This is a genomic window from Caulobacter sp. 1776, assembly GCF_040545685.1.
In the GTDB taxonomy this organism is placed as follows: domain Bacteria; phylum Pseudomonadota; class Alphaproteobacteria; order Caulobacterales; family Caulobacteraceae; genus Caulobacter.
The window spans coordinates 333,142-444,118 of record NZ_JBEPMI010000002.1 but is presented as its reverse complement, the minus strand read 5'-3'; the positions used below and the strand labels follow the sequence as shown (position 1 = coordinate 444,118).

The 110,977-nt window shown below is 68.2% G+C and carries 109 protein-coding genes, 2 tRNA genes and 2 pseudogenes (1 of these 113 cut by a window edge); 64 read left to right on the top strand and 49 right to left on the bottom strand.

From position 1 onward, the window contains the following. Positions 1-499 carry the final stretch of a long-chain-acyl-CoA synthetase gene (locus ABIC66_RS07515; RefSeq protein WP_354069046.1) on the top strand. Its footprint begins 1,292 nt before the window's first position, so only the last 499 of its 1,791 coding nucleotides appear in the window; the start codon falls outside the window, past its left edge; its stop codon occupies positions 497-499. A 188-nt stretch (positions 500-687) separates the two neighbouring features. On the opposite strand, the gene ABIC66_RS07510 is transcribed toward ABIC66_RS07515, so the two are convergent. Both ABIC66_RS07510 and ABIC66_RS07505 read right to left on the bottom strand, forming a co-directional pair. Further along, positions 688-1,179, bottom strand: coding sequence for an SRPBCC family protein (locus tag ABIC66_RS07510; RefSeq protein WP_354069044.1), 492 nt, complete (start codon positions 1,177-1,179; stop codon positions 688-690). Continuing rightward, a complete protein-coding gene (locus ABIC66_RS07505; protein ID WP_354069391.1) occupies positions 1,160-1,522 on the bottom strand; it encodes an ArsR/SmtB family transcription factor in 363 nt (120 codons plus the stop codon). The genes ABIC66_RS07510 and ABIC66_RS07505 overlap by 20 nt, the downstream gene beginning before the upstream one ends. 158 nt (positions 1,523-1,680) lie before the next feature. On the opposite strand from ABIC66_RS07505, the gene ABIC66_RS07500 reads away from it, so the two are divergent. Genes ABIC66_RS07500 through ABIC66_RS07490 form a run of 3 tightly spaced genes read left to right on the top strand, consistent with a single transcriptional unit; the run spans position 1,681 to position 3,514 of the window. Beyond that, on the top strand, positions 1,681-2,301 hold the full coding sequence (locus tag ABIC66_RS07500; protein ID WP_354069042.1) for a hypothetical protein: 621 nt from the start codon (positions 1,681-1,683) through the stop codon (positions 2,299-2,301). Positions 2,302-2,313: 12 nt separating this feature from the next. Next, the gene (locus tag ABIC66_RS07495) at positions 2,314-2,616 is read left to right on the top strand and encodes a winged helix-turn-helix domain-containing protein (protein WP_354069040.1); all 303 of its coding nucleotides are present in this window, start codon (positions 2,314-2,316) and stop codon (positions 2,614-2,616) included. A gap of 43 nt (positions 2,617-2,659) precedes the next feature. Beyond that, complete coding sequence (locus tag ABIC66_RS07490; protein WP_502910323.1) at positions 2,660-3,514, top strand: alpha/beta hydrolase; 855 nt, start codon at positions 2,660-2,662, stop codon at positions 3,512-3,514. Here ABIC66_RS07490 and ABIC66_RS07485 read toward each other — a convergent pair. Next, positions 3,511-4,425, bottom strand: a complete 915-nt coding sequence (locus tag ABIC66_RS07485; RefSeq protein WP_354069037.1) for a M23 family metallopeptidase — start codon at positions 4,423-4,425, stop codon at positions 3,511-3,513. The genes ABIC66_RS07490 and ABIC66_RS07485 overlap by 4 nt on opposite strands. 2 nt (positions 4,426-4,427) lie before the next feature. Then, positions 4,428-5,120 (bottom strand): hypothetical protein, encoded by a 693-nt coding sequence (locus tag ABIC66_RS07480; RefSeq protein WP_354069035.1) that lies wholly within the window; start codon positions 5,118-5,120, stop codon positions 4,428-4,430. A 178-nt stretch (positions 5,121-5,298) separates the two neighbouring features. Here ABIC66_RS07480 and panD point away from each other — a divergent pair, with 178 nt between their 5' ends. Both panD and ABIC66_RS07470 read left to right on the top strand, forming a co-directional pair. After that, positions 5,299-5,655: an aspartate 1-decarboxylase gene (gene panD, locus ABIC66_RS07475; protein ID WP_354069033.1), complete on the top strand. Its 357-nt coding sequence runs from the start codon at positions 5,299-5,301 to the stop codon at positions 5,653-5,655. Continuing rightward, positions 5,655-6,125, top strand: coding sequence for a hypothetical protein (locus ABIC66_RS07470; RefSeq protein ID WP_354069031.1), 471 nt, complete (start codon positions 5,655-5,657; stop codon positions 6,123-6,125). Before panD ends, ABIC66_RS07470 begins: the two co-directional genes overlap by 1 nt. 51 nt (positions 6,126-6,176) lie before the next feature. Here ABIC66_RS07470 and ABIC66_RS07465 read toward each other — a convergent pair whose 3' ends face one another. Beyond that, positions 6,177-6,929 (bottom strand): SIMPL domain-containing protein, encoded by a 753-nt coding sequence (locus ABIC66_RS07465; RefSeq protein WP_354069029.1) that lies wholly within the window; start codon positions 6,927-6,929, stop codon positions 6,177-6,179. A 148-nt stretch (positions 6,930-7,077) separates the two neighbouring features. Between ABIC66_RS07465 and ABIC66_RS07460 the strand changes: the two genes are divergently transcribed. Continuing rightward, positions 7,078-7,153: transfer RNA gene (locus ABIC66_RS07460), tRNA-Ile, on the top strand. Between the two features lie 21 nt (positions 7,154-7,174). Here the strand turns inward: ABIC66_RS07460 and ABIC66_RS07455 are convergent. Continuing rightward, complete coding sequence (locus ABIC66_RS07455) at positions 7,175-8,314, bottom strand: phosphatidylserine decarboxylase (protein WP_354069027.1); 1,140 nt, start codon at positions 8,312-8,314, stop codon at positions 7,175-7,177. Positions 8,315-8,635: 321 nt separating this feature from the next. On the opposite strand from ABIC66_RS07455, the gene ABIC66_RS07450 reads away from it, so the two are divergent. Beyond that, the gene (locus tag ABIC66_RS07450) at positions 8,636-8,818 is read left to right on the top strand and encodes a hypothetical protein (protein ID WP_354069025.1); all 183 of its coding nucleotides are present in this window, start codon (positions 8,636-8,638) and stop codon (positions 8,816-8,818) included. A 7-nt stretch (positions 8,819-8,825) separates the two neighbouring features. Here the strand turns inward: ABIC66_RS07450 and ABIC66_RS07445 are convergent, their stop codons facing one another. Further along, a complete protein-coding gene (locus tag ABIC66_RS07445) occupies positions 8,826-9,170 on the bottom strand; it encodes a helix-turn-helix domain-containing protein (RefSeq protein WP_354069023.1) in 345 nt (114 codons plus the stop codon). A 176-nt stretch (positions 9,171-9,346) separates the two neighbouring features. Here ABIC66_RS07445 and ABIC66_RS07440 point away from each other — a divergent pair, with 176 nt between their 5' ends. The 15 genes from ABIC66_RS07440 to ABIC66_RS07370 all read left to right on the top strand — a co-directional run bounded on the left by ABIC66_RS07440 (position 9,347) and on the right by ABIC66_RS07370 (position 23,446). Further along, entirely contained in the window at positions 9,347-9,751 is a 405-nt protein-coding gene (locus ABIC66_RS07440; RefSeq protein WP_354069021.1) for a hypothetical protein, read from the top strand. A gap of 2 nt (positions 9,752-9,753) precedes the next feature. Then, positions 9,754-9,969: a hypothetical protein gene (locus ABIC66_RS07435; RefSeq protein ID WP_354069019.1), complete on the top strand. Its 216-nt coding sequence runs from the start codon at positions 9,754-9,756 to the stop codon at positions 9,967-9,969. 145 nt (positions 9,970-10,114) lie between these two features. Continuing rightward, positions 10,115-10,666: a hypothetical protein gene (locus tag ABIC66_RS07430; protein ID WP_354069017.1), complete on the top strand. Its 552-nt coding sequence runs from the start codon at positions 10,115-10,117 to the stop codon at positions 10,664-10,666. Between the two features lie 292 nt (positions 10,667-10,958). Further along, a complete protein-coding gene (locus ABIC66_RS07425; RefSeq protein ID WP_354069015.1) occupies positions 10,959-11,363 on the top strand; it encodes a phage tail terminator-like protein in 405 nt (134 codons plus the stop codon). Between the two features lie 78 nt (positions 11,364-11,441). Then, complete coding sequence (locus ABIC66_RS07420; RefSeq protein WP_354069013.1) at positions 11,442-12,656, top strand: phage tail tube protein; 1,215 nt, start codon at positions 11,442-11,444, stop codon at positions 12,654-12,656. 85 nt (positions 12,657-12,741) lie between these two features. Beyond that, positions 12,742-13,188 (top strand): hypothetical protein, encoded by a 447-nt coding sequence (locus tag ABIC66_RS07415; protein ID WP_354069011.1) that lies wholly within the window; start codon positions 12,742-12,744, stop codon positions 13,186-13,188. Positions 13,189-13,331: 143 nt separating this feature from the next. After that, on the top strand, positions 13,332-13,535 hold the full coding sequence (locus tag ABIC66_RS07410; RefSeq protein WP_223390806.1) for a phage tail assembly chaperone: 204 nt from the start codon (positions 13,332-13,334) through the stop codon (positions 13,533-13,535). A gap of 62 nt (positions 13,536-13,597) precedes the next feature. Next, a complete protein-coding gene (locus tag ABIC66_RS07405) occupies positions 13,598-18,730 on the top strand; it encodes a phage tail length tape measure family protein (protein ID WP_354069009.1) in 5,133 nt (1,710 codons plus the stop codon). Then, on the top strand, positions 18,730-19,881 hold the full coding sequence (locus ABIC66_RS07400) for a hypothetical protein (RefSeq protein ID WP_354069007.1): 1,152 nt from the start codon (positions 18,730-18,732) through the stop codon (positions 19,879-19,881). Before ABIC66_RS07405 ends, ABIC66_RS07400 begins: the two co-directional genes overlap by 1 nt. A gap of 4 nt (positions 19,882-19,885) precedes the next feature. Beyond that, complete coding sequence (locus ABIC66_RS07395; protein ID WP_354069005.1) at positions 19,886-20,635, top strand: hypothetical protein; 750 nt, start codon at positions 19,886-19,888, stop codon at positions 20,633-20,635. A 2-nt stretch (positions 20,636-20,637) separates the two neighbouring features. Continuing rightward, positions 20,638-21,033, top strand: a complete 396-nt coding sequence (locus ABIC66_RS07390; RefSeq protein WP_354069003.1) for a hypothetical protein — start codon at positions 20,638-20,640, stop codon at positions 21,031-21,033. 2 nt (positions 21,034-21,035) lie between these two features. After that, entirely contained in the window at positions 21,036-22,166 is a 1,131-nt protein-coding gene (locus tag ABIC66_RS07385; protein ID WP_354069001.1) for a hypothetical protein, read from the top strand. A gap of 28 nt (positions 22,167-22,194) precedes the next feature. Next, positions 22,195-22,629 carry a hypothetical protein gene (locus ABIC66_RS07380; RefSeq protein ID WP_354068999.1) on the top strand — a complete coding sequence of 145 codons (435 nt, stop codon included), beginning with the start codon at positions 22,195-22,197 and terminating at the stop codon, positions 22,627-22,629. Positions 22,630-22,661: 32 nt separating this feature from the next. After that, positions 22,662-23,216 carry a lysozyme gene (locus ABIC66_RS07375; protein ID WP_354068997.1) on the top strand — a complete coding sequence of 185 codons (555 nt, stop codon included), beginning with the start codon at positions 22,662-22,664 and terminating at the stop codon, positions 23,214-23,216. Beyond that, complete coding sequence (locus ABIC66_RS07370; protein WP_354068995.1) at positions 23,213-23,446, top strand: hypothetical protein; 234 nt, start codon at positions 23,213-23,215, stop codon at positions 23,444-23,446. The genes ABIC66_RS07375 and ABIC66_RS07370 overlap by 4 nt, the downstream gene beginning before the upstream one ends. Here the strand turns inward: ABIC66_RS07370 and ABIC66_RS07365 are convergent. From ABIC66_RS07365 to ABIC66_RS07340, 6 genes are all read right to left on the bottom strand, one after another. Continuing rightward, complete coding sequence (locus ABIC66_RS07365) at positions 23,443-24,915, bottom strand: CehA/McbA family metallohydrolase (protein ID WP_354068993.1); 1,473 nt, start codon at positions 24,913-24,915, stop codon at positions 23,443-23,445. The two genes, ABIC66_RS07370 and ABIC66_RS07365, sit on opposite strands and share 4 nt — an antisense overlap. Before the next feature lie 77 nt (positions 24,916-24,992). Beyond that, positions 24,993-27,803, bottom strand: coding sequence for a TonB-dependent receptor (locus ABIC66_RS07360; protein ID WP_354068991.1), 2,811 nt, complete (start codon positions 27,801-27,803; stop codon positions 24,993-24,995). Positions 27,804-27,876: 73 nt separating this feature from the next. Next, the gene (locus ABIC66_RS07355) at positions 27,877-28,824 is read right to left on the bottom strand and encodes a FecR family protein (RefSeq protein WP_354068989.1); all 948 of its coding nucleotides are present in this window, start codon (positions 28,822-28,824) and stop codon (positions 27,877-27,879) included. Further along, positions 28,788-29,369 (bottom strand): RNA polymerase sigma factor, encoded by a 582-nt coding sequence (locus ABIC66_RS07350; RefSeq protein ID WP_354068987.1) that lies wholly within the window; start codon positions 29,367-29,369, stop codon positions 28,788-28,790. The genes ABIC66_RS07355 and ABIC66_RS07350 overlap by 37 nt, the downstream gene beginning before the upstream one ends. Positions 29,370-29,457: 88 nt before the next feature. Continuing rightward, positions 29,458-30,564: a hypothetical protein gene (locus tag ABIC66_RS07345; protein WP_354068985.1), complete on the bottom strand. Its 1,107-nt coding sequence runs from the start codon at positions 30,562-30,564 to the stop codon at positions 29,458-29,460. A gap of 139 nt (positions 30,565-30,703) precedes the next feature. Then, entirely contained in the window at positions 30,704-33,430 is a 2,727-nt protein-coding gene (locus ABIC66_RS07340) for a TonB-dependent receptor (protein WP_354068983.1), read from the bottom strand. 309 nt (positions 33,431-33,739) lie between these two features. Here ABIC66_RS07340 and ABIC66_RS07335 point away from each other — a divergent pair, with 309 nt between their 5' ends. Together ABIC66_RS07335 and ABIC66_RS07330 are read left to right on the top strand one after the other, a co-directional pair. Further along, positions 33,740-35,551 (top strand): alpha-amylase family glycosyl hydrolase, encoded by a 1,812-nt coding sequence (locus ABIC66_RS07335; protein ID WP_354068981.1) that lies wholly within the window; start codon positions 33,740-33,742, stop codon positions 35,549-35,551. Next, positions 35,530-37,173: an alpha-glucosidase gene (locus ABIC66_RS07330; RefSeq protein ID WP_354068979.1), complete on the top strand. Its 1,644-nt coding sequence runs from the start codon at positions 35,530-35,532 to the stop codon at positions 37,171-37,173. Before ABIC66_RS07335 ends, ABIC66_RS07330 begins: the two co-directional genes overlap by 22 nt. On the opposite strand, the gene ABIC66_RS07325 is transcribed toward ABIC66_RS07330, so the two are convergent. Then, positions 37,170-37,946 carry a COG4705 family protein gene (locus ABIC66_RS07325; RefSeq protein WP_354068977.1) on the bottom strand — a complete coding sequence of 259 codons (777 nt, stop codon included), beginning with the start codon at positions 37,944-37,946 and terminating at the stop codon, positions 37,170-37,172. The genes ABIC66_RS07330 and ABIC66_RS07325 overlap by 4 nt on opposite strands. Before the next feature lie 62 nt (positions 37,947-38,008). Then, a pseudogene (locus ABIC66_RS07320) lies at positions 38,009-39,108 on the bottom strand (LacI family DNA-binding transcriptional regulator). Positions 39,109-39,346: 238 nt separating this feature from the next. Here ABIC66_RS07320 and ABIC66_RS07315 point away from each other — a divergent pair. From ABIC66_RS07315 to ABIC66_RS07265, 11 genes are all read left to right on the top strand, one after another. Further along, entirely contained in the window at positions 39,347-40,843 is a 1,497-nt protein-coding gene (locus ABIC66_RS07315) for an MFS transporter (RefSeq protein WP_354068975.1), read from the top strand. After that, positions 40,843-41,781: an alpha/beta hydrolase gene (locus tag ABIC66_RS07310; RefSeq protein WP_354068973.1), complete on the top strand. Its 939-nt coding sequence runs from the start codon at positions 40,843-40,845 to the stop codon at positions 41,779-41,781. Before ABIC66_RS07315 ends, ABIC66_RS07310 begins: the two co-directional genes overlap by 1 nt. 13 nt (positions 41,782-41,794) lie before the next feature. After that, complete coding sequence (locus tag ABIC66_RS07305) at positions 41,795-44,122, top strand: glucan 1,4-alpha-glucosidase (protein WP_354068971.1); 2,328 nt, start codon at positions 41,795-41,797, stop codon at positions 44,120-44,122. A gap of 123 nt (positions 44,123-44,245) precedes the next feature. Continuing rightward, positions 44,246-46,588 (top strand): methyl-accepting chemotaxis protein, encoded by a 2,343-nt coding sequence (locus ABIC66_RS07300; protein WP_354068969.1) that lies wholly within the window; start codon positions 44,246-44,248, stop codon positions 46,586-46,588. A gap of 83 nt (positions 46,589-46,671) precedes the next feature. Then, on the top strand, positions 46,672-47,166 hold the full coding sequence (msrC, locus tag ABIC66_RS07295) for a free L-methionine (R)-S-oxide reductase MsrC (RefSeq protein ID WP_354068967.1): 495 nt from the start codon (positions 46,672-46,674) through the stop codon (positions 47,164-47,166). 97 nt (positions 47,167-47,263) lie between these two features. Beyond that, positions 47,264-48,415: a GNAT family N-acetyltransferase gene (locus tag ABIC66_RS07290; protein WP_354069389.1), complete on the top strand. Its 1,152-nt coding sequence runs from the start codon at positions 47,264-47,266 to the stop codon at positions 48,413-48,415. Further along, complete coding sequence (locus ABIC66_RS07285; RefSeq protein ID WP_354068965.1) at positions 48,415-49,335, top strand: glycosyltransferase; 921 nt, start codon at positions 48,415-48,417, stop codon at positions 49,333-49,335. The genes ABIC66_RS07290 and ABIC66_RS07285 overlap by 1 nt, the downstream gene beginning before the upstream one ends. Further along, the gene (locus ABIC66_RS07280; protein ID WP_354068963.1) at positions 49,221-50,255 is read left to right on the top strand and encodes a hypothetical protein; all 1,035 of its coding nucleotides are present in this window, start codon (positions 49,221-49,223) and stop codon (positions 50,253-50,255) included. Before ABIC66_RS07285 ends, ABIC66_RS07280 begins: the two co-directional genes overlap by 115 nt. 38 nt (positions 50,256-50,293) lie before the next feature. Next, positions 50,294-50,818 (top strand): flavin reductase family protein, encoded by a 525-nt coding sequence (locus tag ABIC66_RS07275; RefSeq protein ID WP_354068961.1) that lies wholly within the window; start codon positions 50,294-50,296, stop codon positions 50,816-50,818. Between the two features lie 170 nt (positions 50,819-50,988). Then, complete coding sequence (locus ABIC66_RS07270; protein ID WP_354068959.1) at positions 50,989-52,485, top strand: CoA-acylating methylmalonate-semialdehyde dehydrogenase; 1,497 nt, start codon at positions 50,989-50,991, stop codon at positions 52,483-52,485. Positions 52,486-52,499: 14 nt separating this feature from the next. Continuing rightward, positions 52,500-53,471, top strand: coding sequence for a M15 family metallopeptidase (locus tag ABIC66_RS07265; RefSeq protein WP_354068958.1), 972 nt, complete (start codon positions 52,500-52,502; stop codon positions 53,469-53,471). Here ABIC66_RS07265 and ABIC66_RS07260 read toward each other — a convergent pair. The 6 genes from ABIC66_RS07260 to ABIC66_RS07235 all read right to left on the bottom strand — a co-directional run bounded on the left by ABIC66_RS07260 (position 53,446) and on the right by ABIC66_RS07235 (position 57,701). Continuing rightward, positions 53,446-53,862, bottom strand: coding sequence for a hypothetical protein (locus ABIC66_RS07260; RefSeq protein ID WP_354068956.1), 417 nt, complete (start codon positions 53,860-53,862; stop codon positions 53,446-53,448). The genes ABIC66_RS07265 and ABIC66_RS07260 overlap by 26 nt on opposite strands. 47 nt (positions 53,863-53,909) lie before the next feature. After that, positions 53,910-54,632, bottom strand: coding sequence for a DUF72 domain-containing protein (locus ABIC66_RS07255; protein ID WP_354068954.1), 723 nt, complete (start codon positions 54,630-54,632; stop codon positions 53,910-53,912). Positions 54,633-54,663: 31 nt separating this feature from the next. Continuing rightward, on the bottom strand, positions 54,664-55,389 hold the full coding sequence (locus ABIC66_RS07250) for an endonuclease III domain-containing protein (RefSeq protein WP_354068952.1): 726 nt from the start codon (positions 55,387-55,389) through the stop codon (positions 54,664-54,666). 103 nt (positions 55,390-55,492) lie between these two features. Further along, positions 55,493-56,062, bottom strand: coding sequence for an NUDIX hydrolase (locus tag ABIC66_RS07245; RefSeq protein ID WP_502910330.1), 570 nt, complete (start codon positions 56,060-56,062; stop codon positions 55,493-55,495). Next, positions 56,050-57,051 carry an inorganic phosphate transporter gene (locus ABIC66_RS07240; protein WP_354068948.1) on the bottom strand — a complete coding sequence of 334 codons (1,002 nt, stop codon included), beginning with the start codon at positions 57,049-57,051 and terminating at the stop codon, positions 56,050-56,052. The genes ABIC66_RS07245 and ABIC66_RS07240 overlap by 13 nt, the downstream gene beginning before the upstream one ends. 5 nt (positions 57,052-57,056) lie before the next feature. Further along, positions 57,057-57,701 carry a DUF47 domain-containing protein gene (locus ABIC66_RS07235; protein ID WP_354068946.1) on the bottom strand — a complete coding sequence of 215 codons (645 nt, stop codon included), beginning with the start codon at positions 57,699-57,701 and terminating at the stop codon, positions 57,057-57,059. A gap of 254 nt (positions 57,702-57,955) precedes the next feature. On the opposite strand from ABIC66_RS07235, the gene ABIC66_RS07230 reads away from it, so the two are divergent. From ABIC66_RS07230 to upp, 3 genes are read left to right on the top strand one after another with little or no spacing between them, the layout of a single operon-like run. Then, complete coding sequence (locus ABIC66_RS07230) at positions 57,956-58,420, top strand: (2Fe-2S)-binding protein (protein ID WP_354068944.1); 465 nt, start codon at positions 57,956-57,958, stop codon at positions 58,418-58,420. Positions 58,421-58,422: 2 nt separating this feature from the next. Next, positions 58,423-60,621, top strand: a complete 2,199-nt coding sequence (locus tag ABIC66_RS07225) for a xanthine dehydrogenase family protein molybdopterin-binding subunit (protein WP_354068942.1) — start codon at positions 58,423-58,425, stop codon at positions 60,619-60,621. A 53-nt stretch (positions 60,622-60,674) separates the two neighbouring features. Then, complete coding sequence (upp, locus tag ABIC66_RS07220) at positions 60,675-61,304, top strand: uracil phosphoribosyltransferase (protein WP_354068940.1); 630 nt, start codon at positions 60,675-60,677, stop codon at positions 61,302-61,304. A 17-nt stretch (positions 61,305-61,321) separates the two neighbouring features. Here the strand turns inward: upp and ABIC66_RS07215 are convergent, their stop codons facing one another. Further along, positions 61,322-62,224: a 5'-methylthioadenosine/S-adenosylhomocysteine nucleosidase gene (locus tag ABIC66_RS07215; RefSeq protein WP_354068938.1), complete on the bottom strand. Its 903-nt coding sequence runs from the start codon at positions 62,222-62,224 to the stop codon at positions 61,322-61,324. Between the two features lie 168 nt (positions 62,225-62,392). Here ABIC66_RS07215 and ABIC66_RS07210 point away from each other — a divergent pair, with 168 nt between their 5' ends. Both ABIC66_RS07210 and ABIC66_RS07205 read left to right on the top strand, forming a co-directional pair. Next, positions 62,393-64,420: a hybrid sensor histidine kinase/response regulator gene (locus ABIC66_RS07210; protein WP_354068936.1), complete on the top strand. Its 2,028-nt coding sequence runs from the start codon at positions 62,393-62,395 to the stop codon at positions 64,418-64,420. A 94-nt stretch (positions 64,421-64,514) separates the two neighbouring features. Next, positions 64,515-64,892, top strand: a complete 378-nt coding sequence (locus ABIC66_RS07205; RefSeq protein WP_354068935.1) for a response regulator — start codon at positions 64,515-64,517, stop codon at positions 64,890-64,892. On the opposite strand, the gene ABIC66_RS07200 is transcribed toward ABIC66_RS07205, so the two are convergent. The 7 genes from ABIC66_RS07200 to ABIC66_RS07170 all read right to left on the bottom strand — a co-directional run bounded on the left by ABIC66_RS07200 (position 64,889) and on the right by ABIC66_RS07170 (position 71,122). Then, a complete protein-coding gene (locus ABIC66_RS07200) occupies positions 64,889-65,518 on the bottom strand; it encodes a hypothetical protein (RefSeq protein WP_354068933.1) in 630 nt (209 codons plus the stop codon). The genes ABIC66_RS07205 and ABIC66_RS07200 overlap by 4 nt on opposite strands. Further along, the gene (locus tag ABIC66_RS07195; RefSeq protein WP_354068931.1) at positions 65,518-66,795 is read right to left on the bottom strand and encodes a metal-dependent hydrolase family protein; all 1,278 of its coding nucleotides are present in this window, start codon (positions 66,793-66,795) and stop codon (positions 65,518-65,520) included. The genes ABIC66_RS07200 and ABIC66_RS07195 overlap by 1 nt, the downstream gene beginning before the upstream one ends. Positions 66,796-66,840: 45 nt before the next feature. After that, positions 66,841-67,278, bottom strand: coding sequence for an acetyltransferase (locus ABIC66_RS07190; RefSeq protein ID WP_354068929.1), 438 nt, complete (start codon positions 67,276-67,278; stop codon positions 66,841-66,843). A 9-nt stretch (positions 67,279-67,287) separates the two neighbouring features. After that, positions 67,288-68,145 carry a helix-turn-helix domain-containing protein gene (locus ABIC66_RS07185; RefSeq protein WP_354068927.1) on the bottom strand — a complete coding sequence of 286 codons (858 nt, stop codon included), beginning with the start codon at positions 68,143-68,145 and terminating at the stop codon, positions 67,288-67,290. A 156-nt stretch (positions 68,146-68,301) separates the two neighbouring features. Beyond that, on the bottom strand, positions 68,302-69,798 hold the full coding sequence (locus tag ABIC66_RS07180; RefSeq protein ID WP_354068925.1) for a phosphomannomutase/phosphoglucomutase: 1,497 nt from the start codon (positions 69,796-69,798) through the stop codon (positions 68,302-68,304). Positions 69,799-69,953: 155 nt separating this feature from the next. After that, positions 69,954-70,910: a KpsF/GutQ family sugar-phosphate isomerase gene (locus ABIC66_RS07175; RefSeq protein WP_354068924.1), complete on the bottom strand. Its 957-nt coding sequence runs from the start codon at positions 70,908-70,910 to the stop codon at positions 69,954-69,956. Then, positions 70,907-71,122 carry a hypothetical protein gene (locus tag ABIC66_RS07170; protein WP_354069387.1) on the bottom strand — a complete coding sequence of 72 codons (216 nt, stop codon included), beginning with the start codon at positions 71,120-71,122 and terminating at the stop codon, positions 70,907-70,909. The genes ABIC66_RS07175 and ABIC66_RS07170 overlap by 4 nt, the downstream gene beginning before the upstream one ends. 147 nt (positions 71,123-71,269) lie before the next feature. On the opposite strand from ABIC66_RS07170, the gene gpmA reads away from it, so the two are divergent. The 3 genes from gpmA (at position 71,270) to ABIC66_RS07155 (ending at position 74,697) form a co-directional block, all read left to right on the top strand. Next, positions 71,270-71,983 carry a 2,3-diphosphoglycerate-dependent phosphoglycerate mutase gene (gene gpmA / locus ABIC66_RS07165; RefSeq protein WP_354068923.1) on the top strand — a complete coding sequence of 238 codons (714 nt, stop codon included), beginning with the start codon at positions 71,270-71,272 and terminating at the stop codon, positions 71,981-71,983. Between the two features lie 94 nt (positions 71,984-72,077). Continuing rightward, positions 72,078-73,337: a pentapeptide repeat-containing protein gene (locus ABIC66_RS07160; protein WP_354069385.1), complete on the top strand. Its 1,260-nt coding sequence runs from the start codon at positions 72,078-72,080 to the stop codon at positions 73,335-73,337. Positions 73,338-73,434: 97 nt separating this feature from the next. After that, positions 73,435-74,697 carry a pentapeptide repeat-containing protein gene (locus ABIC66_RS07155; protein ID WP_354068921.1) on the top strand — a complete coding sequence of 421 codons (1,263 nt, stop codon included), beginning with the start codon at positions 73,435-73,437 and terminating at the stop codon, positions 74,695-74,697. A 203-nt stretch (positions 74,698-74,900) separates the two neighbouring features. Here ABIC66_RS07155 and ABIC66_RS07150 read toward each other — a convergent pair whose 3' ends face one another. Continuing rightward, positions 74,901-75,359, bottom strand: coding sequence for an Hsp20 family protein (locus tag ABIC66_RS07150; protein WP_354068919.1), 459 nt, complete (start codon positions 75,357-75,359; stop codon positions 74,901-74,903). Between the two features lie 232 nt (positions 75,360-75,591). Between ABIC66_RS07150 and ABIC66_RS07145 the strand changes: the two genes are divergently transcribed. The 5 genes from ABIC66_RS07145 to ABIC66_RS07125 all read left to right on the top strand — a co-directional run bounded on the left by ABIC66_RS07145 (position 75,592) and on the right by ABIC66_RS07125 (position 79,425). Beyond that, entirely contained in the window at positions 75,592-76,434 is an 843-nt protein-coding gene (locus ABIC66_RS07145; RefSeq protein ID WP_354068917.1) for a class I SAM-dependent methyltransferase, read from the top strand. A 62-nt stretch (positions 76,435-76,496) separates the two neighbouring features. Then, on the top strand, positions 76,497-77,393 hold the full coding sequence (locus ABIC66_RS07140) for a class I SAM-dependent methyltransferase (RefSeq protein ID WP_354068915.1): 897 nt from the start codon (positions 76,497-76,499) through the stop codon (positions 77,391-77,393). Further along, on the top strand, positions 77,390-78,037 hold the full coding sequence (locus tag ABIC66_RS07135) for a hypothetical protein (RefSeq protein ID WP_354068914.1): 648 nt from the start codon (positions 77,390-77,392) through the stop codon (positions 78,035-78,037). Before ABIC66_RS07140 ends, ABIC66_RS07135 begins: the two co-directional genes overlap by 4 nt. Before the next feature lie 89 nt (positions 78,038-78,126). Beyond that, positions 78,127-78,435, top strand: a complete 309-nt coding sequence (locus tag ABIC66_RS07130; RefSeq protein ID WP_354068912.1) for an SCP2 sterol-binding domain-containing protein — start codon at positions 78,127-78,129, stop codon at positions 78,433-78,435. A 6-nt stretch (positions 78,436-78,441) separates the two neighbouring features. Continuing rightward, positions 78,442-79,425: an alpha/beta fold hydrolase gene (locus ABIC66_RS07125; protein ID WP_354068910.1), complete on the top strand. Its 984-nt coding sequence runs from the start codon at positions 78,442-78,444 to the stop codon at positions 79,423-79,425. On the opposite strand, the gene hisN is transcribed toward ABIC66_RS07125, so the two are convergent. Both hisN and ABIC66_RS07115 read right to left on the bottom strand, forming a co-directional pair. Beyond that, positions 79,400-80,236, bottom strand: coding sequence for a histidinol-phosphatase (hisN, locus tag ABIC66_RS07120; RefSeq protein ID WP_354068909.1), 837 nt, complete (start codon positions 80,234-80,236; stop codon positions 79,400-79,402). The two genes, ABIC66_RS07125 and hisN, sit on opposite strands and share 26 nt — an antisense overlap. Positions 80,237-80,286: 50 nt before the next feature. Next, positions 80,287-80,685, bottom strand: a complete 399-nt coding sequence (locus tag ABIC66_RS07115) for a helix-turn-helix domain-containing protein (RefSeq protein ID WP_354068907.1) — start codon at positions 80,683-80,685, stop codon at positions 80,287-80,289. Between the two features lie 119 nt (positions 80,686-80,804). Between ABIC66_RS07115 and ABIC66_RS07110 the strand changes: the two genes are divergently transcribed. Continuing rightward, a complete protein-coding gene (locus tag ABIC66_RS07110; protein ID WP_354068905.1) occupies positions 80,805-81,740 on the top strand; it encodes a lysophospholipid acyltransferase family protein in 936 nt (311 codons plus the stop codon). On the opposite strand, the gene ABIC66_RS07105 is transcribed toward ABIC66_RS07110, so the two are convergent. From ABIC66_RS07105 to xseA, 4 genes are all read right to left on the bottom strand, one after another. Continuing rightward, positions 81,737-82,255: a response regulator gene (locus tag ABIC66_RS07105; RefSeq protein WP_354068903.1), complete on the bottom strand. Its 519-nt coding sequence runs from the start codon at positions 82,253-82,255 to the stop codon at positions 81,737-81,739. The genes ABIC66_RS07110 and ABIC66_RS07105 overlap by 4 nt on opposite strands. Positions 82,256-82,390: 135 nt before the next feature. Further along, the gene (locus tag ABIC66_RS07100; RefSeq protein ID WP_354068901.1) at positions 82,391-83,242 is read right to left on the bottom strand and encodes a M23 family metallopeptidase; all 852 of its coding nucleotides are present in this window, start codon (positions 83,240-83,242) and stop codon (positions 82,391-82,393) included. Continuing rightward, on the bottom strand, positions 83,227-83,442 hold the full coding sequence (locus tag ABIC66_RS07095; RefSeq protein ID WP_354068900.1) for a DUF2093 domain-containing protein: 216 nt from the start codon (positions 83,440-83,442) through the stop codon (positions 83,227-83,229). The genes ABIC66_RS07100 and ABIC66_RS07095 overlap by 16 nt, the downstream gene beginning before the upstream one ends. Before the next feature lie 28 nt (positions 83,443-83,470). Then, entirely contained in the window at positions 83,471-84,994 is a 1,524-nt protein-coding gene (gene xseA, locus ABIC66_RS07090) for an exodeoxyribonuclease VII large subunit (protein WP_354068898.1), read from the bottom strand. Positions 84,995-85,031: 37 nt separating this feature from the next. Between xseA and ABIC66_RS07085 the strand changes: the two are divergent. Further along, positions 85,032-85,164: pseudogene (locus tag ABIC66_RS07085) on the top strand (hypothetical protein); the annotation flags it as partial. 92 nt (positions 85,165-85,256) lie between these two features. Here ABIC66_RS07085 and gcrA read toward each other — a convergent pair. Then, complete coding sequence (gcrA, locus tag ABIC66_RS07080; RefSeq protein WP_354068896.1) at positions 85,257-85,778, bottom strand: cell cycle sigma 70 cofactor GcrA; 522 nt, start codon at positions 85,776-85,778, stop codon at positions 85,257-85,259. 238 nt (positions 85,779-86,016) lie between these two features. Here gcrA and ABIC66_RS07075 point away from each other — a divergent pair, with 238 nt between their 5' ends. The 4 genes from ABIC66_RS07075 (at position 86,017) to ABIC66_RS07060 (ending at position 90,336) form a co-directional block, all read left to right on the top strand. Further along, positions 86,017-86,838 carry an ABC transporter permease gene (locus ABIC66_RS07075; protein ID WP_354068895.1) on the top strand — a complete coding sequence of 274 codons (822 nt, stop codon included), beginning with the start codon at positions 86,017-86,019 and terminating at the stop codon, positions 86,836-86,838. A 157-nt stretch (positions 86,839-86,995) separates the two neighbouring features. Beyond that, entirely contained in the window at positions 86,996-88,213 is a 1,218-nt protein-coding gene (locus ABIC66_RS07070) for an aspartate aminotransferase family protein (protein ID WP_354068894.1), read from the top strand. 117 nt (positions 88,214-88,330) lie between these two features. Continuing rightward, a complete protein-coding gene (gene argF / locus ABIC66_RS07065; RefSeq protein WP_354068893.1) occupies positions 88,331-89,266 on the top strand; it encodes an ornithine carbamoyltransferase in 936 nt (311 codons plus the stop codon). Positions 89,267-89,424: 158 nt separating this feature from the next. Next, complete coding sequence (locus ABIC66_RS07060; protein WP_354068892.1) at positions 89,425-90,336, top strand: Hsp33 family molecular chaperone; 912 nt, start codon at positions 89,425-89,427, stop codon at positions 90,334-90,336. A gap of 44 nt (positions 90,337-90,380) precedes the next feature. Here ABIC66_RS07060 and ABIC66_RS07055 read toward each other — a convergent pair whose 3' ends face one another. The 6 genes from ABIC66_RS07055 to metZ all read right to left on the bottom strand — a co-directional run bounded on the left by ABIC66_RS07055 (position 90,381) and on the right by metZ (position 95,030). Beyond that, entirely contained in the window at positions 90,381-91,352 is a 972-nt protein-coding gene (locus tag ABIC66_RS07055) for a DUF4347 domain-containing protein (protein ID WP_354068890.1), read from the bottom strand. Between the two features lie 130 nt (positions 91,353-91,482). Beyond that, complete coding sequence (locus ABIC66_RS07050) at positions 91,483-92,136, bottom strand: RhiA family protein (RefSeq protein ID WP_354068889.1); 654 nt, start codon at positions 92,134-92,136, stop codon at positions 91,483-91,485. Between the two features lie 177 nt (positions 92,137-92,313). Further along, complete coding sequence (locus ABIC66_RS07045) at positions 92,314-92,646, bottom strand: helix-turn-helix domain-containing protein (RefSeq protein WP_354068887.1); 333 nt, start codon at positions 92,644-92,646, stop codon at positions 92,314-92,316. Between the two features lie 231 nt (positions 92,647-92,877). Further along, on the bottom strand, positions 92,878-93,315 hold the full coding sequence (locus ABIC66_RS07040) for a hypothetical protein (RefSeq protein ID WP_354068885.1): 438 nt from the start codon (positions 93,313-93,315) through the stop codon (positions 92,878-92,880). An 85-nt stretch (positions 93,316-93,400) separates the two neighbouring features. Further along, positions 93,401-93,865: a Co2+/Mg2+ efflux facilitator ApaG/CorD gene (gene apaG, locus ABIC66_RS07035; protein WP_354068883.1), complete on the bottom strand. Its 465-nt coding sequence runs from the start codon at positions 93,863-93,865 to the stop codon at positions 93,401-93,403. Beyond that, positions 93,846-95,030 carry an O-succinylhomoserine sulfhydrylase gene (metZ, locus tag ABIC66_RS07030; RefSeq protein WP_354068881.1) on the bottom strand — a complete coding sequence of 395 codons (1,185 nt, stop codon included), beginning with the start codon at positions 95,028-95,030 and terminating at the stop codon, positions 93,846-93,848. Before metZ ends, apaG begins: the two co-directional genes overlap by 20 nt. Positions 95,031-95,207: 177 nt before the next feature. Between metZ and ABIC66_RS07025 the strand changes: the two genes are divergently transcribed. The 7 genes from ABIC66_RS07025 (at position 95,208) to ABIC66_RS06995 (ending at position 100,557) form a co-directional block, all read left to right on the top strand. After that, positions 95,208-96,227, top strand: a complete 1,020-nt coding sequence (locus tag ABIC66_RS07025) for a 2'-deoxycytidine 5'-triphosphate deaminase (RefSeq protein ID WP_354068879.1) — start codon at positions 95,208-95,210, stop codon at positions 96,225-96,227. A 115-nt stretch (positions 96,228-96,342) separates the two neighbouring features. After that, on the top strand, positions 96,343-97,218 hold the full coding sequence (locus ABIC66_RS07020; RefSeq protein WP_354068877.1) for a TraB/GumN family protein: 876 nt from the start codon (positions 96,343-96,345) through the stop codon (positions 97,216-97,218). Positions 97,219-97,365: 147 nt separating this feature from the next. Beyond that, positions 97,366-97,668, top strand: a complete 303-nt coding sequence (locus ABIC66_RS07015; RefSeq protein WP_354068876.1) for a hypothetical protein — start codon at positions 97,366-97,368, stop codon at positions 97,666-97,668. Positions 97,669-97,785: 117 nt separating this feature from the next. Further along, a complete protein-coding gene (locus tag ABIC66_RS07010) occupies positions 97,786-98,373 on the top strand; it encodes a hypothetical protein (RefSeq protein WP_354068874.1) in 588 nt (195 codons plus the stop codon). After that, complete coding sequence (locus ABIC66_RS07005; protein WP_354068873.1) at positions 98,370-98,564, top strand: helix-turn-helix transcriptional regulator; 195 nt, start codon at positions 98,370-98,372, stop codon at positions 98,562-98,564. Before ABIC66_RS07010 ends, ABIC66_RS07005 begins: the two co-directional genes overlap by 4 nt. Positions 98,565-98,674: 110 nt before the next feature. Then, complete coding sequence (locus ABIC66_RS07000) at positions 98,675-99,589, top strand: alpha/beta fold hydrolase (RefSeq protein ID WP_354068871.1); 915 nt, start codon at positions 98,675-98,677, stop codon at positions 99,587-99,589. Positions 99,590-99,666: 77 nt separating this feature from the next. Next, positions 99,667-100,557, top strand: a complete 891-nt coding sequence (locus ABIC66_RS06995) for a TraB/GumN family protein (protein ID WP_354068869.1) — start codon at positions 99,667-99,669, stop codon at positions 100,555-100,557. 40 nt (positions 100,558-100,597) lie between these two features. Here ABIC66_RS06995 and ABIC66_RS06990 read toward each other — a convergent pair whose 3' ends face one another. Next, complete coding sequence (locus ABIC66_RS06990) at positions 100,598-101,188, bottom strand: HD domain-containing protein (protein ID WP_354068867.1); 591 nt, start codon at positions 101,186-101,188, stop codon at positions 100,598-100,600. A 92-nt stretch (positions 101,189-101,280) separates the two neighbouring features. Beyond that, positions 101,281-101,355 (bottom strand) — tRNA-Gly (locus ABIC66_RS06985). Between the two features lie 126 nt (positions 101,356-101,481). Here ABIC66_RS06985 and ABIC66_RS06980 point away from each other — a divergent pair. Next, positions 101,482-103,467 carry an alpha/beta hydrolase family protein gene (locus ABIC66_RS06980; protein WP_354068865.1) on the top strand — a complete coding sequence of 662 codons (1,986 nt, stop codon included), beginning with the start codon at positions 101,482-101,484 and terminating at the stop codon, positions 103,465-103,467. Here ABIC66_RS06980 and ABIC66_RS06975 read toward each other — a convergent pair. Further along, positions 103,464-104,543 (bottom strand): S41 family peptidase, encoded by a 1,080-nt coding sequence (locus ABIC66_RS06975; RefSeq protein ID WP_354068863.1) that lies wholly within the window; start codon positions 104,541-104,543, stop codon positions 103,464-103,466. The two genes, ABIC66_RS06980 and ABIC66_RS06975, sit on opposite strands and share 4 nt — an antisense overlap. A gap of 105 nt (positions 104,544-104,648) precedes the next feature. Between ABIC66_RS06975 and ABIC66_RS06970 the strand changes: the two genes are divergently transcribed. Then, entirely contained in the window at positions 104,649-105,254 is a 606-nt protein-coding gene (locus tag ABIC66_RS06970) for a winged helix-turn-helix domain-containing protein (RefSeq protein ID WP_354068862.1), read from the top strand. 4 nt (positions 105,255-105,258) lie between these two features. Here ABIC66_RS06970 and ABIC66_RS06965 read toward each other — a convergent pair whose 3' ends face one another. From ABIC66_RS06965 to ABIC66_RS06955, 3 genes are all read right to left on the bottom strand, one after another. Next, complete coding sequence (locus ABIC66_RS06965; RefSeq protein WP_354068861.1) at positions 105,259-107,130, bottom strand: glycoside hydrolase family 9 protein; 1,872 nt, start codon at positions 107,128-107,130, stop codon at positions 105,259-105,261. Positions 107,131-107,280: 150 nt separating this feature from the next. After that, on the bottom strand, positions 107,281-107,622 hold the full coding sequence (locus ABIC66_RS06960) for an EF-hand domain-containing protein (protein WP_354068860.1): 342 nt from the start codon (positions 107,620-107,622) through the stop codon (positions 107,281-107,283). A 125-nt stretch (positions 107,623-107,747) separates the two neighbouring features. After that, entirely contained in the window at positions 107,748-110,630 is a 2,883-nt protein-coding gene (locus tag ABIC66_RS06955) for a TonB-dependent receptor (RefSeq protein WP_354068858.1), read from the bottom strand. Positions 110,631-110,977 lie beyond the last annotated feature (347 nt).

Genomic DNA, 110,977 nt, shown 5'->3' with positions numbered 1-110,977 from the left:
CGTCTTCGCCAAAGGCGACGCCTGGTTCCGCACCGGCGACCTGATGAAGGTGGACGGCGACGGCTACATCTATTTCGTCGACCGCATCGGCGACACCTTCCGCTGGAAGGGCGAGAACGTCGCCACCAGCGAGGTGGCCGAACGTCTGGCCGGCTTCGACGGGATCCAGGAGATCAACGTCTACGGCGTCAAGGTCGGCGATCTCGATGGCAAGGCCGGCATGGCCGCCCTCGTCACCGGCGAGGACTTCGACATGGCCGCCTTCGGCAAGCACGTCGACGAACACCTGCCCACCTACGCCCGGCCGCTGTTCGTGCGCCTGCAGAAGGCGATCGAGACCACCGGCACCTTCAAGTACCGCAAGATCGACCTGGTCAACGACGGTTTCGACCCGACCAAGACCAAGGACCCGCTGTACTTCCGCGATCCGGCCAAGGGCTACGTGAAGATCACCAAGGCCGTGCACGCCAAGATCGAGGCCGGCGCCTTCAAGCTGTAGGCGCCGATCGACATTCAGTCCCAAATCCGCTCATCCCCGCGAAAGCGGGGACCCAAGCCGAGTCGGCGGATGGATTCTGGGCCGAGCAACACACTGAGAGTCCGCTTGGGTCCCCGCTTTCGCGGGGATGAGCGGATTTGAAAGGCGACAAAAGTTGAATGTCGATCCGTCCTAGGCGCCGGCGCCGCTCATGCGCTCGCGCCCAGGGTGACGAGAAGCTCGTCCAGCTGTTCGAACTGCTCGGGCATCGCATCTTCCATGCCGACGAAGGACGCGTCGAGGGCTTCCTTGGATGGGTAGAGCTCCTTCAGGACCAGGCGCGTCTTGTCGCCTTCGTCCTCGAAGGTCACCGTGGTCACGGCGCCGTCCTCGCCTTCGTCGTTCGACCAGACGAGGCGCGAGAGCGGCTCCACCTCGAGGTACTTGCCGAAGAACGCCATGGACTGCGAGGCGTCGCGTCCGAACACGACGCGGTATCCGCCCCCGACCCGCACATCCATCTCGCAGGACAGCATGGGGACGCCCGACGACTTCGGCGCCCACCACAGCTGGAACAGCTCGGCCTTGGTCCACGCATCGTAGACGACGCGGACCGGCCCGTCGAAGACCCGCGTCACGACCAGTTCGCGGTCGGACCGCCGCTCGACCTTCGTGCGGCCGCTACTCACCCGTTCGCCCATCGATCTTCTCCTTGCGTTTCATCGCCGCCACGACTTCGTCCAGTGCGTCGAAGCGTTCGTTCCAAAGCCGGCGACGCCCTTCGATCCAGGCCGCCGCCTCCTCAAGTCCAAGCCGGCCGAGCCTGCAGGTCCGCACGCGCCCGATCTTCTCCGTCGTGACCAGCCCCGCCTGCTCAAGGACGCCGACGTGCTTCTTCATGCCCGTGAGGGTCATGTGGAATGTCTGGGCCAGCTCGGTGATCGAGGCGTCCGAGCGCCCAAGCTGCTCCAGCACGCCCCGCCGGGTGGCGTCCGAGAGCGCGGCGAAGGCAGTGTCGAGGCGTGTCGCTGAATGATGAACCATATGGTTCAGTGTTGGCATGCGAACGGCCGTCGTGCAAGAGCTGGTCCGGCCGAGAGCATGGAGGTTCGGCGTCGGCCCTTCAGCCCCGCGCGCGTTAGACACTTTGCTTGCTGGCGCTTTACGTCGCAAAGTGAGGCGGCTCCCATGGAGGATTCGCCATGACCGACGACGTGAAGGCCATCCGCGACGACCTCGCCTTCCTGCGGGCCCTGGCCGAGGACGGCCAGCGCACGCCGCTGGTGGGCGGATCGCGGCTGGCGGCGGCGGGGGGCTGTTACGGCCTGGCCAGTTTCGTCCAGTGGCTGATCCTGGCCCAGGTGATCGCCGTGCCGCCGGTGTCGGTGTTCGGCGTGTGGCTGCTGGCGATGCTCGTCCATCTGTCGATCCAGGCGCTGTCGATCCGTCGCCTGGCCGCCAAGCCGGGCGCGGAGTCGACCGCGAACCGCGCAAGTCACCACGTCTGGAGCGCCGTCGGCGTCGGTTGCTTCGTGCTCATGGCCGCCCTGGCCGTCGCCAGCTGGAAGGCGCGAACGGACGTGCTGATCGGCTTCGCGCCGTCGATCGTCCTGGTGCTGTACGGCGCCGCCTGGTGGGTGGCCGCCTCGGTCTCGAACCTAGCCTGGATCCGCGCCGTGGCGCTGGCCTCGTTCGCGACGGCGATCGGGCTGGGACTGCTGATTGGTTCGGCCTGGGTGTGGCTGGCCTATGCCGGCGCCCTGTTTCTGCTGGCCTTGCTTCCCGGCCTGGCGATGATGCGCCAGGAGCCGTCGATAGGCTGAGAGAGAGCGAGCGTGGACGCGTTCGAGATCGACCGCCTGGACGAGGTGATCCACGGTCGCGTGCGGCTGGGGATCATGGCGTTCCTGTCCAGCGCCGGCAGCGCCGAGTTCAACACCCTGAAGGCCAAGCTGTCGCTGACCGACGGCAACCTGTCGGTTCACCTGCGCAAGCTGGAGGAGGCAGGCTATGTGGCCATCGACAAGAGCTTCGTCGGCCGCAAGCCCCTGACCCGCGTCGCCCTCAGCGAGACCGGCCGCGCCGCCTTCGCCGACTATCTCGACGCCATCGCTAAGCTGGTCGAGGGCCGGCCGTGAGCGCATTTCGAACGATCGGGCACAAGCCATGGCGGCGACAAGGGTGACCAGACGCGCGGGCCTGGCCGCTCTGGCGGCGACGCTGACCTCGGCGTGTTCGCCGCTGACGGTGTTCGCCACCTTGACGCCCAAGGACGCCGCCCGCGTCGAGGCGCGGGGCTCGCGCTACGCCGCCGGCCCGCGCGGCGGCGTCGACGTCTACGCGCCGCCCAAGACCGCCGGACCGGCCCCGGTGGCGATCTTCTTCTATGGCGGCTCGTGGGACAGCGGCCGGCGGCAGGACTACGGCTGGGTCGGCCGCGCCCTGGCCGCCCAGGGTTTCCTGACGTTGGCGCCCGACTATCGGCTCTATCCCGAGGTCCGTTATCCGGGTTTCGTCGAGGACGGCGCCCAGGCCGTGCGCTGGGCGGTCGACCACGCCGCGAGCCTTGGCGGCGATCCCCGCCGGATCGTCCTGATCGGCCATTCGGCCGGCGCCTACAACGCCGCCATGTTAGCCCTGGACCCGCGCTACCTGCGGGCCGTCGGCGTGGAGGCCAGCGTCATCCGGGGTTTCGCCGGCCTGTCGGGACCCTACGCCTTCCTGCCGCTGGATGGGCCGGTCACGCGGCGCACGTTTGGCGAGGCGTCCGACCTCGAGGCCACCCAGCCCGGACGCTACGCCCGCGCCGACGCGCCGCCCGTCTTCCTGGCCACCGGCGACAAGGACACCACTGTCTATCCGCGCAACACCCGCAAGCTGGCCGCCGCCCTGCGCGACAAGGGCGCCAGGGTGGAGGAGCATCACTATCCCGGCGTCGACCACGCGGGGACGGTGCTGGCGCTCTCCAAGCCGTTCCGCGGCAAGTCGACCCTGTTCGCCGACCTGACCGCGTTCCTGAAGGCCGCTGTCGGCTAGGAACCGCAGGCCTTGCCGTTCAGCTTGCGCTGATAGGCTTCGGCCAGGCTCAGATAGGGCGGCAGGAAGGTGTGGAGGGCGATCGGCTTGCCGTCGGTCGTCGTTCCGGCCACGCCGGCCCGCAGCTCGAAGTGCAGGTGGATGGTGGTGGGCGTGCCGCCGAAATCGTTCGAGACCTTGCCCAGGTGCTGGCCGATCGCGACCTGATCGCCTTCCTTCACCGCCAGGGTCGCCATCTGCATGTGCAGGTAGCGGTAGGTGTAGTGCGGCGCGGCCTTGGCCACGAGGGTGACGGTGTAGGTCCCGATGTCGGTGATGGTGCCGGCCTCGGCCGCCACGGCCCAGTGCTCGTTCTTCTTGCAGGTGGCCGGGCGGATGTCTTGACCCTGGTGGCCCGTGCCTGCCCCCGCGCACAGCGGATTGGCGCGCGAGCGAGCCTCGCAGAAGGTGTCATGCCAGGGCAGGCTGTAGTTCAGCGTATCGCACTGGCTGGGCTTGCCGGGCGGGCCCATGCCGCCGCCGGGCCCATAGACCTGCGAGTTCGGGAAGCCGGCCTCGGCCATCGGCCAGCACATGTTCGGCGACCAGACGGTGCGGTCCAGATAGCCCGGGCCCTGTCCGGCCGGGATCGCCCCGGCGGGGGCGTGATCGAAGGTCGCTGGCGAGGGCGTGGGTGGCCCAGATGGCTCCACTGGCGGCTGCGGCGCGGGATCGGGGCTGGGCGGCACCGGCTCGCTGGACGGCTGCTCGGCGCCGCCGTCGCTGGGCGCGTCGTCGGCCTGAGGTGGTCCAGGCTCGGGCGAAGGCGGCTTGGGCGTTTCGCCGGTCGCCGGGGTCTTGGTGGTGTCGTCGCAGGCGGCCAGCGGCGCCAGGGCCAAGGCGGCGATCAGCAGGAGCGGGGAGATGCGCATGCTCAACCTCCCAGCCCGGCTTCGGCCCGGGCGGCCTTGCCCAGGACCACGGCCGTGGTCTTGCCGACCAGGCCCAGCACGTAGTTGTCGTCGACGCAGCGCGGATCGCTGGACGTGTCGCAGCGGATCTCCACGGTGTAGAGCACGCCGTAGCGCACGAAGCTGGCCAACTGGCCGTCCACGGTGCGCTGCACGGTCAGCATCTCCGGCCCGCTCTCGATCTTCAGGGGCTTGGCCGCCGGCATCGGCACGGTCGTGGTGGTTCCGCTCAGCGAGACGCCGCCGCCCGGCACATCGGCCGTGATCGTGTAGTAGTCGCCGAAGCTGTAGATCCGCGCGCCGGCGGTCAGCTTCGCGTCGCGTGGCAGCAGGATCGGTACGGCGGTGATGTCGACTTGGTCGCGGTTGAGATTGGCCCCGAGACTCTCGCCGACATTACCCGACTGCCGCAGACCGCCGACGGCGCCCTGCCAGTCGACGCGGCTACGGGGGCGGGCCACCAGCGCGGCGAGCCCGGCCGTCGGCCTGGCGATCGTGGGCGCCGCCGGCGCCGCGCCGGGAATGGGACGCCCCGTGGTGGGATCCACCCGCGTCTGCGCCTTGCTTGTCGAGATCCAGGCCACCCCCGCAGCCAAGGTCACGGCGACGGCCGCCGCCGTCGCCCACCATTTTCCAAGACGCATGGTTTTCCCCACAGAACCGCGTTCTGTTAAGCTCTAGCGTGAAATCACCCCACTGTTAACCTTTGTCGTCATGTTGCAGTGCGATTGAACCCCGGTGGGTTCGTGTCTATATGGCGGGACCTGTTCAACGGGCCTTGTGTGTGGCGGCCCGGAAGACCCCAAAACGTTCAAAGGGATAGACTTCCCCGCCATGCTGCTCACCATGCTCAAGGCCAAGCTGCACCGCGCCACGGTGACCCAGGCCGACCTCGACTACGAAGGCTCGATCGCCATCGACCGCGACCTGCTGGACGCCTCGGGCATCCTGCCGAACGAGCAGGTCGACGTGCTGAACATCACCAACGGCGCGCGTTTCACCACCTATGCGATCGAAGCCCCGCGCGGCTCGAAGGTGATCGGCGTCAACGGCGCCGCCGCTCGCCTGGTGCAGAAGAACGACCTCGTCATCGTGGTGACCTACTGCCAGATGGCGGCCGAGGAGGCGCGCAACTACGCCCCGACCGTCGTGCTGCTGGACGACGGCAATCTGATCAAGAAGGCGGCCTGATGCGCCGGCCCTGGATGGGGCGAGGGGCGTTTGTCGCGCTCGCCGCGGTCGGCCTCACCGCCTGCTCGCCCAAGCTGCCCGAAGGCATCGATGAAAGTGTCCTGACCCAGGCGGTCGGCCGCTCGATCGGCTCGCCCTCGACTTGCGTCGTGATCGCCGACGCCAAGGGCAAGCTGGTCTGGCGCGGCGGCGGCTATATCACCTGCTCGCGCAACCTGCCTGATTGCGAGGGCGCGCAGACCACCGCCGAGGACCTGGTGAAGGCCAATCTCGGCAAGCCGGCGCGCTTCCTCAGCTGCCCGTCGAGCGCGGCCAACACGGTCGGCTGGGCCATCGGCCCGGTCCCGACCGGCGAGGGCAAGCCCGACCGCCACCTGACCTATGTCGCCGTCATGGAGGGCGAACGCGCCCTGCCGGGCCTGGAGATCAAGGACCGGGTCGAGCGGGCCTTCAAGAAGGCCGGCTTCTAGCCCGAAAAGATCAAAGCCGCCGCCGGGCTCCCGGCGGCGGCTTTTTCGTCTCTACTTGGCGGCTTCGTAGACGGCGTTGACGTCGATCCGCACCTTCAGCTCGCCGGCCGCGATGCTGGTCGCGTCGGCCATCTCGCGCTTGGCCATGGCGTACATCGGCATCGGCGGCGGGGCGGGCGCGTAGCCGCCGCCTTCGCTCAGATTGACCAGGCGCACGGCCTTGTAGCCCGTCGCGCGGCCATAGAGCTCGGCCTTGGCTTGCAGGGCCTTCACCGCCTCCAGGCGCGCGGCGTCCTCGGCGGCCTGCGGATTGGCCAGGCCGAAGCTGACGCCGTTGATCGTGTTGGCGCCGGCATTGACCGTGGCGTCCACGCTCGCGCCCAGCTTGGTCAGGTCGCGGACCGTGACCGTCACCTGGTTCGAGGCCTGGTAGCCGGTCAGCCTCGGCGGCTTGTTCTGCTCGTAGACGTACTGAGCGTTGAGATTGAGGTTCGAGGTCTGGATGTCGCGCTCGGCGATCCCGGCCTTCTTCAGGGCGGCCATCACCTGGTTCATGCGCGCGCCGTTGGCCTTCAGGGCGTCGGCGGCGGTCAGGGCCTCGGTCTGGACGCCCAGGTTGATGGTGGCCATGTCCGGGGCCACGTGGGTCTCGCCATAGGCCGACAGGCTGAAGGTGGTGGCCTTGAAGGCCGAGTCCGAGCCGGTCTGGGCCAGGGCGGGTGCGGCCGCGCCCATCAGCAACGCGCCGCCGATCAGGGCGGGGAGAGCGAAGTTAGCCAGGGGGCGGCGAGCGGTGTTGGTCATCGTTCTTTCTCCACGGCTGTCGGGCGCCAGAAAGCGTCGCCCGACAGCTAGGACGCCTTGGTGACAGGCTCAACCTGAACCGGAGCTTTAAGCCGCGTTCGGCTCATGCTAATCCGCCGGCTCGCCGTACGCTCACACGTATCCGCGCGGGCCTGTAGCTCAATGGTTAGAGCCGACCGCTCATAACGGTCTGGTTGGGGGTTCGAGTCCCTCCAGGCCTACCACCGCCCCCTTAGCGGCCGCCTTCACACCACCGGATAAGCGTCCGCGATCTTCGTCCCCGTCTTGTAGTGCACTCCCGGCTGGGCGGTGAAGCTGATGTTACTCTTGGCTTCGAACAGCACGATGATGTCCGAGCCGCCGAACTGGAAGTAGGAGATCTCCTCGCCCTTGCGCAGGGTGACGCCGACCTCGGCGGTCAGGATCACCGACGAGACCTGGCACATGCCGATCGGCAGCACGGCGACCAGGCCGATGGGGGTGTCGAGCACGACCAGGCCGCGGGCCTGGGCGAACTGGTAGCCGGCCGCGTCCGGGGCGTCGAAGGCGCGCAGCGGCTTGAGCTTGTGGACGCCATTGCTGTCGCCGGCGACCGGTTCGGCCACCACCTCCAGATAGACCTGGCCGGGGATGACGCGGGCCTCCAGCACCGTGCCGCCGACCGGCGCGTGCTGGCGGTGATAGTCGTTGGGCCCGAGGAAGGCGTGCATGAACAGGCCGTTGACGAAGCGGTCCTTGTACGGACTGCCCTGCATCAGCTCCTCGATCTTCCAGTGCAGGTTCTTCACCGTCACGTGGCTGTCGGTGCGGATCTCCCACTGACTGGCGAAGGTGGAGTCGGCGGGCGAGACGATGACCCGCTGGTCGGCGACGGCCGCCACGGGCCGGTAGCCGGGCTTGAAGTTGCGGGCGAAGAACTGGTTGAAGCTCTTCCAGCCGCCGTGCGGCTCGATGTAGTCGTCCATGTTGTAGCTGGGCGACTTGCGGAAGCTCTCCAGCGAGGCCGGCGTCAGCGACTCCGGCGTGTCGAGGAAGGCGCCCAGGGCGTCGGCGTATTCGACCAGCCAGGCCGACAGCGGCGTCAGGGGCGGGGCCTTGTCGTGCGGGATGACCTTGTTCTGCAGGTCGATGACCGCGTCCTGGTCGAGCACGAAGTAGAACTTGCAGAGTTTGTTGTAGACCTCGCGGCCCGGCTCGTTCTCGCTGGGGATCCAGCGCAGGAAGTCGTTGATATAGACGTAGTAGCTCTCGAGATCCTTCAGGTCGGCCAGCTCGGGAATATTCCATGCCCGGGCCTGGGCCACGGCCTTCTCGAACCGCGCCTCCCAGCCGTTGTCCTTGATCAGTTTCTGCAGCTTCAGGACCACGGGATGCCATTTGCTCATCGTCTGATCTCCAACGGGTTTGGGCGTGGGTGGCGGGAAACTCTATTCGTGCATTACGATAATTAACTTCTCATAGTTGTATATCTTCACAGTTTACGCGTAAAGCGCGGCCTCGTTCATTTGCTCTGTGTGCAAGTTTCGAAGCGCCGCAGGAATTTGCTTTCGATGCAAAAATTAACCTGCGTCAGAGTCGGACGCATGCGCCGCCGCGACCGATCGACTCACGCGAAGGAGGCGTGCAGAGTACGGGTGTTGAAGGCGGAGGTTGTCGTGTTCTCGGTGACGCGTTTCTGCGTACAGGCCTTCGGAAAGCGGGGCGGAATGCTCGCGCCGACCGAGGTTCGGGAGTGTTATTTCGAGGCGGACGCGCGGCGCGAGATGGAGGTCCTGGCCCGGCGATCATCGGGCGTGGCGCTGTACCGCGTGCGTGGCGAGCCGCTGTCGGGCCTGTGGGGTAAGCCTAAGCTGATCGAGCGCCAGGGCGAGATCCTGGCGCTGGATTGAGCGAGAATTACCCTGTCTTCTTGAGGGTTTGGCCGATCTCGACCAGCTGGATCCGCTGCACCGGCTGAAGCTGGTCCCAGATCGACCAGATCGCCTCGCCCGCCGCCGGGTCGCGCATGATCAGGTCCGCCGGCTCGCAGCGATAGATGGTCGCCAGGGCCTCCAGCACGTCCTGCGAATAGCCGGTCTCGCCGCGCTCGACGCGCGAGAGCTGGGCGACCGAATAGGGATAGCCGACCTCGAGCTCCAGCCGTTCGACGGCCTGTTCCAGGTTCATGTCGCGATGCTTGCGCCAGGCGCGGATGAAGGTCTTCGCGCGCTGCTTCGCCTTGGCCTGCCGGTCGGGGGTCATGCAAATCCGGGGGTGAGTGCGAAAGGGGGTTGTCCGCTCATTAAACACAAAATTTGCTTGCCATGCAAATTTGTATTTGGTACAAATTGGATATTCCGAGAACTCCGCCCTGGCGACGCGAGCCGGGCGGTCTCCCGCGAAATTCCCTCCATCGGCTCAGCCGCAGGAAGTCCCAGATGATTCCGATCCCCGCGACCGGTCCGGCCGGTCATGCGCCTATTCATGCCTATAGCGCGCGCCGCACCGACGCCGATCGCCGGCCGCCGCGCGCCGTCCTGACCGCGCGGCTGATGGGCGATCCGCGCCCCGACCGTTACGCGCTGTCCGAGGCCATCCGCAGCCGCCTATGCGGCGCGGCGCAGGACGAGCCCGTCGTTCCGGCCAAGGTCCTGGCCGTGCTGGAGGCGCTGGCCGAGGGGGCTCTGACCCTGGCCGACCTGGCCGACGAGATGGCCGTCAGCCTGTCGGCCGGCAGCGACCGCGCCCAGGCCGCCCGGCTGCTGGGCCTGATCGAGCGCCTCGGCGGGCGACCCTGCCGGGTCGGCCTGACGCCGGCCGGCCGGGACGCTCTGGAGGCCTAGGGGTGAGCGGGCTCCAGGACGACGTCGCCGAGGGCGCGATCGACCAAGCCGTTCGCGCCTGCGGGCCGCGCAAGCCGATGCTGTGCGCGATCATCCGCGCCGCCGGGCGAATGCTGGCCGAGAGCGAAGGCCACGACTTCGTGGCCCAGGTGTGCGCCGGCGAGGCTCGCCGTCACGCCCTGGCCGAAAACCGACGCGGCGTCCGCTTCGGACGCTGAACACATCGAAAGGGGAACCGTCATTTCCGTCCAAGTCATCCGCCCCGAAGGGCTGACATCGGCCGAGCTCAGAGACCTGGCTCGCGCCGACCGCGCGGCGGCGCTGGCGATCAGTCCCGCCGCTCGCCAGGCGGCGCGCGAGGCCGTGCTGCGGATCGCCGGCGCCCAGCTGGCGCGCACCGAGGCGGCCGAGATTTCCGCCGGCCTAGTCGACACCCTGGCCTTGGCCCGCGCGCGCGGCGAAGCGGTCGAGACCGAAGAGGGGCCCTTGCGGATCTCCAGCCGCGATGGCCTGCGCAGCTTGCGCCAGAGCGGCCACATCACCGACGCCCACTACGCCGTCGGTCTGCTGTACCGCGCCGGCTTCGAGGCCCGGGGCCGTGACCTGCGCGTCGCCGGCCTCGAGCCGGGCAGCGGCGGCGGCCATGACAACGACCGCTTCGTGGCCGCCCGGCTGCGCCGCGCCCGCATGCTGGACTTCGTGGCCCGCGCCGACCGGGCGGTGGCGATGTCGCTGGCCGACAAGCCCATGGCCCTGCGCCTGCTGCGCGCGGTGGCGGGCGAGGGGACCAGCCTGTCCGCCTGGGGCGCCGGCCGCGCCTTCACGCGTCATCGCGAAGTCCTGATCGAGGCTCTGGATATCGTCGTGGCGCTGGCCAAGCAGATCTCGCGAGACCGTAAAATTGAGAGCAAATAACGAACAAACAGATTGACTGTCGGGAAGGTCGATGGTTTAATCAGAACAGTCTCGGAGATACGCCTTCAGCGGCGCTATCGATCTCCGAAGACTTAAATCCGGCCCCAAGTCCTTTCTGAATCTCGCGCTTCGACTTGGAGCGCGGAGATTCTTTCGTGAACTCGCCCTCCTTCGCAGGGCGGTTCCTCGTCTCGCCCGCCACCAGGGACTCCGACATGACCCTCGCCCCCGACGTCGGGAGCCTCGCGGCTCTCGCGACCCGTTCGCTCGCCTCTGTTCCGACGGTCCGCCGATGAGCGTGCTGAAGATCCGCACGGCGCTGGAGACAGCGCTGGCCGCGATGAGCCCGGCCCTGGCCACGGCCTGGGAGAACACGACCTACACGCCGACGGCGGGGACGCCGTACCAGCGGGTGACCATGACCTTCGCCGAGCCGGTCAACATCGAGTACGGCCGCAGCTTCCAGCAGGGCGGCATGTTCGTGGTGACCCTCTGCTACCCGCAGGGCGCCGGGACGGCCGACGCCGCCACGCGCATCGAGCTGCTGCGCGCCACCTTCTATCGCGGCGCCGCGTTCACGGCCGACGGCCTGACCGCCCTGGTCGCGCGCACCCCGCTCATCCTGGCCGCGACCCTGGAGGGCGACCGCTACGTCACGCCCGTCCAGGTCCCGTTTCTGGCCACGATCACCAGCTGACGGCGGTCTCCGCCCGAAGGGACGGCCTCCCGTCCAGCCCCTCCACCCATCCCGACAACTTCCCAGGAGAAGATCCCCATGGCCGTCGCCCAGGGCATCAACAAGAAGACCGTCTACAAGAAGCAGACCGGCCTCGGCGCGCCCGCCGCCGGTGCGGGCGGCCAGATCGTCCGCCGCACGACCTCGGTGTTCCAAGCCCCGCCGGACACCTTCGAAAGCAACGAGATCGTCAGCCACCAGCAGTCGACGGGCGTCGGCCTGGGCGTGGTCAAGCCGGCCGGCAAGATCGATGGCCTGTTGTCGCCGGGCACCTATGGCGTCCTGCTGGGCTCGCTGCTGCGCAAGGACATGACCGCGGGCGTCTCGGCGGCCGGCGCGTCGATCACGATCGCCGCCGCGGGCCAGAACTGGACCCTGACCCGCGCCGCCGGCTCGTACCTGACCGACGGCTTCAAGGTCGGCGACGTGGTGCGCTTGACGGCGGGCACGTTCAACGCCGCCAACACCCAGAAGAACCTGCTGATCATCACGCTGACGGCCACGGTGGCCACGGTCCGGGTGATCAACGGCGCGACCATGGCCGCCGAGGGTCCGATCACCGGCGCCACCGTCGCCGTCACCGGCAAGAAGTCTCTGGTCCCGCTGTCGGGCCACACCAACGACTACTACACCTTCGAGGAGTGGTATCCGGATCTGGGCCGCTCGGAAGCCTATGCCGACCAGCAGGTGGGCCAGGCCGCGCTGAACCTGCCGGCCACCGGCAACGCCACGATCAGCCTCGACACGGTGGGCCGCACCCGCGTCCTGGGCGCCGCCCAGGTACTGACCTCGCCCAACGCCGAGACGGTCACCGACATCCTGACGGCCGTGAACGGCGTGATCCTGGTCAACGGCGCTCCGGTCGCCAACGTCACCGGCGCCCAGGTGACCATCAACGGCAACGCCGCCCACAGCGACGCCGTGGTGGGCTCGAACGTGGTCGACGACATCCAGCGCGGCCGCATCGCCGTGTCGGGCTCGTTCACGGCCAAGTTCGACAGCGTGACCCTGCAGACCATCTACGAAGGTCGCTCGACCACCTCGCTGGTCCTGGCGGTCACCGAGGACGCCACCGCCAACGCCGACTTCGTGGTCATCAACCTGCCGATGATCAAGCTGACCGGCGACACGCCCGACGACGGCGAGAAGGCGGTGATCCGGACCTATCCGTTCACGGCCCAGATCAACGCGAACGGCGGCGCGGCCCTGGCCACCGACCAGACGATCATCGCCATCCAGGACAGCGCCGCCTAACTCGCGGCCGTCCCTCCTTCTTCCCACTCCCCCTCAACTCAACGGCCGGGTCGCGCCCGGCCGTCCTTTTCCCAAGGACCTGACCATGATGAAGTCCCCGACCGAAACTCCCCTGTTCGACCTCACCGACCTGGACGCCGTCGCCGCCGGCGACACCCCGTTCGAGGTCGAATATGTCCGCGCCGACGGCTCGGGCTCCGGCGTCTTCCTGCTGGTGCTGGGCGGCCAGTCCGAGAAGGTGCAGGGCGAGGTCAACCGCCTCGTCAACGACCGCCGCAAGAAGCAAGCGGTGGCCGCCGCGATGCAGGGCCGCGCCAATCCCGACAAGGCCGACTTCACGCCGATCGAGGACGACATCGCCTTCGGCCACCGCCTGACCGCCGTCCGCCTGGTCGGCTGGCGCGGCATCAAGCAGGAGTGGTCGGCCGACAACGCCTACCGTCTGGTCAGCCGCAATTCCGAGATCGCCGAGCAAGTCACCGCCGCGTCGAACAACCTCGGAAATTTTATGCTGGGCAAGTCCGCGGCCTGATCGCCTACGCCCGCGAGCAGTTCGAGCTCGCGGGCCGACAGGACGATGGCGAGCCTCTCAAGGTCCACCTGGAGAGCCTGGCCCGCCAGGGCGATCCGGAGGCGACCTGGCGGCTCGCAAACCCACCGCCGCTGTCGCCGCACGTGGCCCACCTTTGGGCCTGGTACGCCGACCTCTGCCAGACCCGCCAGAGCGGCGGGTTCGGTCCCTCGCGCCTCTCGCGCCTGGAGATCCAGGCCTGGGAGCGCGACGAGGGCGTGCGGCTTGAGCCCTGGGAGCGCCGGGCCCTGATCGCCCTCGACGCCGAACACCTTCTGACGATGACGGCCCCCGCCAAGGGCGGCTGACCACCACCGGGCTGCGCTTTCCTTAGCGGGGAGCGCGGCCCGAACCTTTTGGGAGAGCCGTTGTGTGCGACCTGAACGACCTGATCTCCGAATGTAAGAAAGCCGCGGGCGCGGCTAACGAACTCGCCGGGGCGCAGAAGAAGCTGGACGGCCAGGCTCGGGTTTCCGCCGAGCAGATGGGCAAGCTTAAGGATGCGACAAAGGGATTCATTTCCGCGATCTCGTCGGGCGAAAGCCCGCTCAAGGCGCTCGCGGCGCAAGGACCGGCGCTCACGGAAGTCTTCGTCAAGGCTGTCTCCAGCGGCGCCCCTCTGAAGGACCTGCTGGGCGGGATCGTCGAGGCGGCCAGCCCGATCGCCGGCGTCAGCGCGCCCGTCGCGGGCGTCGCCATCGCTCTGAGCGCCGTGGCTTCGGCGGCGGCCGACGCGCAGAAGCAGTCCGCTGCGTTCAGCCAACTCGCGCAGGGAATTGGCCGAGACGTCGGCATGACCGGTGGGCAGCTGCAGGCGCTGGCCGATGCGGCGGCCGACGCAGCCCACGCCTCGATCACAGACGCCGAGAATTGGACCCAAGCCTATGTGCGCATGGGTGTGAGCAATTCCGCCGTCTTGGCGCAGGCCGTAACCGACACGAAGGGCCTCGCGCAGGCGATCGGCGTTGATGGCGCCCAGGCCTCCCAGCTGCTTGGCGCGGCTCTGGCCAACCCCATCGCGAACCTGGACGCGCTGGCAAGAGCGACCGGCGGCTTTGACTATGCGACGCGGGAGAGCATCCAGAGCATGGCGCGGCGCGGCGAACTTGCTCAGGCCGATGCGCTTATCCTGAAGGAAGTCGAGAGCCGCACGGCCTCGACCGCGGGAAAGGTCACGACGCTCAGCGGCGCATACGATCGCGCGGCGACATCGATCGGCAACTACCTTCAGAAGATGGCCAAGATCGCGTTCACCGAGCCCGACGCGGCGGCTGTCGAGGAAACCTATTCTGTCTTCGGCTACAATCCCGCCGCGGAGAAACGCAAGGCGGCGGAACAGAAGACCAAGGACGCCAACGTCGACAAGACGGTCGGGGCCGCGGCGCGCGCGGCTCACGAGATCGCCGATCCGAAGGAGAGGCAGATCAAGGATCTGACGGATCTCAGCGCCTCGCTGTCGAACGTGATCACGAGAGGGGCCGGTGCGCTGAAGGAAGCCGGCTTGACCAAGGCGCAGGCCCTTCAGGATATCCAGACGCTGAACGGAAGGATCGCCGACCTGGGGAAGGCAGGCGGTTCGAGCGCCGCCCGGGCGGTCTCCCTGCACGCTGCTGCCTCACCGTCTCCCGAATATCGCGGCGGCGACGCCATTCAGGCGGTGAAGTCGGCGGAGCTTTCGGCGCAGCTGTCGGTGACCAAAAACGTCGAGAAGATCGCGAAGCTTAAGCGCGATCAGGTCGATGTGGAGTTCAAGACGCAGCAGGATCGCCTGAAGGCCCAGATAAAAAGCGGCGAGATCAACGAAGCCGACGGCGCGTTTATTCAGGACAAGTACAAGTCCATCGCTTCCGCCAAGGAAGAAGCGATCGAGCAGGAGCGTAGCGCTCAATTGCTGCAGGCCGAAGTCGCGCGCCGCCAAGGGCACAACGCGTACCTCGACCAAATGGACAGATTCACCGCCGACACGGTGAGCACGGCGGAGGAACGCAATCGCATCGAGCTGGAGGCGCTCAAGCGCCGCCACGAACTCGAGGCGTTCACCCTGCAAAGCACCAACGCGCAGAAGATCAGGACGGGTGAGATCGACTGGGTTCAGGGCTTGGTGCTCGGGATCGAGCAGTACGGGTTGCAGCAGGCCGAAACTCAGGCGGTTATCCGCAAGCAGACAATCGACGCCGAGAAGCACGCCTTGGACGTGCGCGTGGCGGGTCTGCAGAACACGATCGACCTCGCTGAGGGTGAGAAGGTCTTGGCGCGTTCGGCCGGCGCGACCCGGGCGATCGACGCGCGGATTCTGGACCTGAAGCATCAGCAGGAGGTCGCTGCCCAGTTGGCCATCGTCAACGGGACGGGCGCGAACCCCGAACAGAAGCGTGACGCCGAAAGACGCATCGCGATCCTCAATGAGAACTACGCCAACCAGGTGAAGGCCGCCCAACGGCTGGACGTCTCGTATGGCGACATGTCCACCGCCCTCAAAAACGCGGCCAGCGCGCTGGATCAGAAGGACTGGTTGGGCGCGACGAAGAGCCTGTTCGACGCCTTCGAGACCTTTGCGCTGAAGATGCGCGACAGCGGCGCGAGCCTCGAGTCCAAGATCGGGGCGATCGCCGGCCTGGCGAACGGCCTGGGCTCGATGATCGGCGGCAAGACCGGGGCGGCGCTGTCCGGCGCCGGTTCGGGCGCGGCGGCCGGCTTCCAGATCGGCGGGGCCCCGGGCGCGATCGCCGGCGCGGTGCTGGGTGGCGTGACAGGCCTTCTGGGTGCGTCCGCCGCCAAGGCCCAGGCCAAGATCGATGCGCTGATGAAGGCGCAACAGGAGCTTCAGGCCAAGCAGAAGGAAAGCTCGGGCGCTATCGAGAAGTCACTGGGCCTGGCGGGACAGTATCAGAATACCGACCTCGACTACTCTAACGCCATCTTGGCTTCGCTGCGCTCGATCGACAGCAAGGTCGGCGTGGTCGCGGCCGGGATCGCGCGCGGCATCTCGAGTGGCGCGCTGATGAACACGTCCGGTCTCGGCTTGGGAACAACCTCGACCAAGGCTGGCCTGGGTGGGGCCCTGGTTGGCGGCGCCATAGGCGGTATCGCCGGCTTCGGCGTAGCGAATGGCGTCACGGCGTTGGCCGTTGGTGGGGCGATGTCGGCTGGTGGCATCAGCATGGGCCTGCTGAGCCAGGCGCTCGGCCTCGCCGGGCCGATCGGCATCGCCATCGGCGCGGTCGGCGCGATCGTCGGCGCCCTGACCAAGACCAAGAAGACGGTCGAGGTCCTCGACCAGGGTCTTGCCTTTACCGCCCAGACGTTCGGTCAGATCAGTACCAGCGGTCTGGTCGGCAGCCAGTACGCCGACCTACTCACCACCAAGAAGACGTCGTTCGCGGGCATCGGCCTGTCGACCAAGGTCAGCACCTCGACGGTGACCAGCGCCGTCGATCCGGCCCTACTGGCCCAGATCGGCGACACGATCGAGCTGCTGGGCGAAGGTGTCATCGCAGCGGCCAAGACCTTCGGCGACGACGTGGGCCAGGCGGCCAAGGCCGCCTTGCAAAGCGTGTCGCTCGATCTTGGCAAGCTATCGCTCAAGGACCTGAAGCCTGACGAGATCGAAACGGCGATCAACGCGCTGTTCGACAACGTGGCCGACGATCTCGCCGCGGCCGGCCTTCCGGGCCTGCAAGCCTTGGCAAAGGCCGGGGAGGGGGCGTTCGAGGCGCTGACGCGGCTGGCGACCGAGTACAAGACGGTTGACGCGGTCCTGGCCTCGGTCGGCATGGACTTTAAGTCCGGCGGCATCGGGTCGCTGGAAGCGCGCAAGGGCCTGTTGGATCGGTTCGGCGGCCTGGACGCCTTCACGTCGCAGACCGCGTTCTTCGGCGAGCATTTCCTCACCGACGAAGATCGACTGAAGCCGATCAAGGCGTCGGTGGTCAGCGGCTTGGCGGCGATCGGGCAGCCGGCCGACTTGTCACGCGAGGGCTTCAAGGCCCTGGTCCAGAGCCAGAACCTGTCCACGCCGGAAGGCGCGGAACTCTACAAGACTCTCATGGCCCTGGCGCCGGCCTTCGACAAGGTCGCCACCGCCGCCGAGAACGCCAAGGCGGCGGTCGCCGACAAGGCCAAGTCGATCCAAGATCGGATCGACGACCTGGTCATGACGCCCGCCCAGAAGCTGGCCAAGTCCCGGGCGGCCGAGGAGGAGGCGGTCAAGGCGCTGAACGCCTCGCTGCTGCCGCTGCTCAAGACCTTATGGGACGTGGAAGACGCGGCTCAGGCGGCCGCCGACGCCAAGGCCCTGGCGAGCAGCCGGTCCAATGCTCTGGCCGATCTTCTGGACGCTCAAGGGCTGACGGAACAGGCCAAGAAGATCCGGCGCGACCTGACCTTGGTGGATGTCGAGGATCCGGTTCAGCGGGACTACATGCGGCGCGCCTGGGCCGCCCAGGACGCCGCCGAGAAGGTGTCGGCGGCGCGGGATGTGCTGACCCAGGCGTACCAGCGCGAGCATGACGCCATCGAGGCGACCAAGGATAGGTTCAAGGAGTTGTCGACGTCGCTGCGAGCGTTCGGCGCCAGTCTGACAAACACCATCGCCGGGGCGGATCTGGCCACGCGCTATCGCATGGCGCGCCAGACCTTCCAGGCGACGGCGGCCATGGCCCGCCTGGGCGACGCCGACGCCATGGGGCGGCTGCAGGCCGATGGCGAGGCCTTCACGACGGCTTCGCGCGACTACGTCTCGACCAGTCAAGACTATCTGCGCGATGTCGGCCTGGTCCGTTCGGCCGTCGACGAAGCGGCCGATACCGCCGACCGTCAGGTCTCGATCGCCGAGCGGCAGCTGGAGGCGCTGGACAAGTCGGTCGAGGGGCTGATCCAGATCAACGCCAGCGTGGTCTCGGTGCGAGACGCGATCGCCGGTCTGCAGGGCGCCCTGGCCGCGGCCAATGCGGCTGGCGTGGTGTCGGTGGGCGGCTCCAGCCTGGGGCTGTCAGGCGGTGGGACGACGAGCGGCGGCAGCGGAAGCGGCGGCGTCGACCTCAAGCGGACCCTGGACGGCAAGTACTATTACGACAGCATGCTGGGCTTCCTCGCCTATACGGAATCCCAGCACGACCCGCAGTACTACCCGAACGGCGTGATCCCGGCGCTCACCCCCGGCACCGAATCCTACTCGCTGTACCAGACCTATCTGGCTCGCGACAAAGACAAGGCCTCGTATCTGAACTACGCCACCGGCGGCAGCTTCGAGGTCGGCGGTTCTGGCCCGCCCGACTCCAAGCTCTTCAACCTGGCGCTCAGCCCGGGCGAGGCGGTCAACGTCCAGCGCGCCGACCAGAAGAACGACAAGTCGTTGATCAACGAGCTGCGCGCCTTGCGCCAGGAGCTCGCCGACCTGCGAGCCACCAGCGCCCGCATCGCCACCAGCAATGACAAGATGGAGCGCACCTTGACCAATGTGACCGAAGGCGGCCGCGCCATGCAGACCCAGGCGGCCGCCTGATGCGCGCGCTACCGCCCATTCCCATCACGCCCGCCATCCTGACCAGCACCACTTGCGCCGAGCCCTCGACGGGGGAGGCGGTCTGGAGCGCCGCCACGGCCTACAAGGGTGGCGACCGGGTCATCAGCACGGCCAGCCACCGGCTGTACGAGTCGCTCTCGACCAAGAGTTCGGCGGTGATGATCACGATCGGCTCAGGCGTGATCACTTGGCCCAATCACGGCCTCGTCGCCAATACGCCCGTCACCTTCTCGACGACGGGCGCGCTGCCCTCGGGGCTGGCGAGCGGGACCACCTATTACGTCCTCACCGACACGGCCAATACCTTCAAGGTAAGCGCGACCAGCGGCGGATCGGCGCTCGGTCTCAGCGGAACGCAGAGCGGCAGCCACACGGCTCTGGTCAGCGTGAACCTGGGCCACGATCCGGCGACGGACACCTCGGGCTGGTGGATCGACGTCGGTCCCACCAACCGCTGGGCCATGTTCGACCTGCTGCGCAACACCGGCACGACGACGACCTCGCCACTGACGGTGACCCTCACGCCGGGCCAGCGCGTCGACTCGATCGGGGTCGTCGGCATGGTCGCCGACGCGGTCACGGTTACCGTCACTGTCGCCGGCGCCACGGTCTACACGGCCTCGGCCAATCTGCTGAACCGGCCGACCAGCGGCTGGTACGACTACTTCTACGGCGCGTTCCGCTACCGGCAGGAGTTCGCGCGCTTCGACCTGCCGCCCTACACCAACGCGGTCATCACCATCACCCTGACCAAGGCCAACGGAAACGTGACCTGCGGCGGGGTGGTGCTGGGCTCGTCGGTCTATCTGGGCCGCACCCTGCACGAGGCCGAGAGCGATGCGCTGAACTTCTCGAAGATCGACCGCGACGACTTCGGGACCGCCACCCTGGTGCCGCGCCGCTCGGTGCCACGCACCGTCCAGAGCCTGCGCTGCAAGAAGACCGACGTCGATCGGATCCTGCAGCTGCGTGACGACCTCAACGCCGTGCCGGCGCTGTGGTCGGGCCTGGACGACCAGGACAGCGGCTACTTCTCCGCCCTGCTCATCGTCGGCGTCTACAAGCGGTTCACGATCTCGATGGACCAGCCGGAAGACGCCCTGATTTCCCTCGAACTCGAAGAGGTCTGATCCCGTGACCGCACAAATCACGGCGCTTCCCACGCCGCCGTCCACCAACGACCCCACCAATTTCAACAGCCGCGCCGACGCGTTTCTGGGGCAGATGCCGACCTTCGTGACGGAGGCGAACGCGCTGTCGACCGAGGTGAACGGCCTGGCCGTTCAGGTCACCGCCGACAAGACCTCCGCCGCTGCCTCGGCGGCTACCGCCACGACCAAGGCCTCGCTCGCAGCGGATCAGGTCGGGCTGGCGACCAACCAGGTCGCGCTCGCCGCCGGCCAAGTGGCCCTGGCGACCACGCAGGCCGGCATCGCAGCCACCAAGGCCAATGACGCCGCGGCGATCCTGACGCAGGTCCAGAACGTCGCCTCGGGCGTCTCGTTTTCGTCCACCTCGCTGACATCCAATGCGATCGCTGTCGGGACCAAGACCTGGACGGTCAGCAGCGGCGAAAGCTTCGTCGAAGGCATGCCGATCTACGCCGTGGCGCACGGCGACCCGAGCCGGTTCATGGTCGGCGTCTGCACATCCTACGCCGGTACGACCCTGACGGTCGCGGTCACCCAAACCTCGGCGGTCACTGGGACGATCAGCAACTGGGACATCAGCATCGGCGGCGTTCCGGGCGTACCCGGGGCCGGCTTCCCCGCCGGCGGTCTCCCCGGGCAGCTCTTCCGCAAGAAATCCGCCGTCGATTTCGACACCGAATGGGTCCCGGACAACGGCGGCAACCTCTTCTCCTGGCAACAACAAGGGATCTGAACATGGCCACCGCGCCCAACTTCGCGTCCACGACGCTTCCGCCCGACATCGTCCAGCTGACCGCCGCCAACACCAATCGCGACGGCACGGGCACGATGGTCAAGGTCGCCACCGGCACTACGAACGGCATCGTCACCGAGCAGCTCAGGGTCACCGCCACCGGCAACACGACCGCGGGCATGATCCGCTTCTTCCTGTCGCTGAACGGCGGCGCGTCGAAGTTCTTCCTGACCGAGACCCCGGTGCTGGGGACGACGCCCAGCGGCACGGCGCAGGCGTTCACCACGGTCGTTGATGCTCTGACGGGTCTGACGCTGCAGGGCGCGACGACAGAGCTCTACGCGGCCACCCACAACGCCGAAACCTTCAACGTCATCCACCACAAGGCGGGGCTCTAAGCATGCCGATTCCAAGCAGTTCCAATCGTGGCGTTCTCGGTCGGATCGGGGCGAGCCAGGCCGGCGGCGGCGCCGTATCGACGATAACCAGCTCCGCAAGCAGCGTGGGGGGGTATGTCACGGCCACGACGGTTTCTCCCGTGGGCTGGCTGGGTATTTTCAACACCGGCCGATATGTGACCTTTGTTGAAAGCGGAACGTTCACCGCGCCGATCGCCGGCTACTATCGCGTCCGGGTCTTAGGCGGCGGCGGATCCGGCGCCACGATCAATGGCACGCAAAAGCGGGCCACCGGCGGCGGCGGCGGCGGTTACGCTATGGGTCTTGTTTGGCTGACCCAAGGCCAGATTGTTTCCGTCACTATCGGCAAAGGCGGCTCGTGGGTTGCCGATGGCCAGTCAGGCAATGCTGGAGGAGCGTCATCTTTCGGCGCCTATCTTTCGGCGACGGGCGGTGCTGGCGGTGTGTGCGCGGATAGTACGGCGCTCGTCGGCGCGGCGGGCGGCGTGGGTACGGGTGGTACCCTGATCAACGCCAGTGGCGGCAAGTCGGGCTCGATCGACGCGAACCCGGGCAGTTCCGCGACGGGAGGAGGGGGCGCGGGCTCCCAACTCGGTAACGGAGGCGATTCCGGATCGATCAGCGGCAACGCCAACAACGGCAACGCGGCGACGGGCGGCGGCGGCGTTGGCGGCGTGGCTTCGTTCAGCATTACGCGGGGCGCGTCTTTGGCGACGGGAGGCGCGGGCGTGGCCGGCGTTTCAAGCTTGGTGCTTGGCGGGTTCGACCTATTGTCCGTCGGAGCCAGCCAGAGCGGCAATGGCGCCGTTAATTCCAGCAGCGCTGTCTTCCGTTTCCCCGGTGACGGTTTCGCTGGTGGGGGTGGCGGCCCCAGCTATTCGAACAGTAACGCCGGCGCCGGCGGAACGGGTGCGGGCGGTGGCGCGCACGCCGTTTCGGCCGGACAGGCATCCGGCGTGGGCGGTGTTTTCGGTGGCTCCGGCGGATGCGCCGTCAGCAATTCCGGCATCGCGCCCAAGCCGGGTTACGGCGGCGGCGGCGGTGGCCTCGCGGGTCCAAACGGTGGTCAATCGGGAGGGGGTGGTGATGGCCTCGTGGTCGTCGAATGGTAGCCGGATGACTGAGGAGTAGGAGCTAACCGTGGACATCCCCACCGCCATCGCCAAGGCGTGGCCGTATGTGATGGTGGCCGCGCCGGGGGTCTACGCGGTGGTCAAGGACCTCCTCGGCCGGCGGGCGATCGCTCGCAAGGCCGAGGCGGACCTGATGCAGATGGCGCACGACGCCGCCTCGGGGGTGATCCACACCCTGCGCGAGGAGGCGGACCGCCTGGCGCACCGCCTCGAACAGGTCGAGGCCGAGCTGGGGGACCTGCGTCGCGAGCACAGCCGCATGATCCTCGACAAGGACGCCCGCATCGCCCTGCTGGAAGGCGAGAAGCGACAGCTGGAAGCCAAGGTCGCGGCCTATCGCCGGATCCTGGCGGCCCAGGGCCTGGCCGAGGAGCCGGCCGCCCAGCACTTCGAGGTGGCGGCCGGCGACAAGCCGGTCGTCACGCCCGCGGCGGTCGGCTGACCGCCTGAACTTTCGACGATAAGGAGCCCACCATGCCCACGCTCCCGGCGCGGGACGTTCCCGCCTGCGCGCTCGCCTTGATCCGTCGGTTCGAGGGGCTGCACGACGGCGATCGTTCGACCGCCGTTCTGGAGCCCCAGGCCGATCCGGTCGGGATCTACACCGTCGGCTGGGGTCACGCCCTGTTCGCCGGCGGCAAGCCCGTCAAGGACCGCGAGACCGCCTACCGCCTGTGGCGCGCGCGGTGGCCGACGGGGATGGTCCGGGCCGACGCCGACGCGCTGCTGAGGGCCGACGCCCAGGCCGTCTGTGACCGGGTCGTCGGCCTGTTCCCGACCACGCCCCTGACCGACGCCCAGCTCGGGGCGATGGTCAGCCTGGCTTACAACATCGGCGTCGGCGAGGTCGGCGGCGGGCCGGACTTCGCCGACAGCAGCGTGCGCCGGCGGCTGATCGCCGGCGACGTCGCGGGCGCGGCCGACGCCTTCCGGATGTGGCGCTTCGCCGGCGGTCGCGAACTGGCCGGCCTGGTCGCCCGCCGCGAGGCCGAGCGCGCCGTCTTCCTCAACTCAGGAGCTTTACCATGAAGCGCATCATCGGCCCGATGGCGGGCCTCGTCTTGACGGTCTGCCTGTCGGCCTGCGCCGGGCTGGCGGCCGATCCCGTGACCCTGGCCCAGGCCGTGCGAGTCCTGAACGAGGGCTGCGAGCGGACGGTCGATCTCAACCTCGACCGCAGCCAGCCCGGCGGCGGTTCGCTGAAGGTGACCCGCGTCTGTGCGCCGCCCGTCGAGGCGCAAGCCGCCCCGAAGCCCTAACCGACCCGCAGATAGATCGGATTGCCGATCATCAGCAGCCGGCCGGTCGCGTCGCGCACGTTCAGGCGCACCCAGCCGGCCTGGTCGACGGTGAGCTGGAAGCGGCCATCGGCGTCGACCGGCGGGGTCATGACCCGGCCGTCGCGGACGATCTCCAGGCCCTTGGCGTCGGCGCCGGTCACCGCGGCCTGGAAAGTCACGGCCTGGCCGGGTTTCACCGTCAGCACGCCGCCCATGACCGCCTCGGCGCCGCCGGCCTTGGCGGCGAGGTCCAGCAGCCGGTCGCGGGTTCCGTCCAGGTCGATGAACACCCGGCCGGCCCGCAGGCCCGCCAGGATGGCGTCGGCCGACAGGCCCTCGGCGTAGATCACGGTGGCGGGGCGGCCGACGGCGGAGGGCTTGTCGTGCGGGATCCCGGCGTCGTGGTTGTCGCTGCCGCCGACGGCGGTGATCCGGCGGCCCTGGTTCAGCTGGGCCTCCCAGAAGGGCACGCCCGACAGGATGCCTTCGAAGCCGCCCAGCGCCTTCTCGTTGCCGCCATTGGCGACCTCGATGGACTGGACGGCGCCGTAGTCCGTGTCCTTGGCGGTCCAGCCGCAGCCCATGCACTGTTCGCCCGACGGCACAGCCGGGTGGTTGATCGAGAACACGCCGCCAGCGGCCTTCACCGCCTGTTGCAAGGCGCGGATGGTCGGAACCGTCTTCGAGCCCAGGCGGAAGTCGATGAAGGCCGTCGGGCCGAAGACGTTGGCGTGGCCCTGGAAGGTGGTGACCTCGCGGCCGGTGATCAGCAACAGACCGGGGAAGGCCGGCTGCAGCTCGGCCAGCGCCTCGGCCTGGCTGGTGGTGTTGTGGTCGGTGACGGCGATGAAGTCGAGGCCGGCGGCCTGGGCGGCCAGCACGGTGCGGTAGACCGGGCAGGGCGCGCGCGGCGCCTCGCCGGTCACGCAGCCGCCGTCGCTGTGGGCGGTGTGCATGTGCAGGTCGCCGCGATACCAGCCCGGCGTCGTCGCCCTGGGAAAGGTATTTGGGGCCAAAACGGCCGGCAGCGGCGCGAGCGCGAGCTGGAACCAGACCTTGGCCTCGTAAGTCGCCTTCGAATTCGGCCGCGCGTTCGGCACGCCCAGCAGCAGGGTCCATTTGCCGGCGGGGAGGGGGCCGGGCAGGTAGCTGGCCGTCGCCGCTTCTGTGGAGACGAAAAAGCCCTTCTTGTTGCCGCCGCTCCAGCCCCGGAAGCGGACGGGGTCCAAGAGGCCAAGGTCGATGACCGTGCGGTTCTCGCGGCCGGTATAGTCGAAGGCCACCGAAAGGCGGGTGACCCCGGTCGGGACGTCGAAGATCACTGGCTTGTAGGTCTGGTGGTCGGCGCCGGTGATCTCGCCGGTCAGGACGAGGTCGGGCTTGGCGCCCTCCTGCGCGAGAGCCGGCGAGGCGATCAGCAGGATGACGAGGGCGAGCCAGCGGAGCATTGGCGGATCCAAAAAAGAAGGGCGGCCGAGGCTGCGGCCGCCCCAAGGTTCAGGGGAAGGAAGTCAGGCGGCGCGCCCTAGAACTTGTAGAGAAGCGCCGCCTTGAAGGCCCGGCCGAACTCCGGCCGGCCGATGCCGTAGAGAGCGCCGGCTTCGGTGCTGATGATCTGGCCGGCGCGAGGATTGCCCTCGGTCAAGCCGATCTCGTTGGTCAGGTTCGTGCCATAGGCATAGACCGTGAGGGCGTCGGTGACGTTGAACCGCACCGTGGCGTTGACCAGGGTATAGGCCGACAGTTTCAGGGTGTTGGCGGCGTCCGAGAAGCGGTCGCCGTAGCGCTCGATACTGCTCTCGACCCGCAGGCGGCCGTCCAGCAGGTTGAGGCCGGGGGTCAGGCGGAAGGCGGTTTTGGGCACGCGGATCAGCTGGTTGCCCGTGAAGTCCCGCGTGCGACTGGCCGTGGCGGCCGGTGGCTTGACCTGGCAACTCGGATCCGTGGCCGCGATCGTGCAGCTTTCCTCGAACTTGTAGTCGCCGAACTCGGGGTTCTGGATCGTGGCGCTAAAGCCGACGTCGAACCAGCGGGTCGGGCGATAGGTCCCTTCCAGCTCAAGGCCTAGCGTCTTGGTGTCGGTGATGCTGGTCTGGCTGACATAGGCGCCGGTGGTCGGGTTGAACACCAGGCTGCCGAAGCTCAGCGCGTCGTAGGCGGTGTGGAACACCGTGGCGTACAGATCCAGCTTGCCGGCGTTCAGCTTGTAGCCGGCCTCCCACAGATCCATCGTCTGGACGATCGGCGCGGTGTTGCTGGCGTTGGTGATGTAGTCGCCTAGCGAGGGCAGGCGGAAGGCCGAGGTGTAGCGGGCGAAGACGCCCATGTGCGGCGTGATCCGGTAGTCGGCGCCGACGGTCCAGCCCGCGTGGTCGAACTTGCGGGCCAAGCGGTCATAGGCGCCCGAGCCGGCCAGTACGGTGTCGTCGGCCGGGCTCGGCGAGAGGCCCAGATTGATCGTCGCCGTCCGCTCGCTGCGGCCGGTGAATTCGATCTTCTCCCAGCGCACGCCCGCGTCGATACGCAGGGCCGGCGTCACCTGCCACTCGTCGGTCAGGTAGAGGGCGGTGGTGTTGGACTTGCCATCGCCGTTGGCGAACTCGGCGCCGTAGCGGCTGATGCCGTTCTCGGTCAGGCTGGACAGGATCTTGCCCGTGCCGTCGACGGCGACCAGGTCCAGGCGGCGAGCGTTCTCGCGCACGTCCAGCAGGGCGTTGGCCGAGTAGCGGTTGAAGGCCTCTTCCACGTGGGCGCGATAGAAGCCGACCGCGACGTCGTGGGTCTGGCCGCCGAACGCGAACTTGTGGACCAGGCGGGTGTCGCTGATCAGCTCGTCCAGCGGGACCGAGACGTAGCGCAGCGAGCCGTCCAGCACGAGGCCGTTGCCGTTCTGGCCGGCGCCGGCGGTGTTGAACACCTCGTTGGGGTTGGTCGCGTAGCGCAGCTGCACGTCCGTGGCGCCCGGCGTGGCCGCCAGCAGGGCCGCGCGATACTGGGCGATGCGGGCCGCGCCGGTCACCGGGGTGTTCGGAAAGAGGCCGATCCGCTTGGACTCCGAGGTCCGGTAGCGCAGCGTCTCCGACAGGCGCCAGCCGTCGGCGATCTCGTACTTTAGGACGGCGGTGGCCTGGGTCAGCTTGACCTCGGTGCCGCGCGACAGGTCCCAGTCGAACGGACCCTTGGGGCCGCGCAGGGTCAGCTTCTCGGTCTCAGGGCCGGCGAGGGTCCCGGTCAGCGGGTCGAAGCCCGGCGCGGCGCTGGCCTCGCCCGCGGCGTCGAACTTCAGCGGCACGCCGGCGAACAGGATGACGTTGTCGTCCAGGTGCTTGATGTTGAAGTCGAAGCTGCCGCGCTCGAAGTCGCGGCCGATCGAGGCGCGGACCTGATAGCCCTTGTTGGCCGTGTAACCCGGATCGCGGATGCCGTCGTCCTCGCGCCAGAAGCCGCCGAGGCTGGCCCTCCAGTCGCCGATCGGGCCGCCGTAATAGGCGTCGACGCGCTTCAGGCCATAGTCGCTGGCCTGGACCTTCACGATGCCTTCCTTCACGTCGCCCTTGCGGGTGATGAAGTTGACCGTGCCGCCCGGGGCGTACGAGGCGAAGATCGAGGACGGGCCGCCGCGCACCACTTCGATGCGGTCGATGGTCTCGTCCAGGCGGAACGACTGGTCGGCGTTCAGATAGCCCAGGCCGCCGTCGTGCTGGATCGGCGCGCCGTCTTCCTGCAGGGCGATGGCCGAGAAGCCTTCCTGTGGGATGCCGCGGGCGCGGATGTTGGCGCTGGCCTCGCCGCCCGAGGCCTCGACCCAGAAGCCGGGCACCGACTTCAGCGCGTCGGCCACGCCCATCGGCGAGCGCAGGCGCAGGGTCTCTTCGTTCATGGTGGTGACGGCGTAGCTGGTCGCCAGGCGCGTACGGGCGTCCGAGCCGGCGCGCGAGGTGACGATCAGTTCCTCGACCGTGTCGGACGCGTCAGCGCCGGCCGAGGCGGCGTCCAAAGGGCCAGCGCCCCGCTGGCGCAGCGTGATGACCTGAGCGGTGGCCGAGGCGATCTCCAGGTCGCTGCCGTCGATCAGCTTGCGGACGGCGTCCTCGCGGCCGAAGGCGCCTTGCAGACCGCTTGTGCGATGCTTGGCGGCGACGTCGTAGGGGAACAGGATCTGCACGCCAGCCTGGCGCGAGAAAGCGTTCAGAGCCTGGGCGGTATCGCCGGCCGGGACGTTGAACTCCACCCGCGCGGCCGTCTGAGCTTGGGCAGCGGCCGGGACGACGGCGACCAGCGCCGTCGTGGCCAGAAGCATGCAAGCGCCCATGCGCGGCGCCCAAAACTGTCTCATGGTATTTCGCCCCGTTTGTCGTCGCCGAAAATCGGCGTCTCGCTCGGCAAGACGGGAGGGGCGGGGAAAACCTCTATCGAGATTTGAGAAGAATTCGTGACGGTCCGTCGCTTATGATCCGTAGACCGAAAGTCGTGCGCAAGGCGTCGAGGAAGGTTTCGGGGTTGTCGGTCAGGAAGCGGCCGCCCAGGCGCAGGGCGCCGACCTTGGGGTCTTCTATGACTAGCTTGCGGGTCAGGTAGCGATTGTACTCCTCGACCGCTTCGGTGAGCCGCTGACCTTCGAAAACGATTTCACCGCGACGCCAAGCCTGCACGGCCTGCACCTCGGCCTCTGGGGCCGCGACGACCGCGACGCCGGCCGCGGTGATCGCCAGGGTCTGGCGCGCGTCGGCGGCCGCCTCGACGGCGGCCTGGGTCTCGCCCGAAGCGGTCCTGATCGCCGCGCGGCCGGCCAGGACGATCAGGTCCAGGCCCGCGGGCCGCAGACGGGCGTTGAACTGGCCGGACGCCAGCCGCGCCAGGCCTTGCTGGGTGAACAATTCGAACGGCCGCAGGGCGTCCTGGGCGATGGTCAAGGCGACCTCGCCGCGCTCCAGCCACAGGCGGCGACGCTGGCGATCGAAGCGCCAGAGCACCTCGGTGTCGGTGTTCAGCTCGACCGAACTGCCGTCGGGCAGGGCCAGGGTGCGGCGCTCGCCCACGCCGGTGATGGTGCGGGCGCGCAGCAGGTGGTCGCGTCCCAGATAGGCCGCGGCGGAGAGCCCCGCCGCCAGGGCCAGACCGCCGCCGAGCCAGGCGCGGCGGGTCATGACCGGCCGCTTGCGGAGTTCGGCGTCGCGCAAGGCGTCCAGCTTGCTCCAGGCGGCGGCCACCTCGGCGAAGGCGGCGGCGCGGCGCGGATCGGCGTCGCGCCAGGCCTCGAACGCCTCGGGAGCCGCGCGGCCAGCGTCAAGACGCGCCAGCCATTCCGAAGCCTGGGCGATCAGCGCGTCTCTGTCTTGATCGCCGGTTTTCGCCATGTACTCGCTCGACTTCCGATCCTGCGGCCTTCGCTCGCGGCGAGGGACTTGGTCAAGAGCATCAGCCCCTTGGCCAGGTGCTTCTCAACCGTAGAGATGGACAAGCCCAGCCGAACCGCTATCTGGCCGGGCGAAAGGCCTTCCATTTTTCGCAAGGTGACCACGCGCCGGCATTGCTCGGGCAGGCGGTCGACCGCGTCGAGCACGCGCAGCAGCTCCTCGCGGGCGCTGGCCACGGCGTGCGCGTCCGGCGCCGGGTCGGGCAGCGCTTCCATCTCCAGCACCCCGATCTGGCGAATGCCCACCACCTTGGCCCGGCGGAACCGCTCGAAGGCCAGGTTGCGGATGATGGTCAGCACGAAGCGCTCGGGCGCCTCCAGCCGGCGCCAGTCGGGCAGGCCCAGCACCTTGGCATAGGCCTCCTGGACCAGATCCTCGGCGTCGGCCGGGTCGTTGGTCAGCTTGCGGGCATAGGCGCGGAAGGTCGGGGCGAACGGCAGCACCGCCTCGGCGAACCACTTGTCGATGTCACGTAGCCAGGCCATCGCGCCGCGTCCCGTCGCCGACGACCGCCGACTCCTCGGGACGCTGGACTAGCGGCGGGACGTGTCAGTTTGCTGACGGTTCGTCCGACTAGAATTGCGTCGGATAGGCCTTGGCCGTCTTGGCGTCGTTGTAGACCGCCCCCGGGCAGTCGACGGCGTAGCTGTTGGCGGTCTCGGCCAGATAGGGACCGCGACCGGCGTCGCCGTTCAGAGCGCGGCACGAGACGGCGGTCTTGTAGATGACCGCGCCGTCGCGGCTCAGGTCGTTCATGAAGATGTCGAAGGCCAGGTCCATCAGGCCGCGCGTGGCGGCCAGGCGGCGCGTGCGGCCGTTGAAGGTGGTGGTGATCTCGTCGCCGGCCGAGACGTCGCGGCTCACCGGCACGGGACCTGCGGCCGCGCCGGCCGCGCTGATCGCGCCGCCGGCCAGCATGGCCTCGAGATCCTGGAAGCGTCCGGCGGCGGTTCCGACGGCCAGGGCCGTGGCGAAGGCGGCGTCGAAGCCAGGCTCCGTGCGGGACGGGCCGCCGATCAGCCCGGCCTGGACCGCGCCGACCAGGCCGGCATAGGGCGCGTCGGCGATCGAGACGATCAGGTTCTGGTTGACGTAATAACCCAGCGCCACGCCGCCGATCGCGCCGCCGGGCAGGGCGAGCACTCGGTCCTTGGACGCGCCCAGCGGGCCGGCGATGGCGGCGCGGGCGATCTCGGGCGTCACGCCGGTCCAGCGCGCTTCGTAGGAGGCTTCGATGGTCTTCTCGCGGACCACCTCGCCCGTGCGCCAGCGCACCAGGCGGAAGGTGACGCGGGCCGAGGCCAGCTTGTCGCTGCCCAGCCAGACGTTGGGGCCGCGCAGCTCTTCGAAGCTGGTGTAGAGCATGTACTCGGCGTCGAGGCGGCTGGGGGCCAGCATCTCGGCGTGGCGCAGATGGTCGTTCAGGCTCTCGACGACCTGGATGCGGGTCGGGCGGGTGGTGATGACCGCGCCGCCGTCGAACCAGCGGAACTCGGGCGCGCCCTCGACGGCCTGGACGGCGACGTTGCGGTAGTAGGCTCGGGCTGGCGAGGCCTTGGCCACGGCCAGCGGCGGCATCGGCGGCTGACGCAGGGCGGCGACGTCGTCGCGGGTGGCGCAGGCGGCCAGCAGGCCGGCGCTGGCCAGCAGCGCGGCCAGGCGAATGGACTTGGTCGGCATCAATGCGCTCCCCCGAGAATTGGAGGGCACTATCGGGCTCAATTCTAAAGAGAGCTTGAAGCGGCCCGGCCCGATGCAAAAAGAACCCCTGCCGGATGGATCCGACAGGGGTGCTGCAGGCCTTGGGGAAGGTTCGCGACTAGAATTTGTAGTTCAGGCCCACCAGGAAGGTGCGGCCGTAGTTCTGGTAGTCGATGACCTGACGCGGATCGTTGTTCTGGTAGGTCACGAAGGGCTCGTTGGTCAGGTTGTTGACCTGGGCTAGCAGCGACAGGCCGTTCATCGGGCCGTCGCTGAAGGTGTAGCCGACCTGGCTGTCGACCACGGACTCGCCCTTGACCATCCGGTAGTTGCGGCCGTTGCCGAAGCCGGAGACCTCGCCCAGGAACTTCGAGCGATAGCGGTCGCTGACCCGGAACGAGAAGCCGTTCTTCTCATAGTAGACGGTCAGGTTGCCGACGGTCTTCGACAGGCCCGGGATCGGGGCGGTCTTGTCGCTGGGGTTGGGCTGGATCGAGCTGTCGGTGTACGAGGCGCTGAAGGTGGCGCCGAAGCCGTCCAGCATCGGGGTCAGCAACGCGCCCGGCAGCGAGGCGGCGAACTCGACGCCCTTGACCACGCCGCCCTTGCCGTTCTGCGGCGTCGTCACCAGGCCCTGGCGGGTCGCCGGCTCGGGGTTGCCGCCGGTCGGGAAGCCGGTGAAGTCGAACACGACGCTCTGATCGTAAACGTAGGTCTTCAGGTCCTTGTAGAAGGCGGCCAGCGAGATATAGGCCTGACGGCCGAAGTACTTTTCGTACGACACGTCGTAGGCGTCGGCGCGCCAGGGCTCGAGTTCGGGATTGCCGCCCGTGCCGCTCCACGGCGAGAAGTTGATGTTGGTGTTGTTGGCCTTGGCCGGATCGAAGCTGAAGGTCTTCGACGCGCGCATCTGGTCCATCCGCGGACGGGCCAGGGTGCGAGCGACGGCGAAGCGCAGGCTCTGCTCGTTGGGGAGCTGGAACCGCAGGTTCACGCTGGGCAGGAAGTCGACGTACTTCTTGCCGCCCGACAGGTTGGCGCGGGTCACGCCCGTCCCCGTGCCGCTGGCGCCCAGGGCGGTCGAGCTCTGGTCGGTGTGGACGATCTGGAAGCCGAAGTTGCCGGTGACCGGCACGCTGCCGACGGCGGCGTCGATATTGGCCTTCACATAGCCGATCGCGACCTTTTCCTCGACGTCCCAGCTCTTGACCAGCACGTCGGCGTTCGGGTTGCGGACCAGATCGTACGCGCCGCCCTTGATCAGCGCGAACGGGTCGTAGCTGACCATGCCCGGGATGCCGATGAAGGCCAGCGAGGTCGTGCCGACGATGGCCGACGACGGGATCGCGACGCTGGCGGGCGAGCCCTTCACGCGCAGGAACCATTCGTCGTTGACCAGCCCCTTGGAGCGTTCGCTGTAGTTGAAACCGACCTCGAACGACGACAGGCCGTCGTCCAGGGCGCGAGTGGCCGACAGGCGGATCGCCTTCAGCTCGTCCTCGATGGTCGGCTGGTTCAGATAGCCGTCCTGGCCGCCGGTGATGATGTCGCTGCCCCAGCCTTGCGGGCTGGTCAGCTTGATCAGGCTGGCGTCGGCGTAGTTCAGGGTCGATTTGAAGATCGCCACGCCGTCGTCGTTCATCGTGAACGTCATGTTGTCGGTGGCGCCCGTCCCCGAGCGGCCAGTGCCCGAATAGCTCTCGACGATCTGGTCGGTGCGTTCGACCTTGGAGTAGGACAGGTCGCTGACCAGGGTCCAGGCGTCGCCGACCTGAAGCTTGTTGTTCCAGCCGACCGACTTGATCGTGGCGTCACGATCGTTGCCGTCGTTGCGGACCACGCCCTTGACGCCGTTGAACGTCCCGCTGTTGACGAAGCCGCCCGAGGCCTGGGCGCCCGTCAGCGGCACACCGCCCCAGACCAGCGGCAGTTCGATGCCGCGCTGGATCTGGTGGTTCTTGAATTCCGAATAAAAGACGTCCAGCGACGAGGTGAAGTTGTCGGTGGGCGCGAATTCCAGGACGCCGATGACGCCGTCGCGCTTCAGCATGCTCGACTGCACGTACGGCTTGGCGCCGCCGATCACCAGGTTGCCGGCCGCGTCGGTGGGATAGCCCCAGGCGTTCCAGCGCTCGGCCTGATAAGGCGACTCCATGTGGGCGTAACCCAGGGCCAAGCCCAGCTTACCGTCCATGAACTGGTCGATGTACGAGATCGACAGGCGGTTGCCGTGCGCCTTGGTGCCGGCGTTCAGGGCGCCGATGTCGTTCCACTCGTAGCGAGCGCCGACCGCGAAGGCGCGCTTGCCGAAGGCCAGCGGTCGGACGGTGCGCATGTCGGCGGTGCCGGCCAGGCCCTGGCCGATCAGGCCGGCGTCCGGGGTCTTGTAGACCACGACGGCGCTCAGCAGTTCCGACGGATACTGGTCGAACTCGACGCCGCGGTTGTCGCCGGTCGAGACCTGCTCGCGGCCGTTCAGCAGGGCGGTGGTGAAGTCGGGGGCCAAGCCCCGGATCGAGATGACCTGCCCGCGGCCGTCGAGGCGCTGGGCGGTCAGGCCGGGGAGGCGGGCGATCGACTCGGCGATCGACACATCCGGCAGCTTGCCGATGTCTTCGGCCGAGACCGCCTCGACGATCGAGGTCGAGCTCTTCTTCAGCGTGATCGCGCCTTCGATGCCGCGACGGATGCCGGTGACGACGATCTCCTCGACCTTCGAGTCGTCCTGCGTGGCTGGAGCGGCGGTCTGCGCCTGAGCCGAACCGGTCACGGCGAACGCCAGCGCCAGGCCCGTGGCCCCGCCGGCCATCAGCCAGGCGCGACGGCGCGAAAATTGAGTGCTCATGAAGTCTCCCTCCCTGTCCGGCTCTGCGCTCTTGCAAACTTGCGATCGGGCCGTTGCTGCAAACTACCGCAAATTAACGGCGTGTAATCAACCCAAAAAATTGCAAATCGCTGATTGCGAGGGTGCGGAAATGCGCAAAATGGCCTCCGGTGTGGCTTCCTTGCGCCACATGGACATGCGAAATCGGCTGTTGGGCTATGCAAATCACGCCAAGTCGACGGATTGACAGCGCGTCATTGGTTCTGCAAATTCTTGCAAACAATTGCAATGGCGGCCCGGTGAATCGAGGCCGCCTTCGGGAGGGGAGCGATGTCGGCCTTGACGCCCTGGCGACGGACGCTGTTGGCCATGACGGCCTTAAGCGCGCTGAACATGGGCGCGCCGGCGACGGCCGCTTCCGCCGCTCCCGCGCCTTACCTGCAACGCAAGCCCCAGGACGAGGTGATCTACTTCGTCCTGCCCGACCGCTTCGAGAATGGCGACGCGGCCAACGACCACGGCGGCCTGAGGGGCGGTCCCCTGGTCGACGGCTTCGACCCGACGCGGGCGGGCTTCTATCATGGCGGCGACATCAAGGGCGTCACCAAGCGCCTGGACTACATCCAGGGCCTGGGCGCGACGGCCGTATGGCTGGCGCCGATCTTCACCAATCGCGCCGTGCAAGGCCCGCCGGGTCACGAGTCCGCGGCGCACCACGGCTACTGGATCACCGACTTCACCGACGTCGATCCGCATCTGGGAACCAGGGCCGACTTCAAGGCCCTGGTCGACGCGGCCCATGCCCGGGGCATGAAGGTCTACATGGACATCGTCGTGAACCACACGGCCGATGTCATCCAGTACAAGGAATGTCCGGACAGCCGCTGCGCCTATCGCGGCGTCGCCGACTACCCCTATGTCCGCAAGGGGGGCGTGGATGGCGCGCCGATCAACGACGGCTTCGACGGCAAGGACTTCAGCAAGCTCAAGCGGAGCGACTGGGCCTACACGCCGTTCGTCCCGGCGGGCCAGGAGCACGTCAAGAAACCGGACTGGCTGAACGACCCGATCTACTACCACAACCGCGGTGACAGCACCTTCGCCGGCGAGAGCTCGCTGCTGGGCGACTTCGCGACCCTGGACGATGTCTTCACCGAGAACCCGCGCGTGGTGGCGGGTTTCATCGAGGTCTACGGCGCCTGGATCGACCAGTTCGGCATCGACGGCTTCCGCATCGACACCGCCCGCCACGTGAACCCGGAGTTCTGGCAGGCCTTCGTTCCGGCCATGCTGGCCCGCGCCAAGGCCAAGGGGATCCCGAACTTCCACATCTTCGGCGAGGTGTTCGATCCCGATGTCGCCGCCCTGGCGCGCCACACCCGCGTGGACAAGCTGCCGGCGGTGCTGGACTTCGCCTTCCAGTCGGCCGCGACCGACGTCGCCATCGCGCGGAGCGGGACCGACCGCCTGGCCACGGTCTTCGCCGGCGACGCCGTTTACGAGGGCGGCGAGGCCACCGCGCGGCAGCTGCCGACCTTCCTCGGCAATCACGACATGGGACGGATCGGCTGGTTCGTGCTGAAAGCCAGGCCGGGGATCGGCGACGACGAGCTTCTGGCCCGCGTCGCCCTGGCCAACGCCCTGATGCTGACCGCGCGCGGCGCGCCGACGATCTACTACGGCGACGAGCAGGGCTTCACCGGCGACGGCGACTATTCCGACAGCCGCGAGGACATGTTCGAAAGCCAGGTCGCCAGCTACAACGACAATCGCTTGGTCGGCTCCAGCGCCAAGGGACCGTTCTCGGCGTTCAGGACGGACGGCGTCCTCTACCGGCGCATCGCCGAGCTTGCGAAGCTGCGCGTCGCCACGCCGGCCCTGCGCGACGGCCGTCAGGTGGTCCGCGCCGCCAGCGACAAGCCCGGCCTACTGGCGTTCTCGCGCCTTCTGGACAAGACCGAGGCGTTGGCCGTGTTCAATACGGGCGACAAGCCGATCAAGGCCAATGTCCCGGTCGAGGCGCGCTCCGTGGCCTGGCGGTCCCTGCACGGCGCCTGCGCCGCGACGGCTGGCGCGCCGGGCAGCTATTCCATCGAGCTAAAGCCGCTCGACTACATGATTTGCGTTTCCGAGGGACGATAGTGACAGTTGAAGTTCTTGTTCGGCCCGGTGTGGAGACGTCGATGAACGCCGAATGGTGGCGCGGCGCGGTCATCTATCAGGTCTATCCGCGCAGTTTCGCCGACTCGAACGGCGACGGCGTCGGCGACCTGCCGGGCGTCACGGCGCATCTGGATCACATCGCCTCGCTGGGCGTCGACGGGGTGTGGCTGTCGCCGTTCTTCACCTCGCCGATGAAGGATTTCGGCTACGACGTCTCGGACTATCGCGACGTCGATCCGATCTTCGGGACCCTGGCCGATTTCGACGCCCTGATCGCCAAGGCCCACGCGCTGGACCTGAAGATCATCATCGATCTCGTCTTCTCGCACACCTCGGACGAGCACCCGTGGTTCACGGAAAGCCGTCAGGACCGGACGAACGCCAAGGCCGACTGGTTCGTCTGGGCCGACGCCAAGCCGGACGGCAGCCCGCCCAGCAATTGGCAGTCGGTGTTCGGCGGCCCGGCCTGGACCTGGGACGCCCGCCGCGGCCAGTACTACATGCACAACTTCCTCAGCAGCCAGCCGCAGCTGAACCTGCACAATCCGGCGGTCCAGGAGGCGCTCCTAGCCGTCACCCAGTTCTGGATCGACAAGGGCGTGGACGGCTTCCGCTTCGACGCCATCAACTTCTCGATGCACGACCCGGCGTTCACCGACAATCCGCCACTGCCGCCGGGCGGTAAGCGCACGCGGCCGTTCGACTTCCAGGACAAGATCCACAACCAGAGCCACGCCGACATCCCGAAGTTCCTCAGCCGCCTGCGGGCGCTGACGGACGCGGCGGGCGGACGATTCTCGGTGGCCGAAGTGGGCGGCGACCATGCCGACCGCGAGATGAAGCTGTTCACGGCCGGAAACGACCGCCTGAACAGCGCCTACGGCTTCCTCTATCTCTACGCCGATAAGCTGACCGGCGACATGATCCCGCGCGGCGCGGACATGTGGCCCGGCGAAGACGGGGAGGGGTGGCCCTCTTGGACCTTCTCGAACCACGACGCCCCGCGCGCGGTGTCGCGCTGGGCCGAGGGCCGCGACCGCAAGGCCTTCGCCGAGATGTGCCTGCTGCTGCTGATGGGCCTGCGCGGCAACGTCTTCGTCTATCAGGGCGAGGAGCTGGGCCTGCCTCAGGCCAATGTGCCGTTCGAGCGCCTGCAGGATCCCGAAGCCATCGCCAACTGGCCCCAGACGCTGGGCCGCGACGGGGCCCGCACGCCGATGCCGTGGACGGCCCACGCGCTGAACGCCGGCTTCTCGGTGGTGGAGCCGTGGCTGCCGGTCGATCCCGAACACCAGGCGTTGGCGGTCGACGCGCAGGAGGCCGATCCGGCCTCGACCCTGCATGTCGCGCGTCGCCTGATCGGGCTGCGCAAAGCCTATGCCGCGTTGCGCACCGGCGCGATCAGCTTCGTGGACACCAACAGTCCGCTGCTGATCTTCCAGCGCGGGGAGGGGGCGGACGCGGTGCTGCTGGCCTTCAATCTCGGCCACGAGACGGTGACCTGGTCGCTGCCGGACGGCTGGGCGCTAGTGGATGGCGTCAACCTGGCCGGGGACGGTGAGATGCCGCCGTGCGCGGGGTTGATCGCGCGGCGCGCCTAGGCCGCCGGCTCGGCCGCGTGCCGCCCGCTTCGCTGCGGTAAGGCGATGATCAGCAAAGCGATCGCCGCGGCCAGCGCCGCCGAGGCGATCGGCCGGCTGAGCGCCAGGCCGCCATGGTCGCGGGGCTTGTCCAGGAAGTCTCCGACGGCCGCGCCGAGCGGTCGGGTCAGAATGAAGGCGATCCAGAAGAGGATGATCCGGCTGACCTGGGTCCTGAAATACAGCGCGGCGACGATCGCCAGCATACCGGCGAAGATCAGTGCGGCGCCGACATAGCCCAAGCCCGCCTGGTCTGCCGTCCAGTCGCCTAGGGCCGTCCCCAGCGTCTGGGAGAACGTGATCGTGATCCAATAGAAGATCTCGGCCCTGCGCGAATGGATGTCGTCCGCGTCGATCGCGCCGAGGGTCAATCGCCAGGCCGTCAGCGAGGTCGCCACGCAGGTCAGCAGCAGCAAGGAGCCGCCGGCGTAGCCGATCCCCAGCGAGCGCGTGGCGAAATCGGCCATGGTCGTGCCGGCCGTGGTCGAGGCGATGATCGTCGCCCAGTAGAGAAACGGGTGGAAGCGCCGCGCGGCGATCTGGCCGGCGGCCAGCGCCAGGAGCAGCGCGAGGAAGATGGCGGAACTGACGAGATAGCCGAACGCGAAGGTCATGCTCAGGGTGTCGCCGCCAGTCTCGCCCAGCGTCGTGGCCAGCACCTTGATGACCCAGAAGCCCAGCGTGACCGCCGGGACCTTGCTTACGGCTGCCTCGAGATCGGACTTGAGCATCATGAGTCTCTCACCCCAGGGGCGGTAGGGTGAGCCTTGTCCCGCGACGGATGCAAGATGAGGCTTCAGCCTCCACAGCTCTCCCGAATGATCAGATCCGTCGGCACGCGCTCGGACCGGCTGGCCCGTTCGCCGCTGTCGAGCAGCTTGGACACCATCAGCCGCCCGGCCTTGTTGGTGTCCTGAGCGATGGTCGAGAGCGCCGGGCTGGCGTAGCGGCTGAACGGCACGTTGTCGAAGCCCATGACCGAGACGTCGCCGGGCACGGACAGACCCGCGTGCTTCAGCGCCCGCATGGCGCCCAGCGCGATCAGGTCGGACGCGGCGACGACGCCGTCGAACTTGACGTCGTGGTGGATCAGGCTGTCGACGGCGGCCTCGGCGGACTCGACCTCGAAGTGGGCGGGCACGATCAGGTCGGGATCGACGCCCAGCTTGGCGTGCTCCAGCGCGTCGAGGTAACCGCGATGGCGCTGCATCGCCTCGGGGGCCTCGGTGTCGCCGAGGAAGACGATGCGCTTGCGGCCCAGGCGCTGCAGGTGGAGCGTGGCGCGGCGGCCGCCCATCACGTTGTCCGAGCCAACCGAGCAATAGTTCTGGTCCGGCAGCTGGGCGCCCCAGACCACGAAGCGATTCTCGGTCTCGGCCAGGCGATTGAAGGCCGCGTGCAGCGAGCTCTGGCCCAGGAAGATCACGCCCTCGGCCCGGCTGGTGGTCATGGCCGCCGACAAATCCTCGAAATTGGTCGGGGCGATATGGCTGAGGATCACGTCGCAGCCTCGTTCTCGGGCGGCCTCGCCGACGCCGGCCAGCAGCTCCAGGAAGAACGGATCCGACATGCTGCTGCCACGACCCTGAGGGCGAGGGGTGACAATGGCGATCGTCGCCTCGGCCCCGATCGGACCGGCGGGCATGTAGCGGCGGAACGGATAGTCCATCTCGCGCGCCAGCTTCCAGATCAGCTGCTTGGTGCGCTTGTTGACGGCCGGGCTGTCGTTGAGGGCCCGCGACGCGGTCGAGATCGAGACGCCCGCCAGCTTGGCCAGGTCCTCCAGTCGCGTCGCCCCCTTGGTCACCTTGTGAGTCCCCGCCCTAGGTTGTCGTTGCAAAGATTTCTGCAAACTTTTTCAGTCGCCCATAAGGCGCCGTTCGGCCAGGTTTGCAAGCGGCGTGGGGTGAAAAATCAGCGCTGAAAACTCTTGCAAAGATTCGCGATGACCTCGCCGCGCTATCGAGCGTCCGTTGGCCGTCATCAAAGGAAGGTCCAGTCGATAACGCCAATCAGGCATGGATTTATCGTTGCGCCCCGCTGCGGCGCGTGCGCAAATGCGTGCTGCGTCAGTTTATGAAAAAACTTGCGAACCAGCCGGGGCAACCGGCGGTCGGAGCGGGGCGGAGGATCCATGGCCAGGCAGAGGCTGAAGTTCCTGCAGATCTGGAACATGTGCTTTGGCTTCTTCGGAATCCAGATCGGTTTCGGCCTGCAGAACGCCAACACCAGCCGCATCTTCCAGACCCTCGGCGTCGACGTGAACCACCTGGCGATCCTGTGGATCGCCGCGCCGGCCACGGGCCTGCTCGTCCAGCCGATCATCGGCCATCTCAGCGACAAGACCTGGGGGCGTCTGGGCCGACGGCGGCCGTACTTCTTCTGGGGCGCGATCCTCACCACCCTGGCGCTGTTCGTGATGCCGAACGCGCCGGCGCTGTGGGTGGCGGCCGGCGCGCTCTGGCTGATGGACGCCTCGATCAACATCACCATGGAGCCGTTTCGAGCTTTCGTCGGCGACAACCTGCCCGATGAGCAGCGGGCCGCCGGCTACGCCATGCAGAGCTTCTTCATCGGCCTGGGCGCGGTGCTGGCGTCGGCCCTGCCGTGGATGCTGACCAACTGGCTGCACGTGTCGAACACCGCGCCGGCGGGCCAGATCCCCGACGCGGTGCGCATCGCCTTCTACGCCGGCGGCGCGGGCCTTCTGCTGTCGGTGCTGTGGACCGTCTTCACGACCCAGGAATACAGCCCCGACCAGCTGGAAGCCTTCGAGACCGCCGAACGCGCCGAAAGCGGCTACCAGCCGCACGAAGAGCCTGAACCCTCGGTCAACGCCTATTTCGGCCTGGCCGCCGGCGGCCTGCTGGGCGGCGCGGCCCTGGCCCTGGTCGTCTGGGGCGCGAAGCTGGAGAAGGAACTCTACGTCCTGGCCGGCCTGCTGGCCGTGTTCGGCGCGGCCGGGATCGTCGGGGTGCGCCTCAAGCGGCGCGGCGCGACCCGGAACGGCTTTTCCGAGGTGCTGGAGGACTTCTTCCGCATGCCCCGGACCATGCGCCAGCTTGCGGTGGTGCAGTTTTTCTCGTGGTTCGGCCTGTTCGCCATGTGGATCTACACCACCCCGGCCGTGGCCACGGTCCATTTCCACGCCACCGACGCAGCGTCCAAGGCCTACAACACGGGCGCGGACTGGGTCGGCGTGCTGTTCGCCGTCTACAACGGCGTCGCGGCCCTGGCGGCGCTGGTCATCCCGCTGATGGTCCAGGCCACCAACCGCCGGATCAGCCACGCCGTCTGCCTGGGACTTGGCGCGCTGGGCCTGCTCTCGTTCCTGTTGATCCGCGAGCCCGGCCTGTTGTGGATCGGCATGATCGGCGTCGGCTTCGCCTGGAGCTCGATCCTGTCGGCCCCGTATTCGATCCTGGCAGGAGCCCTGCCGGCGCGGAAGATGGGCGTCTATATGGGCATCTTCAATTTCTTCATCGTCATCCCGCAGCTCTTGGCGGCGACGGTGCTGGGCCTGCTGCTGAAGACCTTCTTCGGCGGCCAGGCGATCTTCGCCCTCGTGCTGGGCGCGGCCTCGTTCGCGATCGCCGCCGCGGCGACCTTCGTGGTCGAGGACAAGCGCTGATGGATCGGCGTCTTTTCCTCGCGCTCTCGGCCGCGGGCCTGGCCACGACCGCCCGCGCCGACGTCTTTATCGGCCGCGTCGTCCACTACGAGAGCATGACATCCAAGCACGTCGATCCGCGTAAGGTCAGCGTCTGGTTGCCGCCAGGCTACGACGCCGGGCAAGGGCGCTACAGCGTCCTCTACATGCACGACGGCCAGAACCTGTTCGACCCGGCCACCGCGCCGTTCGGCGAATGGGGCGTCGACGAGGTGCTGTCGGGCATGATGCTGCGCGACGAGGTCCCGCCGACCATCGTGGTCGGGGTCTGGAACACCAAGAAGCGCTACAGCGAATACGCCCCGACCGATCTGTTCGACACCGTCCGGCACCCGACCCGCGGCGGCCTCGCGGCCGAGACCCACTTCCCGCTGCAGGGCGACGACTACCTGTCGTTCCTGTGCGACGAGCTGAAGCCGTTCATCGACAAGACCTATCGCACGCGACCGCAGCGCCGGTTCACGTCGACCATGGGCTCCAGCATGGGCGGGCTGATCTCGTTCTATGCCGGCATGAAGCGGCCGGACGTGTTCGGTCAGGTCGGCTGCGTGTCGATCCATTGGCCGCTGGGCGTCGGCAACGCGGGCGGCGTGCCCGCCGACGTCTGGAAGGCCGACATCTTCCAGGCCCTGTCCGACTATCTCGGCAAGCGTCTGCCGCGCGCCGGAAGCCGGAACGCTTGCCGCTGGTACTTCGACGGCGGCACGGTCGGGCTCGACGCGGCCTATGCGCCGTACCAGGCCCACGTCGACGCGCTCTACGCCGCCAAGGGCTATGTCCAGGGCCGCGACATCCTCAGCCGCTCGTATCCCGGCGCGACCCACAACGAGGCCGCCTGGCGGGCGCGCCTGCCCATTCCCCTGAAATTCCTGCTCGCGCCCGACGGCGCGAAAGTCTGACGAGGCCGTATCCATGACGACCCTGAAAACCCTCGCCCTGGCCTCTGCCGCCATGCTCGCCGCCGGCGCCGCGCCACACGGAGCTCAAGCCGCGCCGACCACCTGGGCCTATTCCGCCAAGACCGGCGTCGGCGCGTCGTACGAGGCCTATGTCGACGGGGTCTACAAGGCCGGCGGCAAGACCGGGGCGGTGTCCAAGGTCTGGTTCTCGATCGCCGACGGCGTGCTGACCGAGACCATGTACGGCCTGATCCACGAGGCCCAGATCAAGCAGATGCGCATCGCGGTGCAGACCGCGACCGGCCTGGCGGTCGAGGGCGCGGACACCACGTCCAAGACCGAATATCTGCACGTCGACGCCGCCGGCCGGCCGCTGTCTCCAGCTTATAAGATCACCACCACCGACAAGCAGGGCCGCTTCGTCATCGAGAAGCGGATCTTCACCGATCCCGACCGCAACGCCCTTTTCGTGCGCGTGACGGTCAAGGCGCTGAAGGGCCCGGTGACCCCGACCCTGGTGCTGGAGCCACACATGGCCAACACCGGCGGCGGCGACGCCGGCGCGGCCTCGACCACCGCCCTGACCGCCTTCGAGGGCAGGGCATTCCTGAGCCTGAAGGGGTCCAAGCCGTTCGCCAAGGCGTCGGCCAGCATCCTGAAGGACGGCGACGCCCTGGCCGGCCTGAAGGCCGCGACGACCTCCGCCAAGGGCGCGATCGTCCTAGCCGGCCAACTGCCCACCGTGGCCAAGGAAGCGACCTTCGATTTCGCCATCGGCTTCGGTCCAAACGCCAAGACCGCCGACGGGGCGGCCGCGGCCTCGTTGAAGACCGGCTATGCCGAGGTGCTGGCGCGCTACAACGGCGAGGGCGCGCGGGTGGGCTGGGAGGACTATCTGGCGTCGCTGACCGAGCTGCCGCGCTTGCGCGAAGCGTCCGAGGACGGCGGCAAGCTGGTCCAGGCCTCGGCCCTGATGCTGAAGGTCCAGGAGGATCGCACCCACGCCGGCGCCCTGATCGCCTCGCTGTCGAACCCCTGGGGCGACACGGTCGACGCCACCCAGTCCTCGACCGGCTACAAGGCCGTGTGGCCGCGCGACTTCTACCAGTGCGCCATGGCGCTGGCGGCGCTGGGCGACAAGCAGACGCCGCTGGCCGCCTTCCACTACCTGCCGACCGTGCAGGTCGGACCCAAAACGCCCGGCAACAAGGGCGACGGCGGCTGGTTCCTGCAGAAGTCGCACGTCGACGGCACGCCCGAATGGGTCGGCGTCCAGCTGGACCAGACAGCCATGCCGATCATGCTGGGCTGGAAGCTCTGGAAGCTGGGCTGGCTGCCCGAGGCCGAGCTGAAGGCCTATTACGGCACGATGCTGAAGCCCGCCGCCGACTTCCTGGTCAGGGGCGGCAAGGTCGATCTGGGCTGGAACCACAACACCGTCACCCCGCCGTTCACCCAGCAGGAGCGCTGGGAAGAGCAGGGCGGCTATTCGCCCTCGACGACCGCCGCCGTGATCGCGGGCCTGGTCGTCGCCGGCGACGTCGCCGAGGCGGCGGGTGACAAGGCCTCGGCGGAACTCTACCGCAAGACCGCCGACGACTATTCGAGCAAGGTCGAGGCCCGCATGGTCACGACCAAGGGATCGCTCGGCGACGGCCACTACTATCTGCGCCTCAACAGCGACCAGGACCCCGACAACAAGAGCACGGTCGAGAAACGCAACGGCCAGCAGGCCGTCCCCGAGGACAGGATGCTGGACGCCGGCTTCCTGGAGCTGGTCCGCTACGGCGTGCGCCGCGCCGATGATCCGGCCATCGTCGCGACCCTGCCCAAGCTGGACGACGAGGCGATGGAGGACCTCTACCGCGTCCGCTACAGCTTCAAGTTCCCCGGCGTGGACGGGACCTTCCCCGGCTGGCGGCGCTACGGCGTCGACGGCTATGGCGAGGACACCAAGACCGGCGCCAACTACGGCGCGGGCGGCCAGATGGCGCCGGGGCAGCGCGGCCGGGTGTGGCCCATCTTCACCGGCGAACGCGGTCACTATGAGCTGGCCCTGGCTAGCCTCTCGGGCAAGCCGGACGCCGCCGCGCTGAAGAAGATCCGCGACACCTACGTCAAGGCGATCGAGCTGTTCGCCAATGAAGGCCTGCTAATCCCTGAGCAGGTCTGGGATGGCGTCGGCCAGCAGAGTGCTCACGGCTATGCGCGCGGCGAGGGCACCGACTCCGCCACGCCCCTGGCCTGGAGTCACGCCGAATACGTCAAGCTGCTGCGCTCGGTCAGCGACGGCCAGGTCTGGGACAACTATGCGCCCGTGAAGGCCCGCTTTTCGCGGTGAGGTAGGCGCTTCCTGCGCGCGGATTGTCGCAGGTCCGCGTCGCCACGGCGTAGTTAACGGCCGCTTAGGACTCGGTCGCGAGAGATTGGTTAACCGCCATCCTCGCGGCCGGAGACCTTTGAAATGGCTGCCTTCCGTCGATTGACCATCGCCTGGAAACTGATCCTGGTGGCGGGTTTGGCGATCGGCCTGCTGCTCATCGGCGCGGCCGTCGCGGTGTCGTCGCACACCAGCGCGATCGTGTCCGGCCTGACCAACCGCTATGCGGGCGCGGTCGCCGACGACGCGATCCAGAGCGTCCAGGCCGACCTTGGCAAAGTCCAGTCGACAGCGCGGTCCATGGCCGTCTCGATCGGCGCGGCCCACGAGGCCGGCATGACCGACCGCGCGACCGTCGTCGGCATGCTGAAGCCCAACGCCGAGTCCTCGGACATGGTGCTGGGCAGCTGGTTCATGGCCAAGGACTTCGACGGCAAGGACGCCGAGTTCGCGGGCAAGGTCGAGACGGGCTCGAACAAGGCCGGCGCCTTCACGCCCTACTGGGTGCACGACGGCGCCAAGGTGATCTTCGAGCCGCTGAACGGGACCGACGACTTCGCCGAGGCCTATTTCACCGTGCCGCAGCAGACCGGCAAGGCGGCGATCGTCGAACCCTATCCCTACACCGTGGCCGGCAAGACGGTGATGATGACCTCGGTCGTCTATCCGGTCACCTCGAGCGGCCGGTTCGTCGGCGTGGCGGGCCTGGACCTGGCGTTGGACAGCGTCTCCAAGAGCCTGGGCGCCTTGAAGCCGCTGGGCGGCGGCCGGGTGATGCTGCTGTCTCAGGCCGGCAAGTGGGTGGCCCACCCGGACCCGGCCAAGCGTATGCAGGCCTACGGCGACGTCGGCGCCGGCGAACTGCAAAGTGTCCTGGCTGGCGGCGCGTCCGTCGAGGTCAAGGGCGTGGTCGCCAATGGCGTGCCGATGGCCCGCATCATTCGCCCCGTGCCGATCCCGGCCCTGAACACCACCTGGGCCCTGGTGATGGACGTTCCGGTGGCCGCCATCACCGGTCCGGCCGACCGTCTGGCCAAGATCCTGTTCGTCGGCGGCTTGGTGATCACCGCCGCCGTGCTGGCCGCCCTGTTCTTCGCCAGCGCCGCCCTGGTCAAGCAACCCCTGACCGGCCTGACCCGCAGCGTCGACAAGCTGAGCGCCGGCCGCTATGACGAGGCCGTGCCCGGCGTCGACGGCGGCGACGAGATCGGCGCCATCGCCCGCGCCCTCGACGGCTTCCGCCACGACCTGGCCGACGGCCAGCGCCGCCGGGCCGAGCAGGAGGCCGAGCGCACCGCCGCCGAGATCGAACGCCAGCACCACGCCGAGGAGGCGCAAGCCTTCGCCGCCGCCCAGGCCAAGGCCGTGGCCAGCCTCGGCGAGGGCATGGAGCGTCTGGCCGACGGCGACCTGATCTGGCGCATGCGCGAGGAGGCCTTCACTGGCGACTCCGCCAAGATGCCGCGCGACTTCAACGCCGCCGTCGAAAGCCTGCAGGCGACCATGGCCGGCATCCTCAACGCCGCCCGCAGCATCCGCGGCGGCTGCGCCGAGATCAGCCACGCCGCCGACGACCTGTCCCAGCGTACGGAGCGCCAGGCCGCCGGCCTGGAGCAGACCGCCGCCGCCCTCGACCAGATCACCGCCACGGTGAAGCGCAGTTCGGAAGGCGCCGAGCGGGCCCGCCAGGTCACAATCAGCGCCAAGGCCGCCGCCGAGCGCAGCGGCGCGGTCGTTCAGGAAGCCGTCCAGGCCATGGGCGGCATCGAGAAGTCCTCGCAGTCGATCACCCAAATCATCGGCGTCATCGACGAGATCGCCTTCCAGACCAACCTGCTGGCCCTCAACGCCGGCGTTGAGGCCGCGCGGGCCGGCGAGGCGGGCCGAGGCTTCGCGGTCGTCGCCCAGGAGGTGCGGGCCCTGGCCCAGCGCTCGGCCGACGCCGCCAAGGAGATCAAGACCCTGATCAGCGCCTCGACCCAACAGGTCGGCAAGGGCGTCAAGCTGGTCGGCGAAACCGGCGACACCCTGCGCGAGATCCTGGTCCAGGTGGCCGAGATCAACGAGCTGGTCGGCGAGATCGCCTCGTCCTCGAAGGAGCAGGCCGTCGGCCTGGCCGAGGTGAACCAGGCCGTGAACCAGATGGACCAGGTCACCCAGCAGAACGCCGCCATGGTCGAACAGTCGACGGCCGCCAGCCACGCCCTCTCCACTGAGGCCGCCGAACTGGAACGCCTGATTGCTCGCTTCCAGGTGGGCGCCGAGGCGCGCGAGATGCCGGCCCGCGTGGAGCGCCGTCCGGCGGCCCCGGCCCCGCGTCCCGTCGCGGCCCCGACACGGGAAAGCTTCCGGCAGCGGTATGTGCAAGGCTCCAGCGCGCTGAAGGTCGCGCCGGGATCGCGGCCCGGGGAGTGGGAGGAGTTCTAGGCGTCGCCGTCGCTAGGTCGCGGCAACCCCATCCGAAGACGGAGTCCTCTCGCATCCTTCGCCAGCCGCGCTATATCCCCGCCATGGCCGAAGCGTTCAACGACATCACCCTCTCCGCCGACAAGGCGACCCGCTATGCCGAGGTCGCCGACGAGATCGCGTCCGTGCTGGACGGCGAGCCCAACGTCACCGCCCGCATGGCGACGGTGGCCTCGATGCTGGCCAACAGCTTCGACCACTATTTCTGGACCGGCTTCTACGTCGTCGATCCCGCCAAGGATCGCGAGTTGGTGGTCGGGCCCTATCAGGGCACCCTGGGCTGTTTGCGCATCGCCTACGGACGCGGCGTCTGTGGCGCGGCGGCGGCGACGGGGCAGACCCAGCTGGTGCCGGACGTCCACGCCTTTCCGGGTCACATCGCCTGCGACAGCCGCTCGCGGAGCGAGATCGTCGTGCCGGTCTTCGGCCCCGATGGCCAATTGATCGCCGTGTTCGACGTCGATTCCGACAAGCCCGCCGCGTTCGATCGCGTCGATCAGGAATGGCTGGAGAAGATCCTCAAGACGACGTTTGCATAGGCCGGCGGGCCGTTCGTCGGATTCCCCACACATGGCCCGCTGATTGCAGGCCTTGGTCCATCTTTCCCTAACCCGAGCCGGAGTAGGACAGGTGGACATGCTGGACGTCGAGACCCTTCACCCGAGCCTGCTGAGCGCCGACGAGGCGGCGTTGTGGCGGAGTCTCGCCGGTGCGCAGGCGGGGTTCGCCAATCCACTGATGGGGCCTGACTTCGCGCAAGCCGTTGGAAAGGTTCGTGAAGACGCACGCGTCGCGGTGGTCCGTCGCGCGGGTCAGACGCTGGGCTTCCTGCCCTATCACCGTCGGCCCGGCGGCCTGGCGCGGCCGATCGGCTCGCCGCTGTCCGACTATCACGGCCTGGTCAGCCGTCCCGATGCGGGACTGAAGGTGGAAGACATTCTGCGCGCCGCCGACATCTCGGTGTTCCGCTACACCGGCCTGATCGATCCGCACCGTCTGTTCCCGGCTTCGCCCGAGACCGACCGCACGGCCTATGTCATCGATCTGAACGGCACGACCGCCGAGGCCTATCTCGAGGCGATCCGCGCCGAGAGCCCCAAGAAGATCAAGAACTACCGCCGGCTGGACAACAAGCTGGGCCGCGAGGTCGGGCCGGTGCGCCTGGTCGCCGGCGACATGTCGCGCGAGGCCTTCAACCTGCTGATCGACTGGAAGCGCGACCAACTGGCCCGCACCGGTGGCCACGACTTTCTGCGCGCCGACTGGACGCGCGAACTGATGGCCGATCTGTTCGTGCGCCGCGACGGCGACTTCCGAGGCCTGATGATCAACCTCTATGCCGGCGACGCGCTGGTGGGCGGTCACTTCGGCATCCGGCAGGGCGCGGTCTATCACCCGTGGATCGCCTCGACGAACCCGGAGCACGCGGCCTGGTCGCCGGGCCAGATCTTCTTCCTGCGCGCCATCGCGGCCATGCCGGAGCTGGGCCTGACCCGCTACGACCTCGGCCCGGGCCACGACCACTACAAGCGGGCCTACGGCCTGAACACCGTGACGATCGGGGAGGGGGCCGCGACGGCCGCCAGCCTGGGCGGACGCATGGCCCATTCCATGGAAAGCGTCTGGAACCTGGCCGGCGCCCATGGCGAGGGCGCGCTGGGCCGCTTGCGGCGGCGGATGGACGCTATCGCCAGCACAGAGCTGACCATGGGCGGTCGCGTGCGCGACTTCGTCGAGGCCGTGGCCTCGCGGGCGCATCGCCGCCAGGGGGATCATCCGGAGGCCTGATGGCGCGCGTGACGATCATGATCCCGACCCAGCGACGTCCGGACGGCTTGGCCGTCGCGGCGCGTTCGGTGTTCGCCCAGACCGGCGTCGACCGGGCCGAGCTGGAACTGGTGATCGTCGACAACGACCAGATCCCGTCGGCCAAGCCCGTCGTCGATGACCTGGCCAAGGTCGCGCCCTTCCCGGTTCTGTATATCCACGAGCCGCGTCCAGGCGTCGCCAATGCCCGCAACGCCGGCATGGCCAAGGCCACGGGCGAGCTGATCGCCTTCCTGGACGACGACGAGGAGGCGCCGGCCGGCTGGCTGTCGGCCCTGATGGCCGCCCGCGAGCGCTTCAACGCCGATGTGGTGTTCGGTCCCGTCAAGGCTCGCGCGCCCGATCACATCGTCGAACATCGCGACTATCTGGAGCGCTTCTTCTCGCGCGAAGGACCCGTCGAGGCCCAGATCCTGGACCGCCACTACGGCTGCGGCGACAGCCTGATCCGCCGGGCGGCCCTGCCAGACCCGGTCGCGCCGTTCAGCGCCGAGCGCAACCACATTGGCGGCGAGGACGACATGCTGTTCGGCCATATGGGCGCGGCCGGCGCGCGCTTCGCCTGGGAGCCGGCCGCCTGGGTCTGGGAAGATCCCGTTCCGTCGCGCCTGAACCTTTCCTACACCCTGGCTCGCGCCTTCGCGTACGGCCAGGGGCCGAGCTCGCACTGCGCCGCCGCCGCGCCCGCCGACTATCTGGGCGTCGCCCGCTGGATGGTCATCGGCGTCGGCCAGGCCTTGGCCTTCGGCGTGGTCGCCGGCTTCAAATGGCTGACCCGGGCGGGCGACCGCGCCGAATGGCTGGACCGCGCCGCGCGCGGCCTGGGCAAGACCTTCTGGTGGGGCCCCTTCAAGATCCAATTCTACGGGAGGACCGCGTGAGCGTGATCACCGACTGGACGGCGGACAAGGCCAAGGCCTTCGGCCGCGAGAACCTGATGTTCAAGCACGCCCTGCACGAGCGTTCGATGTTCAATGACGAGGGCCTGGCGCGGCTGCTGGATCTCTATCCGCGCGACAAGCTGGGCGTCTTCACCATGGGCGAGGATCCCAAGGCCTGGACGACCTGGCGCAAGGGCTCGGCGGGGAACCTGACTGGCGACCAGTTGCTGGAGGCCGCCAAGACGGGCCGCATCTGGCTGAACCTGCGCCAGACCAACGATCACGTGCCGGAATACGCCGCCCTCAGCGACGAGATCTTCGCCGACAAGGAGGCCCACGTGCCGGGTCTGCGCACGTTCAAGCGCGACGTCGGCATGCTGATCAGCAGCGCCAACGCCCAGGTCTTCTACCACCTCGACGTGCCGCTGGTGTCGCTGTGGCAGATCCGCGGCCAGAAGAAGGTCTGGGTCTATCCGGTGGCCGATCCCTATGTCGGCGATCTGGCCCTGGAGAAGATCGTGCTGCGCGAGACCGCCGAACAGTTCGCGTTCGAGCCCGCCTGGGACGCCGGCGCGCAAGCCGTCGAGCTGACGCCCGGGAACATGGTCACCTGGAAACAGAACGCCCCGCACCGGATCGAGAACGGCCCGATGCTGAATGTCTCGATCTCGATCGAATTCATGACCCCGCCGGCCCTGCTGCGGGCCAATGTCATCTACGCCAATGGCGTGCTACGCCGCCGCCTGGGCGCCAAGCCGCGCATCCAGGACGGCTTCGGACCGACGGCCCTGGGCAAGCTGGCCGTGGCGCGCGGGGCCAAGGCCTTGGGCCTGCAGACGCCGCACGTGCGCCACCTGCCGGTCACCTTTGGTCTGGATGCGAGCCGGCCGGGGGTTTTGGTCGAGCCGCCGCACGCCTGATCTTGCCCGTCGCCGCGCTTTGCCTCACTGCTTAGACAATGAGTAAAGCCGTGACGATCGAACTGGGGGAGGGCGCCGAACACGACGCCCGGGCTCTGCGCAATGCTTTCGGGTGCTTCACGACTGGGGTGACCGTGATCACCACGGTCTGCGAGGACGGCCGCAAGGTTGGGCTGACCGCCAACTCGTTCACCTCGGTGTCGCTGGACCCGCCGTTGGCCCTGGTCTGCGTCGACCTGAAGTCGGCCAGCCTGCCGACCCTGGACACGGCCGGCCGCTGGGCGGTCAATGTCCTGCACGCCGAGCACCAGCAGCTGGCCCGCCAGTTCGTGCAGAAGGACACCGATCGTTTCGCCGGCATCGACACCGAGACCTGGGTCACGGGCGTGCCGATCCTGCCCAACTGCATGGCCAATTTCGAGTGTGAGACCCACCACGCCTTCGACGCCGGCGACCACCGGGTCTATGTCGGGCGAGTGGTGAAGCTGCGCTACGACCCCGACCACGAGCCGCTGGTCTATCTGCAGGGCCGGTTCCGCAGGGTCCATGTCGACGCCGACTAGACTGTCATCCCGGCCGAAGCACAGCGTAGAGCCGGGATCGCGGCAAGCGCCGGTATTTCTGGCGGTCCCGGGTCTTCGCCCGGGATGACAACGCGGTTGGTGGAATTTTGCTGGATACGCGCTGGTGCGCGGATGCTATTGACGCGCAAAACAGCGTTAGGGAGCGCATCATGCGAGACATCGCCCATTTCGTGAACGGTCAGACCCTGACCGGTTCCTCCGGCCGCTTCGGCGACGTCTTCAATCCCAACACGGGCGAGGTCCAGGCCCGCGTCCAGTTCGCGACCGACGCCGAGCTCGACGCCGCCGTCCAGCACGCCGCCAAGGCCCAGATCGGCTGGGCCCAGACCAATCCCCAGCGCCGCGCCCGGGTGATGTTCGAGTTCAAGCGCCTGATCGAGCGCGACATGAACGTCCTGGCCGAGATCCTGTCGTCGGAGCACGGCAAGGTCATCGCCGACAGCAAGGGCGACATCCAGCGCGGTCTGGAAGTCATCGAGTTCGCCTGCGGCATCCCGCATATCCTGAAGGGCGAATATACCGAGGGCGCGGGTCCCGGCATCGACGTCTATTCGATGCGCCAGCCGCTGGGCGTCTGCGCGGGCATCACCCCGTTCAACTTCCCGGCCATGATTCCGATGTGGATGTTCGGCATCAGCATCGCCGTCGGCAACACCTTCATCCTCAAGCCGTCGGAGAAGGATCCGACGGTTCCGGTCAAGCTGGCCGAGCTGATGATGGAGGCCGGGGCGCCGGCTGGCGTGCTGAACGTGGTGCACGGCGACAAGAGCGCCGTCGACGCCATCTTGACCCATCCGGACATCAAGGCCGTCAGCTTCGTCGGCAGCTCCGACATCGCCCACTACGTCTACCAGACGGGCACGGCGCACGGGAAACGCGTCCAGGCCATGGGCGGCGCCAAGAACCACGGCATCGTCCTGCCCGACGCCGACCTCGACCAGGTGGTCAAGGACCTGTCGGGCGCGGCCTTCGGCTCGGCCGGCGAACGCTGCATGGCGCTGCCGGTCGTCGTGCCGGTCGGCCAAAGGACGGCGGACGAACTGCGCGAGCGCATGGTCGCCGAGATCGGCTCGCTAAAGGTCGGGATCTCCACCGACGCCGACGCCCACTATGGCCCGGTGGTCTCCAGCCAGCACCGCGCCAAGATCGCCGACTACATCCGCATCGGCCAGGAAGAGGGCGCCGAACTGGTGGTCGACGGCCGCGACTTCAGCCTGCAAGGCTATGAGAAGGGCTTCTTCATCGGCCCGTCGCTGTTCGACGGCGTCAAGAAGGGCATGAAGACCTATCAGGAAGAGATCTTCGGCCCGGTGCTGCAGATGGTTCGCGCCGAGAGCTTCGAGGAGGCCCTGGCCCTGCCGTCCGAGCACCAGTACGGCAACGGCGTCGCCATCTTCACCCGCAACGGCCGCGCGGCGCGCGAGTTCGCGGCGCGGGTCAATGTCGGCATGGTCGGCATCAACGTGCCGATCCCGGTGCCGGTCGCCTACCATACCTTTGGCGGCTGGAAGCGCTCGGCGTTCGGCGACACCAACCAGCATGGCGTCGAGGGCGTGAAGTTCTACACCAAGGTCAAGACGGTGACCGCCCGCTGGCCGGAAGGCGACGTGGGCGACAGCAGCTTCGTCATCCCGACGATGAAATAAGCGCGGAGGCGGCGATGAGCGGTCTGGTTCGACGATCCTTCCTGTCCCTCGCCGCCGCCGGGCTCCTGGCCGGCGCCGCGCGCGCCCAGACCAAGGCCGAGCTCGCGGCGGTCGGCCAGTACGGCGACAAGGCCGCGCCGCTGACCGTGTTCGAGAAGGACGGGGCGCTGTTCGTCGATGGGGCTGGGCTGTCGTCGGCGCGCCTGACGCCCTCGGGTGGCGGCCGCTATGCGATCGCCGGCGGCGGCGAGCTGGTCCTGGAGAAGGGCGCGGTGCGCCTGAACGGAACCTCGCTGGCCTGGCATGACTTCGGGGCCGAGGCCCAGGAGGCCATCCATAAGGCCGTCCGCGCCGATCCGGTCGCGCTACGCCAACGCGCCCTGGCCGCCACGCCGCCGGTCGAGACCGAGGAGCATCTGCCGGCCGACCTGGTCGATCTGACGACCGTCGACCCGCGCATCAAGCTCGACATCCGCTATGCCGGGTCGAACAACTTCATGGGCATCCCGCTGTATGAGCGCGCGGCCGCCTACATGCAGCGCCCGGCCGCCGAGGCCGTCGGCCGCGCCCAGAAGGTGCTGGCGGAGAAGGGCTATGGCCTCTTGATCCACGACGCCTATCGACCCTGGTTCGTGACGTGGATGTTCTGGGAGGCGACGCCGCCCGAGGACCACGCCTTCGTCGCCGACCCCGCCAAGGGCTCGCGCCACAACCGCGGCTGCGCGGTCGACCTGACGCTGTACGACCTGAAGACCGGCAAGCCGGTCGAGATGCCCAGCCGCTACGACGAGTTCTCGGGCCGCGCCTATGCCGACTTCGTGGGCGGCACGAGCGCGCAGCGGGCCCGGCGGGCGGTGCTGCGCCAGGCGATGGAGGCCGAGGGCTTCGCGGTCTACACCGAGGAGTGGTGGCACTTCGACTACAAGGACTGGAAGCGCTACGGGATCGGGACCAGGACCTTTACCGAACTGGCGGCTCGAAGCTGATCACCGCCCAACCGTAAGACCGGATCCGCCAGCCGCCGGCCTCGCGCGCCTGCACGAACGTCCAGCCGCCCAGTTCCTTGAAGGAAACCCCGTCACGCACGCCGGTCCAGTGGGTCGGCAAGGTGAAGTGGACGATGTCGTCCGTGAGGCCGAAGTCCTGCGGCGGGCCGAAGGCGTGGCGCAGGTCGGCGATCGCGCCGACGTGGCTGGCCATCAGGGCGCGCCAGTGGGCGAGGCCGGCCTGGCCGGTGAACACGTGTGGCGGGAAGTTCTCGAGGATGGTGATGTCGCCGGTCGAGAAGACGTGGTCGAGGTGGGAGCCGTCGGCGGTCTCGAGGAAGCGGGCCAGGGCCTCGGGGGCGACCATCATCGCGGCGTCGGGGGCGGTCATAGTCATCTCACGCCAGCCTTTGCCTTGCCGTCACGGACAAGCCTTCGCTACGATCGGAAGGCGATCATGTCCATGAGCTTCAAGGCGTCATGTCCGGCCGCGCCCAGTTGGGTGTTGTCGAAGACGCACCACGCCTCGCCACTCGTCTGGGCCTTCAGCTTTTCGGCCAAGGCGGCGAGGCTCGTTTCTTCATAGGCCGAGCGGTACATCACGGGCGAGCCGTGCAGACGGTAATAGGTGAGCCCACCCCAGCCTCCTGGCTCGGCGGCTTCGGGAACCTTCGCCGGATCGGCCGCGACACGAGCCACTTCGAACGTCGTGAGCACCGCCGCCGCCTCGGACGAAAACCAAGTCGCGTGGCGCGGCTCCAGCACGGTCGGTGCGTCGGTGCGTCTACGCCATGTCTTGAGAAACGCCTCGACGGTCGCCGGATCGAAGGTCAGGCTGGGCGGCAGTTGCACCAGCAACGGACCGCGCTTATCGGCCAAGCCGTCGGTCTCTTCCAGAAACCGCTCCAGCGGATCGTCGATCGCCACCAGCCGCTGCTCGTGTGTGATCGTCTTGGGGACCTTCACCGCGAACTTGAAGTCCGGCGGCGTGCTGGCGGCCCAGCGTTCGTACGTCTTGCGCTGGTGAGGGCGGTAGAAAGATGTGTTGATTTCGGTGGCGTTGAGGCGCGCCGCGTAGCGTTGCAGTCCCGTCCCCTCGACCGGGAACGCATCGGCGACGCGATAGAGGCTCCAGCCGGCCGTCCCGAGGCGAATATCCATTCCCACTCAGCGCGCGAGACCGCTTGCGGGTTCAGCCTCGCGGCCGCCAGGTCAGCACGTCGGCGCTGTGGCCGACGCCGGCCTTGGCGCACATCTGCTTGACCGGGCACGCGCCGCACTTGGGCCCTTCGTGAGGGCACAGCATCTGGCCCAGTCCTCGCTTCATCAGCCAGTGCAGTTCGAACAGGTCGTCGGCCGTCCACGCGTCCGGCGCCTGGCCCATCAGCGTGTGATAGGTGTGGGTGCTGTCGCCGGCCCCGACCAGGCCGATCCGCTTGGCGACGCGATCGACGTGGGTGTCGACGACCAGGGCCCGCATCGCCAGGTCGCTGAAGTTCAGCACGCAGGCGGCGACCTTGACCCCGACCCCAGGCAGAGCCTGCAGCGCCCAGCGCGCCTGGTCGACCTCAAGGCCCTTCAGGTGGTTTAGCGACAGCCAGCCGACCTTGTCCTCGATCATCCTGAGGGCGGTGGTCAGGTGGCGGGCCTTGTCGCCCGGGAAGGTGACGTCGTCGATCAGCCGCGCCACCGCCGCGACTGGTGCGCGGGCCAGGTCCTCCCAACACTTGAATTCGGCCCGCAGGCGTAGGAAGGCAGCCCACGAGACGGCATCCAGCGTCCGGCCGCTGATCGACGACTTGACCAGTTGCGAGATCGGATCCATCCGCGCCGCCGGTCGCTGCGGACCGAACTCGCAGAGCAGGGCGTCGCGGACACTCTCCAGCGGGGACCGGGCCAGACCTAAGGACAGCTGCATGGGAACTCGCCGCGCCAGAACATAATGAGAACATTATGCGGCGCGGATTAGTTTGTCCACAGTCCCGGCTCGACGCGCTTCGCGCTTGCCGGGATGACAGTTTTTATCGCCGGTAACGCCCCCAGAGCGCCGTCACCCGGCGACGCAGGCGCTGGAAAGCCACGCGGACCGGTGTCGGCGCCAGATGCGGGGCGGGGCGTTCCTCTTCCGGAAGCTCGACTCCGGCGAAGCGGGCGATCAGGTCGCGCAGCGCGGGCTCCTGTACGACCAGAGCGGCCTCGACCGGCGTCATCCATTCCAGCGTCCGCTGGCCCTTCTCGGGCCAGGTGTCGTGCTCGCCGGTCACCCGCAGCGGAAAGACGTCGACCTTGACCAGCCGCGCCGCGCCGCTCTTCAGCTTCTTGAGATACTCGTACTCGCCGATCGCGGTCTCGGCGATCACGCCGTCGAGGCCCGCCTCCTCATAGGCTTCCTGGGCGGCGGCGGCGAAGTTGGTCTTGTCCTTCATCGGCCAGCCCTTGGGGATCACCCAGCGGCGGGTCTCGCGAGAGGAAACCAGCAGGATGCGCAGGGCCTCGCCCTCGCCCCGCCACGGCAGGGCGGCGACCTGGCGGCGCTTGCCGCCAGCCTTGCGGCCTTCCTGCTTTCCCCCAGCGTCGGTCACTTCATCCAGAACCCGAGATAATAGAACAACGCCGCCGTCAGCGCCGCCGCCGGCAAGGTGACGATCCAGGCGATGACGATGTCCTTGGCGACGCCCCAGCGCACGGCCGAGACCCGGCGCGAAGCGCCGACGCCGACAATAGCGCCCGTGATCGTGTGAGTCGTCGAGACCGGAACGCCGATATGGGTCGCCAAAAACAGCGTGATCGCGCCGCCGGTCTCGGCGCAGAAGCCCTGCATCGGGGTTAGGCGGGTGATCTTGCTGCCCATGGTATGAACAATGCGCCAGCCGCCGAACAGGGTCCCCAGGCCCATGGCGGTCTGACAGGCCAGCACCACCCAGAACGGGATCTCGCCGGCTTTCTCCGTGGCGCCATGGGCGAACAGCAAGGCGGCGATGATGCCCATGGTCTTTTGGGCGTCGTTGCCGCCGTGGCCCAGGCTGTACAGCGCGGCCGAGACGAACTGCAGCTTGCGGAACACCCGGTCGGCGAAGAACGGCGAGCTCTTCACGAAGGTCCACGAGACGATCAGCACGAGAACGAGCGCCAGCAGGAAGCCCATGGTCGGCGAGACCACGATGCCCGCGGCGGTCTTGCCCAGGCCCGCCCATTGAATGGCGCCGAGGCCGCCGACCTTGGCGGTCGCCGCGCCGACCAGGCCGCCGATCAGGGCGTGCGAGCTGGACGAGGGGATGCCCGCCCACCAGGTCAACAGGTTCCAGCTGATCGCGCCCATCAGGGCCGCGAAGATCAAGCGGTCGCTGATCACGTGCGGGTCGACAATGCCCGAGCCGACCATCTTGGCCACGTGCAGGCCGAAGAACAGGAAGGCGATGAAGTTGAAGAACGCCGCCCACAGCACCGCCCAGCGGGCGGACAGCACCCTCGTCGAGACGATCGTGGCGATCGAGTTGGCGGCGTCGTGCAGGCCGTTCAGGAAGTCGAACGCCAGGGCGACGACGACCAGGAAGACCAGGATCAGGAACGTGGCGTCCACGGGACTCAGACCTGCTCGACGACGATGCCGCTGATGCGGTTGGCCACGTCCTCGAAGCGATCCATCACCTTCTCGAGATGGCTGTAGATGTCGACACCGACGATGAAGGCCATCGGGTCGCCGGTGCGATGGGCCAGGAACAGGTCCTTGCGGCCCTGGTCGTACATCCGGTCGGACTGTTCCTCGATCTCGGTGATCTTCACCGCGATCTCGCTGAGCTTGTGGGCGTTGAGGCGCATCTTCGGCAGCAGGCTCACGGCCTCTTCCGTCAGCTTGGCGGCCTCGACGATGACCCGGGCCATCTCGCGCATCTGCGGCTCGAAGGTCCTGACCTCGAACAGGCTGACGACCTTGGCGGTCTTGCGCATCTGGTCGATGGCGTCGTCCAGCGAAGTGGTCAGGTCCTGGATGTCGCTGCGGTCGAACGGCGTGATGAAGGTGCGGCGCACGGCGATCATCACCTGGCGGGTGACCTCGTCGGCCTCCTCCTCGTGCTGGTCGACGCGGGCGCTGGCGGCCGCGACCGCGTCGCCGCCGGCGGTCATGTCGTGCAGCGCCTGCGCGCCCGCGACCAGGGTCCGCGCATGGGCGGAGAACAGGTCGAAGAAGGCGTCTTCCTTCGGCATGATGGCCTTGAACAAGCCCAGCATTTTGCTTCTTTCCTTCGTGCGACGCGGTGAGGAGGCCCCATACGCGAGGCGAGAAATCCGTGCGGAACGATGTCCGTCCGTGAACGGATCGCCGCGCGGCGCACGGGAACCACGGAAGGATTTGGCCGTCAAATCCTATCTGTGAAAGTTATGTGACGGCTCTCGCTTTCCCTCGGACCTTGCGGCAAGCATTGCCTTCGCGCCGGGATGCTCCATCTGGAGGGAAACAGGCGCGCAGGGATGGAGTCGCGTTCATGGCTTTCACGCTGACCATCAACGGGGAGACCCGCACGGCCGACGTCGAGGGCGACACGCCCTTGCTGTGGGTGCTGCGCGACACACTGGGCCTGGTCGGGGCCAAGTACGGCTGCGGCGCGGCCTTGTGCGGGGCCTGCACGGTGCATCTGGACGGCGTCCCGGTGCGCGCCTGCGTCACGCCGGTCCAGCGGGTCGGCAAGAAGGCGGTGACCACGATCGAGGGCGTCGGCAAGACGCCGGTCGGGGCCAAGGTCCAGGAGGCCTGGAAGGCCATCGACGTCCCGCAGTGCGGCTATTGCCAGGCCGGGCAGATCATGTCGGCCACGGCGCTGCTGACCGCCAAGCCCAAGCCGACGGACGCGGACATCGACGCGGCCATGAACGGCAACCTGTGCCGCTGCGCGACCTACATCCGCATCAAGAAGGCGATCAAGGTCGCCGCCGGCCAGGTGAAGGCGTGACCATGGCCGACCTGCTCGAAAAGCCCTCGCGTCGCCTGTTCCTGCAAGCCGGCGCGGCCGCCGGCGGCGGGCTGCTGCTGTCGTTCAACCTGCCGGGCGCGGTTCGGGCGGCGGGGGCGCCGGCCGGGGCCGCCCTCAACGCCTTCGTCCGTATCGCGCCGGACGGGATCGTCACCATCGCCGCCAAGCGTCCCGAGATCGGGCAGGGCATGAAGACCGCCCTGCCGATGATGATCGCCGAGGAACTGGACGTCGACTGGGCCAAGGTCCGCGTCGAGCAGGCCCCTGTCGACGCCAAGATCTATGGCGAGCAGTCGGCTGGCGGCTCGACCTCGACTCCTGACGAGTGGGAGCCGACCCGCCAGGTCGGGGCCGTGGGCCGCGCCCTGCTGATCCAGGCCGCCGCCCAGCGCTGGGACGTCCCGGCCGCGGGCCTGGTCACCGAGCCTGGCGTCGTCGTCGATCCGGCCGGCAAGCGCCGCATCGCCTATGGCGAGCTGGTCGAGGCCGCCGCCAAGCTGACCCCGCCCGATCCCGGCGCCGTGCCGCTGAAGGATCCCAAGACCTACCGCATCGTCGGCAAGGCCCACGGACAGTCCGACAACCCGGCGATCGTCACCGGTCAGTCGCTGTTCGGCATCGACGTGCGCCTGCCCGGCATGCTGTACGCCACTTTCCTGAAGGCCCCCGTGTTCGCGGCCAAGGTCGACAAGGTCGACCTCGCGCCCGCCAAGGCCGTGAAGGGCGTCCGCGACGCCTTTATCGTCGAGGGCGGGACCGCGCTGGAAGGCTTGCTGCCCGGCGTGGCCGTGGTGGCCGACAGCTGGTGGGCGGCGCGCAAGGGGCGCAACGCCCTGGAGGTGAGCTGGGCCGACCACCCGACCGCCGCCCAGAGTACGGCCGCCTTCGCCGCCAAGGCCGCCGAGCTGGCCAGGCAGCCGCCCCAACGCACCCTGCGCAAGGACGGCGATGTCGACGCGGCCCTGAAGAGCGCGGCCAAGGTCGTGACGGCGTCCTACGACTATCCGTTCATCGCCCACGCCACCCTGGAGCCGCAGAACTGCACCGCCTCGTGGAAGGACGGCAAGGTCGAGATCTGGGCTCCGGCCCAGAACCCCGAGGACGGCCGCGAACTGGTCGCCAAGACCCTGGGGATCAGCCAGGACGACGTCACCATCCACTTCACCCGTAGCGGCGGCGGCTTCGGCCGGCGGCTGATGAACGACTTCATGGTCGAGGCGGCATGGATCTCGAAGGTGGTCGGCGCGCCGGTGAAGCTGCTGTGGACCCGCGAGGACGACACCCAGCACGACTTCTTCCGTCCGGCCGGCTGGCACCATCTGAGCGCCGGCCTGGACGCCAACGGCGACCTGGTCGCCTGGCGCAACCACTTCGTCAGCTTCGGTCCCGAGAAGGGCTTCGTCCGGGCCGGCAACATCAGCGGCAATCAGTTCCCGGCCCGCGCCGTGGCCAACTATGCGCAGGACGTCTCGGTCATGCCGCTGGGCGTGCCGACCGGCTGGCTGCGCGCGCCGGGCAACAACGCCATCGGCTGGGTCCTGCAGAGCTTCATCGACGAACTGGCCGTGGCCGCCGGCGAGGATCCGGTCGCCTTCCGTCGCCGCCTGCTGGGCGAGCCTCGCCTGCTGGGCGAACCGGGCAAGGGCGACAGCGTCCACACCGGCCGCCTGCGCGGCGTGCTGGACCGCGCCGCCGAAATGGCCGGCTGGGGGCGCAAGGTTCCGAAGGGAACGGGCTTGGGGATCGCCGTCCACTACAGCCACCAGGGCTATGTGGCGGTGGCGGTCGAGGCCTCGGTCGGCGAGGGCCCAATGGGAGCGGGGAGAGCGCCCAAGGTCCACAAGGCCTGGGCCGCCGTCGATGTCGGCCGCCAGATCGTCAATCCCAGCGGCGCCGAGCAACAGGTGCAGGGCTCGGTCCTCGACGCCATCGGCGCCACGCTGCGCCAGAGGATCACCTTCGAGAACGGGTCGGCCGTCGAGAGCAATTTCGGCGACTTCCCGCTGCTGCGGATGGCCGAGGCGCCGCCGGTCGAGGTGGCCTTCGTGCTGTCGGACAACAAGCCGACGGGCCTGGGCGAGCCGGCCTATCCGCCGACCCCGCCGGCCCTGTGCAACGCTCTCTACGCCGCCACCGGCAGGCGCATCCGCACCTTGCCGATCGGCGACCAACTGGCCTGATTTCGAAACGGCGTGCTAGGAGCGTGAACACACGTTTCTAGCAGAGCCTTTCCATGTCCCAGGTCACCGTCGTCAGCCACCCGCTTGTCCAGCACAAGCTGACCAAGATGCGGGACAAGACGACCTCGACGAAGACCTTCCGCGCCCTGATGCGCGAGGTCGCGACCCTGATCTGCTACGAGATCACCCGCGACCTGCCGATGGACCCGGTCGAGATCGAGACCCCGGTCGCCCCGACCACGGCCTACGAGATCGCCGGCAAGAAGCTGGTGTTCGCCCCGATCCTGCGCGCGGGCCTGGGCATGTGCGAAGGCATGCTGGACCTGGTCCCCTCGGCCCGCGTGGCCCACATCGGCCTCTATCGCGACCACGATACGCTGGAGGCCGTCGAGTATTACTTCAAGGCGCCCGAGGACATTTCCGGCCGCCTGGTCATCGTGGTTGATCCGATGCTGGCCACGGGCCACTCGGCCATCGCCGCCATCTCCCGTCTGAAACACTACGGTGTCACGAACCTGCGCTTCGTCTGCCTGTTGGCCGCCCAGCCCGGTGTCGAGGCGCTGCAGGCCGCGCATCCGGACGTGCCGATCTGGACGGCGGCGGTCGACGCCAAGCTGAACGAGCACGGCTACATCGTGCCGGGGCTGGGCGATGCCGGCGACCGGACGTTCGGGACGCGGTAGGAACCCGCGGCAACCCCTTAGTCCGCCAAAGCCTTCACGAATGCCTTCACCACGGTCGCCGAATTGTCCGACGCCAGGGCCATGAAGGTGTGCATCTCGTTCGCCCCCGCGCCGCCGCCGGCCAGGTCCGAGAGGCTGCGGAAGGCGATGAACGGGGTCTTGTTGACCAGGGCGACGTGGGCGACGGCGGCGCTTTCCATGTCCACGACCCGGGCCTCGAACGTGGCGCGCAGATATTTGCGGTAGGCGGCGTTGTCGAGGAACACCGGGGCCGAGACGCCATTGCCGCCGACGACGACCTTGGGCGGGTGGACCAGACACTTGTCGGCGGCGCAGCGCTGCAGGGCGACCTCGGCGGCGACCTTGCGGGCGGTGGCCAGCAGGGCCGGATCGGCCGGGAACCAGAGGCGGGCCGGCGTGCCGAGGGCGTCGCCGGGCATGTGGATGCCGCGCGGATAGATCATGCCGAAATTGGCCAGCGACGTGGTGCGGATGCTGGGCGCGACGTCGAAGCCCTTGTCGGTCTCGCGGGCGAAGGCGCTCTCCAGGTTCTGCGCCCATTGGTCGGCGACCACGACGTCGCCGATGTCCAGTCCCTCATCGACCCCGCCGGCGATGCCCGAGAAGACGATGCGGGTGATGTTGAAGCGGTCCAGCGCCATCTGCGTGGTCATGGCCGCGTTGACCATCGAGACGCCGCTCAGGAACACCACCACCGGCTTGCCCTCGAGCTGGCCGGTCGTGAAGGTCACCCCGTGGACATCGAAGGTCTTTGGCTCGCGGGTCGCCGCGTTCAGGGCGCCGATCTCCGGTGGGAAGGCCGAGATGACGGCGACGCGGGGCGTCTCGTCCAGCTTCTGAGCCAGGGCGGGAGAGACGACGAGGAACAGGCAGGCCAGAACGAGGGCGGGCAGACGCATGGCGACTCCTTGGAAAGCGGCCTGGGGAGGGCGACTCGGCTTGCTTAACCGCCACGCGGTCTCGGCCCAAGCGGCGAGATGCGCGCGAAGGTCAGCTTGGTGATCAAGGACACAGCGCGGGCGGTCTCGGGTTGCTAAGTGACGGATCACTGGCAAAGGTGGACGACGATGGACGACCGCTCAGACCTACGCGACCGCCTTGGCGAATTGGCCGCCGCGCTGGGGCTGGGTCTGGTCGTGTTCGTCCTGGCCTACCTCTGCATCGACCTGCCGCGGCGTTTCGGCCACAACGCGCCGATCTGGCTGGCCAACGCCGTCGTCCTGACGGCCCTGTTGCGCACCGAGACCCGGCGCTGGCCGCTGCTGATCGCCGGGGCGGCGACCGGCACCTTCCTGGCCAGCCTCTATCTCAAGGCCAGGCTGGGCGTGGCGGCCGGCCTGATGGTCGCCAACGTCGTCGAATATCTGTTCTGCGCCTGGGCGCTGCGAAGGACCGTCGGGCCGACGATCGTCATCGGCCAACCGCGCGACCTGGGCCTGCTGGCGCTGTTCGGCGTGTGTGGGCCGCTGATCTCCGCCGCCATCTCCACGGCGACCTTCGCGGCCCTGGGCTGGGGCGCCCTGCCGATGAGGGCGATGAGTTGGATCCTGTCCAACGCCCTGGGCCTGATGGCGCTGGTCCCTTGCCTACTGGCCCTGAGCCAGGCGCGCGACCTGCTGGCCGAGCGACCTCTGACCCGGCGCGGCTGGCTGGCCCTGGCGGCGCTGGACGCGGCCGCCTTGCTGGTGTTCGGCCAGAGCCGCTATCCGCTGCTGTTCCTGCTGCCGCCGGTCCTGGCCTTCGTCGCCCTGGAGCTGGAAGTGCTGGGCGCGGCGATCGGCGTGGCCATGGTCGGCGCGGTGGCGGTGGTGTTCACCGCCCTGGGTTCTGGCCCCATTGGCCTGATTGGCGGCGACCTGACCGAGCGGGCCCTGATCCTGCAGCTCTTCCTGGTGGTGGCCATCTTTTCGGCCCTGCCACTGGCGTCGACCAGCGCGCAGCGTCGTCGCCTGAAAGTCCAGGCCGAGGAAGCGGCCCAGGTGAAAGCCGAGTTTCTGGCCAACATGTCCCACGAACTGCGCACGCCGCTGACCGCCGTGCTGGGCTTCACCCAGCTGGTCGAGAACCAGCCCGAGCTCAGCGACGAGACCCGCGCCTATGTCCAGCGGGTGGCCAATGCCGGCAAGGCGCTGCGGGCGACGGTCAACGACATTCTCGACTTCTCCAAGCTCGAAGCCGGTCAGGTCGACATCAAGCCGCAGCCGATGTCGCCCGCCGAGCTGGCGCGCGAGGTCGTCGAACTGTTCGCGGCTCAGGCGCGCGACAAGGGCGTGATGCTGCGGGTCTCGGACGGGGAGACCCTGCCGCCGCTGGTGGAGGCCGATCCCGACCGCCTGCGCCAGATTCTGCTGAACCTGATCGGCAACGCGGTGAAGTTCACCGACAGCGGGGCGGTGATCGTCACCGCGCGGTTCGAGACCCGAACCCAGCGTCTGGCGTTCGAGGTCTCCGACACCGGCCCCGGCGTCGCGGCCGACCAGGCGGGGCAGCTGTTCCAGCGTTTCTCGCAGGTCGATGGCGCGTCGAGCCGCAAGTATGGCGGCACGGGTCTGGGCTTGGCGATCTGCAAGGGGCTGGTCGACGCCATGGGCGGCGAGATCGGCGTCGAAAGCGAGGCGGGGGCGGGCTCGCGCTTCTGGTTCGAGATTCCGGCCCGCCTGGCTCAGGCCGTCGCCGAGGACCATGCGCCCCAGACGCCGATCGGCTTGCCGGAGGGCTGCCGCGTCCTGGTGGTCGACGACAACGCCGCCAACCGGCACCTGGTCCGCGCCATCCTCGGCCCGTTCGGCGTCGACCTGGTCGAGGCGTCGGACGGCGACGAAGCGATCGTCGAGGCCGAGGGCCAGGCCTTCGACGTCATCCTGATGGACCTGCGCATGCCGCGGGTCGACGGGCGTGTCGCGGCGACCCGCATCCGCGACGGGCAGGGACCCAACCGCCGGCGGCCGATTCTGGTGTTCTCGGCCGACGCCTTGGCGCTGCCGGCCGACGACCTGTTCGACGGCCACGTGGCCAAGCCCCTGTCCGCCCTCGGATTGATCGAAGCGATGGCGACGGCGATCGGCGAGCAGGAAACCTTGTCGCCGGCGGTCTGAAAACGTGGCGGGCGTTTGACGCCTTAACCATCTTGGGCTTCATACCCCTCGAACAGTGTTCGCCGCCGAGTGGCCCAGGGCTTTTTTGCAATCGATGTCCAAGCGCGTTCCCCTGATCTATGTGGCCGATGACGACGAACCGACGCTCGAACTGATCGAGGCGTTCCTGACCCGCGATGGCCTGGAGGTCGTGGGCTTTCCCGCCGCGGACCGGCTGATCGCCGCGATCCCGGTGCGCCGTCCCGACGCGATCCTGTTGGATGTGCGCATCCCCGGACAGAGCGGCCTCGACGCCCTGAAGGCGCTCAAGGAATCCGAGGCCGCCGACATCCCGGTTCTGATGCTGACCGGTGACGGGCGCCTGGACCGTATCGTCCAGGCCATGCAGCTGGGCGCCAAGGGCTATGTGATGAAGCCGTTCGACGGCCCCAAGCTGGTCGGCGAGGTGCGGGCGATGCTGAGGCCAGCCTAGTTGATCAGCGAGCGGAACCAGGCCAGGACCTCGTCCCACCAGGCCAGGAAGTTCTCGAACAGGCTGGGACCCTTGGACGGCGGCGCGGGCTTGGCCTCGACGGGGACGAACCAGCTGGGCGCGGCCGGTGGGGCGCAGTTCATCCGCATGCCGACACCCTTCAGATAGCCGCGCCGCACGCCGCCGGACTCGATGGCCTTGCGCACCGCCTTGTCGTGCTTCGCCGCGCCGGTCAGCTTGCGGATCCAGCCCCGGAACGGCAGCACGTCCTGCGTCGTGTCGCGAACCCCGGCCACGCCGACGCCGTACGCCGCGTCGGCGACCTTCTTGCCTTTCGAGCGCGCGTCGGGCGGCGGGGCCTCGTCGAGGTCGGGACCCAATGCCGCGTCCAGCCGGCCGATCTCGGCGGCGATCGGCTCGCAGCGGGTCAGGCCGGTCATGTCATAGGGATCGGCGACCGCGCGCAGCAGCACCGGCGGGATGGCCTTCCGCTTGAGGTTCAGGTCTTCCAACGGCGCGGTGGCCGCGTCGCGGAAAGTGTCATGCGCCTGCATCTCGCCAGGGTCGGTCTGCGCCAGAGCCGGGCCGGCGGTCAGCAGCAGGAGCAGGGCGGGGATCGCGCGCATCAGGGCCTCCGCACCACTTGTCCGCCCTTCATCACGAAGACGACGGCCTTGGTCGCCTCGATCGCCTGGGTCGGATCGCCGATCACCGCCACGATGTCGGCCAGGTAGCCGGGCTTCAGCTGGCCGAGGTCGCTGGCGCGGCCCAGCACCTTGGCGTCGACGGCCGTCGCGGCCAGCAGGGCCTGGACCGGGGTCATGCCTTCCTTGACCAGCCAGACCAGCTCGCGGGCGTTGTCGCCATGCCGGAAGACGCCGACGTCGCTGCCCATGCCGATGGTGACGCCGTTCTTCACCGCCAGCTTGAAGGCGCGCTCGGCGTTGGTCATGGCCGCGGTCGGCGGGGTCTGGCCGGCGACATAGCCGCCGAAATAGGTCGATGTGCTCTCGACCGCCGTCAGAGTCGGGAAGAAGACGACGCCCTTCTCGGCCATCAGCTTGAAGGTGGCGTCGCTGCCGCCATAGCCGTGCTCGATGGTGTCGACCCCGGCCAGAACCGCCCGGCGCATGCCCTCGTCGCTGGAGGCGTGGGCCGAGACCGGGCGGCCGCCGGAATGGGCGGTGTCGACCAGGGCCTTCAGCTCCTCGATCGAGAAGGTCGGCTGGGTGGAGCCGTCGGGGCCGACCCGGTAGTCGGCATAGACCTTGATCCAGTCGGCGCCGGCGCCGGCCTGCTCGCGCACGGCCTTGATCACCTCGGGAACGCCGCTGGCTTCCTGGGCGCCCTGGGGCAGGTCGGCCTCGGGATTGTAGTTCTTGCGGGCCGGGCCATAGGCGCCGGTGGCCACGATCGCCTTGGTCGCCACGAACAGGCGCGGGCCCGGGATCAGGCCGTCGTTGATCGCCTTCCTCAGCGGGACATCGGCCGCGCCGACGCCCTCGGTCCCGAGGTCGCGCAAGGTGGTGAAGCCCGCCTCCAGCGTCGCCTTGGCCTGCACCGCCGCGCGCAGGGTGCGGTAGGTCGGCGTCTCCTTCAGCACCTGATCGTCCCACAGGGTCTCGTTGTACGGATGCAGGAACAGATGGCTGTGCAGGTCCATCAGGCCCGGGATCACCGTCGCGCCCGGCAGGTCGATGATCTCGGCGTCTGGCGTCGCCACCTGGGCGGCGGGACCGACGGCGGCGATCTTGCCGTCCTTGACCAGCACGGCCCAGCCCTCGCGCGGCGGACCGGCGTTCTCGGCCGTCCAGACCCTGGCCGGCTTGATCAGGATCGGCGGGGCCGCGACAGCCAGGCCGGGCGCCAGGATCAGGGCGAGGGCGGTGAGAAGGCAGCGCATGGGACGACTCGCGATGGAACGCCGCCAGCTAAGCCGAAAACCGCCTCAAGCGCCAAAGCGCAGATGGATCAGGGGATAGGGCCGGCCCTGGCCGTCGGTCGCCGACCAGCCCGTGCGTTCGAAGCCCATGTGCTCATAGAAGCCCACGGCCTGGACGTTCTGCTCGTTGACGTCGGTGGTCAGCATCGGGTGAACGGCCAAGGCGTAGTCGATCATCATCGCGCCGACGCCGGCTCCGCGATGCTCGGGGTCGATGAACAACGCATGCATGTGGCCGTTGTCGATCAGCATGAAGCCCAGGGCGCGGTCGCGATCGTCCACGGCCAGCATCAGCGGCGCGGTCGGCAGGAAGTCCTGGACCTCGCGACCGATGGCGGCGCGGTCCTCGAGCGTGAGGAAGTCGTGGGTGGCGTCGACGGCGGCGGCCCAGATCTCGACGACACGGTCGCCGTCGGCCGGGCGGGAAGGGCGGAGCCTGATCATCGACGCGCTTTAGCCCGCGGCGGCCTCCCGCGCCAGCCGGGCGCAGACCTCGGCGGTGTGGGCGTCGGCGGGGAAGGCGCACTCGATCCGCAGCTCGTCCAGGGTGACGTCGCGCGGCGCGGCGAAGGTGGTGATGGTCTCGAAGAACCGCAGGTCTCCCAGATCGCTGCGGAAGACCAGGTTCAGCACCGGCGCGGGCTCGGTCTCGACGTCTCGGAAGCGCCAGCGCGCCGGCACGTCGGGATAGGCCAGCACCTCGTCCAGCAGGGCCTGGGCGGTCTTGTCGGACGGGGCGGCGGCGATGTCGGCGTGCAGGTGGCGCAGGAACTTCTGGGCGACCTCGGGCCAGTTGACGATCACGGCGCGGAAGTCGTCGGGATCGAACACCTGGCGCAGCAGGTTGCTGTGCGGGCTCTGCTTGCCGCGCATCAGCAGGGCGTTGACCCGCTGGGCGGCGGCGTTGGCCATCAGCACGTCGAAGTGGCGGTTGATCACGAAGGCGGGATAGGGCTCCTGGTGGGCGACGATCAGCTCGATCGCCTCGCGCATCCGCTCCAGGGCGGGGGTGACCAGGGTGTTCTCGGAATATTGCGGCGCGTAGCCGGCGGCCAGCAGCAGCGTGTTGCGCTCGCGCAGCGGCATGGCCAGGGCGTCGGCCAGGCGGAACAGGGTGTCGCGGCTGGGCTGGGCCTTGCCGGTCTCGACGCAGCTGAGGTGGCGGGTCGAGACCCCAGTCTCCAGCGACAGATCCAGCTGGCTTAGCCGCCGCGCGGCCCGCCACTCGCGCAACAGGGCGCCGACCGGGGGATGGGCGCTCTTGCTCCGCGTCGCTTGGCGCCGCGCCGCGTTGGGGGAGTTGATGTCCATTCGTCGAGCGTCCCATCCCTACGTCGATCATGGCCGATCGCGCCTTTGAGGGGGATATGGGGTCCAGCTACGCCGTTGCGACGGGGCGACGACACGAGAAACGAAAAAGGCCGGGGATCGCGCCCCGGCCTTTCCGTCGATCGGCGTGTGGCCGGATCAGATTTCCTGGTTGTACTTGCCGACGCGGTCGCCCAGGCGCGGCTTCACTTCCTGGTGGAACAGGGCGCGCATGTCGTCTTCCGACTGGGTGCTCTCAACCACGACGACCACCTCGGGCTTGTTCGACGAGGCGCGGACCAGGACCCACGAGCCGTCTTCGAGGTGGACGCGCACGCCGTTTACCGTGATCACCTCGGTGATCTTGCGGCCCAGGATCGAACCGCCGGCGGCGAACAGGTCCTCGTATTCCTTCACCACCTCGGCGACGACCCCGTATTTCTTTTCGTCGTCGCAGTGCGGGCTCATGGTCAGCGAGGTGAAGGCCACCGGCAGGGCCTTGCGCAGATCGCTGAGCTTCTTGCCGGGGTTGCGGTCCAGCATGGCCAGGACGGCGGCGGCGGCGGTCAGGCCGCAGTCGTAGCCGTAGCCCAGCTCGCCGTTCATGAAGAAGTGGCCGCTCTTCTCGAAGCCGGCCAGAGCGTTCAGCTCGGCGCTCTTGCGCTTGATGTAGCTGTGGCCGGTCTTCCAGTAGACGACCTTGCAGCCGTGCTGCTGAAGGATCGGGTCGGTGGCGTAGAGGCCGGTCGACTTGACGTCGACCACGAAGGTCGCGCCCGGATGCAGCGGGGCCAGGTCGCGGGCCAGCATCAGGCCGATCTTGTCGGCGAAGATCTCCTCGCCCTCGTCGTCGACGACGCCGCAGCGGTCGCCGTCGCCGTCGAAGCCGAAGGCCAGGTCGGCCTTGTGCTCACGGACGGCGTGGGCCATCTCGTGCAGCATCTCGACGTCTTCCGGGTTCGGATTGTACTTCGGGAAGTTGAAGTCGAGGTCGGTGTCCATCGGCACGACCTCGGTGACGCCCATCTTCTGCAGGGCCTCGACCACGAAGGCGCCGGCCGTGCCGTTGCCGCAGGCGGCGACCACCTTCAGCGGGCGCTTGAGGCTGGCGCGCTTGGCGACGTCATCGATGTAGCGCTGGGCCTCGCCCTGAACGCGGATCAGCTTGCCGCCCTCGCGCTCGACGAACTTGGCGCCCAGCACGATGTCCTTCAGGCGGCCCATCTCGTCCGGACCGAAGGTCAACGGGCGCTGGGCGCCCATCTTCACGCCGGTCCAGCCGTTCTCGTTGTGGCTGGCCGTGACCATGGCCACGCAGGGGATGTCGAGGTCGAACTGGGCGAAATAGGCGGTCGGCGACAAGGCCAGGCCGATGTCGTGCACCTCGCAGCCCGCGCTGAGCAGGCCCAGGATCAAGGCGTTCTTGATCGAGGTCGAGTACGAGCGGAAGTCGTGGCCGACCACGATCTTCGACTGGCCCAGCTCCTGGATGTAGGTGCCCAGGCCAAGACCCAGGGCCTGGACGCCCAGCAGGTTGATCTCGGGGCCGAACAGCCAGCGCGCGTCGTACTCGCGGAAGCCGGTCGCCTTGACCAGCGGTTCGTTTTCGTAGGCGGCGGTATTCGGAACCAGATCGGCGCGGGGTGCGGAGAACATCGAAGGCTCGCTTCAGTTTTGAGGAGGTCGCTTTAGCCGCCTCTTGGTCGGACGGCTAGCGCGATCACATGACAAGGTTCGGTAAATTCGGATGTGACTTGAAGCACGGCAGTCATAAAGTATGAGCGGTTTTGGCGGCCGCCGTGCGTAGAGCTTCAGATCACGCCGGCGCGCAGCAGATCGTGAACATGCAGAACGCCGACCGGGCGATTGGCGTCCACCACGAACAGCACGGTGATCCGCTTTTCGTTCATGATCTTCAAGGCCTCGGCCGCTAGGGCGCTGGGGGCGATGGTCAGCGGAGCGCGGGTCATGACTTGACCCGCTGTATGCTGAAGAAGCCCGTCCATGTGGCGACGCAGGTCGCCGTCGGTGATCAGGCCGGCCAGTCGGCCCGCGCCGTCGACGACACCGACAGCGCCGAAGCGTTTCTCGCTCATCACCAGCAGGGCGTCGGGCATGGCGGCGTCGACGCCGATCAGCGGCAGCTCGTCCTCGCCGTGCATCAGGTCGCCGACCGTCCGCAGCATGGCGCCCAGCTTGCCGCCCGGATGGAAGACCCGGAAGTCGCTGGCCGTGAAGCCGCGGCGCTCCAGCAGGGCCACGGCGATGGCGTCGCCCAGGGCGATCTGCAGGGTCGTTGACGTGGTCGGCGCATTGACCTCGGCCGTGCCCTCGGGTGCGTCGGGCAGCAAGAGCAGGACGTCCGCCGCGCGCCCCAGCTGGCTATCGGCGAAGGCGGTCATGGCGATCAACGGGATCGAGAACCGCTTGGCGTAGGCCAGGGTGTCGGAAAGCTCGCGCGCCTCGCCCGACTTCGACAAAGCCAGGATCACGTCGTCCGAACCGATCATGCCGAGGTCGCCGTGCGAAGCCTCGGCGGGGTGGACGAACATCGCCTGGGCGCCGGTCGAGGCCAGGGTGGCGGCGATCTTGCGCGCCACGTGGCCGGACTTGCCCATGCCGGTGCAGACGACCCGGCCCTTGGCGTCGAACAAAACCTCGACGGCGCGGGTGAAGGACTTGCCCAGCGACTCGGACATGGAGCGCAGGGCGTCGGCCTGGATGCTCAGTACGCGGCGACCGACGGCGACGGCGTCGAAAGCGCTCATTGCTGCATTTGCCCGACGGTCTCGACGGCCTTCTTGGCGGCGGCGTCGCGGCGGGCCGCGGCGTCCTTTTCGCGCTGGATCCTGGCCTTCATCTCGGGCGTCTGCTGCACCGGCGTGTGGCCGAACGGACCCCAGGAGCGGTCGCCCTGGCCTTGCGGCCAGACGAGGGAAAAGGCGATCAGCGCCACGGCGATCAGCCCCATCAGAGGCATGAAAAAGCGATCAGGCATGGCCCGCCTATAGCACGGGCGACGGCGCGGGGGAGGGGGAAGAAGGAGAGGCGGCCGTTCCGCGCTTGACGCTGGAGCCGCCTGGCCTTAGCCCGCGCCGTGACATTCCCAGACTCCGAAGGTAGCCCGATGCCGACCCTCGTCCTGCTTCGCCACGGCCAGAGCCAGTGGAACCTGGAAAACCGCTTCACCGGATGGGTCGATGTCGACCTGACGGCCGAGGGCGAGGCCCAGGCCAGGAAGGGCGGCGAGCTGATCAAGGACGCCGGCATCCAGATCGACCACGCCTTCACCTCGGTCCAGACGCGCGCCATTCGCACCGGCAACCTGGCCCTGGACGCCGCCAAGCAGAGCTTCGTGCCGGTGACCAAGGACTGGCGCCTGAACGAGCGCCACTACGGCGGGCTGACCGGCCTGAACAAGGCGGAGACGGCCGAGAAACACGGCGAGGCCCAGGTGACGATCTGGCGTCGTTCGTACGACGTGCCGCCGCCGGAATTGGCCCCGGGCGGTGAGTACGACTTCGCCAAGGATCGCCGCTACAAGGGCGCGACCCTGCCATCGACGGAAAGCCTGGCCACCACCCTCGTCCGCGTGCTGCCATACTGGGAAAGCGACATCGCGCCTCACCTGAAGGCCGGCGAGACCCTGCTGATCGCCGCGCACGGCAATTCGCTGCGCGCCATCGTCAAGCACCTGTTCAACGTGCCCGACGACAAGATCGTCGGCGTCGAGATCCCCACGGGCAACCCGCTGGTCATCGAGCTGGACTCTCAGTTGAAACCGACCAGCGCCCGCTACCTGGACGAAAGCCGCGCCGAAGCCCTGCCGTCGGTCGGTTGAGGCGGCCGGCAAGCTTCACCGGAAGCCGTTGGAAACACGGCGTTAATTATGCTCTGCGCATGGTGGTTTCTCACTTTGGGATTCCATGCGAACCATGAGCGCCGCCGCGCCGACGACACAGGAATACAAGCGCCTGACGCAGTACGACGTGGACGTCATCTGCGCCAAGCACGACCGCCTGTGGTCCGCCCGCATGGGCGGGGCGCGCGCTGTCTTCGCCTTCTGCGATCTGTCCGGCCTGTCCATGACGGGCCGCAATCTCTGCGACGCCGACTTTACCGGCGCGATGATGGTCGGCTGCGATCTGCGCAAGACCAAGATGGATAACGCCAACTGCTATGGCGCGGACATGCAGGGAGCGGACCTGACGGACGCCTCGATGCGCCGGGCCGACCTGCGTGGCTCCAGCCTGCGCGGCGCCAACCTGACCGGCGCCGACATGTTCGAGGCCGACCTGCGCGAAGGCACGCTCGCGGCCGCCGACCGCAAGGAAGGCTATCGGGTCATCGAACTGACCCAGCGCGAGGCCTACGCCACGGGGGCGAACCTCAGCGGCGCCAATCTGGAGCGCTCGCGCCTGTCGGGCATCGTCGCCACCAAGGCCGATTTCAGCGACGCGATCCTCAAGGACGCCAAGCTGGTCCGCGCCAACCTCAAACAGGCCAATTTCAACGGGGCGAATCTCGCCGGCGCCGACCTGTCGGGCGCGAACCTGGCCGGCGCGGACCTGCGCAACACGGTGCTGGTCGGCGCCAAGACCATGTCGTGGAACATCAACGACACCAATCTGGACGGCGCCCTGACCGACAAGGCGTCGGGCACGAGTGTCAGCGACATGCCCTACGAGCAGATGATCGCCGACCACGCGCGTTGGTGCGAAACGGGCGGCGGCGAGGGCAAGCCCTCGGTGTTCGACAAGGCCGACCTGCGTAATCTGCGATCTGTCCGCGGTTTCAACCTGACCGCCCTCTCGGCCAAGGGCGCGGTGTTCTATGGCCTCGACATGGAAGGCGTGCAGATGCAGGGCGCCCAGCTGGACGGGGCGGACCTGCGGGCCTGCAACCTGCGCCGGGCCGATCTGCGCGGCGCGCGTCTCAAGGGGGCCAAGCTCTCGGGCTCGGACCTGCGCGACGCCCAGCTGGGTCCGCTGTTGATCGCCGCCGACCGCGTGCTGCCGGTCGACTTGACGGGCGCCATCCTGGCCAATGCCGATCTCGCCCGCGCCGACTTACGCCAGGCCCGGATGGCCGGGGCGGACGTCTCGCGCGCCAACTTCACCGGCGCCCAATTGAAGGACATCGACCTGACCGGCGCGATCCGCCTGGCGGCGCGCGGCCTGGATGATGTCATCTGAGAAATATTTCGCGGCGAATGGGCGCGGCTTAACGGTTCGCTCGTCCTCCGCCGCTACAGTCCGCGTAACCTAGAAAAGACCTAACGGGGAAAGCGTTATGGACGCCGCGCAAAGCGTGGCCGGGCGTCGCCGCCTGAGCCAAGCCGAGCTCGACATGATCGTAACGGCGCACGAGAAATTCGTTACCGGCAAGCAGGGCGGCAAACGCGCCTCCCTACGCTTCATGCAGCTGTCGGGCCTTGATCTGTCGTTCCGGAATTTGACCGATGCGGACCTGTCCGCCTCGATCCTCGACGGCTGCCGCATGGTGCGCACCAAGCTGGACCGCGCCAGCCTGTTCGGCGCGGACCTGCGCAAGACCGACATGCGCCAGGCGTCCCTGATCCGCGCCGACCTGCGCGGCGCGTGCCTGCGCGGCGCCAACCTGGCCCAGGCCGACCTGACCCAGGCCGATTTCCGCGAAGGCCAGATCGCTATTCCGCATCCCCGCAAGGGCCTCGACACCCTGCGCCACGAAACCCGTCAGGGCGAGGTCGACGAGGTCAACTTCTCGGGCGCCACCCTGGACGGTTCGCAGTTCGAAGGCGTCTCGGCGTTCAAGGCCGACTTCAGCGACTGCTCGCTGCGCGGCGCCAAGCTGTCGGGCGCCAACCTGAAGGAAGCCAATCTGGCCGGGGCCATCCTGGACGGGGCCGACGTGAAGGGCGCCAATCTGGAAGGCGCCAACCTCTCGGGCGCGGTCATGGCCGGCGTCGACACGTCCACCGCCCGCGTCAGCGGCGCTAGCATGACCGGCGCCGTGCGCACGGTGACCCGCGAGGCCCTGGCCAAGGCGGAGGAGCTCTACAAGCGCTGCCTCGATAACCAGCGCTGGTGTCAGACCGGCGGCAAGGAGGGCGCGGCCGCGCGCTTGGACGGCGAGGACCTGCGGCCGCTGGGCGACAAGTTGAAGGGTCTGCGCCTGACCGCCATGAGCGCCAAAGGCGCCTGCATGGTCGGCATCGATCTGTCCGGCGCCCAGCTGCAGGGCGCCAATCTGGCGAACGCGGACCTGCGCGCGGCCAATCTGCGCGGCGCGGACCTGCGGGGCGCCAAGCTGACGGGCGCGAACCTGACCAAGGCGGACCTGCGCCAGGCCTTCCTGTCGCCATTGCCGCTGGGCCCGGACCGCCGGACCCAGGCCAATCTGCAGTCGGCCCGCATGCGCTACGCCATGATCCAGACGGCGGACCTCAGCGAAGCCGTGCTGGACGGCGCCGACCTGCGCGGTTCGGACTTCACCGGCGCCCGCGTGACCAAGGCCAGCTTCCGCGAGGTCGATCTGAACCAGGTCCAGGGCCTGGACCTCTCGGCGCCTTAGGGGGCGTAGCGGCCGTTCGCACAAGACCCACCAACCCGTCGTCATTCCCCCCCTCGGGCCGGCGAAGCCGGTCCCGGGGGGCGGGAATGACGAAGCTATAAATATCTGAATGTCGATTGACTCTGGGGGCGCGCACGAAAAAGGCGGCGCAGAGCTGCGCCGCCTAGTTCAGAGGGGATTGGGGAGACTAAGAGGAGGCGCGCTTAGGCGGCCTTTTCGCCTTCGATCAGGGTCGAGGGCGTGGTCGACTTGATCTCCACGGTGCGGGGCTTCAGAGCTTCCGGCAGTTCACGCTTCAGCGCGATCGACAGCAGGCCGTTCGACAGGTCGGCGTCGACGACGACCAGGTAGTCGGTCAGTTGGAACTTGCGCTCGAAGTTACGCTCGGCGAGCCCGCGGTGCAGGTACTGCTTCGCATCGTCGTTGGCGGTCTTGCGGCCGGTGACGGTCAGCAGGTTTTCCTTGACCTCGACGTTCAGTTCTTCCGGCTTGAACCCGGCCACCGCGATCTCGATCCGGTAGTCGTTCTCGCCGATACGTTCGATATTGTAGGGGGGATAGCCCGAAGCCGCTTCGTTACGAGCGGCGGCGTCCAGCTGGTCGGCGAGGCGGTCAAAGCCGACGAGCGAGCGGTACAGGGGCGAAAGGTCGATCGTACGCATAGGTTCAGATCCTTCTTATCAAGCAAGGTCTTCGAATGTTCGTCCCGTCGGCGGCCCGAAATCGGCGTCGCCTGTGGTCCGGAAGGCCCGGGTTTCCAGCGCCTTCGCCAATCTAGTTGGTGAGCGGATTTTCGGGTTCAAGGGGCGACAACGCATCGAACGTGAATCGTTTGACGCACCGCCGGCCCCGGCTAAGGTCGCGCCTTCGCCCGCCCGCCGAAGGACACGCCCCATGCCACTTCGCCGTCACGTTCTCCTGCTCGCCGCCGCCCTGACCGTTTCCGCGCCGGCCGCCTTCGCCGCGACGGATCCGGCCCTGAAGGCCGCGATCGCCTCGCCGACCCGTCCGACGGGAGACGTCGCCCGCGACGGCGCGCGCCACCCGTACGAGAGCCTGTCGTTCTGGGGGCTGAAGCCCAACCAGACCGTGATCGAGATCTCGCCCGGCGGCGGCTACTGGACCGAGATCCTGGCGCCCTACGCCAAGGTGACTGGCGGAACCTATGTCGCCGGCGTCGCGGATCTCTCGAATCCGAAGCTGTCGGAAGGAGCCAGGAAGGGCCGCGCCGATTTCGAGGCCCGCTTCGCCGACGCCGCCAAATACGGCAAGCCGCAATTCGTCGACTTCGGCGTGGCGTCGGGCCCGCTGGGGGCACCGGGCTCGGCCGACCTCGTGCTGACCGCCCGCAACGTCCACAACTGGACCCAGACGCCGGGCATGGCCGACAAGGTGTTCGCCGACTTCTTCGCCGTGCTGAAGCCGGGCGGCGTCCTGGCTGTCGAGGATCATCGCGCCGATCCGCGTTCGGAGAAAGAGGCCGGCGCCGACGGCTATCTGAACACCGCGACCGTGATCGCCCTGGCCCGGAAGGCCGGCTTCAAGCTGGACGCCCAGTCCGAGATCAACGCTAACCCCAAGGACACCAAGGACCATCCGTTCGGCGTCTGGACCCTGCCGCCTACCCGGCGCTCGGCCCCGGCGGGCCAGCCGGCCAATCCGAACTTCGACCGCGCCAAGTACGAGGCCATCGGCGAGAGCGACCGCATGACCCTTCGCTTCCGTAAGCCCGCTTGAGTTTGGGCCGCCTGAGTTTGGCCAAGGTCGGCGGAGATGCTGGCCCGCAGGTTGCCGGGGGATTGATGGTTCCAGTTCAGCAATGGTCGCGGCGAGGAGTTCTGGTGAGCGTCGGCGCGCTGGGCCTCTCCGCGTGTGGCAAGAAGGCCGATCCGGCCAAGACCGAGGCCAAGGCGGCCGACAAGGCCGGGCCCAACACGATCGAGACGACGGTGGCCGGCGACTGGCGGCCGCCCGCCGACCGGGCGCGCGACGTCTGGCGCCATCCGGTCGAGACCCTGAAGTTCTGGGAATTGAAGCCGGGCCAGACCGTGGTCGAGTTCTGGCCCGGAGCGGGCTGGTACACCGACATCCTGGCGCCGTTCCTGGCCGACACCCACGGCAAGCTCTACGAGGCCCTGCTGCAGACCAACGACCCCGCCGACCCGGCCGCCGCCGAGATCGTCGAGGCCTACCGCCGCAAGCTGACTGAGAAGAAGAAGGTCTATGGTGAGGTGACCTTCACCGCCTTCGGCCCGACCAGCGGTCCGGTGGCCCCAGCGGGCACGGCCGACTTGGTGCTGTTCCTGCGCAACCTGCACAACTGGATGGCTGGCGGCATCGCCGAGAAGGCCTTCAAGGACGCGCTGGCGGCCCTGAAACCCGGCGGGATCCTCGGTGTCGAGGAGCATCGGGGCGAGCCTGGCCGGGTGCAAGACGTCTTGGCCGCCGACGGCTACGTCCAGCAGGACTACGTGATCCAGATGGCCAAGGAGGCGGGCTTCGTCCTGGACGGGACCAGCGAGATCAACGCCAATCCCAAGGACACCAAGGACCATCCGTTCGGCGTCTGGACCCTGCCGCCCACGCGCCTGTCCTCGCCGCGCGGCGAGCCGGCCGAACCGGGCTTCGACCACGCCAAGTACGACGCTATCGGGGAGAGCGACCGCATGACCTTGAAATTCGTGAAGCCGAAATGAGGAAGGCTTTGATCCTCGCCGCCGCCCTGGCGGCGGTCGCCACGCCGGCCTTGGCCGAGCAGACAGCGCCGGCGGGCAAGCTGCTGCCGTTTCTGGACAAGTTCCTGAAGGTGCCGCCGGCCGAACGCACGCGGCTCAAGCTGTCCTATGCGCTGCGGCGCGACGGCCAGCCGTTGGCCAATCTGAAGGCGACGCTGGTCGAGAAGACGGGCGCGCGCACGCCGTTGCCGGTCAATGGCGAAGGCTATTTCGAGCGCCTGCCGACCTTGTCCCAGATCGAAGGCGGCGCCGAGATCGTGTTGGACGTGCCGGCCGACGCCAAGCTGGGCAAGCTCATGAGCTTCGGCACGCAGCTGAAGCCCGCCGGCGAGTACGACGCCCGCGAACTGGCCATGACCGTGACCGAAGCCAATACGGTGATTGGCAAGGCCGCCGGGCCGATGGCCTTCATGGCGCCGAAGATGACCGGGATCGCCTTTCCGAAGGCCGAGAGCGGCATGATCGTCTTCGCCGACGGCCACAGCACGCCGCTGCCCGAAGCCGAGCAGACGCCGTACTTCCGACCGGCCGACCACCAAGGCGCCGTGCGGGTAAAGTTGACAAAAACGCCGACTAAGGTCGCCTTCTACGACGGAAAGAAATAGGATCCGCAGTCGTCTGAACGGTGTTTACTTAACCGGACGGCCCGGTCTAGCTAGTTGCAACATACATCGCGCAGAGGGAGATCGCGCTCATGGCCACGCTTCAAGAAATCACCGATCGCATCAAGGGCGCCGTCGGCGACGACAGCGGGCTCGGCAAGAGCCTCAAGTTCGACCTCAAGGACGCCGGCTTCATTCACATCGATGGCGGTTCGGTGACCAATGAGGACAAGCCGGCCGATCTGACCATGACGCTCAGCCTGGACGATCTGCTGGCCATCGGCGCGGGTTCGCTGGACCCGACCATGGCGGTGATGACCGGCAAGCTGAAGCTGTCGGACATGGGCACGGCCATGGCCCTGCAGCCCAAGATGGGCGCTCTGTTCGCCAAGATGCGCTAACCCGCGATGGCGGAGCCGGCGTTTCTGGTCTCGATTCCCGAGGCTCCGGTTCCCGACAGCGGTAAGGCCGAATGGTTTCGCGGCGCGGATGGGGCGACCCTCCGCGCCGCGACGTTTTTCCCCGAGGGGGCGACGCGCGGGACGGTGGTGCTCAGCCCCGGCCGCACCGAGCCGATCGAAAAGTATTTCGAGGTCGTAGAGGACCTGCTGGCGCGCGGCTTCGCCGTGCTGGTCCACGACTGGCGAGGGCAGGGGCTGTCGGCGCGCGGCCTGCCGGATCGCCTGAAGGGCCACGCCCAGGGCTTCAAGACCTTCCTGTCCGACTACAAGGCGTTGCTCGACACGTTCGAGGCGCGGATGCCCAAGCCCTGGATCGCCATGGCCCACTCGATGGGCGGCTGCTTGACCATGCTGGCCCTGGCCCATGGCGAGGCGCGGTTCTCGGCGGCGGTGATGTCCGCGCCGATGCTGGGCCTGAACAGCGGCGGCATCCCGCCCTGGATCGCCACGCCGCTGGCCTGGACCATGTCCCGCGTCGGCTTCACCGGCGAATATGTGCAGGGCGGCCAGTATGACCCCCTGGCCCAGACCTTCGTCGGCGACGCCTTGACCCACGACGAGGCGCGCTACGATCGCTACCAGGCCCAGCTGCGGGCCAATCCCGAGATCGCCCTGGGCGGCGTGACCTGGGGCTGGGCCGACTTCGCCATCTCGGCCTGCGCATGGCTGCGCCGGAGCAAGGGCGTCGAGGCGATCAAAATCCCGGTGACGCTCGTGGCCGCCGAACTCGACAACCGGGTGCTCAATCCCGATCAGAAGCTGATCGCGGCGCGGATCCCGCGAGGGCGCTATGTCGAGGTCCCGGGCGCGTTCCACGAGATCCTGATCGAGACCGACCCCCGCCGGGCGATCTTCTGGCAGGCCTTCGACGAGACGGTCGACCCCGTCGCGCCGCGTGAGCCCATTATTTCGCCGAACGCCTCAGACTGACCAGGGCCTCGTCCAGCGGACGGCGGTCGCCGGAGATGACCATCTGCCCGCCGTTCGGGCCGACGGGCTCGCCGCGCCAGTTGGTGACCAGGCCGCCAGCGCCCTCGATCAGGGGGATGGCGGCCTCGATGTCCCAGGATTTCAGACCGGCCTCGATCACCATGTCCATCTTGCCCATGGCGACCATGGCGTAGGCATAGGCGTCGCAACCCAGCCGAGCCAGCTTGGCGGCCGCGCGCACCTGCAGCCAGGCGCCGCGCTCGGCCCCGTCGAAACAGGCGTCGGCGTCGGTGGTGGCGATCACGGCGTCGGTAAGGTTCGCGCATTCGCGGACCTTGATCGGCGTGGTCTGGCCGCGCGCCATCAGGCGCGAGCCGCCGGCGTGGCCGACGAACAGCTCGCCGAGATAGGGCTGGCCGATCGCGCCCAGCACCGGGCGGCCCTGATGGCGCAGGCCGATCAGGGTGGTCCACAGTGGCAGGCCCGAAATGAAGGCGCGCGTGCCGTCGATCGGGTCCAGCACCCAGACGAACTCGGCGTCCGGGCGGTCCTCGCCATATTCCTCGCCGATCACGCCGTGCTCGGGATAGCGCTCCGAAATCAGCTTTCGGATCGCCGCCTCCGCGCCGCGGTCGGCCTCGGTCACCGGGTCGAACGCCGCGTGGGTGTCACGCGGAAGGTTCTTGCCGGCCCCCTTGTCCTCGAGGCCGTGGTCGGCCCGGAACAGCGGCAGGATCGCGCCCGCCGAGGCCCGGTTGAGGTCGATGATGAAGGCGTCGAGCGCCGCGAGCCGGTCAGCGGAGAGCGTCATGGGGCGGGGTTTAACGCCCCCGCCCTAGGTACGCTAGCTCACGCGGACAATTACGCGTCGGCGTGCTCGGGACCGCCGCCGTTCAGCGACTTGGCCAGGTCCAGCAGGCGACGGCGCGGACGCTCGCCCAGCAGGTAGTAGGCGCGGATCAGATCCAGCGTCTCCTTGCGCGCGAACATTTCGCCCCCCTCGGCCGAGTCGCCGGCGGCGTCGCGACGCACGTCCGACAGGCCGTCGTAGAAGTAGCCGACCGGCACTTCCAAAGCCTCGGACAGCTGCCACAGCCGCGCGGCCGAGATACGGTTGGCACCGCACTCGTACTTTTGAATTTGCTGGAATCGCACCCCTACGGCGCCAGCCAGTTGCTGCTGGGTCAGACCCAACAGACGGCGGCGGCGACGCAGACGCTTGCCCAGATGCGTATCGATGTCGTTGCCCATGGAAGCCATGCCCCCCTAGTTTTCCCAGACCGTCCCGAAACGGAACGGCCTGGTTTCACAGCCGCAAGTCGCGTGCCGGGCGAGGGGCGCCGTTGCGCGATACGGGCGAGCTAACCTAGTAAGGGCGTATGTCGGATAAGCGTCAGCCCTGGGTGCAGGACCTCTTGTGGCGGTTGGAGGCCCTGGGCTTCGACCTGTTCATCGGGGCCGTGCGCCTGATGGGCGTGGATCGCGCCTCGGACTTCGGCGGCTGGCTGGGCCGCACGTTCGGTCCGATGAGCGGGGCCCATAAGGTCGCCGCGCGCAATCTGAAGCTGGCCTTCCCCGAAAAGGACGCCGCCTGGCATGCGCGGATCCTGGACGAGCAGTGGGAGGGGCTGGGCCGCTCGTTCGCCGAGTTTCCGCTGATGGACAAGATCCTGCCGTCCACCGGCCGGGTAGAGGTGGTCAACAAGGAACGCCTGGCCGAGATCGCCGAGAAAAAGATCCCGGTGGTGTTCGTCTCGGGACACCTGTCGAACTGGGAAGTGATGCCGGCCGCCATCGTCGACAGCGGCGTGATCTGCGAAATGACCTATCGCGCGGCCAACAACCCCTATGTCGACAAGCGCATCAGGGACAGCCGCTTCCGCTATGGCGTTCGGCTGTTCGCGCCCAAGGGCGGCGACGGGTCCCGCGAACTGCTGAAGGGCATGATGGAGGGCCGCTCGGTCGCCCTGATGAACGACCAGAAGTTCAACAGCGGCGTGGCCGCCCCATTCTTCGGCCACGACTCCCGCACCGCGCCGGCGCCGACGCGGCTGGCGATCCGTTTTGGCACGGTGCTGCAGCCCATGTCGGTGCAGCGCCTGAAGGGCGCGCGGTTCCGGGCGGTGGTGCACGAGCCGATCGTCCCGCCCCAGACGGGCAATCGCACGGCCGATATCGAGGCCGGCGTGCGGATGATCAACGCCTTCCTGGAAGAGCGCATCCGCGAGCGTCCGGCCGAGTGGTTCTGGGTCCATCGGCGCTGGCCGAACGAGGTCTATGCGGAGCTGGCGCGACGCGAGGCCGAAAAGGTTTAGATCTCGATCTTGCTGCCCGAGGAGTCCGGCTCGCCGTTGCGGCGGAACGGGCCGGTATAGTGCGGGTCGACGCGGCGGCGACGGCACGGGCCGAAATAGTCCGGCGAGCGGATGAACGGCCGCGGATGGAAGATCACCGTGTTGATCCGGTCCAGCAGCGAGCGGGCCGTCACCGGCTTGACCACCACCTCGGTCACGCCGGCGTCGCGAGCCTCGAACACGCGGTGACGCTCGGCGAAGCCGGTCAGCATGATGATCGGCAGGAACGGGTCGACGCTGTCGGGCGAGTTGCGGACCAGCTGGGTGAACTGCACCCCGTCCAGCGGGCTCATCTTGAAGTCGACGATAGCGATGTCGGTCTGCCAGTCGCGCAGGATCTGCAGGCCCTCGGCCCCGTCCATGGCCTCGCGGATATGCTTGACGCCCACGCCTTTCAGGATCGCCGAGACGATCGACCGAATGTGCTGGTTATCGTCCACCAGCAGAAAGCGCAGATTTTCCAGCGCCGCCGACATGCGGGAGCCGCCTCCTCAAATATCTCGCGGGAAGACCGGAACACGTGGCCGCTTCCCCCAGCGACCGCTCGCTCCGATAACGGCGGCATAGCTAACGAATGATTGAAACTCGCGCCAGGGGCGAATTGTGCGAATTTAGGCCCGGAACGGCCCCGCGCCGACCAAAAGCGACGGATCCAGGTTCCGTCCGCGCCATTTCATGCGCCAGCACAGATGCGGACCGGTCGCGCGACCCTCCTTGCCGGTCTCGGCGATCAGCTGGCCCTGCCGCACGTAAGTCCCGGCCGGAACGAGGATTTTCGACAGATGCAGATAGGCCGTGATCAGGCCTTGACCGTGATCGACCAGCACGAGGCCGCCTTCGTAGTGCAGTCCGGTCTCGGCGAAGGCGACCAGGCCGGCGGCTGGCGCGCGTACTGGCGTACCGACCGGCGTCGCCAGATCGACCCCATAATGGGGACGCTTGGCCTCGCCGTTCAGGATCCGCTGGCCGCCGAACCGGGCCGAGCGGCGCGCGCCCACGACCGGCAGGATGAAGCCGTCGCGGAAGCCCTCGATGTCGGCCTGGCTCGCGAAGCCGGCGACCTTGCGCAGGTTCTCGGCGGCGATGCGTTCCAGCAGGGCCGGGTCGGTCGGCGTCACCTGTTCGGGCGGCAGGCCGTCGATCCGCTGGATGTCGAAGTCGCCGGCCGCGATCGCCGCCTCGTGCGTGGCCGAGCCATCGGGCGTGGACACGGTCAGGGTGCTGGCCGGTGGGGCGTCGCGATCGAAGCCCGCCACGAACCAGCCGTCGGCCGAGGCGGTCGTCAGCACCTGGCCATCGACATCGACGACGGCGCGGGGCGCGGTGCGGCCGATGGCCCAGCCGCCCTGGACGAACTTGCCCGACAGGGTGAGCCCCGGCGCGGCGGCGCGAGCCGGGCCGATGAGAGCGGTCGAAAGGGGCAGCGCGGCGAGGACCGCGCGGCGGCTCAGCCCTCTTGCCAACGCTTCAGCGCCTCGGCGGGGCTGGCATAGGCTTCCTGGCGCTCGGGGCTCCAGTAGCGCAGGGCTTCTAGCGGGATCTGCTTGTTGGTCACGGCGCACAGCACGAAATGCCCAGGGCTGAGCACGGCGTACTCGCCGTCGCCATAGTGCAGGACGGCCAGGCCGTCGGACTTGCCGAGATCACGATCGAAAGCGTTCATGGCTCTTACTCTACGCCAACATGGCGGCTCAGAACAGGTCGCCCTGATCCGCCGGCGGCGCGACCGGCTTGGGACGAGGCTTGGGTGCGGGGGCGGACGCAGGCGATGGCGGGACGAAGCCGCCTTCGCCGTCGATCACCGCATCGCGGTCGCCGCTCTTGAACTTCAGGTTCACCCGTTCGCCGGAGACGAGGTCGGCGGCCGAGCGGGCCAGAGTCCCGTCGCCCTTGCGGACCAGGGCGAAGCCCAGCTCGAGCGGCCGTTCGGGGTTCAGCGACTGGCGCAGCTTCTCCAGCCCGGCCAGCTGATCCTGGGCCCGGACCAGGCGGCGCTCGCCGGCGGTCCGCAAACGGTCCCACAGAGCGGGCAGGCGGGCGTGGGCGGCGGCGCGCTCCGGAGCGCGCGTCCCGCAGGCGTCGAGGCGGCGGGCGAGGTCGGCCAGACGCTCGGCCTTGATCGTCCTCTGCCGGGCCAGCACGTCCGGCGTCAGGCGCGCGGTGGTCTTCAGCAGGTCCTGAGCGTGGACGGTGGTGTTCCGATGCAGGGCGGCGTCCAGCCGGCCCGACGCGATGTCGAACCGCTGCTGGGCCAGGGCCAACAGGTCGTTGGGACGCGGCAGGCCGCGGGCGGCGCCGAGCAGGCGCGTGCGGCGCTCCTCGATGCCGCGCGCGCCGCAGCGATTCAGGCGGCGGTCGAAGTCCGAGATCAGGGCCCGCAACTCGGCCAGCACCGGTGTCGCCATCTCGGCCGCGGCCGTCGGGGTCGGGGCGCGGCGATCCGAGACGAAGTCGATCAGGGTGGTGTCGGTCTCGTGGCCGACGGCCGAGATCAGCGGGATGGTCCCTTCGGCGACAGTACGGGCCAGGCTCTCGTCGTTGAAGGCCCAGAGATCCTCCACCGAACCGCCGCCGCGCGCCACGATCAGGATGTCGGGGCGCGGCACGGGGCCGCCGGGCTGGATGGCGTTGAAGCCGCGGATCGCGGCGCTGACCTGGGCGGCGGCTTGGTCGCCCTGCACGACGCACGGCCAGACCAGCACCTGACAGGGCCAGCGGTCGCGGATGCGGTGCAGGATGTCGCGGATCACCGCCCCGGTCGGGCTGGTGATCACCCCGACCACGGCCGGCATCGAGGGCAGGGGGCGCTTGCGCTCGGGCGCGAACAGGCCTTCGGCCGCCAGCTTGGCCTTCAGCCGCTCCAGTTGCGCGAGGAGGGCGCCGACGCCGGCGGCCTCCATGCTGTCGATGACGATCTGGTAGCGCGAGCCAGCCGGATAGGTGGTGATCTTGCCGGTGACGATGACCTCGAGCCCGTGCTCGGGCCGCACGCCCAGGCCCCGGACATTGCCCTTCCAGACGACGCCGTCGATCGCGGACTTGTCGTCCTTGATAGTCAGGTAGACGTGGCCGTTGGAGTGGTGGGTGACCTTCGAAAGCTCGCCGCGCAGCCGCACGAAGCCGTAGCGATCCTCCAGCGTGCGCTTCAGGGCGAAGGCCAGCTCTGAGACCGAATAGGGCGGCGCGTTGGAATCGTTCGGCGCGAGGTCCGTCATGGGAGTTTATCTAGGGCGGAAGTCCGCGCGGGTCACCCGGCTTAGCGCCCCCTCCGTCTCGCTGCGTATTCGCAGCGAGCCACCTCCCCCGCAAGCAGGGGAGGAGAAGAACGCCATTCCTCCTCACCCGTGAAACGGGGGAGGTGGCGCGGCGCGGATACGCGACGTGACGGAGGGGGCGCTTAGGACGCCAAACGCAAAATCCCGGACGGTTTTTCAACCGCCCGGGATCCGCCGCTCTGAGAGACTTTTGTTGTTCTTCTTAGATGTAGCGGCGAAGCGAGCGGGCGAGCTCGGTGGCGCCGCCCTTTTTCTTGGTCTGCTGCGGCTGATAGGCCACCCGGGCGTGCTCGATGCAGTAGGGGCCTTCCGACGAGCGGCGGCCGCAGAAGGTGAAGCCTTCCGACGACGGATCGCCGATCGGCCACTTGCACATGTGCGCGCCCAGGGTCAGCACGGTGGCCGAGCCCGGCTCCTCGTGCCGGAAGGCCGGCAGCGGCGCGGGGGCCGAGGTCGACGGAACCGACGAGGGCGCCTCGACCGGCGTCACGCGACGCGGGGCCGACGGCATGGCCTGGGCGGCCGGACGCGCCGGACGCGGGGCCTTGAAGGCCGGACGCGCCGGTTGCGAGGGCGCCGCGCGGCCCGAGAGGCCCAGACGGTGCACCTTGCCGATGACGGCGTTGCGCGTGACGCCGCCCAGTTGCTTGGCGATCTGGCTGGCGGACAGACCGTCCAGCCAGAGCTTCTTCAAGGTCGAGACCCGTTCGTCGGTCCAGCTCATAACCCGTCTCCGCCGGTTCGATGAGATGAAGGGCGTCCCCGTGCCCATCACCCCATATCTGGTGATCAAACCGCCCCGCCGGCGGTCGTCCTACTAGATATCGTAAAGAATGTGTTAAAGCGCACAATAGGCGCCATCGACTCTGTCCACAGAAACAAGATGTTGATTCACGCAAGCCCAAGCTTGCGGAATGGTCCCCCAAGGCGCACATGGCCAAGCAGAACAACGGGTTGAGCCTATGAGAGACATGGCCGAGAGCGTCATTCCGCCGCAGCCGCGCGACTATCACGGCTGGAACTGGAGTGGCTTCGTCACCCTCTACCAGCGTGAAATCCGACGGTTCTGGAAGGTCGGCACCCAGACGGTCGCCGCGCCGGTGGTCACGACTCTGCTCTATATGCTGGTTTTCGTGGTCGCCGTCGGGGCCAGCCGGCCGGCGGTGGGCGGGGTGACCTTCGGCCATTTCGTGGCGCCCGGCCTGATCATGATGGCGATCCTGAACAACGCCTTCGCCAACTCCTCGTCCTCGCTGATCCAGGCCAAGATGATGGGCCTGACTCCGGACTTCCTGACACCGCCGCTGTCGGCGCTGGAGCAGGTGCTCGGCTTTGCCCTGGGCGCGGCGACCCGCGGTGTCGTGGTCGGGGCCGTCACGGCCCTGGTCATCAGTGTGCTGCCGGGCGCGGGCCTGTCGTTCGCCCATCCTTGGGCCATCGTCTATTTCGCGGTGGCGGCCTCGCTGATCCTGGGCCTGGCTGGGGTGCTGGCGGGCCTGTGGGCCGAGAAGTTCGACCAGCTGGCCGCCGTGACCAACTTCCTGATCATGCCCATGACCTTCCTGTCGGGCACCTTCTACTTGGTCGACAAGCTGCCGGAGCCGTTCCGCTCGGCTAGCCATTTCAACCCGTTCTTCTATCTGATCGACGGCTTCCGCTACGGCTTCATCGGCCACGCCGACGGCTCGATCGCGGTCGGCGTCGTCAGCATGGGCGTGCTGACCGTCGGTCTTTTCCTGTGGTGCTGGCGCCTGTTCGTCACCGGTTATCGCCTGAAGAGCTGACACCGGTCACCGGACCACGGCGGGGAAAATCGTCGGCTTTTCAGCAGCCTTTCATGGTCCGTTGATTGACATGACGGGGTTCCACGGCGACAACCTGCGGCCTTCCGGTCCCCGTGCGAACAGCGCGGGGGCTTCTTTCCTTTTAGGAGGGCCGGTCTTGAGCACCGTGACGTCGTCCACCGCCTCGCAGAACCACATCATGGGCGTGTACAACCGCGCTCCGCTGGCGTTCGACCGAGGCCGAGGGGCGCGCCTGTTCTCGACCACCGGCGAAGAGTATCTGGACTGCGTGGCCGGCATCGCCACCTGCGGCCTGGGCCACGCCCACCCGGTTCTGGTCGACGCGCTGAAGACCCAGGGCGAAAAGCTCTGGCACGTCTCCAACATCTACACGATCCCCGAGCAGGAAGTGCTGGCCGACAAGCTGTGCGCCCACACCTTCGCCGACGTGGTGTTCTTCACCAACTCGGGCACCGAGGCGATCGAATGCGCCCTGAAGGCCGCCCGCCGGTATCACGTGGTCAACGGCCAGGCCGAGCGCGTCGACATCATCGGCTTCGATGGCTCGTTCCACGGCCGCTCGTACGCGGCGGTCAACGCCTCGGGCAACGCCGGCTATCTGGACGGCTTTGGCCCGCGCCTGCCGGGCTACAGCCAGCTGCCGTTCGGCGACCTGGACGCCCTGAAGGCCGCGCTCAATGACAAGACCGCCGCCGTGATCATCGAACCGGTGCAGGGCGAGGGCGGGGCGCGGTCGCTGACCGAAGCCCAGCTGGATGAACTGCGCCAGATCACCCGCGAGGCGGGCGTCCTGCTGATCTATGACGAGGTCCAGTGCGGCATGGGCCGGACCGGCAAGCTGTTCGCCTACGAGTGGGCCAGCGACGCCGCGCCGGACATCATGTGCGTGGCCAAGGCCCTGGGCGGCGGCTTCCCGGTCGGCGCCTGCCTGGCCACCGCCGAGGCGGCCAAGGGCATGCAGCCGGGCACGCACGGCTCGACCTACGGCGGCAATCCGCTGGCCATGGCGGTCGGCAACGCCGCGTTCGACGCGATCAACACGCCGGAGACGCTGGACAACGTCAAGACCGTCGCCGGCTACTTCACCCAGCAGCTGAACGGCCTGAAGGACCGCTTCCCGGACGTCATCGTCGACATTCGCGGCAAGGGCCTGCTGATCGGCGTCAAGGTCGTGCCGAACAACCGTGAATTCATGGTGATGGCCCGTGACCAGAAGCTGCTGATCGCCGGCGGCGGCGACAATTGCGTGCGCCTGCTGCCGCCGCTGAACCTGACCGTCGAGGAAGCCAGCGAGGCGATCTCCAAGCTCGAGAAGGCTTGCGAGACCGCGCGCGCCAAATTGGCGGCGGCCTAAACCCTTATTTCTTTCCGCTCTTCCCGGCGAAAGCCGGGACCCAGATCAAGCCCGCTGACTTCCAGGATGTATCTGGACCCCGGCTTTCGCCGGGGAGAGCGGGGAGGGGGATTGGCAATGACCCAACCGAGGCACTTCATCGACCTGTGGAAGCTGGACGGCCCGACGCTGCGCCTGCTGCTCGAGGACGCCAAGGCCCGCAAGACCGCGCGCAAGGGCTGGCCGCAGGGCAAGGTCGACGCCGACGCGCCTGCCAAGGACCGCGTGCTGTCGATGATCTTCCAGAAGAACTCGACCCGCACCCGCTTCTCGTTCGACGCGGCCATCCGCCAGCTGGGCGGCGACGCGATCATCTCGACCTCCAACGACATGCAGCTGGGCCGGGGCGAGACCATCGAGGACACCGCCAAGGTGCTGTCGCGCATGGTCGACGCGGTGATGATCCGCGCCAACAATCACGCCGACGTCGAACGCTTCGCCCAGGTCTCGACCGTGCCGGTGATCAACGGCCTGACCGACAAGAGCCACCCGTGCCAGATCATGGCCGACCTGCTCACGATCGAGGAGCATCGCGGCGACATCGGCGGCAAGACGATCGCCTGGGTCGGCGACGGCAACAACGTCTGCTCCAGCTTCATCCACGCCGCGCCGCTGCTGGGCTTCGAACTGAAGATCGCCTGCCCGGCGGTCTATCACGCCGACCTGCACGACCTGGCGCGCGCCGAGAGCCTGCAGGGCAGGGTCAGCATGACCACCGACGTCAAGGCCGCCGTGCGCGGCGCGGACGTCGTGGTGGCCGACACCTGGGTCTCGATGGGCGACACCGATCACGACGAGCGCCTGGCCGCGCTGGAGCCCTATCAGGTCGACGACGCCCTGATGGACCTGGCCAAGAGCGACGGCGTCTTTCTGCACTGCCTGCCGGCCCACCGCGGCGAGGAAGTCACCGACGCGGTGCTCGACGGCCCGCGCTCGCTGGTCTGGGACGAGGCCGAGAACCGCATCCACGCCCAGAAGTCCGTGCTGGCCTGGTGCTTCGGCGCGATCGGATAGGGCGCTACTCTTCTCTCCTCCCCCTCTGGGGGCCGCCGAACGGCGGTGGAGGGGGCCCTGGACGTGCCCGGCCGCCCTGCCGCTTCGCGGACCCCAGAGGGGGAGGAGAGGAGGGGCGCCCTCGCAATTTTCGCCCTGCCATCCTATCTAACCGCGCCATGACCGACATCGCCCCCATCTCCGGCGTCCTCGACGACGTCGTTTCCGCATTCCAGATCGAAGGCCTGCCCGTGCGCGGCCGGGTCGTCCGTCTCGGCGCCGCCGTCGACGAGGTGCTGACGCGCCATGCCTATCCCGAGCCCGTCGCCAACCTGCTGGGCGAGGCCTGCGCCCTAGCGGCCCTGGTCGGCTCCAGCCTGAAGTTCGAGGGCCGGTTGATCATCCAGGCCCAGGGCGACGGCCCGGTGCGCTATGTCGTGGTCGACTACGACACCTCCGGCGGCCTGCGCGGCTACTGCCGCTACGACGCCGAGGAGGTCGCCAAGGTCTCGGAGGGCTTCACGCGTCCGGGCGCCAAGACTCTGCTGGGCGGCGGCGTGTTCATCATGACCCTGGACCAGGGCGCGGACATGGATCGCTATCAGGGCGTCACGCCGATCGAGGGCGAGACCCTGGCCCTGTGCGCCGAGCAGTACTTCGCCCAGTCGGAGCAGACCCCAACCCGCGTGCGCCTGGCCGTCGGCCAGTCCGACACGGGCGAGGGCCCCAAGTGGCGCGCGGGCGGGATCCTGATCCAGGTCATCGCGGGCGACGAAGCCCGGGGCGACACCCAGGACGCCTGGACCCACGTCCAGGCGCTGTTCGAGACCACGGGCGAGGACGAACTGATCGACCCGACCCTGACGACCCCGACCCTGCTATGGCGCTTGTTCAACGAGGACGGCGTGCGCCTGCTCGAGGAAAAGCCGATGCGGGCCTTCTGTCGCTGTTCGGAGGAACGGATCGGCGTGGTGATGGACTCGTTCTCGGCCGAGGAAGTGGCCGACATGATCGAGCCGGACGGCAAGATCCACGTGACCTGCGAGTACTGCTCGCGGGTCTACAAGCTGGACGCGCCGGCGGCAGGCTGAAAACGAAGAAGCGGACGGTTGTCCCGTCCGCTTCCTCAGGCTCGCTAGCCCAGGATGTCACGCCACTTGCGCTGGGCGCGGTAGAAGATGTTCGGGTGGTCCTCGTCCTGCAACAGGGTGTGGTTGAACACCGAAAAGACCTTCCGGATCGCCCGCTCGCCATAGCCGAATTTCAGCTTCATGCGGCCGGTCAGCAGCGCGGCGTGCTGACCCGGAAGCGCGAAGGGCTTTTGCCAGTGCACCGCCCGCGCCAACTGGTCGGCGAGCTCCACGCCGACCGTCGTCCATCCGGTCGAGGGGTGGGGTTCGATGATCGCGCTGGTCAGCTGGTCCAAGCTGGTGATGATCACATTTTCCAGGACATGCAGGCGCACCTCGTGCCCACCGGCCAGGTCTCCGGTCGCGTCGTCGGGCGGATCGATCGCCGCGGGTTGCGCCAGAGGCGTCGCCATCTGCCACGTCGAGAACGGCTCCAGCGCGAAATCTCCGTCTTCGTCGCAATAGATCAAGCCCGTGGGACCGTAGACGTTGGCGTTCACCGTCCTGGCCAATTCGTAGAGGAGCTGGGCGCCCTCGGTCCCGGCCCCGACATGGCAACCGTAGAGGAAAAGGTTGGACACCCCGCCGCTCAGCCCCGCGAACAGCGGCGCCCAGGTCTTGATGTTGTCGATCGAGATGTGGTGGTCCTTGTCGCCGGCGTTCTGGCCGGAGCCGGTGACGATCAGGCCCTTGTCGCCGTGGCCGACGACGCAGGCCGACTGGGGCGTCGGCTTTTTGCTCTTGATGCATCCATCCAAGGCGCTCTCGGCGGTTTGCACCGAGGTGTTGCCGATCCCGGCCGGCGTGCCGTTGCGCGCGTAGGCGAGATAGTCGTCGGGCTTGGTGGAGTCGATCGTGACGCAGCCTGGCAAGGGAGCGACCATGATCGGTTTCACGACGGCGGCGGTCGTCGCCGGCGCGGCGTGGGTCGGGGCGTGCGTCGTCGCATCGCCCGACGGGGCGAGTGTGGTGGTCATCGGAATCTCCTGGAATTGGGCGCGCTTGTCGTCGCGCGGAAGCAAGGGGGGCTGCCGGGTGGGGCGACAGCCCGCCCCGCCGTTCGGTAGGGCGAAAGGGGATGGTGGGCGGACCCCTTCCGCCGCGCCGTCAGCTGTAGGTGACGGAGAAGGCGCCGTTGGCGGCCTGGGTCACGGTGGCGGTGTTGTAGGGCAGGCCCGTGAAGTCGATCGCGGCGATGTTGTTCGACACCGCCGAGTAGTCGATCACCTGGCCCGGCACGTAGAGGCCGTCAGCGACGTAGAACTTCACCACGGGGGTGATGTTGTAGATCTCGTTCGGCAGGGCGTTGAACGTGGCGACCGGGGCCGGGATAATGCCGCCGTTGTCACGAGCGAGGCCGAACACGAAGTTGTTCTGCGGCGTGAAGTCGGTCGAGCTGACGATCGAGAACGAGCCGTTCTGCGCCGTGCCCGGGCTGACCACGCCGCTGAAGCCCGTGACGCCCGTATTGGTGAAGCTGACGGTGTCCTTGGTGTCGGTGTTCACCGGCATGACGCCGCCGGAATCCAGCACCGTGCTGGGCGTCAGGGCCTCGGCCGGCTGCGACCAGCAGGCATAGGCGCTGTCGGTGTAGACGACCGAGTCCCAGCTGCCGTTGGTCACGTTCTCGAAGCACGCCCAGGCGTTGGTGAAGACCGGCGTCACGCCGCCGTTCGAGGTGACGACGGGCTCCTGCATGAAGGCCACATAGGCCTTGTTGGCCAGGGACTGGTTGAAGATGCGGATGGTGTACTTCGCCATGAGCGAATTCCTTTATAGGGTTGAAGAAATCGCCAAGATTTAAGATCTGATCGCCGTGATTTACTCGAAGCGATCTTTGCTCTTGTCGATGTGAATACCCTATTTAGAACTCGACGATTGAGGTAGTCAGAGCTTGTTGCGCTCTGCGCAAACGCGAATGTTTAACTTGACCTGTGCTCAAGACGATTGAGTCATGTCTTTCAGCAGCGCCAGCAGGTGCTGAAGCGCCGACCGTCGGAGGCGGCGGACGATCTGAACGAGTTCGAATTCTTCGGACGCCAGGCTCTCGGTCGTGTGGCCGTCCATCTCGCCTCGGCCCAGCACCAGCCAGTCCAGCGAGATGTCCAGGACCTCGGAAATGCGCGCGGCGCTTTCGAGCGACATGGGGCCGCCCTTGCGCCAGCGGCTGATGGCGCTCTCGTGCACGTCGAGATCCAGCGCCAAGGCCATCATCTTGGCGATACCGCGGCCCTTGATGGCGCGGCTCAGCCGATCCCCCCTGGACTCCATCACCCGGCTCACTCAAAGGGCGGGCCGTACTGAGCCCCGCCCACCCGAAGCGAAAGGCAGACAACCATAATCGGTATTTGTCTTCGTTTTAGCCTGTGGTTGTATTTATGCTTTCGGGAACACGGGAGGCGCGAATTTCTCCGCGCTCGGAGCGCTGGCCAGGGGAAATGTCAGCCGCCTGAGGCTGGTTTCGGACGCGTTGAACGCGGCGCTGGGACTTGGGCTAGTTCGTCACAACCCGCAGCCGGTGCGTTTCCATCCGGCCTGAAAGGCCTGGCTGTTGTCCGGCGTCTCCAAGGTGGCGACGCCGGGGCGGGCGATGAAGCGACGGCCCGAAGCCGCATCCTTGGCGTCGGTGTCTCGCGCCACGCCGCAAACCACCATGGCCTTCTGATAGCGACCGGTCCGCAGGTCGGTCAGTTCGATGTTCGCGCCGCCCAATTCCCGCTCGACGGCTTGTTCGATCTTCGGCATCTGCCGGTAGGCGCGGTCCTGTTGCGGCCCGCTTTGGAGGGCGATCTTGCCGCGCCCGAGCGGAATGGCGGGAGCGCTGGGATAGGCGCCCGCCGGAATCGCGTTCCGCGACAAATATTGGCTGGTCTGAGCCATCGCCCGCGGCGCCAGGGCGGCCGTGACAATGAGGGCGCAGGCTAGGGGACGAGCGAACATGAAAGCCTCCGGCGACGGGTCCTCGTCGAGGCTCAACCTACGCGATCGTCTTGTCAATCGGCGCGGCCGTTTCGACCCGGACCGCCTAGTTCAGCTTCAGCGCCGCGCCCGGCAGATGGAGCGAGAACTCCGGGATCTCGACGTCGAACAGCTCGCCCCCGTCGGTGACCATCTGGTAGCTGCCCCGCATCGCGCCGGACGGCGTCGCCAGGGGGCAGTTGGAGACGTAGCGGAAGGCCTCGCGCGGCTTCAGCTCGGGCTGCTCGCCGACCACGCCGCTGCCCTCGACGTCGTTCACGCGGTTGAAGGCGTCGACGATCGTCCAGCGGCGCGAGACCAGCGTCACCGTCTCACCGCCGTGGTTCTCGATCTCGACCGTGTAGGACCACAGATAGAGGCCCTGTTCGGGCGAGGACTCCTCCGCCGCATAGGTCGGGAACACGCGCACGACGATGTCGCGCGTGCGCGCCTGGTAGGCCGCGCCGTCCTGGCCGCGGCGGCGGCGCATCCTCTGCAACGAGGGCGAGGTCTCACGCCTGATCGAGCGCACGGGTCACATCTCGCGTCAGATCGCCAAGGGCCTCGAGGCCGACCGAGAGGCGCACGCCCCCCTCGGTCACGCCCAGCAACGGGCGATCCTCTTCCGGCACCGAGCGGTGGGTGGTGGTCGGCGGGTGGGTCGCCATCGACTTGGCGTCGCCCAGATTGTTGGAGATGTCGACGATCTCCAGCGCGTTCAGGAACTTGAAGGCCGCTTCGCGCGTGCCGAGGTCCAGGGCGATCACGGTGCCGCCGCCGGTCATCTGCTTCTTGGCGACGTTGTGGCCCGGATGGTCGTGGCGGAAGGGATAGAGCACCTTCTGGACCTTCTTGTGCTCGGCCATGACGTTGGCCAGGGCGAAGGCGGTATCGGTCTGGCGACGCACCCGCAGGTCCAGGGTCTCGAGACCCTTCAGCATGACCCACGCATTGAACGGCGACAGCGACGGGCCGGTGTGGCGCAGGCTGTCGCGGTAGTACTCCTCGTTGATCGCCTCGCTGGTCAGGATGGCCCCGCCCAGCACGCGGCCTTGGCCGTCGATGTGCTTGGTGGCCGAATAGACGACGACGTCGGCGCCCAGCTCCAGCGGCTTCTGGAAGATCGGGGTGGCGAAGACGTTGTCGACGATGACCTTGGCCCCGACCGCGTGGGCCATCTCGGCGACGGCGGCGATGTCGGTGATCTCCAGCACCGGGTTCGAGGGCGTCTCGATCAGCACGGCCTTGGTGTTCGGACGGATCGCCGCCTCCCAGGCCTTGGGATCGGTGGCGTCGACGAAGGTGGTCTCGACGCCGAAGCGCGGCAGCCACTCGGCGACGATCCAGCGGCACGAGCCGAACAGCGCGCGGCCGGCCACGACGTGATCGCCGGCCCGGACCAGGCCCATCAGCGCGGCGTGGATCGAGGCCATGCCGGTGGCCTGCGCGCGGCAAACCTCCGCGCCCTCGAGAAGCGCCAGGCGGTCCTCGAACATCTTCACGGTCGGATTGTTGAACCGCGAATAGACGAAGCCCGGGTCCTCGCCCGAGAAGCGGCGGTCGGCGCCCTCGGCGCTGTCGTAGGTGAAGCCCTGGGTGAGATAGAGCGCCTCGGCCGTTTCCATGAACTGCGAGCGCGCGATTCCCCCACGAATGAGCTTCGTCGCGACGTCCCAGTCTTTCGGATCCTCGGCCACGGGCCTGCCTCCCTACGCGTAAACCGCCGGCATAAGGAGCGGCGAGGGGGTGTTGGTCAAGCGTCAACGCCCCATCCGCGACCGGAGAATTGTCACGGGCGAAAATCACATTGTCACAGGCGAGCGCGTTTCGCTCGCGCCTTGCGTTTGTGGCCGCGTTTGGCGAGTGTCGCGCCGATGACCGACGCCCACGCAGCGGGGATTCTGCCCTGCCAGACCATCGAGGACTTGATCGCCCAGGAGGCGATCACCTCGGCCACGCCGTTCGACACCGACCAGGTTCAGCCGGCCAGCCTCGACCTGAGGCTGGGCGCGCGGTGCTGGCGGGTCCGCGCCTCGTTCCTGCCCGGCCTGCACAGGAAGGTGCCCGAGCGCCTGCGGGACGTGGCCATGCACGAACTGGACCTGACCAAGGGCGCGGTGCTGGAAAAGGGTTGCGTCTATATCGCCGAGATCCAGGAGCGCCTGGCCCTGCCGATGACGGTGTCGGCGCGCGGCAATCCCAAGAGCTCGACCGGGCGCGTGGACGTCTTCGTCCGCCTGCTGACCGACCATTCCAGAGCCTTCGACGACGTCGACGCCGGCTATACGGGCCCGCTCTATATCGAGATCGCGCCGCAGACCTTCTCGGTGCTGGTGCGCGCCGGCACCCGCCTGAACCAGCTGCGCCTGAAGCGCGGCGAGCCGGCCAAGCTGGCCACGCGCAGCGTCGGGGTCGACCTGACGCCGGGGATCGTCGGCTTCCGTGGCCGTCGCCACGCCGGGGTCGTCGACCTGGACCACGAGGACGGCCACGACCCGCGCGACTACTGGGAGCCGCTGGAGGCCCGCCACGGCGAGCTGCTGCTGGATCCGGGCGAGTTCTACATCCTGGCGTCCAAGGACGACATCGAGATCCCGGTGCTGGAAGCGGCCGAGATGACCCCGATCGATCCGTCGGTCGGCGAGTTCCGCGTCCACTACGCCGGCTTCTTCGACCCGGGCTTCGGCACCGAGGAGGCGGCGGCCGTCGGCTCCAAGGGCGTGCTGGAGGTGCGCAGCCACGAGACGCCGTTCCTGCTGGAGGACGGCCAGACCGTGGCGCGGCTGGTCTATGAACCGCTGACCGCCCGGCCGGCCCGCCTCTATGGCGAAGGCGGCTCGCACTACCAGCGCCAGGGCCTAAAATTGTCCAAGCATTTCAAGACCTGGTCCTAAGCGCCACCGAGCTGAGTCGTTATGTCGCGGCCGTCGTTCACTGATGGCTCAGCAGACTCGCGCTTATCTGGAGGCCTAGTTTTGGTCGGGCCTTGAAGAGATGTTTCGTGGCGTAGTGAGGCGTCTGTCGCGTGGGGCGATCGCGGCAAGCCTTATCTGGACAACCTGGACCGGCGCGGTTAGCGCCGCCCCGGCCATGTGGGAAGTCCGCGACAAGGACTCCGTCGTCTATCTGTTCGGCTCGATGCACGTGCTGCGCCCGGAGGTCCGCTGGCGCACGACCGCCTTCGACCGCGCCTACGCCGCCGCCGACCAGGTGTGGTTCGAGACCCGCGCCGATCTGCCGCCCGACCAGGTGAAGGCGCTCGTCGACCGCTACGGCGTCGATCCCGACCGCTCGCTGACCCAGAAGCTATCGCCGACGGCCCTGGCCACGCTGCGGCCGGTGCTGGATCGCGACGGCGTGCCGCTGGAGCGGGTCGAGCGCCTGCGGCCCTGGGCGGCGGCGATGATGCTGTCGGTCGCGCCGATGACCAAGGCTGGCGGCGGCGTCGCCAGCGGCGTCGACCAGGCCACCACCCAGCGCGCCCGCACCGCCGACAAGCCGATCGCCACCTTCGAGACCTTCGAGCAGCAGCTGCGGATCTTCGCCGACCTGCCCGAACAGGCCGAGCTGACCTATCTGGACGACGTCGCCCGCGAGCAACTGTCGCCGCCGCGCGATGGGGTCGCCCTGGAACGCGCCTGGCTGAAGGGCGACATGGCCCGGCTGGGAACACGCCTCGTCGATCGGATGAAGGCCGAGCGTCCGGCGCTCTACGACGCGCTTCTGCAGCGTCGCAACCTAGCCTGGGCCGACCGGCTGGACGCCGAGATGCGGCAGGGCGGGGGGACTGAACTGGTCGTCGTCGGCGCGTTGCACATGGCCGGCGCCGAGGGGCTTCCGGCCTTGATGAAAGCCCGTGGCTACGCCGTCCGGAGGATCCAATGAGCTGTCGCGGCCGCCGCCGCGCGGCAACGCGCCGCACCACATCTAGTGGACAGTCGGTGCGGTTACACAAATTCTAGCCCCTGTCCTCACGGAGCGCGACTCAGTCCCGCTCGACGCCGAGGACGGCGGAAAGCTACGGAGGCCCTCTTGGCCCGCACTGCTCAAGACCCGTTCCTGATCCTGCAAGGCCGCGTCGAGGCCTGGGAGCGGTGCGCGCGCATCCCCGGCTGCGACAAGGCCGTCTGGCGCCAGGACGGCGAGGGGCGGGTGATCCGCTGGTCCGACTTCGGCGACCGCTTCTCACGCTATGGCTGGGAGGTGGTGAGTCGCCCGCGCCCCGGGATGCTGGGCCGCGCCCTGGCGCCCAGACGCCTGGAGGCCATCCATTGGCGCGGCCTCAGCGCCGACGCCCTCTCGGCAGACCCCTCCCTGCGGCGCAAGGCGGCCTGAAAACGTCAAGCGTCTCCGTCGTTTAGTCGCTATCACCATACAAAATGACAACTACGCTTGACATGATCGCATCCTGATGTGACAAGCATACTTGTCAGATTGAAAGGGGTGCTTGTCGTGAACGAAGACGTAAAGCCCAAATGGCCCAGGTGGGCCCTGTTCCTCGCCGGTGCGGCGGCCTTGTCGGCTATCCCGTTCTGGCTGGCCTTCGCCCATCCCTTTTCGGAAACGGTGATGCTGGTCGCGATGCTGGCATGGGCGGTGATCTACATGGCCTATGTCTATGTCGGCTCGTCGCGGCTGAAGGCCAATAAGATCGGCCCGGTCATGAAGCGCTATCGTCGGCGCCTCGCCGTCGCGATGATCGCCTACTTCCTCGCCCTGATCGGCTCGCTGGCCTTGCTGCGTGGAGGCAACCTCGCCGGGCCGTTGCTTTGGATCGTCGCGGTCGCGCCCGCCATTCCGATCCTGGGCGTGCTGGTCGCGATGGGCCTCTACCTCAAGGAGGAGCCCGACGAGTTCGAGCGCGCCGTCCACGTCGAGGCGATGCTGTGGGGGCTGGGCGCGGTGCTGGCGGTCACGACCGTCTGGGGCTTCCTGGCCAACGCCCAGGTCGTGCCCACGCCGCCGCTGTTCCTGGTCTTTCCGCTGTACTGCCTGACCTGGGGCGTCAGCCAGCCGTTGATCCGCAGGCGGTACCAATGAAGAACCGCCTGAAGGTTCTCCGCGCCGAGCGGGACTGGAGCCAGGCCGACCTCGCCGAGAAGCTCCAGGTCTCCCGCCAGACCATCAACGCCCTGGAGACGGGCAAGTACGATCCCAGCCTGCCGCTGGCCTTCAAGATCGCCCGTCTGTTCGGCCAGCCTATCGAAACCATCTTCCAGGACGAGGCCTGAGGGCCCGTCCCCGGCGAGCCCGATCAGGCTCGCTGCTCCCGACACCCTTCATCCGCTGCTCGGCGCCGCGTCGCCGAAGCCTTTCGCACGCCTTCAAAGGAGATAATCCGATGCACAAACGCTTCCATCTGTTCGTGATCTTCATGACCATCGCCGCCGCCCTCGGCGTGTTCGGCGGCAACCACGCCCACGCCCTCCCTCTTGGTCCGGCGGCGGGCGGCGCCGGTGGCGATCGGATGAGCGTCACCGTCACGGGCAAGGGCCCCGACGTCGTCCTGATTCCCGGCCTGGCCTCGTCCGGCGCGGTCTGGGACGCCACCGTCCAGCAGCTGTCGGCTACGCACCGCGTCCACGTCGTCCAGGTGGCGGGCTTCGCCGGCGCTCCGGTCGCCGGCAACGCCGAGGGCCCGGTGGTCGAGCCTCTGGTCGAGGCCGTCGACGGCTACATCAAGTCGGCGCACCTGAAGTCGCCGGCCGTGATCGGGCACTCGATGGGCGGCTTCACCGGCCTGCTGCTGGCGCGCCGCCATCCCGAGGACGTCAGCCGCCTGATGATCGTCGACAGCCTGCCGTTCTTCTCGGTGCTGTTCTCGCCGGCCGCCACGGTCGAGAGCGTCAAACCCCAGGCCGCGGCCATGCGCGACGGTACGATCGCCATGAGCCCCGAGGCCTTCGCCAGCCAGCAGGCCATGACCATGCCGCGCTTCGTCAAGTCGCCCGAAGGCCAGAAGCTGGCGCTGGAATGGTCGAAGGCCTCGTCGCAGTCGGTCGTCGGCCGCGCCATGTACGACCTGCTGACCACCGACGCCCGTGGCGACCTGGCCGCGATCAAGACGCCGACCACGCTGCTCTATCCTTACGACCCGGCCATGGGCGCGCCGACCGCGATGATCGACAAGACCTATGCCGACGCCTATGCGGCCTTGTCGGGCGTGAGCCTGAAACGGATCGACGACAGCCGCCACTTCATCATGCTGGACCAGCCCAAGGCCTTCGCCGACGCCGTCGACGCCTTCTTGAAGTAGGTCTGACCGCCGCCGACGGCGCTTGCGCCCGTCGGCGGCGCGTTCCAAGTCTAGGCCCCAGGTCGAACGAGAATCCCATGTCGCGCAAATTCGGTCAGTCGGCTCGTCGCGTCGCGGCGGGCCTCGTTTCGGTCCTGGCCCTGGGCTTCGCGGGGACGGCCCTGGCCGAGCCCGCGCTGTGGGCGGTCAAGGACAAGGACTCGACCATCTACCTGTTCGGCACGATCCATGTGCTTAAGCCCGACACCCCGTGGCGCTCGGCCAGGATCGACAAGGCCCTCGCCGCCAGCGGCGACCTGACCCTGGAGATCGTCGGCGCCGACGACCCGGCCGTGATGCAGCCGCTGGTCGCGAAGTACGGCCTGGATCCGGCCCATCCGCTGTCGACGAAGCTCGCGCCCGCGACGTTCCAGCACGCCGCCGAACTGGCCCAGGGCGGTGGCATGCCGCCCCAGATGCTGAACATGATGCGCCCCTGGCTGGCGGCGGTGTCGCTGTCGCTGATCCCGGTGATCAAGGCCGGCTACGACCCCAAGAGCGGCGTCGAGCAGGTGCTGATCCGCGAGATCAAGGCCGCCGGCAAGGCCGAGAACGCCTTCGAGACTCCCGAGCAGCAGATCCGCTTCTTCGCCGACCTGTCGGCCAAGACCGAGGCCGATTTCCTGAGGTCCACCCTCGATGAAGTCGACGAGGGCGTGGGCAAGATCGACAAGATGGTCGCCGCCTGGGCCGCCGGCGACACGGCCGAACTGGAAAGCGAGTTCGTCTCGGAGATGAAGGGCGACTATCCCGAGCTCTACGAGCTTCTGATCGTCAAGCGGAACCAGGATTGGGCGGGACAGCTGAAGACCAAGCTGGCCGGCTCGGGCGTCAGCTTCGTCGCCGTCGGTTCGGGCCACCTCGTGGGGCCGGACAGCGTCCAGGCCCAGCTGGCCAAGCTGGGGATCAAGGCCGAGCGGGTGGAGTAAATGCTCCGCTCTCCCCGGCGAAAGCCGGGGAGAGCGGATTTTAGGACGCCGCCCGCAGGTAGATCGACCGCTTCGGTGCGGTCATCACCCGCTGCAGCATCGGCTCGAAGGCTTCCAGCGGCATCGACTTGAAGCTGGGGTCGAAGGCTTCCTGATCGTACACGTGGCAGAACTTGGCGGTGTGCTCGAAGTCCGGATGGCCGCGGAACTGATCGCGCATGTCGCGGTCCAGGCCCAGGTGGTGAAAGAAGTAGTAGCCCTGGAAGATGGCGTGGTGCGCCACCATCCAGTGGTTCCGCTCCGACACGAAGGGCTGCAGGATCGCCGCGGCGATGTCGGCGTGATTGCGCGGGCCCAGGATGTCGCCGATGTCGTGCAGCAGGGCGCAGACGACATATTCCTCGTCCTCGCCGGCCTGGTGGGCGCGGGTGGCGGTCTGCAGGCTGTGCTCCAGCCGATCGATGGCGAAGCCGCCGCAGTCGCCTTTCAAGAGGTTCAGGTGGGCGATCAGCCGGGTGGGCAGGTCGCGGCCGAATTCCACGGCCGCCGAGGCGATGATCCCCCAGTCCTCGGCCGTGCCGTCGGTCATGGCGTGAAATTTCGCGCGCGGATGATCCTCGCCGTCGGCCATGGCGTTTCTCCCAAACGTCTGTTTGAGCGATCGTGCGCCGGAAGCCGGCCTAGGTCAACGAACAGCCGTCAACGCGGGTAGGGAGGGGACATTGGAGCGGGCGGGGGGAATCGAACCCCCGACATCAAGCTTGGGAAGCTTGCGTTCTACCTCTGAACTACGCCCGCCTAAGGGACGCTCCGTTTAGCTTGCCTCGGGCGGCTACTCAAGCGGCGGATGGGACGACTTGATCTCGGAGCCAAGCTTGACCTCTAGTGGGGGAGTCATCGGGGCGCAATTTCAAGTCGATTCACATGCACAAGCTTTCTCGCCGGACCCTTGCCGGCCTGGCCTGTTTCGCGCTGACGCCATATGGCGCGGCATTGGCGGCCGACACGGACGCCGCCAGGGCATTCGGAGCGCGGCCCGCCGTGCTGAGCGCCAGCCTTTCGCCGGACGGGCAGTCGATCGCCCTGGTCCAGCCCCTGGCCGAGGGCCAGGCCAGCGCCGTCTTCGTGGCGAAGCTGGATGGCGGCGGCCAGCCCAAGCCGATCCTGACGGCAGACGGCAAGCCCTACCGGCTGATGGGCTGCGGCTGGGTGTCGAACACGCGCTTGGTCTGCGAGCTCTACATGCTGCTGAAGACCGACTGGAAGCGGATGCAGTACGGACGTCTGCTGGCGGTCAACGCCGACGGGTCCGACCCGCGAGAGCTTTCGGCCAAGCCGTCCGGCTGGGAACTGGGTTTCCACCAGGATGGCGGCGCGATCATCGATTGGCTGGCCGACGACACCAGCGGCGCTGTGCTGATGACTCGCCAGTACGAGGGCGAGGTCTCGACGGGCAACCTGTTGGGCAAGGGCGAGAAGAAGGGCTTGGCCGTCGAGCGCGTCGACACCGGGGATATGACCCGGACGGGCGTCGAGGCGCCGCGCGGCGACGTCATAAGCTACGTCTCCGACCAGCACGGCGCGCTGCGGGTCATGGCCATCGCGCCGAAGAACAGCACCGGCTACATCATCGGACCGGTGATCTATTTCCATCGTCCGGCCGCCGGCGGGGCGTGGCAGCCGATCCCGCGCACGGTCGAGCTGGCGGACTTCCGGCCCGAAGCGGTCGATCGCGACCTGAACGCCGTCTACGGTTTTCAGCCGGTGAACGGCCGCGACGCGGTGGTGCGGGTCTCGCTGGACGGCTCGTGGAAGCGCGAGGTCCTGGTGGCGCGCGACGATGTCGACGTGGACCAGTTGGTGCGGGTCGGGCGGCAACACCGCGTGGTCGGGGCCAGCTTCGTCACCGACAAGCGCCAGACCGTGTTCTTCGATCAGGGCCTGAAAGGCCTGGAGGCGGCCCTGACCAAGGCGCTGCCGGGCAATCCGCGCGTGAGCTTCGTCGACGCCAGCCTGGACGAGAAGCGGCTTCTGCTCTGGGCCGGCAGCGACATCGATCCTGGCCGCTACTACCTGTACGACCGCAACACCAAGCGCCTGGCCGAGGTGATGCCCGAACGCCCGGATCTGGCCGGCTACAAGTTGGCGCCGGTCAAGGCGATCACCTACGCGGCGGCTGACGGCGCGGCGATCCCCGCCTATCTGACTCTGCCGCCCGGCTCGGACGGCAAGAACATCCCGGCCATCGTGATGCCGCACGGAGGACCCAGCGCCCGCGACGAGTGGGGCTTCGACTGGCTGTCGCAGTACTTCGCCCATCAGGGCTACGCGGTGTTGCAGCCCAACTTCCGGGGCTCGTCCGGCTATGGCGAAGCGTGGTTCCAGAAGAACGGCTTCCAGTCGTGGAAGACGGCGATCGGCGACGTCGCCGACGCCGGCCGCTGGCTGACCGCTCAAGGGATCGCCGCGCCGGGCAAGCTCGCGATCGTCGGCTGGTCCTATGGCGGCTACGCGGCGCTGCAGAGCGGGGTGGCGGATCCCGACCTGTTCAAGGCCATCGTCGCCGTCGCGCCGGTCACCGACCTGGAGAGCTGGCGTCAGGAATTCAAGGATTTCACCAACTACAAGGTCGTCGATGCGTTCATCGGGCGCGGTCCGCACGTCAAGGAGGGCTCGCCCGCCCAGAACGCCGAGAAGATCAAGGCGCCGGTCCTGCTGTTCCATGGCGACCAGGACGTCAATGTCGGCGTCGGCGAATCCCGCCTGATGCAAGCCAGGCTGAAGAGCGCCGGCGCCAAATCGGAGCTGATCGTCTATCCCGGCCTCGACCACCAGCTGGACGACGCGCCGACCCGCGGCCAGATGCTGAGCCGGGCCGACGCGTTCCTGAAAGCGTCGCTGGGCCTCTAGCCCTTGGCCAGCTCCAGCGCCTTGTCCAGGGCCTGATCGGCCGGGACGGCGACGTCCGGTTGGATGCCGACGCCTTCCCAGTCCCAGTCGGTGTCCGGATCGAAGGTCCGGCCCACGGGGATGAAGGCGGCCAGGCCCGCGCCCAGGGGTTCGAAGCCGCCGAAGTGGTTGGCCCCGCCGGTATGCTCGCCCACCAGGATGGCGCGGTGGGTGCGCTTGAAGGCCAGGGCCAGGTGCTCGGCGGCCGAGCCGGTGCGAGTTGAGGTCAGGTAGAAGACCTTGGCGTCCCGCAGGCGGGTCTCGGCGTTGGGGGTCACCCAGTGCTCGCGGCGATTGACGCCCTTGGGCGCGCTGACCGGGCGCATGTTGGGATCCCCGCGCGTCGGATCGCCTCGCATGTCGACGACCGACTGGGCCATGTCCATGCTGACCAGCCGTGTTGGCTGGGCGTAGAGATAGGGCAGCATGACGTTCATCTCGGCCGGGCCGCCGCCGCGATGGGTGCGAGCGTCGAAGATGATCGCCTTGGCGTCGGCGTGCTCCTTCATGAAGGCGTCTAGCGTCGCCAGGGTCTCGGGCGCGCCGTCGAACATGTTGAACTTGATGTAGGCGACGCCGTCGGCGATCCATTTGGGATCCTCGATGGCCGGCGGGCGCGGTCCGCCAGGACCAGGACCAGGACCAGGGCCGGGGGCCGGCCCGGGACCGATGCGCATGCGGCGGGGCCCGCCACCGGGCCCGCCGTCCGGCGAGCCTAACGCCACGCGCAGATGGTTGTCGGGGTGCACTGCCCGCAGGTCGTCGGTCAGGCGCTTGGCCAGCGCCATCGGATCGGTGATCTGGATGTAGGTGGCCTTGTTGGCCCGCAGCATCGCCGCGTACCGCTGACCCTGGGCCGGCTCGACATAGGCGGTCTCCAGCTTGCCGGCCAGGCTCTCGATCGCCGCAGCGTAGTCGGCGGGCGAGGCCGCGACGGGCGCGGGGGCGGGCGGCGGAGGCTGCTCCTGGGCCAGGACGGGTTGGAGGGTGGCCAGGGCCAGGCTGGCCCCGATCGCGATGACCAAATTGCGCCGCACAGTTCATCTCCTTATGCGTAATGAGACGGATGGGGAGTCGATCGACGCGTGGAAGTCCTGACGGAAATCTCTCGGAAAGCTGAACTGTCGCGAAACCCGCCGCGAATGGCGTTCGGCGAGGTGTCGATCGACGTCGAGAGCCGCCGCGTGCGCGCGCCGTCGGGGGCGAGCAATCTGGAGCCGCGCGTCTTCGACCTGCTGATGACGCTGGTGGAGCGGCCCGGCCTGACGGCCTCGCGCGACCACTTGATCGAGACGGTCTGGGGCGAGGTCGACGGGTCCGACGAGGCGCTGAGCCAGGCGGTGGCCAAGCTGCGCCGGGCCCTGGGCGACGACGCTCGCGCGCCCCGCTTCATCGAGACCGTGCCCAAGCTGGGCTATCGCTGGATCTTCGAGGACCCCCCGGGGCGTCTGCCGCCCGCGCAGCGTTGGTCGTTGGGGCCGGCCTGGGTGGCGGCGGGCGCGGTGTTGGCCATCGCGGTCGGCGGGGCGGGCGGCGTCGGCGCCTATGCGTGGGCCAAGGCCGCCGAGCCGCGCAAGTTCGAGATCCGCAAGGTCCGCATGGAACGCACGGCCGACGGCCGCTGCCTGCGGCAGGTCCAGGTGATCCGGGGCGAGGGCGTTCCCTCGGCCGCCCAGAGCGCGCCGCCCAAGCCCTCGTCGCCGGGCTGCGAGGCGCCCGGGATCCCGCGCGAACTCGTCGAACGCTGAGAGTCTATCGCGCCGTGTCGTCCAGGAAGGCCGAGGCCCAGACCAGCGGAGCGTTCCAGTTGATCGCCACCTCGTTCTGGGTGAAGGCGCGGTAGTCGTCGGTCCAGCAGGTCTGGGGCCGGCATTGGGCCTTCATGTCCTTGGCCACAGGGTCGCTCATACTGGTCGAGTTGGGGCCGCCGGACAGCACCCCGGCCGGCGGCTCGGGATAGGCCGGATCGGCCTGGTGGGCCCAGAAGCGATGGTGCGGATGGCGCATCGGCCGCGCGCCGAAGCCGGTGACGTACGAGCGGTCCAGCGGGTTGCGGCCCAGGACGTAGTCCAAGGCGTCGACCGCGCCGAGGCGATAGGCGATCTCGCCGGTGAAGTCATAGGCGACGCCCAGCACGAGCACGCGGTTCAGCACCGAGCTGTTCGAGCCCCACGGATAGCCCGGCCCGGCAAAGGGCAGGGCGTAGCCCTGGCCCAGGTCGTCGCCCAGATACTTGCCGGCGCTGGCGATCAGGTTGGCGCGGGCCTGGGCCACCTCGGCGGGCTTCAGGCCGCTGGGCGCCAAAGCCAGGGTCATCGTGCCCAGCGCCCCGACCGAACCCCAGCTGATGTCGCCGGTCGGTCGGGCGCCGGCGGTCGGTGAGGCCAGGAACAGGGGCGAAGCGCGCAGGGCCTTCTCGTACCGCGCCTCACCGGTCGTCGCGTAGAGCTCGGCGGCGGCCCAGTAGGCCTCGTCGGTCAGGTCGCCGTCGCCATAGCCGCCGCTGCCGGTGAAGGGGCCGATGGCGTAGATGTCCGGGTGAGCCTGCGCGGCGGCGAAGGCGCGGCGGGCGGCGTCCAGACACTTTGCCGCGAACGCCGGATCGATCGGCTTCCACACCCGCGCGGCCTGGGCGGCCACGGCGGCCAGGTTCAGGGTCGCGCCGGTGGTGGGATAGTAGAGATAGCGGGTCTGCCTGTCGTCGGCCGGGGCGGTCGGCAGGGCCGTCCAATTGCGGTCGGCCAGCTTCTGATGGGCCATGCCCGCGGCGTCGATCGCGGTCAGGACCAGCTTGCCGTCGACCGGCTTCTGTTTGCCGATCGGGACCTGCAGGGTCTTGCCCTCGGGAACCTGCATGGCCAGCAGGAAGGTCAGCTCGAACCGGGCCTCGTCGAGGATGTCGGGGACGCCGTTGGCGTTCTCGGGCAGGGCTTGCGAGCCGTCGCCGAGGGCCTTCAGCGCGCCGGGGCGCTTGAGCACGGCGGCGCGCTCATAGGCGTTGACCAGGGTCCAGACGGAAATGCCGCCGTTGACCACGTACTTGCCCTGGTCCCCGGCGTCGTACCAGCCGCCGCTGGCGTCCAGGGTGTAGTCGCAGCCGGGCCAGACCTGGCCGCGCTCGTCGGCCTGGTCGAAGCAGGTCGCCTTGTCCGGCGCGTGGCCGGCGGGGCGGGCCAGATCCGGGCGCTCGACGAAGCGGGCCTCGATCGGGACGCTGGCCCGCTGTTGGTAGAAGAACGACAGGGCCGCGCGGGTCAGCTGGCCGTCCGGCCTGGCCTTCAGGGCGAACGGGCGGCTCTCGGCGGCTCCGACCTTCAGGCGATAGCCGTCGCCGGTCTTGCGGACGGCCGAGAAGTCGATCTGGTGGACGTGCTCGCCCGAGGCGGCGTCGTCGCCGAACACCCTGGTCTTGCCCCCGGCGACGACCGCGCCCGACGCGTCCAGCAGGGTCCAGTCCAGCGGCGCGGTCGCGGGATCGGCCAGCACGGCGCGCTTGGGGCCCGAGGCTTCGAGGCCGGTCTGGTTCAGGCGGATGGGGCGAGGCGCTTCCTCGGCCCGCGCGGCGCCGGTCAGGGCCAGGAGGGAGACAAAAGGCAGGACCGGGATCATCGACGCTTCCTCCATGACGCGTCGCGGGCGCGCCTTGTCGTCAAGCTAGCGGCTGGACGACAGCGTTGTCACGGCCTTTGTTAGCGGTATCTCTGGGCGCGAGGCCGGAACGAAAAACGCCGCCCGAGCGGATCGGGCGGCGTTCGAAGCGGCTTTGAGGCGCGCTTAGTTCTGCGGCGGAGCGCCTTCCGGCGGCGGACCGGGGGGCGGGAAGCCTTGCTGCATGCGACGGGCGCGCATCTGTTCGAAGGCGGTCTTCAGCTCCGCGAGCGTGATCTTGCCGTCCTTGTCGGCGTCGATCATGGCGAAGCGCTCTTCCGGACGGCCAGCGCCCGTCCATTCGGCCTTGTCGACGACGCCGTCGGCGTTGGCGTCCCAGCGCTTGAAGACGTCTTCCGGAGCCGGCATCTGGCGCGGCGGTCCCGGGGGCGGGCCTTCCTGAGCCAGGGCGGTGGTTCCGGCGAGCGTGGTGAGTGAGGCGAGCGCGACGAGAAGCGTGCGGCGCATGGAGGGTGTTTCCTTCCCCGATGAATGTCCCGGATCGCTCTTCGGCCCCAATTGTTGCGGGCTTATTTCGCGATTGCGGCGGGATCGGGCGGGCGTCCCGAGGCCGGGAGCCCACCCGCGCCGGGCTAGAACTTGTACTGCAGGCCCAGGCTGAACTGCCGGCCGGTGTGGGTGTAGACGAACGTGCTGTCCCGGTCGGAGTCGATGAACTGCCGGTTGAAGCGGTCGAAGATGTTCAGCCCCTCCAGCGACAGCTTGAAGTGGTCGCTGATCTGGTACGAGGCGGCCATGTCGAAGGTCAGGTTCGGTGAATAGCCTTCCAGGTCCTGCAGCGGGTTGTTGGCGGGGAGGGCGACGATCGACTTGTCGCGATACGAGGCCGAGACGCGGGCGCTGAACTTCTCGTCCTCGTAGTAGAGGGTGGCGTTGTAGGCGTTTTTCGACAGGCCGACGAGGTCGTTGGTGGTGACGCCGCCGGCAGCCAGGAAGTAGTCAATCTGGCTGTCGACATAGGTGTAGTTGAACAGCGCGCCCGTGTGGCGCAGCAGGCCTGGCAGGAAGGTGAAGGCCTGCTGGTAGTTGATCTCGAAACCCTTCAGCGGGCCGCCCGGCGTGTTCAGGGGCCGGGTGACGGTGATCGGGGTGTTGTCCGGATCGACGCCCGACGACCCCAGCAGCGCCATCGGCAAGCCGGTCTGACGGAAGGTCAGCTGCTGCGACTGGTTCTGCACATAGGTCTCGATGTCCTTGTAGAACAAGCCCACGCCCAGGATCGCGCCGGGGGCGAAGTACCACTCGGCGCCGACATCGGCCGTCCAGGCGCGGATCGGATCCAGGGTCGGGTTGCCCGAGGTCATCGACGGGGTGCCGGTCAGGTTCAGGCTGCCGCCGGGCGTCAGGAAGCCCAGCTCGGGCCGCGACACGGTCTTGGCGCCCGAGAAGCGCAGCACCAGGTCCGGCGTGGCGTCCACCGAGATGTTCAGCGACGGCAGGACGTCGGTATAGCTGTGTTCGGCGGTGACCTGCTGCGGCGTCAGGCCGATCTGGTAGCCGCGCGACTCCAGTTCGGTCTTGGCGATGCGGAAGCCGACGTCGCCGCGCACCGGCACGCCGCCGATCTCGGTCTTCAGGTCGGCCTGCAGATAACCGGAGGTGACCTTCTCGTCGACGCGGCGGATGCCGCCATAGTTGGGGACCAGGTTGTAGAGGCCGGTCTTGCTGTAGAGGTTCTGGCCGGCGACGAACTTGTCGTAGTCGATGGTCGCCCAGGCCGACGGGAAGACGCCGGCGTCGATGCCGTGGCCGCCGAAGCCGCTGACCACCTTGGTCACCGCCTTCAGCTCGGCCGAGGTCATGGTCGGGACCAGGAAGTTATTCGGCCGCTGATAGGCCGAGGTGTCGAACGAGAACTCGTCATAGTGCCCGCCGACCTTGATCGTCAGGGCGTCGTCGACGGCCCAGGCCAGGTTCAGGTCGGCGGTCTTGTAGATGTTGGTCGTGAAGATCTGCTGCAGCCGCACCTCGGCGTTGGGAGCCGCGAAGCTGTACTGGGTCGCGTCGGTAACGTCGAAGCCGTGGGTGATGGTCGGCTGGTCGCGGTTCTTGCGGAAGTCGATCGTCATGCTCGTATTGGGCCGCTGGAACATGATCGTCGTCGTCATCGGCTGGTCGTAGTCGGACTTCGAGTAGCCGATCAGGCCCTTGACGGTGATCCGGTCGGTCAGCTCGTGCGTCCCGGCGAAGGTGTACTGCTGGAAGACGTTCTGGAACTCGTCGTGCTGGGTGTCCGAGCGCAGATCGACGCCGTCGAAGCGGGCGAAGTCGACGTCATAGACCGTCTGGCCGAAGTTGGCGCCGGCTGTGTGGCTGGTCCCGGCGTTGCGCAAAACGAGCTCGCGCACGGCCGTCTGCGGCTTGCCATTCTGGCTGATGGCGCGGGCGAACGAGAAGCCCTCCAGCCAGTTCTCCTCGCGCTTGACGTCATAGTTCGAATAGAGGGCGTCGAAGCTCAGCGACGTGCGCGAGGTCGGCTTCCACTGCAGGGCCAGGGTGGCGCCGGTGCGCTCCTGGTCGTGGTGGAAGCGCCCGTAGCGGGGCAGGCGCGGGAAGAATACGGTCGAGCGGTTGGCCTGGTCGAAGACGGTGTCGGTGGGCGCCGGCCGCGCCACGCCGGTCGCGCAGTTGAAGGCGTCGGTGCCGTTGGCGGCGTTGTCGGCCGGGTTCTGCGGCGCGCGGCCCACGGGCGTGCAGAAGCCGCCGTCGACCGTCGCGGGGTTCCAGCCGCCCGAGCCCCACTGGTCCTCGAGGAACTTGCGCTTGCTGTAGGCCAGCGAGGCCTGCGCCCCGAACTCGCCCCAGGCGGTGTCCCAGCGATTTCCGACCACGGCGGTGAACTTGGGGTCGACGTTCTTGGCCAGGTCATTCCAGCCGGCCGCGGCGCCCAGAACGAAGGTCAGGCCCTTCTGGTCCAGCGGGCGAGCGGTCTCCAGGTCGACGGTGGCGCCCAGCGAGCCTTCGATCACCTCGGCCTGGGCGGTCTTGCGCACCGTGATGCCGCTGAACAGCTCCGAGGCGAAGGTGTTGAAGTCGAAGCCGCGACCCAGGTTCGCGCCGCGGTCGCTGGTGGTCGCGCCGCTGGTCGACTGGGCTTCCATGCCGTTGATGCGGACGCGGGTGAAGGCCGGCGGCAGGCCGCGGACGGTGATCGTGCGCCCCTCGCCGGCGACCCGCGTGATCGAGACGCCGGGCACTCGCTGGATCGACTCGGCCAGGTTGGCGTCGGGGAAGTCGGCGATGTCCTCGGCCTTGATGGCGTCGACCACGCCCGAGGACTGCCGCTTGACGTTCAAGGCGCTCTTCAGGCTCTCGCGGAAGCCGGTGACGACCACTTCCTCGACCGTGTTGTCGGGCGCGGCCTGGGCGTGGGCGCCGGTTGCGGCCATCGCACCAACAAATGCCAGGGCCAGCAACGAGCAACCCGAATTCCAGCCCTGCTTGGACGACGACATGGGGACCTCCTGACGGGGGCCGACCGCGCCGCGCCCCTGATGTTTCCAACCCGAGGCTCCCGGTTGACCCGGTTCAGCGCTCTGCCTTGCAAAATTCCCACATATTGAGAGTGAGTCTCACAAGTTAGACGATATATGTACGACAAATGACGCCGCTGCAAGCTGCGGTACACGGTGCTCGCCGGAAAGTTGGGAGGGGCGCACGAAATCCTCTCCCTACGGAAGAGGGAGCATGAAAGTACGGGGATTGAGCGTGTTGTATCCCCGGCGTTCGCGAGATCGAACTCCACGAAATCAATGACTTCTCACTTTTACGCGATCCTGAATGATCCGCGCTCAGACCCGCC

What these genes read in the sequence shown, in the direction of transcription:
- ABIC66_RS07510 (WP_354069044.1), bottom strand. Translation starts at nt 1,179, where the DNA reads ATGGGCGAACGGGTGAGTAGCGGCCGCACGAAGGTCGAGCGGCGGTCC.
- ABIC66_RS07505 (WP_354069391.1), bottom strand. Translation starts at nt 1,522, where the DNA reads ATGGTTCATCATTCAGCGACACGCCTCGACACTGCCTTCGCCGCGCTC.
- ABIC66_RS07500 (WP_354069042.1), top strand. Translation starts at nt 1,681, where the DNA reads ATGACCGACGACGTGAAGGCCATCCGCGACGACCTCGCCTTCCTGCGG.
- ABIC66_RS07485 (WP_354069037.1), bottom strand. Translation starts at nt 4,425, where the DNA reads ATGCGCATCTCCCCGCTCCTGCTGATCGCCGCCTTGGCCCTGGCGCCG.
- panD (WP_354069033.1), top strand. Translation starts at nt 5,299, where the DNA reads ATGCTGCTCACCATGCTCAAGGCCAAGCTGCACCGCGCCACGGTGACC.
- ABIC66_RS07470 (WP_354069031.1), top strand. Translation starts at nt 5,655, where the DNA reads ATGCGCCGGCCCTGGATGGGGCGAGGGGCGTTTGTCGCGCTCGCCGCG.
- ABIC66_RS07465 (WP_354069029.1), bottom strand. Translation starts at nt 6,929, where the DNA reads ATGACCAACACCGCTCGCCGCCCCCTGGCTAACTTCGCTCTCCCCGCC.
- ABIC66_RS07455 (WP_354069027.1), bottom strand. Translation starts at nt 8,314, where the DNA reads ATGAGCAAATGGCATCCCGTGGTCCTGAAGCTGCAGAAACTGATCAAG.
- ABIC66_RS07450 (WP_354069025.1), top strand. Translation starts at nt 8,636, where the DNA reads ATGCTCGCGCCGACCGAGGTTCGGGAGTGTTATTTCGAGGCGGACGCG.
- ABIC66_RS07445 (WP_354069023.1), bottom strand. Translation starts at nt 9,170, where the DNA reads ATGACCCCCGACCGGCAGGCCAAGGCGAAGCAGCGCGCGAAGACCTTC.
- ABIC66_RS07440 (WP_354069021.1), top strand. Translation starts at nt 9,347, where the DNA reads ATGATTCCGATCCCCGCGACCGGTCCGGCCGGTCATGCGCCTATTCAT.
- ABIC66_RS07425 (WP_354069015.1), top strand. Translation starts at nt 10,959, where the DNA reads ATGAGCGTGCTGAAGATCCGCACGGCGCTGGAGACAGCGCTGGCCGCG.
- ABIC66_RS07420 (WP_354069013.1), top strand. Translation starts at nt 11,442, where the DNA reads ATGGCCGTCGCCCAGGGCATCAACAAGAAGACCGTCTACAAGAAGCAG.
- ABIC66_RS07415 (WP_354069011.1), top strand. Translation starts at nt 12,742, where the DNA reads ATGATGAAGTCCCCGACCGAAACTCCCCTGTTCGACCTCACCGACCTG.
- ABIC66_RS07400 (WP_354069007.1), top strand. Translation starts at nt 18,730, where the DNA reads ATGCGCGCGCTACCGCCCATTCCCATCACGCCCGCCATCCTGACCAGC.
- ABIC66_RS07390 (WP_354069003.1), top strand. Translation starts at nt 20,638, where the DNA reads ATGGCCACCGCGCCCAACTTCGCGTCCACGACGCTTCCGCCCGACATC.
- ABIC66_RS07385 (WP_354069001.1), top strand. Translation starts at nt 21,036, where the DNA reads ATGCCGATTCCAAGCAGTTCCAATCGTGGCGTTCTCGGTCGGATCGGG.
- ABIC66_RS07375 (WP_354068997.1), top strand. Translation starts at nt 22,662, where the DNA reads ATGCCCACGCTCCCGGCGCGGGACGTTCCCGCCTGCGCGCTCGCCTTG.
- ABIC66_RS07370 (WP_354068995.1), top strand. Translation starts at nt 23,213, where the DNA reads ATGAAGCGCATCATCGGCCCGATGGCGGGCCTCGTCTTGACGGTCTGC.
- ABIC66_RS07365 (WP_354068993.1), bottom strand. Translation starts at nt 24,915, where the DNA reads ATGCTCCGCTGGCTCGCCCTCGTCATCCTGCTGATCGCCTCGCCGGCT.
- ABIC66_RS07360 (WP_354068991.1), bottom strand. Translation starts at nt 27,803, where the DNA reads ATGAGACAGTTTTGGGCGCCGCGCATGGGCGCTTGCATGCTTCTGGCC.
- ABIC66_RS07355 (WP_354068989.1), bottom strand. Translation starts at nt 28,824, where the DNA reads ATGGCGAAAACCGGCGATCAAGACAGAGACGCGCTGATCGCCCAGGCT.
- ABIC66_RS07350 (WP_354068987.1), bottom strand. Translation starts at nt 29,369, where the DNA reads ATGGCCTGGCTACGTGACATCGACAAGTGGTTCGCCGAGGCGGTGCTG.
- ABIC66_RS07345 (WP_354068985.1), bottom strand. Translation starts at nt 30,564, where the DNA reads ATGCCGACCAAGTCCATTCGCCTGGCCGCGCTGCTGGCCAGCGCCGGC.
- ABIC66_RS07340 (WP_354068983.1), bottom strand. Translation starts at nt 33,430, where the DNA reads ATGAGCACTCAATTTTCGCGCCGTCGCGCCTGGCTGATGGCCGGCGGG.
- ABIC66_RS07335 (WP_354068981.1), top strand. Translation starts at nt 33,740, where the DNA reads ATGTCGGCCTTGACGCCCTGGCGACGGACGCTGTTGGCCATGACGGCC.
- ABIC66_RS07325 (WP_354068977.1), bottom strand. Translation starts at nt 37,946, where the DNA reads ATGATGCTCAAGTCCGATCTCGAGGCAGCCGTAAGCAAGGTCCCGGCG.
- ABIC66_RS07315 (WP_354068975.1), top strand. Translation starts at nt 39,347, where the DNA reads ATGGCCAGGCAGAGGCTGAAGTTCCTGCAGATCTGGAACATGTGCTTT.
- ABIC66_RS07310 (WP_354068973.1), top strand. Translation starts at nt 40,843, where the DNA reads ATGGATCGGCGTCTTTTCCTCGCGCTCTCGGCCGCGGGCCTGGCCACG.
- ABIC66_RS07305 (WP_354068971.1), top strand. Translation starts at nt 41,795, where the DNA reads ATGACGACCCTGAAAACCCTCGCCCTGGCCTCTGCCGCCATGCTCGCC.
- ABIC66_RS07300 (WP_354068969.1), top strand. Translation starts at nt 44,246, where the DNA reads ATGGCTGCCTTCCGTCGATTGACCATCGCCTGGAAACTGATCCTGGTG.
- msrC (WP_354068967.1), top strand. Translation starts at nt 46,672, where the DNA reads ATGGCCGAAGCGTTCAACGACATCACCCTCTCCGCCGACAAGGCGACC.
- ABIC66_RS07290 (WP_354069389.1), top strand. Translation starts at nt 47,264, where the DNA reads ATGCTGGACGTCGAGACCCTTCACCCGAGCCTGCTGAGCGCCGACGAG.
- ABIC66_RS07285 (WP_354068965.1), top strand. Translation starts at nt 48,415, where the DNA reads ATGGCGCGCGTGACGATCATGATCCCGACCCAGCGACGTCCGGACGGC.
- ABIC66_RS07280 (WP_354068963.1), top strand. Translation starts at nt 49,221, where the DNA reads ATGGCTGACCCGGGCGGGCGACCGCGCCGAATGGCTGGACCGCGCCGC.
- ABIC66_RS07275 (WP_354068961.1), top strand. Translation starts at nt 50,294, where the DNA reads ATGAGTAAAGCCGTGACGATCGAACTGGGGGAGGGCGCCGAACACGAC.
- ABIC66_RS07270 (WP_354068959.1), top strand. Translation starts at nt 50,989, where the DNA reads ATGCGAGACATCGCCCATTTCGTGAACGGTCAGACCCTGACCGGTTCC.
- ABIC66_RS07265 (WP_354068958.1), top strand. Translation starts at nt 52,500, where the DNA reads ATGAGCGGTCTGGTTCGACGATCCTTCCTGTCCCTCGCCGCCGCCGGG.
- ABIC66_RS07260 (WP_354068956.1), bottom strand. Translation starts at nt 53,862, where the DNA reads ATGACCGCCCCCGACGCCGCGATGATGGTCGCCCCCGAGGCCCTGGCC.
- ABIC66_RS07255 (WP_354068954.1), bottom strand. Translation starts at nt 54,632, where the DNA reads ATGGATATTCGCCTCGGGACGGCCGGCTGGAGCCTCTATCGCGTCGCC.
- ABIC66_RS07250 (WP_354068952.1), bottom strand. Translation starts at nt 55,389, where the DNA reads ATGCAGCTGTCCTTAGGTCTGGCCCGGTCCCCGCTGGAGAGTGTCCGC.
- ABIC66_RS07235 (WP_354068946.1), bottom strand. Translation starts at nt 57,701, where the DNA reads ATGCTGGGCTTGTTCAAGGCCATCATGCCGAAGGAAGACGCCTTCTTC.
- ABIC66_RS07230 (WP_354068944.1), top strand. Translation starts at nt 57,956, where the DNA reads ATGGCTTTCACGCTGACCATCAACGGGGAGACCCGCACGGCCGACGTC.
- ABIC66_RS07225 (WP_354068942.1), top strand. Translation starts at nt 58,423, where the DNA reads ATGGCCGACCTGCTCGAAAAGCCCTCGCGTCGCCTGTTCCTGCAAGCC.
- upp (WP_354068940.1), top strand. Translation starts at nt 60,675, where the DNA reads ATGTCCCAGGTCACCGTCGTCAGCCACCCGCTTGTCCAGCACAAGCTG.
- ABIC66_RS07215 (WP_354068938.1), bottom strand. Translation starts at nt 62,224, where the DNA reads ATGCGTCTGCCCGCCCTCGTTCTGGCCTGCCTGTTCCTCGTCGTCTCT.
- ABIC66_RS07210 (WP_354068936.1), top strand. Translation starts at nt 62,393, where the DNA reads ATGGACGACCGCTCAGACCTACGCGACCGCCTTGGCGAATTGGCCGCC.
- ABIC66_RS07205 (WP_354068935.1), top strand. Translation starts at nt 64,515, where the DNA reads ATGTCCAAGCGCGTTCCCCTGATCTATGTGGCCGATGACGACGAACCG.
- ABIC66_RS07200 (WP_354068933.1), bottom strand. Translation starts at nt 65,518, where the DNA reads ATGCGCGCGATCCCCGCCCTGCTCCTGCTGCTGACCGCCGGCCCGGCT.
- ABIC66_RS07195 (WP_354068931.1), bottom strand. Translation starts at nt 66,795, where the DNA reads ATGCGCTGCCTTCTCACCGCCCTCGCCCTGATCCTGGCGCCCGGCCTG.
- ABIC66_RS07190 (WP_354068929.1), bottom strand. Translation starts at nt 67,278, where the DNA reads ATGATCAGGCTCCGCCCTTCCCGCCCGGCCGACGGCGACCGTGTCGTC.
- ABIC66_RS07185 (WP_354068927.1), bottom strand. Translation starts at nt 68,145, where the DNA reads ATGGACATCAACTCCCCCAACGCGGCGCGGCGCCAAGCGACGCGGAGC.
- ABIC66_RS07180 (WP_354068925.1), bottom strand. Translation starts at nt 69,798, where the DNA reads ATGTTCTCCGCACCCCGCGCCGATCTGGTTCCGAATACCGCCGCCTAC.
- ABIC66_RS07175 (WP_354068924.1), bottom strand. Translation starts at nt 70,910, where the DNA reads ATGAGCGCTTTCGACGCCGTCGCCGTCGGTCGCCGCGTACTGAGCATC.
- ABIC66_RS07170 (WP_354069387.1), bottom strand. Translation starts at nt 71,122, where the DNA reads ATGCCTCTGATGGGGCTGATCGCCGTGGCGCTGATCGCCTTTTCCCTC.
- gpmA (WP_354068923.1), top strand. Translation starts at nt 71,270, where the DNA reads ATGCCGACCCTCGTCCTGCTTCGCCACGGCCAGAGCCAGTGGAACCTG.
- ABIC66_RS07160 (WP_354069385.1), top strand. Translation starts at nt 72,078, where the DNA reads ATGAGCGCCGCCGCGCCGACGACACAGGAATACAAGCGCCTGACGCAG.
- ABIC66_RS07155 (WP_354068921.1), top strand. Translation starts at nt 73,435, where the DNA reads ATGGACGCCGCGCAAAGCGTGGCCGGGCGTCGCCGCCTGAGCCAAGCC.
- ABIC66_RS07150 (WP_354068919.1), bottom strand. Translation starts at nt 75,359, where the DNA reads ATGCGTACGATCGACCTTTCGCCCCTGTACCGCTCGCTCGTCGGCTTT.
- ABIC66_RS07145 (WP_354068917.1), top strand. Translation starts at nt 75,592, where the DNA reads ATGCCACTTCGCCGTCACGTTCTCCTGCTCGCCGCCGCCCTGACCGTT.
- ABIC66_RS07135 (WP_354068914.1), top strand. Translation starts at nt 77,390, where the DNA reads ATGAGGAAGGCTTTGATCCTCGCCGCCGCCCTGGCGGCGGTCGCCACG.
- ABIC66_RS07130 (WP_354068912.1), top strand. Translation starts at nt 78,127, where the DNA reads ATGGCCACGCTTCAAGAAATCACCGATCGCATCAAGGGCGCCGTCGGC.
- ABIC66_RS07125 (WP_354068910.1), top strand. Translation starts at nt 78,442, where the DNA reads ATGGCGGAGCCGGCGTTTCTGGTCTCGATTCCCGAGGCTCCGGTTCCC.
- hisN (WP_354068909.1), bottom strand. Translation starts at nt 80,236, where the DNA reads ATGACGCTCTCCGCTGACCGGCTCGCGGCGCTCGACGCCTTCATCATC.
- ABIC66_RS07115 (WP_354068907.1), bottom strand. Translation starts at nt 80,685, where the DNA reads ATGGCTTCCATGGGCAACGACATCGATACGCATCTGGGCAAGCGTCTG.
- ABIC66_RS07110 (WP_354068905.1), top strand. Translation starts at nt 80,805, where the DNA reads ATGTCGGATAAGCGTCAGCCCTGGGTGCAGGACCTCTTGTGGCGGTTG.
- ABIC66_RS07105 (WP_354068903.1), bottom strand. Translation starts at nt 82,255, where the DNA reads ATGTCGGCGGCGCTGGAAAATCTGCGCTTTCTGCTGGTGGACGATAAC.
- ABIC66_RS07095 (WP_354068900.1), bottom strand. Translation starts at nt 83,442, where the DNA reads ATGAACGCTTTCGATCGTGATCTCGGCAAGTCCGACGGCCTGGCCGTC.
- xseA (WP_354068898.1), bottom strand. Translation starts at nt 84,994, where the DNA reads ATGACGGACCTCGCGCCGAACGATTCCAACGCGCCGCCCTATTCGGTC.
- gcrA (WP_354068896.1), bottom strand. Translation starts at nt 85,778, where the DNA reads ATGAGCTGGACCGACGAACGGGTCTCGACCTTGAAGAAGCTCTGGCTG.
- ABIC66_RS07075 (WP_354068895.1), top strand. Translation starts at nt 86,017, where the DNA reads ATGAGAGACATGGCCGAGAGCGTCATTCCGCCGCAGCCGCGCGACTAT.
- argF (WP_354068893.1), top strand. Translation starts at nt 88,331, where the DNA reads ATGACCCAACCGAGGCACTTCATCGACCTGTGGAAGCTGGACGGCCCG.
- ABIC66_RS07060 (WP_354068892.1), top strand. Translation starts at nt 89,425, where the DNA reads ATGACCGACATCGCCCCCATCTCCGGCGTCCTCGACGACGTCGTTTCC.
- ABIC66_RS07055 (WP_354068890.1), bottom strand. Translation starts at nt 91,352, where the DNA reads ATGACCACCACACTCGCCCCGTCGGGCGATGCGACGACGCACGCCCCG.
- ABIC66_RS07050 (WP_354068889.1), bottom strand. Translation starts at nt 92,136, where the DNA reads ATGGCGAAGTACACCATCCGCATCTTCAACCAGTCCCTGGCCAACAAG.
- ABIC66_RS07045 (WP_354068887.1), bottom strand. Translation starts at nt 92,646, where the DNA reads ATGGAGTCCAGGGGGGATCGGCTGAGCCGCGCCATCAAGGGCCGCGGT.
- ABIC66_RS07040 (WP_354068885.1), bottom strand. Translation starts at nt 93,315, where the DNA reads ATGTTCGCTCGTCCCCTAGCCTGCGCCCTCATTGTCACGGCCGCCCTG.
- ABIC66_RS07025 (WP_354068879.1), top strand. Translation starts at nt 95,208, where the DNA reads ATGACCGACGCCCACGCAGCGGGGATTCTGCCCTGCCAGACCATCGAG.
- ABIC66_RS07005 (WP_354068873.1), top strand. Translation starts at nt 98,370, where the DNA reads ATGAAGAACCGCCTGAAGGTTCTCCGCGCCGAGCGGGACTGGAGCCAG.
- ABIC66_RS07000 (WP_354068871.1), top strand. Translation starts at nt 98,675, where the DNA reads ATGCACAAACGCTTCCATCTGTTCGTGATCTTCATGACCATCGCCGCC.
- ABIC66_RS06995 (WP_354068869.1), top strand. Translation starts at nt 99,667, where the DNA reads ATGTCGCGCAAATTCGGTCAGTCGGCTCGTCGCGTCGCGGCGGGCCTC.
- ABIC66_RS06990 (WP_354068867.1), bottom strand. Translation starts at nt 101,188, where the DNA reads ATGGCCGACGGCGAGGATCATCCGCGCGCGAAATTTCACGCCATGACC.
- ABIC66_RS06980 (WP_354068865.1), top strand. Translation starts at nt 101,482, where the DNA reads ATGCACAAGCTTTCTCGCCGGACCCTTGCCGGCCTGGCCTGTTTCGCG.
- ABIC66_RS06970 (WP_354068862.1), top strand. Translation starts at nt 104,649, where the DNA reads ATGGCGTTCGGCGAGGTGTCGATCGACGTCGAGAGCCGCCGCGTGCGC.
- ABIC66_RS06965 (WP_354068861.1), bottom strand. Translation starts at nt 107,130, where the DNA reads ATGGAGGAAGCGTCGATGATCCCGGTCCTGCCTTTTGTCTCCCTCCTG.
- ABIC66_RS06960 (WP_354068860.1), bottom strand. Translation starts at nt 107,622, where the DNA reads ATGCGCCGCACGCTTCTCGTCGCGCTCGCCTCACTCACCACGCTCGCC.
- ABIC66_RS06955 (WP_354068858.1), bottom strand. Translation starts at nt 110,630, where the DNA reads ATGTCGTCGTCCAAGCAGGGCTGGAATTCGGGTTGCTCGTTGCTGGCC.